General features: G+C 35.3%; 117 protein-coding genes, 4 pseudogenes, 2 riboswitches and 1 other annotated feature (1 of these 124 running past the window's edge). Of the genes and pseudogenes, 34 read left to right on the top strand and 87 right to left on the bottom strand.

The features are described from left to right. From ACZDYH_RS24490 to ACZDYH_RS24475, 4 genes are all read right to left on the bottom strand, one after another. Positions 1-444: the 5' portion of a hypothetical protein gene (locus ACZDYH_RS24490; RefSeq protein WP_061113010.1), read on the bottom strand. It extends 15 nt beyond the left edge of the window; the window shows 444 of its 459 coding nt (coding positions 1-444); its start codon is at positions 442-444; its stop codon lies off the left edge, out of view. Between the two features lie 155 nt (positions 445-599). After that, on the bottom strand, positions 600-1,556 hold the full coding sequence (locus tag ACZDYH_RS24485) for a DUF3994 domain-containing protein (protein WP_000992202.1): 957 nt from the start codon (positions 1,554-1,556) through the stop codon (positions 600-602). Positions 1,557-1,612: 56 nt separating this feature from the next. Continuing rightward, the gene (locus ACZDYH_RS24480) at positions 1,613-1,942 is read right to left on the bottom strand and encodes a hypothetical protein (protein WP_000587853.1); all 330 of its coding nucleotides are present in this window, start codon (positions 1,940-1,942) and stop codon (positions 1,613-1,615) included. A gap of 101 nt (positions 1,943-2,043) precedes the next feature. After that, positions 2,044-2,382 (bottom strand): DUF4064 domain-containing protein, encoded by a 339-nt coding sequence (locus ACZDYH_RS24475; protein WP_000831724.1) that lies wholly within the window; start codon positions 2,380-2,382, stop codon positions 2,044-2,046. Between the two features lie 291 nt (positions 2,383-2,673). Between ACZDYH_RS24475 and ACZDYH_RS24470 the strand changes: the two genes are divergently transcribed. Beyond that, complete coding sequence (locus tag ACZDYH_RS24470; protein WP_078386592.1) at positions 2,674-3,381, top strand: DNA alkylation repair protein; 708 nt, start codon at positions 2,674-2,676, stop codon at positions 3,379-3,381. Positions 3,382-3,491: 110 nt separating this feature from the next. On the opposite strand, the gene ACZDYH_RS24465 is transcribed toward ACZDYH_RS24470, so the two are convergent. From ACZDYH_RS24465 to phaZ, 21 genes and pseudogenes are all read right to left on the bottom strand, one after another. Further along, the gene (locus ACZDYH_RS24465; RefSeq protein WP_001071909.1) at positions 3,492-3,818 is read right to left on the bottom strand and encodes a DUF3895 domain-containing protein; all 327 of its coding nucleotides are present in this window, start codon (positions 3,816-3,818) and stop codon (positions 3,492-3,494) included. Between the two features lie 631 nt (positions 3,819-4,449). Next, a complete protein-coding gene (locus tag ACZDYH_RS24460; RefSeq protein ID WP_042883736.1) occupies positions 4,450-4,938 on the bottom strand; it encodes an SMI1/KNR4 family protein in 489 nt (162 codons plus the stop codon). Then, positions 4,935-5,030 (bottom strand): annotated as a pseudogene (locus ACZDYH_RS24455) (HNH endonuclease); the annotation flags it as partial. The gene ACZDYH_RS24460 and the pseudogene ACZDYH_RS24455, both read right to left, overlap by 4 nt. 211 nt (positions 5,031-5,241) lie before the next feature. Further along, positions 5,242-5,892 (bottom strand): SMI1/KNR4 family protein, encoded by a 651-nt coding sequence (locus ACZDYH_RS24450; RefSeq protein WP_000611386.1) that lies wholly within the window; start codon positions 5,890-5,892, stop codon positions 5,242-5,244. Next, positions 5,889-6,383 carry a hypothetical protein gene (locus ACZDYH_RS24445; protein WP_434712373.1) on the bottom strand — a complete coding sequence of 165 codons (495 nt, stop codon included), beginning with the start codon at positions 6,381-6,383 and terminating at the stop codon, positions 5,889-5,891. Before ACZDYH_RS24445 ends, ACZDYH_RS24450 begins: the two co-directional genes overlap by 4 nt. A gap of 220 nt (positions 6,384-6,603) precedes the next feature. Further along, on the bottom strand, positions 6,604-7,752 hold the full coding sequence (locus tag ACZDYH_RS24440; RefSeq protein WP_000377532.1) for a suppressor of fused domain protein: 1,149 nt from the start codon (positions 7,750-7,752) through the stop codon (positions 6,604-6,606). 5 nt (positions 7,753-7,757) lie between these two features. Then, the gene (locus ACZDYH_RS24435; protein ID WP_434712375.1) at positions 7,758-8,120 is read right to left on the bottom strand and encodes a hypothetical protein; all 363 of its coding nucleotides are present in this window, start codon (positions 8,118-8,120) and stop codon (positions 7,758-7,760) included. Position 8,121: 1 nt separating this feature from the next. Continuing rightward, a pseudogene (locus ACZDYH_RS24430) lies at positions 8,122-8,352 on the bottom strand (hypothetical protein); the annotation flags it as partial. 122 nt (positions 8,353-8,474) lie between these two features. Continuing rightward, a complete protein-coding gene (locus ACZDYH_RS24425) occupies positions 8,475-9,188 on the bottom strand; it encodes a pentapeptide repeat-containing protein (protein WP_001004769.1) in 714 nt (237 codons plus the stop codon). A 19-nt stretch (positions 9,189-9,207) separates the two neighbouring features. Further along, complete coding sequence (locus ACZDYH_RS24420) at positions 9,208-9,987, bottom strand: hypothetical protein (RefSeq protein WP_000801403.1); 780 nt, start codon at positions 9,985-9,987, stop codon at positions 9,208-9,210. A 695-nt stretch (positions 9,988-10,682) separates the two neighbouring features. Continuing rightward, a pseudogene (locus ACZDYH_RS24415) lies at positions 10,683-11,844 on the bottom strand (ADP-ribosyltransferase); the annotation flags it as partial. Between the two features lie 33 nt (positions 11,845-11,877). Continuing rightward, positions 11,878-12,204 carry a hypothetical protein gene (locus ACZDYH_RS24410; protein ID WP_001198201.1) on the bottom strand — a complete coding sequence of 109 codons (327 nt, stop codon included), beginning with the start codon at positions 12,202-12,204 and terminating at the stop codon, positions 11,878-11,880. Continuing rightward, positions 12,204-12,923 carry a DUF5081 family protein gene (locus ACZDYH_RS24405; protein ID WP_163092757.1) on the bottom strand — a complete coding sequence of 240 codons (720 nt, stop codon included), beginning with the start codon at positions 12,921-12,923 and terminating at the stop codon, positions 12,204-12,206. Before ACZDYH_RS24405 ends, ACZDYH_RS24410 begins: the two co-directional genes overlap by 1 nt. Before the next feature lie 22 nt (positions 12,924-12,945). Next, complete coding sequence (locus tag ACZDYH_RS24400; protein WP_000014538.1) at positions 12,946-13,251, bottom strand: WXG100 family type VII secretion target; 306 nt, start codon at positions 13,249-13,251, stop codon at positions 12,946-12,948. Positions 13,252-13,278: 27 nt separating this feature from the next. Next, positions 13,279-13,701 (bottom strand): hypothetical protein, encoded by a 423-nt coding sequence (locus ACZDYH_RS24395; RefSeq protein ID WP_434712379.1) that lies wholly within the window; start codon positions 13,699-13,701, stop codon positions 13,279-13,281. A gap of 645 nt (positions 13,702-14,346) precedes the next feature. After that, positions 14,347-15,078 (bottom strand): M15 family metallopeptidase, encoded by a 732-nt coding sequence (locus tag ACZDYH_RS24390; protein WP_000241986.1) that lies wholly within the window; start codon positions 15,076-15,078, stop codon positions 14,347-14,349. Positions 15,079-15,126: 48 nt separating this feature from the next. Next, entirely contained in the window at positions 15,127-16,362 is a 1,236-nt protein-coding gene (locus ACZDYH_RS24385) for a CapA family protein (RefSeq protein ID WP_071739596.1), read from the bottom strand. A 598-nt stretch (positions 16,363-16,960) separates the two neighbouring features. Then, on the bottom strand, positions 16,961-17,161 hold the full coding sequence (locus tag ACZDYH_RS24380; RefSeq protein ID WP_000166303.1) for an NETI motif-containing protein: 201 nt from the start codon (positions 17,159-17,161) through the stop codon (positions 16,961-16,963). After that, positions 17,145-18,341, bottom strand: a complete 1,197-nt coding sequence (locus tag ACZDYH_RS24375; RefSeq protein ID WP_000062796.1) for an MFS transporter — start codon at positions 18,339-18,341, stop codon at positions 17,145-17,147. Before ACZDYH_RS24375 ends, ACZDYH_RS24380 begins: the two co-directional genes overlap by 17 nt. Positions 18,342-18,458: 117 nt before the next feature. Then, positions 18,459-18,692: a hypothetical protein gene (locus ACZDYH_RS24370; protein WP_000554159.1), complete on the bottom strand. Its 234-nt coding sequence runs from the start codon at positions 18,690-18,692 to the stop codon at positions 18,459-18,461. Between the two features lie 61 nt (positions 18,693-18,753). Next, positions 18,754-19,656: an intracellular short-chain-length polyhydroxyalkanoate depolymerase gene (phaZ, locus tag ACZDYH_RS24365; protein WP_000594878.1), complete on the bottom strand. Its 903-nt coding sequence runs from the start codon at positions 19,654-19,656 to the stop codon at positions 18,754-18,756. Between the two features lie 189 nt (positions 19,657-19,845). Here phaZ and ACZDYH_RS24360 point away from each other — a divergent pair, with 189 nt between their 5' ends. The 3 genes from ACZDYH_RS24360 (at position 19,846) to ACZDYH_RS24350 (ending at position 22,837) form a co-directional block, all read left to right on the top strand. Further along, positions 19,846-20,262: a MarR family winged helix-turn-helix transcriptional regulator gene (locus tag ACZDYH_RS24360; RefSeq protein WP_000343675.1), complete on the top strand. Its 417-nt coding sequence runs from the start codon at positions 19,846-19,848 to the stop codon at positions 20,260-20,262. A gap of 15 nt (positions 20,263-20,277) precedes the next feature. Further along, the gene (locus ACZDYH_RS24355) at positions 20,278-21,477 is read left to right on the top strand and encodes an MFS transporter (protein ID WP_434712382.1); all 1,200 of its coding nucleotides are present in this window, start codon (positions 20,278-20,280) and stop codon (positions 21,475-21,477) included. A gap of 100 nt (positions 21,478-21,577) precedes the next feature. Beyond that, positions 21,578-22,837 carry a serine hydrolase domain-containing protein gene (locus tag ACZDYH_RS24350; protein WP_000768754.1) on the top strand — a complete coding sequence of 420 codons (1,260 nt, stop codon included), beginning with the start codon at positions 21,578-21,580 and terminating at the stop codon, positions 22,835-22,837. A gap of 173 nt (positions 22,838-23,010) precedes the next feature. Here ACZDYH_RS24350 and ACZDYH_RS24345 read toward each other — a convergent pair whose 3' ends face one another. Then, on the bottom strand, positions 23,011-23,493 hold the full coding sequence (locus tag ACZDYH_RS24345) for a hypothetical protein (protein WP_000597307.1): 483 nt from the start codon (positions 23,491-23,493) through the stop codon (positions 23,011-23,013). Positions 23,494-23,841: 348 nt separating this feature from the next. Here ACZDYH_RS24345 and ACZDYH_RS24340 point away from each other — a divergent pair, with 348 nt between their 5' ends. Beyond that, a complete protein-coding gene (locus tag ACZDYH_RS24340) occupies positions 23,842-25,188 on the top strand; it encodes a short-chain fatty acid transporter (protein ID WP_434712385.1) in 1,347 nt (448 codons plus the stop codon). Positions 25,189-25,228: 40 nt separating this feature from the next. On the opposite strand, the gene ACZDYH_RS24335 is transcribed toward ACZDYH_RS24340, so the two are convergent. From ACZDYH_RS24335 to ACZDYH_RS24320, 4 genes are all read right to left on the bottom strand, one after another. Next, positions 25,229-25,582: a group-specific protein gene (locus ACZDYH_RS24335; RefSeq protein WP_141531398.1), complete on the bottom strand. Its 354-nt coding sequence runs from the start codon at positions 25,580-25,582 to the stop codon at positions 25,229-25,231. After that, positions 25,579-26,154, bottom strand: coding sequence for an NAD(P)H-dependent oxidoreductase (locus tag ACZDYH_RS24330; protein WP_098567184.1), 576 nt, complete (start codon positions 26,152-26,154; stop codon positions 25,579-25,581). Before ACZDYH_RS24330 ends, ACZDYH_RS24335 begins: the two co-directional genes overlap by 4 nt. Positions 26,155-26,177: 23 nt before the next feature. Then, positions 26,178-26,567, bottom strand: a complete 390-nt coding sequence (locus ACZDYH_RS24325) for an SWIM zinc finger family protein (protein WP_000271521.1) — start codon at positions 26,565-26,567, stop codon at positions 26,178-26,180. Positions 26,568-26,829: 262 nt separating this feature from the next. After that, complete coding sequence (locus ACZDYH_RS24320) at positions 26,830-27,087, bottom strand: hypothetical protein (protein WP_000171476.1); 258 nt, start codon at positions 27,085-27,087, stop codon at positions 26,830-26,832. A gap of 100 nt (positions 27,088-27,187) precedes the next feature. Next, positions 27,188-27,286, bottom strand: a riboswitch (SAM riboswitch). A 131-nt stretch (positions 27,287-27,417) separates the two neighbouring features. On the opposite strand from ACZDYH_RS24320, the gene ACZDYH_RS24315 reads away from it, so the two are divergent. Beyond that, the gene (locus ACZDYH_RS24315; RefSeq protein ID WP_000554032.1) at positions 27,418-27,609 is read left to right on the top strand and encodes a hypothetical protein; all 192 of its coding nucleotides are present in this window, start codon (positions 27,418-27,420) and stop codon (positions 27,607-27,609) included. A gap of 30 nt (positions 27,610-27,639) precedes the next feature. Here the strand turns inward: ACZDYH_RS24315 and ACZDYH_RS24310 are convergent, their stop codons facing one another. From ACZDYH_RS24310 to rraA, 7 genes are all read right to left on the bottom strand, one after another. Continuing rightward, a complete protein-coding gene (locus ACZDYH_RS24310) occupies positions 27,640-28,362 on the bottom strand; it encodes a YwiC-like family protein (RefSeq protein ID WP_474887364.1) in 723 nt (240 codons plus the stop codon). A gap of 182 nt (positions 28,363-28,544) precedes the next feature. Then, positions 28,545-29,246: an ECF transporter S component gene (locus tag ACZDYH_RS24305; protein ID WP_434712390.1), complete on the bottom strand. Its 702-nt coding sequence runs from the start codon at positions 29,244-29,246 to the stop codon at positions 28,545-28,547. Then, the gene (locus ACZDYH_RS24300) at positions 29,219-30,880 is read right to left on the bottom strand and encodes an ABC transporter ATP-binding protein (protein ID WP_025708760.1); all 1,662 of its coding nucleotides are present in this window, start codon (positions 30,878-30,880) and stop codon (positions 29,219-29,221) included. Before ACZDYH_RS24300 ends, ACZDYH_RS24305 begins: the two co-directional genes overlap by 28 nt. Continuing rightward, positions 30,853-31,731, bottom strand: a complete 879-nt coding sequence (locus tag ACZDYH_RS24295) for an energy-coupling factor transporter transmembrane component T (protein WP_002178524.1) — start codon at positions 31,729-31,731, stop codon at positions 30,853-30,855. Before ACZDYH_RS24295 ends, ACZDYH_RS24300 begins: the two co-directional genes overlap by 28 nt. Positions 31,732-31,753: 22 nt before the next feature. Further along, complete coding sequence (locus tag ACZDYH_RS24290) at positions 31,754-32,593, bottom strand: DUF4430 domain-containing protein (protein WP_000048898.1); 840 nt, start codon at positions 32,591-32,593, stop codon at positions 31,754-31,756. 57 nt (positions 32,594-32,650) lie between these two features. Then, positions 32,651-34,498, bottom strand: a complete 1,848-nt coding sequence (locus ACZDYH_RS24285) for a DUF4430 domain-containing protein (RefSeq protein WP_474887361.1) — start codon at positions 34,496-34,498, stop codon at positions 32,651-32,653. Between the two features lie 339 nt (positions 34,499-34,837). Beyond that, a complete protein-coding gene (rraA, locus tag ACZDYH_RS24280; protein ID WP_474887359.1) occupies positions 34,838-35,317 on the bottom strand; it encodes a ribonuclease E activity regulator RraA in 480 nt (159 codons plus the stop codon). A gap of 199 nt (positions 35,318-35,516) precedes the next feature. Between rraA and ACZDYH_RS24275 the strand changes: the two genes are divergently transcribed. Then, positions 35,517-36,947, top strand: a complete 1,431-nt coding sequence (locus tag ACZDYH_RS24275) for a YfcC family protein (protein WP_001166965.1) — start codon at positions 35,517-35,519, stop codon at positions 36,945-36,947. Positions 36,948-37,104: 157 nt separating this feature from the next. On the opposite strand, the gene ACZDYH_RS24270 is transcribed toward ACZDYH_RS24275, so the two are convergent. From ACZDYH_RS24270 to ACZDYH_RS24260, 3 genes and pseudogenes are all read right to left on the bottom strand, one after another. Further along, positions 37,105-37,932 (bottom strand): endonuclease I family protein, encoded by an 828-nt coding sequence (locus ACZDYH_RS24270; RefSeq protein ID WP_000672188.1) that lies wholly within the window; start codon positions 37,930-37,932, stop codon positions 37,105-37,107. A 499-nt stretch (positions 37,933-38,431) separates the two neighbouring features. Next, the gene (locus ACZDYH_RS24265; protein WP_001229415.1) at positions 38,432-38,788 is read right to left on the bottom strand and encodes a hypothetical protein; all 357 of its coding nucleotides are present in this window, start codon (positions 38,786-38,788) and stop codon (positions 38,432-38,434) included. Between the two features lie 287 nt (positions 38,789-39,075). After that, positions 39,076-39,162, bottom strand: a pseudogene (locus ACZDYH_RS24260) (transposase); the annotation flags it as partial. 139 nt (positions 39,163-39,301) lie between these two features. Between ACZDYH_RS24260 and ACZDYH_RS24255 the strand changes: the two are divergent. After that, the gene (locus ACZDYH_RS24255) at positions 39,302-39,631 is read left to right on the top strand and encodes a hypothetical protein (RefSeq protein ID WP_000566268.1); all 330 of its coding nucleotides are present in this window, start codon (positions 39,302-39,304) and stop codon (positions 39,629-39,631) included. 736 nt (positions 39,632-40,367) lie between these two features. Here the strand turns inward: ACZDYH_RS24255 and ybaK are convergent. Then, the gene (gene ybaK, locus ACZDYH_RS24250) at positions 40,368-40,844 is read right to left on the bottom strand and encodes a Cys-tRNA(Pro) deacylase (protein ID WP_001992643.1); all 477 of its coding nucleotides are present in this window, start codon (positions 40,842-40,844) and stop codon (positions 40,368-40,370) included. 337 nt (positions 40,845-41,181) lie between these two features. Here ybaK and ACZDYH_RS24245 point away from each other — a divergent pair, with 337 nt between their 5' ends. The 3 genes from ACZDYH_RS24245 (at position 41,182) to ACZDYH_RS24235 (ending at position 43,790) form a co-directional block, all read left to right on the top strand. Further along, the gene (locus tag ACZDYH_RS24245) at positions 41,182-42,462 is read left to right on the top strand and encodes a histidine--tRNA ligase (RefSeq protein WP_434712397.1); all 1,281 of its coding nucleotides are present in this window, start codon (positions 41,182-41,184) and stop codon (positions 42,460-42,462) included. Between the two features lie 160 nt (positions 42,463-42,622). Next, positions 42,623-42,934, top strand: coding sequence for a hypothetical protein (locus ACZDYH_RS24240; protein ID WP_000860725.1), 312 nt, complete (start codon positions 42,623-42,625; stop codon positions 42,932-42,934). 256 nt (positions 42,935-43,190) lie between these two features. Then, positions 43,191-43,790, top strand: coding sequence for a hypothetical protein (locus tag ACZDYH_RS24235; RefSeq protein ID WP_000914427.1), 600 nt, complete (start codon positions 43,191-43,193; stop codon positions 43,788-43,790). An 82-nt stretch (positions 43,791-43,872) separates the two neighbouring features. Here ACZDYH_RS24235 and ACZDYH_RS24230 read toward each other — a convergent pair whose 3' ends face one another. Then, positions 43,873-44,253, bottom strand: coding sequence for a winged helix-turn-helix transcriptional regulator (locus tag ACZDYH_RS24230; RefSeq protein WP_139019602.1), 381 nt, complete (start codon positions 44,251-44,253; stop codon positions 43,873-43,875). Between the two features lie 129 nt (positions 44,254-44,382). On the opposite strand from ACZDYH_RS24230, the gene ACZDYH_RS24225 reads away from it, so the two are divergent. Beyond that, a complete protein-coding gene (locus tag ACZDYH_RS24225; RefSeq protein ID WP_434712399.1) occupies positions 44,383-45,066 on the top strand; it encodes an NAD(P)H-dependent oxidoreductase in 684 nt (227 codons plus the stop codon). 154 nt (positions 45,067-45,220) lie between these two features. After that, complete coding sequence (locus ACZDYH_RS24220; RefSeq protein WP_002026117.1) at positions 45,221-45,502, top strand: DUF1292 domain-containing protein; 282 nt, start codon at positions 45,221-45,223, stop codon at positions 45,500-45,502. A 53-nt stretch (positions 45,503-45,555) separates the two neighbouring features. On the opposite strand, the gene ACZDYH_RS24215 is transcribed toward ACZDYH_RS24220, so the two are convergent. Further along, positions 45,556-46,614: a pyruvate kinase gene (locus ACZDYH_RS24215; RefSeq protein WP_139849005.1), complete on the bottom strand. Its 1,059-nt coding sequence runs from the start codon at positions 46,612-46,614 to the stop codon at positions 45,556-45,558. Between the two features lie 288 nt (positions 46,615-46,902). Between ACZDYH_RS24215 and ACZDYH_RS24210 the strand changes: the two genes are divergently transcribed. Continuing rightward, on the top strand, positions 46,903-47,373 hold the full coding sequence (locus ACZDYH_RS24210) for a XoxI protein (protein ID WP_153579031.1): 471 nt from the start codon (positions 46,903-46,905) through the stop codon (positions 47,371-47,373). Between the two features lie 71 nt (positions 47,374-47,444). After that, entirely contained in the window at positions 47,445-48,383 is a 939-nt protein-coding gene (locus ACZDYH_RS24205) for a hypothetical protein (protein WP_000810153.1), read from the top strand. Between the two features lie 62 nt (positions 48,384-48,445). On the opposite strand, the gene ACZDYH_RS24200 is transcribed toward ACZDYH_RS24205, so the two are convergent. From ACZDYH_RS24200 to ACZDYH_RS24180, 5 genes are all read right to left on the bottom strand, one after another. Further along, positions 48,446-49,162, bottom strand: a complete 717-nt coding sequence (locus tag ACZDYH_RS24200) for a hypothetical protein (protein WP_000782545.1) — start codon at positions 49,160-49,162, stop codon at positions 48,446-48,448. A gap of 338 nt (positions 49,163-49,500) precedes the next feature. Next, positions 49,501-50,259, bottom strand: coding sequence for an SDR family oxidoreductase (locus ACZDYH_RS24195; protein WP_000716965.1), 759 nt, complete (start codon positions 50,257-50,259; stop codon positions 49,501-49,503). A gap of 57 nt (positions 50,260-50,316) precedes the next feature. Beyond that, a complete protein-coding gene (locus tag ACZDYH_RS24190; RefSeq protein WP_000036886.1) occupies positions 50,317-51,975 on the bottom strand; it encodes a putative ABC transporter permease subunit in 1,659 nt (552 codons plus the stop codon). Further along, complete coding sequence (locus ACZDYH_RS24185) at positions 51,968-52,693, bottom strand: ABC transporter ATP-binding protein (RefSeq protein WP_434712404.1); 726 nt, start codon at positions 52,691-52,693, stop codon at positions 51,968-51,970. Before ACZDYH_RS24185 ends, ACZDYH_RS24190 begins: the two co-directional genes overlap by 8 nt. Before the next feature lie 88 nt (positions 52,694-52,781). Then, complete coding sequence (locus ACZDYH_RS24180) at positions 52,782-52,976, bottom strand: hypothetical protein (protein WP_000958863.1); 195 nt, start codon at positions 52,974-52,976, stop codon at positions 52,782-52,784. A gap of 179 nt (positions 52,977-53,155) precedes the next feature. Between ACZDYH_RS24180 and ACZDYH_RS24175 the strand changes: the two genes are divergently transcribed. Both ACZDYH_RS24175 and ACZDYH_RS24170 read left to right on the top strand, forming a co-directional pair. Beyond that, on the top strand, positions 53,156-53,515 hold the full coding sequence (locus ACZDYH_RS24175) for a DUF3796 domain-containing protein (RefSeq protein WP_000859224.1): 360 nt from the start codon (positions 53,156-53,158) through the stop codon (positions 53,513-53,515). Next, complete coding sequence (locus tag ACZDYH_RS24170; protein WP_000896323.1) at positions 53,503-53,703, top strand: helix-turn-helix transcriptional regulator; 201 nt, start codon at positions 53,503-53,505, stop codon at positions 53,701-53,703. Before ACZDYH_RS24175 ends, ACZDYH_RS24170 begins: the two co-directional genes overlap by 13 nt. Positions 53,704-53,780: 77 nt before the next feature. On the opposite strand, the gene ACZDYH_RS24165 is transcribed toward ACZDYH_RS24170, so the two are convergent. The 5 genes from ACZDYH_RS24165 to ACZDYH_RS24145 form a co-directional block, all read right to left on the bottom strand. Continuing rightward, positions 53,781-54,746 (bottom strand): tubby C-terminal domain-like protein, encoded by a 966-nt coding sequence (locus ACZDYH_RS24165; RefSeq protein WP_290101342.1) that lies wholly within the window; start codon positions 54,744-54,746, stop codon positions 53,781-53,783. Positions 54,747-55,075: 329 nt separating this feature from the next. After that, positions 55,076-55,786, bottom strand: coding sequence for a YjjG family noncanonical pyrimidine nucleotidase (locus ACZDYH_RS24160; RefSeq protein WP_000875908.1), 711 nt, complete (start codon positions 55,784-55,786; stop codon positions 55,076-55,078). An 87-nt stretch (positions 55,787-55,873) separates the two neighbouring features. Continuing rightward, positions 55,874-56,896, bottom strand: coding sequence for a tyrosine-protein phosphatase (locus ACZDYH_RS24155; protein WP_088362249.1), 1,023 nt, complete (start codon positions 56,894-56,896; stop codon positions 55,874-55,876). 89 nt (positions 56,897-56,985) lie between these two features. Further along, a complete protein-coding gene (locus tag ACZDYH_RS24150) occupies positions 56,986-57,825 on the bottom strand; it encodes a hypothetical protein (protein ID WP_000917826.1) in 840 nt (279 codons plus the stop codon). A gap of 51 nt (positions 57,826-57,876) precedes the next feature. Further along, positions 57,877-58,599, bottom strand: a complete 723-nt coding sequence (locus ACZDYH_RS24145) for a GNAT family N-acetyltransferase (protein WP_434712409.1) — start codon at positions 58,597-58,599, stop codon at positions 57,877-57,879. 123 nt (positions 58,600-58,722) lie between these two features. On the opposite strand from ACZDYH_RS24145, the gene ACZDYH_RS24140 reads away from it, so the two are divergent. Both ACZDYH_RS24140 and ACZDYH_RS24135 read left to right on the top strand, forming a co-directional pair. Beyond that, complete coding sequence (locus ACZDYH_RS24140; RefSeq protein ID WP_000355451.1) at positions 58,723-59,562, top strand: DUF2785 domain-containing protein; 840 nt, start codon at positions 58,723-58,725, stop codon at positions 59,560-59,562. A 17-nt stretch (positions 59,563-59,579) separates the two neighbouring features. Then, positions 59,580-60,026, top strand: a complete 447-nt coding sequence (locus tag ACZDYH_RS24135; protein WP_000540463.1) for an NUDIX hydrolase — start codon at positions 59,580-59,582, stop codon at positions 60,024-60,026. Positions 60,027-60,034: 8 nt separating this feature from the next. On the opposite strand, the gene ACZDYH_RS24130 is transcribed toward ACZDYH_RS24135, so the two are convergent. Beyond that, positions 60,035-61,033: a tryptophan--tRNA ligase gene (locus ACZDYH_RS24130; protein ID WP_016122880.1), complete on the bottom strand. Its 999-nt coding sequence runs from the start codon at positions 61,031-61,033 to the stop codon at positions 60,035-60,037. A 43-nt stretch (positions 61,034-61,076) separates the two neighbouring features. Further along, positions 61,077-61,284: a binding site (T-box leader), on the bottom strand. A gap of 138 nt (positions 61,285-61,422) precedes the next feature. On the opposite strand from ACZDYH_RS24130, the gene ACZDYH_RS24125 reads away from it, so the two are divergent. Further along, positions 61,423-62,580 carry a 1-deoxy-D-xylulose-5-phosphate reductoisomerase gene (locus ACZDYH_RS24125; RefSeq protein ID WP_025708771.1) on the top strand — a complete coding sequence of 386 codons (1,158 nt, stop codon included), beginning with the start codon at positions 61,423-61,425 and terminating at the stop codon, positions 62,578-62,580. Positions 62,581-62,609: 29 nt separating this feature from the next. On the opposite strand, the gene ACZDYH_RS24120 is transcribed toward ACZDYH_RS24125, so the two are convergent. Then, entirely contained in the window at positions 62,610-63,731 is a 1,122-nt protein-coding gene (locus ACZDYH_RS24120; protein ID WP_000411484.1) for an AI-2E family transporter, read from the bottom strand. A gap of 63 nt (positions 63,732-63,794) precedes the next feature. Next, positions 63,795-64,043 (bottom strand): GlsB/YeaQ/YmgE family stress response membrane protein, encoded by a 249-nt coding sequence (locus ACZDYH_RS24115; RefSeq protein ID WP_229163828.1) that lies wholly within the window; start codon positions 64,041-64,043, stop codon positions 63,795-63,797. Between the two features lie 209 nt (positions 64,044-64,252). Here ACZDYH_RS24115 and ACZDYH_RS24110 point away from each other — a divergent pair, with 209 nt between their 5' ends. Beyond that, the gene (locus ACZDYH_RS24110; protein ID WP_000601226.1) at positions 64,253-64,714 is read left to right on the top strand and encodes a GNAT family N-acetyltransferase; all 462 of its coding nucleotides are present in this window, start codon (positions 64,253-64,255) and stop codon (positions 64,712-64,714) included. Positions 64,715-64,752: 38 nt separating this feature from the next. Continuing rightward, positions 64,753-64,895, top strand: a riboswitch (cyclic di-AMP (ydaO/yuaA leader). Between the two features lie 96 nt (positions 64,896-64,991). After that, the gene (locus ACZDYH_RS24105) at positions 64,992-65,135 is read left to right on the top strand and encodes a hypothetical protein (protein WP_000945243.1); all 144 of its coding nucleotides are present in this window, start codon (positions 64,992-64,994) and stop codon (positions 65,133-65,135) included. A 73-nt stretch (positions 65,136-65,208) separates the two neighbouring features. Here the strand turns inward: ACZDYH_RS24105 and ACZDYH_RS24100 are convergent, their stop codons facing one another. From ACZDYH_RS24100 to ACZDYH_RS24085, 4 genes are all read right to left on the bottom strand, one after another. Next, positions 65,209-67,668 carry a BC_3345 family exosporium-associated protein gene (locus tag ACZDYH_RS24100; RefSeq protein ID WP_474887351.1) on the bottom strand — a complete coding sequence of 820 codons (2,460 nt, stop codon included), beginning with the start codon at positions 67,666-67,668 and terminating at the stop codon, positions 65,209-65,211. A gap of 22 nt (positions 67,669-67,690) precedes the next feature. Beyond that, the gene (locus tag ACZDYH_RS24095) at positions 67,691-70,198 is read right to left on the bottom strand and encodes a collagen-like protein (protein ID WP_050252092.1); all 2,508 of its coding nucleotides are present in this window, start codon (positions 70,196-70,198) and stop codon (positions 67,691-67,693) included. 146 nt (positions 70,199-70,344) lie between these two features. Continuing rightward, positions 70,345-71,100 carry a class I SAM-dependent methyltransferase gene (locus ACZDYH_RS24090; RefSeq protein ID WP_000679198.1) on the bottom strand — a complete coding sequence of 252 codons (756 nt, stop codon included), beginning with the start codon at positions 71,098-71,100 and terminating at the stop codon, positions 70,345-70,347. Positions 71,101-71,141: 41 nt separating this feature from the next. Continuing rightward, entirely contained in the window at positions 71,142-71,684 is a 543-nt protein-coding gene (locus tag ACZDYH_RS24085; RefSeq protein WP_001072930.1) for a CGNR zinc finger domain-containing protein, read from the bottom strand. Positions 71,685-71,796: 112 nt separating this feature from the next. On the opposite strand from ACZDYH_RS24085, the gene ACZDYH_RS24080 reads away from it, so the two are divergent. Continuing rightward, entirely contained in the window at positions 71,797-72,990 is a 1,194-nt protein-coding gene (locus tag ACZDYH_RS24080; protein ID WP_000834867.1) for an MDR family MFS transporter, read from the top strand. A gap of 40 nt (positions 72,991-73,030) precedes the next feature. On the opposite strand, the gene ACZDYH_RS24075 is transcribed toward ACZDYH_RS24080, so the two are convergent. Then, positions 73,031-73,945: a tetratricopeptide repeat protein gene (locus ACZDYH_RS24075; protein WP_434712419.1), complete on the bottom strand. Its 915-nt coding sequence runs from the start codon at positions 73,943-73,945 to the stop codon at positions 73,031-73,033. Positions 73,946-74,243: 298 nt separating this feature from the next. Here ACZDYH_RS24075 and ACZDYH_RS24070 point away from each other — a divergent pair, with 298 nt between their 5' ends. Together ACZDYH_RS24070 and ACZDYH_RS24065 are read left to right on the top strand one after the other, a co-directional pair. Beyond that, positions 74,244-74,621 (top strand): hypothetical protein, encoded by a 378-nt coding sequence (locus tag ACZDYH_RS24070; RefSeq protein WP_000823781.1) that lies wholly within the window; start codon positions 74,244-74,246, stop codon positions 74,619-74,621. Positions 74,622-74,697: 76 nt separating this feature from the next. Then, positions 74,698-74,937: a DUF3923 family protein gene (locus ACZDYH_RS24065; protein WP_000747695.1), complete on the top strand. Its 240-nt coding sequence runs from the start codon at positions 74,698-74,700 to the stop codon at positions 74,935-74,937. Between the two features lie 105 nt (positions 74,938-75,042). Here ACZDYH_RS24065 and ACZDYH_RS24060 read toward each other — a convergent pair whose 3' ends face one another. The 4 genes from ACZDYH_RS24060 to ACZDYH_RS24045 all read right to left on the bottom strand — a co-directional run bounded on the left by ACZDYH_RS24060 (position 75,043) and on the right by ACZDYH_RS24045 (position 78,111). After that, positions 75,043-75,591, bottom strand: coding sequence for a DUF2179 domain-containing protein (locus tag ACZDYH_RS24060; protein ID WP_000938438.1), 549 nt, complete (start codon positions 75,589-75,591; stop codon positions 75,043-75,045). Between the two features lie 198 nt (positions 75,592-75,789). After that, entirely contained in the window at positions 75,790-76,203 is a 414-nt protein-coding gene (locus ACZDYH_RS24055) for an ATP synthase subunit I (RefSeq protein ID WP_000613869.1), read from the bottom strand. Between the two features lie 52 nt (positions 76,204-76,255). Beyond that, on the bottom strand, positions 76,256-77,584 hold the full coding sequence (locus ACZDYH_RS24050; RefSeq protein WP_000402258.1) for a hemolysin family protein: 1,329 nt from the start codon (positions 77,582-77,584) through the stop codon (positions 76,256-76,258). 119 nt (positions 77,585-77,703) lie between these two features. Beyond that, positions 77,704-78,111: a MerR family transcriptional regulator gene (locus ACZDYH_RS24045; protein ID WP_000285635.1), complete on the bottom strand. Its 408-nt coding sequence runs from the start codon at positions 78,109-78,111 to the stop codon at positions 77,704-77,706. A 261-nt stretch (positions 78,112-78,372) separates the two neighbouring features. On the opposite strand from ACZDYH_RS24045, the gene ACZDYH_RS24040 reads away from it, so the two are divergent. The 5 genes from ACZDYH_RS24040 (at position 78,373) to ACZDYH_RS24020 (ending at position 83,242) form a co-directional block, all read left to right on the top strand. Next, on the top strand, positions 78,373-79,146 hold the full coding sequence (locus ACZDYH_RS24040; RefSeq protein WP_000750973.1) for a glycosyltransferase family 2 protein: 774 nt from the start codon (positions 78,373-78,375) through the stop codon (positions 79,144-79,146). 115 nt (positions 79,147-79,261) lie between these two features. Next, a complete protein-coding gene (rfbF, locus tag ACZDYH_RS24035) occupies positions 79,262-80,029 on the top strand; it encodes a glucose-1-phosphate cytidylyltransferase (protein ID WP_000648807.1) in 768 nt (255 codons plus the stop codon). A gap of 1 nt (position 80,030) precedes the next feature. After that, positions 80,031-81,086 (top strand): CDP-glucose 4,6-dehydratase, encoded by a 1,056-nt coding sequence (rfbG, locus tag ACZDYH_RS24030; RefSeq protein WP_000168654.1) that lies wholly within the window; start codon positions 80,031-80,033, stop codon positions 81,084-81,086. 12 nt (positions 81,087-81,098) lie between these two features. Beyond that, positions 81,099-82,322, top strand: a complete 1,224-nt coding sequence (locus tag ACZDYH_RS24025; RefSeq protein WP_000435776.1) for a class I SAM-dependent methyltransferase — start codon at positions 81,099-81,101, stop codon at positions 82,320-82,322. Continuing rightward, positions 82,319-83,242, top strand: a complete 924-nt coding sequence (locus tag ACZDYH_RS24020) for an NAD-dependent epimerase/dehydratase family protein (protein WP_000758375.1) — start codon at positions 82,319-82,321, stop codon at positions 83,240-83,242. Before ACZDYH_RS24025 ends, ACZDYH_RS24020 begins: the two co-directional genes overlap by 4 nt. On the opposite strand, the gene ACZDYH_RS24015 is transcribed toward ACZDYH_RS24020, so the two are convergent. Both ACZDYH_RS24015 and ACZDYH_RS24010 read right to left on the bottom strand, forming a co-directional pair. After that, a complete protein-coding gene (locus ACZDYH_RS24015; RefSeq protein ID WP_076774856.1) occupies positions 83,211-84,011 on the bottom strand; it encodes a glycosyltransferase family 2 protein in 801 nt (266 codons plus the stop codon). The two genes, ACZDYH_RS24020 and ACZDYH_RS24015, sit on opposite strands and share 32 nt — an antisense overlap. Positions 84,012-84,072: 61 nt before the next feature. Continuing rightward, positions 84,073-84,423: an SH3 domain-containing protein gene (locus tag ACZDYH_RS24010; protein WP_000875288.1), complete on the bottom strand. Its 351-nt coding sequence runs from the start codon at positions 84,421-84,423 to the stop codon at positions 84,073-84,075. Between the two features lie 204 nt (positions 84,424-84,627). On the opposite strand from ACZDYH_RS24010, the gene ACZDYH_RS24005 reads away from it, so the two are divergent. After that, positions 84,628-85,512 (top strand): DMT family transporter, encoded by an 885-nt coding sequence (locus ACZDYH_RS24005; protein ID WP_016122889.1) that lies wholly within the window; start codon positions 84,628-84,630, stop codon positions 85,510-85,512. A 182-nt stretch (positions 85,513-85,694) separates the two neighbouring features. Here ACZDYH_RS24005 and ACZDYH_RS24000 read toward each other — a convergent pair whose 3' ends face one another. Continuing rightward, positions 85,695-86,516, bottom strand: a complete 822-nt coding sequence (locus ACZDYH_RS24000; RefSeq protein WP_000181428.1) for a pentapeptide repeat-containing protein — start codon at positions 86,514-86,516, stop codon at positions 85,695-85,697. A 196-nt stretch (positions 86,517-86,712) separates the two neighbouring features. Between ACZDYH_RS24000 and ACZDYH_RS23995 the strand changes: the two genes are divergently transcribed. After that, complete coding sequence (locus tag ACZDYH_RS23995; RefSeq protein WP_001162788.1) at positions 86,713-86,886, top strand: DUF1272 domain-containing protein; 174 nt, start codon at positions 86,713-86,715, stop codon at positions 86,884-86,886. A gap of 46 nt (positions 86,887-86,932) precedes the next feature. On the opposite strand, the gene ACZDYH_RS23990 is transcribed toward ACZDYH_RS23995, so the two are convergent. The 10 genes from ACZDYH_RS23990 to ACZDYH_RS23945 all read right to left on the bottom strand — a co-directional run bounded on the left by ACZDYH_RS23990 (position 86,933) and on the right by ACZDYH_RS23945 (position 99,853). Next, positions 86,933-88,000: a lactonase family protein gene (locus ACZDYH_RS23990; protein WP_102956232.1), complete on the bottom strand. Its 1,068-nt coding sequence runs from the start codon at positions 87,998-88,000 to the stop codon at positions 86,933-86,935. A gap of 120 nt (positions 88,001-88,120) precedes the next feature. Further along, positions 88,121-89,662, bottom strand: a complete 1,542-nt coding sequence (gene gntK / locus ACZDYH_RS23985; protein WP_006922506.1) for a gluconokinase — start codon at positions 89,660-89,662, stop codon at positions 88,121-88,123. Positions 89,663-89,771: 109 nt separating this feature from the next. Further along, positions 89,772-91,097, bottom strand: coding sequence for a gluconate permease GntP (gntP, locus tag ACZDYH_RS23980; RefSeq protein ID WP_006922503.1), 1,326 nt, complete (start codon positions 91,095-91,097; stop codon positions 89,772-89,774). Positions 91,098-91,484: 387 nt separating this feature from the next. Beyond that, entirely contained in the window at positions 91,485-92,153 is a 669-nt protein-coding gene (gene fsa / locus ACZDYH_RS23975) for a fructose-6-phosphate aldolase (RefSeq protein WP_000667676.1), read from the bottom strand. Between the two features lie 109 nt (positions 92,154-92,262). Next, on the bottom strand, positions 92,263-93,156 hold the full coding sequence (gene gnd / locus ACZDYH_RS23970) for a phosphogluconate dehydrogenase (NAD(+)-dependent, decarboxylating) (RefSeq protein WP_001195911.1): 894 nt from the start codon (positions 93,154-93,156) through the stop codon (positions 92,263-92,265). 104 nt (positions 93,157-93,260) lie between these two features. Continuing rightward, the gene (tkt, locus tag ACZDYH_RS23965) at positions 93,261-95,255 is read right to left on the bottom strand and encodes a transketolase (protein ID WP_088363226.1); all 1,995 of its coding nucleotides are present in this window, start codon (positions 95,253-95,255) and stop codon (positions 93,261-93,263) included. 39 nt (positions 95,256-95,294) lie between these two features. Beyond that, a complete protein-coding gene (gene zwf / locus ACZDYH_RS23960) occupies positions 95,295-96,779 on the bottom strand; it encodes a glucose-6-phosphate dehydrogenase (RefSeq protein WP_016122892.1) in 1,485 nt (494 codons plus the stop codon). A 365-nt stretch (positions 96,780-97,144) separates the two neighbouring features. Beyond that, positions 97,145-97,636, bottom strand: coding sequence for a glucose-6-phosphate dehydrogenase (locus ACZDYH_RS23955; protein ID WP_088363227.1), 492 nt, complete (start codon positions 97,634-97,636; stop codon positions 97,145-97,147). Between the two features lie 296 nt (positions 97,637-97,932). Beyond that, positions 97,933-98,886 carry an NADP-dependent oxidoreductase gene (locus ACZDYH_RS23950; protein WP_086411405.1) on the bottom strand — a complete coding sequence of 318 codons (954 nt, stop codon included), beginning with the start codon at positions 98,884-98,886 and terminating at the stop codon, positions 97,933-97,935. 13 nt (positions 98,887-98,899) lie between these two features. After that, positions 98,900-99,853: an LLM class oxidoreductase gene (locus tag ACZDYH_RS23945; protein WP_042867147.1), complete on the bottom strand. Its 954-nt coding sequence runs from the start codon at positions 99,851-99,853 to the stop codon at positions 98,900-98,902. Positions 99,854-100,264: 411 nt separating this feature from the next. Here ACZDYH_RS23945 and ACZDYH_RS23940 point away from each other — a divergent pair, with 411 nt between their 5' ends. After that, positions 100,265-101,260 carry a zinc-dependent alcohol dehydrogenase family protein gene (locus ACZDYH_RS23940; protein WP_088363228.1) on the top strand — a complete coding sequence of 332 codons (996 nt, stop codon included), beginning with the start codon at positions 100,265-100,267 and terminating at the stop codon, positions 101,258-101,260. 254 nt (positions 101,261-101,514) lie between these two features. On the opposite strand, the gene ACZDYH_RS23935 is transcribed toward ACZDYH_RS23940, so the two are convergent. From ACZDYH_RS23935 to ACZDYH_RS23905, 7 genes are all read right to left on the bottom strand, one after another. Further along, positions 101,515-102,309, bottom strand: a complete 795-nt coding sequence (locus ACZDYH_RS23935) for an SDR family NAD(P)-dependent oxidoreductase (protein WP_048655677.1) — start codon at positions 102,307-102,309, stop codon at positions 101,515-101,517. Between the two features lie 605 nt (positions 102,310-102,914). Next, positions 102,915-104,612 carry a M4 family metallopeptidase gene (locus ACZDYH_RS23930; protein ID WP_048655678.1) on the bottom strand — a complete coding sequence of 566 codons (1,698 nt, stop codon included), beginning with the start codon at positions 104,610-104,612 and terminating at the stop codon, positions 102,915-102,917. 164 nt (positions 104,613-104,776) lie between these two features. Then, positions 104,777-107,005, bottom strand: a complete 2,229-nt coding sequence (locus tag ACZDYH_RS23925) for a putative mucin/carbohydrate-binding domain-containing protein (protein WP_048655796.1) — start codon at positions 107,003-107,005, stop codon at positions 104,777-104,779. Between the two features lie 297 nt (positions 107,006-107,302). Then, positions 107,303-109,018 (bottom strand): methyl-accepting chemotaxis protein, encoded by a 1,716-nt coding sequence (locus tag ACZDYH_RS23920; protein ID WP_048655679.1) that lies wholly within the window; start codon positions 109,016-109,018, stop codon positions 107,303-107,305. A gap of 467 nt (positions 109,019-109,485) precedes the next feature. Next, positions 109,486-110,055 (bottom strand): 5' nucleotidase, NT5C type, encoded by a 570-nt coding sequence (locus tag ACZDYH_RS23915; protein ID WP_434712432.1) that lies wholly within the window; start codon positions 110,053-110,055, stop codon positions 109,486-109,488. Between the two features lie 59 nt (positions 110,056-110,114). Then, a complete protein-coding gene (ribD, locus tag ACZDYH_RS23910; RefSeq protein ID WP_048655681.1) occupies positions 110,115-111,212 on the bottom strand; it encodes a bifunctional diaminohydroxyphosphoribosylaminopyrimidine deaminase/5-amino-6-(5-phosphoribosylamino)uracil reductase RibD in 1,098 nt (365 codons plus the stop codon). After that, complete coding sequence (locus ACZDYH_RS23905) at positions 111,205-111,942, bottom strand: GTP cyclohydrolase II (protein WP_000258865.1); 738 nt, start codon at positions 111,940-111,942, stop codon at positions 111,205-111,207. The genes ribD and ACZDYH_RS23905 overlap by 8 nt, the downstream gene beginning before the upstream one ends. Positions 111,943-112,245: 303 nt before the next feature. Here ACZDYH_RS23905 and ACZDYH_RS23900 point away from each other — a divergent pair, with 303 nt between their 5' ends. Then, complete coding sequence (locus tag ACZDYH_RS23900) at positions 112,246-112,563, top strand: winged helix-turn-helix transcriptional regulator (protein ID WP_001000102.1); 318 nt, start codon at positions 112,246-112,248, stop codon at positions 112,561-112,563. Between the two features lie 338 nt (positions 112,564-112,901). Here ACZDYH_RS23900 and ACZDYH_RS23895 read toward each other — a convergent pair whose 3' ends face one another. Both ACZDYH_RS23895 and ACZDYH_RS23890 read right to left on the bottom strand, forming a co-directional pair. Continuing rightward, positions 112,902-113,501, bottom strand: a complete 600-nt coding sequence (locus ACZDYH_RS23895; protein WP_000158938.1) for a nitroreductase family protein — start codon at positions 113,499-113,501, stop codon at positions 112,902-112,904. A 388-nt stretch (positions 113,502-113,889) separates the two neighbouring features. Next, positions 113,890-114,963 (bottom strand): WD40/YVTN/BNR-like repeat-containing protein, encoded by a 1,074-nt coding sequence (locus ACZDYH_RS23890; RefSeq protein WP_088363229.1) that lies wholly within the window; start codon positions 114,961-114,963, stop codon positions 113,890-113,892. Positions 114,964-115,343: the final 380 nt, after the last annotated feature.

The raw sequence follows: 115,343 nt of genomic DNA, 5'->3' as shown, positions 1-115,343 counted from the left end.
AACGTTTTCAACAATCTCATTTATCGTATTCCGATCAAACTTATCACTAATTTCATATGACTCACGATCTCCTACGAATTGCACGCCTACGATATCATTGCGATCCTTACCGTATTGCACTTCAATAATAGATCCTCGCTCTATTTGTTTCCAAATGAGACCTGCTTCATCTTTATTATCTAAAATAATGCAGTCTTCAATATTTTCATCAATCCCAATTAATTTATTATCATCCATATATCCAATCTCGTATTGTTGCCGTTCTTTCGCTTTGCCACTTACTAATATACCTTTGCTACCATATGAGTAATCCATATAGTCCTTTTTCTCCGTTTGTACCGCTTTCGGCTTTTGTGCTTCAGTTTTTTCAGCAGTCCCACAACCTGTAATAAGACTGATTGGGATAACCACTATTAATACGAATCTAGTAAATTTCTTTATCATTTGTAACCAACCTCATATATTTAATGCAAAACTCCATTTATTACTCTATTAAAGAATAACATGATATTAAGTAAACAGAACGAAAGATAACATATTCTTTACATACTCGCACTTTAATGAAGGACTAGGCCATTTAAACCTAGTCCTTCATAACTTTAACTTTGCTTCACATACTTAATTGTATGAAATGACGTCTCATTAAATAATTGCAAGTTTTCCCCATCATAATCTTGAACTTTATATGCTATTTTCTTTTTTTGAATTGTATCTTCTACACCGTCTACTAAACGTTTATTGAGATGTAAATAGATTGTAAAAGCTTCCTTATCATATTCCCAAGTGCCTTCAATATAATTCTTTTTATTTGGATACTCACCTTTACCATACGTTTCAAATGTCTTATCACCTTTTAGAATAAGTGACATAATGAAACCGTCTGTTCCTTTGAATCCCCAATTACCGATTAATTCCGTACCATCTTTCACATTCTTCATAACGTTATCCGTATTAATTCCAGCTTTCTTATCTAACTCTTTCAAATCTTTCACAGATACTGTACCGTCACCGATTTTAATATCCCCTTCAAGATCTTTGAATGCCTTAAGCCAGTAAATATCTCCTTCTTTCACTAACTTTTCGGATTTCTCCATTAACTCTTTATCAGTCTTATCGCCTTTTTCTCTTTTTTCTTTTCGGGTGAATACTTCATTTATTAAAGAAAAAGACTCTCTAAAATAACCAATTGCTTTTTCAAAATCCTTTTGTTGATTTACATACTCTGCAGGGGGATCTATCGACTCAAATTTATCTAACACTTTATTTAATTCTTTCACACTATCTACTATATCTGATTTCTTTTTCTTACCGTCAAAAACCTCTCTTGTAATATTGTTATGCTCCGCAAACAACTTATCAAACTCTACCCCTAATTTATACACTTTATTAGGATAGTCTTCCTTTGAAACTTTTTCTTTCTTACTATTAGACTTCGATTCTTTTACTTTAGACTCTTCCGTTTTCTCCTGTTTAGAAGTGTTCGTTTTCTCAGAAACTCCACAACCAAATAACAACATGACCGGAACTGCTACCCCTAGTAGTTTCTTTGCATTCATGACTGATTTCTCCTTCTACTTGAATAGATTACTCTTGCTATACCCATCCTCTTTTTTTATCTTGTAATTAAAGTTACAATCGCAATAACTCCTAGAATCGGTCCCCAATATTCCATTTTTATAAAAAATAATGAGTGCTTTTTGTTAAACATAACTTTTTCACCAGTTTCGGCATCTATATAAACTTTCCCATCTGGCTTATTAATATATTTACCTAAATACCAAGACATAACCCCTGATATAATAAACATTACCGCCATTGGCCAACTATGGTCTTGAAAATATGTAGCGTCCCCCGTTATAGATCCAAAGATAGCCTTACCCAAAAGAGTATTAATAATTACAATAATTGCGACCAAAAAACCCCAACCAGACCAAATAATCATCTATTTCTCCTCCTAAAGCGTACAACTTTGTACTTTATGTTAATTTGAACTGCAAACGAAAATGTTTAAAAAACCGAATATTCAGACGTTGATAATTATATTTAGCTTACATTCGATTCTAACTTTAATGTCCTAAATGCAAATGAACCAGATATAATTTGTAAAATTGTCGGAATAAGTAAAAAGAATAATGACATAAACAACATAACTATAGGAATCACAATCATACAAACTCCATAAACTTTATTATTAACCTTGTTTACTAAACACGATAAAATGAACAATCCTATTTGAACCGTTAAAATAATAGAGTAATAAGCTAAAAGTTCGTAATCAACACCTTCCATAATATTAAACGCTACAACTATTAATATTATGGAAATAATAATTCCCAAAATGCCACCAATTAAACCTAATACAAATTCAGGTGTTCTTTTCAATTCAATCCCCCTTTTTTGAAAAACTAACAACTTGTATATTTTTCCCATTCACCATCATACCAAATATTTATTGGAAAAACTATACATACTTTTCATTCTTCCTTACCTTACAGTGACCTTCTTACCATTATAGATAGCTTGTTGCAGTTACAAAATCAAAGCCTTCAAAATTACTAACCGGTTTCGATACTTTTAGAAAGTAGACATACCTCTTGAATACAATTAGTATTAACATATGAAATACGAAAAGTTTAAAAAGGCTTTTACATGATGAAAGGAAGTTGCACAACTATGGATCTTAAAACAGTTATGCAAGAACTTGAAGCTCTAAGTAAGGAACGAACGAAAAAAATATACATATCTAACGGTGCGCATGAGCCAGTATTCGGAGTAGCTACAGGTGCTATGAAACCAATCGCTAAAAAAATAAAATTAAATCAAGAATTAGCTGAAGAACTTTATGCCACAGGCAACTACGATGCTATGTACTTTGCAGGTATTATTGCCGATCCAAAAGCTATGAGTGAGTCTGATTTTGATCGCTGGATAGACGGGGCATATTTTTATATGCTATCCGATTATGTGGTGGCAGTAACTTTATCAGAGTCAAATATCGCACAAGATGTTGCTGATAAATGGATTGCAAGTGGGGACGAGCTTAAAATGTCTGCCGGCTGGAGTTGCTACTGTTGGCTATTAGGAAATCGCAAAGACAATGAGTTTTCCGAAAGTAAAATTTCCGATATGCTTGAAATGGTGAAAGATACAATTCATCATTCTCCAGAACGAACAAAATCCGCTATGAATAATTTCCTAAACACTGTGGCAATCTCATATGTACCACTACATGAAAAAGCAGTCGAGATTGCAAAAGAAGTTGGTATAGTTGAAGTCAAACGTGATAATAAAAAAAGCAGTTTGTTAAATGCTTCTGAAAGTATTCAGAAAGAACTTGATAGAGGAAGACTTGGTTTCAAGCGTAAGTATGTAAGGTGTTAAAAGTATGAAGGTGTCAATCTAGGAGAGATTGACACCTTTTTAGTGGACATTACTAGACTAACGGAGCTGCAAGTTAAAGGGAACCAATCATTCATCTCCCACTATACATCTCAAACTTCTTCTTTCAATTTATATACCCTATCTCTTTTCTCATCATCTTTGATAAAAATAAGTTTTCCTTCTGTAACAAAACCTTCTAATAGTAAACATACTTGTCCATATGCTTTAGGCTTATTCGTAGTGAATCTTTCATCGGGTATTTTACCAGATCGTATTAATCGTTCACATAGCTCAAGCGCACTTATTTCTTCAGAATCAATTAATTCTAAAATATCTTTTTGTAATGGTGATAAAGGGGCTGGTACCTTACATACCTCAGCTACCTCCACCTTTTCTTTTTCTTCTTCAAATAAATCTTCAAATGAAATTTGATTCATTACATCTGTTCCTTTCTAACGATTGATTTGTATAATATGAACTGAATCCTATAGCGTATTTATTATTATGTATTGCTTACCTTTTTTCATAAATCTCAAACTCATGTACATCGTTTCATATAGTATGTTTTGATTATACCAAATATATGTTCTGTTTTCTATTGTAGAATTTTCATAACAGAAATGAAAGTAATAGTGAACATTTTTCTTCTCTTTAGTTGTATAAAAAATCACGTAAAAAGTTTACATAATAAAATTATAGTGCTCTGTTAAATTTCTACGCTAAAACGCAAAAAAACACTCGTTGCCTTTAATCGACAATCGAGTACTTTAAGTTCATCTATTTTTAAGTAGCATAAATTGGTAAGTTTTGTAGTAACAGTATGACACCTTTTACATGTCATGACAACTACTACGTTAAAACTTACGAGTTTGTACGAGTTCGTTAATTTAATATACATTCCATGCGTTTATATTCATCACACAGTAAAATGTCATCTCGCCTAAGCTCGTACTTCGTTTTCTATTCTATCATTGCACACAGTACTCCATGATGGTACAACCATCATGGAGTATCAATTTTCAAACACCCTATTATTTTTTCTATCCACTTCACATAAACTTTATTTTTTTAATCATGTAATTTATTTAAAAAATCAGTAAATGTATCTGCAATGTAAAATACATTCTCTCTTGCACGTTCTTCCACTTGTTCTTCTGTTAATCCTTCTTCTCGCAGCAACATTTCTTTTTCACCAGCATTTTCATGTTCCCAAAATACCACAACAGGGTTATTTTTGTCATTTTTATAGTCAAAACATATTAAATTTCCCGCTGGGTCAAAAGCAAAAGGAACTAATTCTGCTGGTAGTGTATCCTTGTAATCATCAAATACTTCCATAATATTTTCATCATCTTCCATATCGTAACTTAATAACGTTCCAAAAACCTTTCTTTTCCCTTCAACTTCAAACACCTCTGGACTAACATGCGCTCCATTATTATTCATCACACATTCTATATAATCTAAAGGAAAATTAATGTTCAATTCCTGTTCAACATTCTTTACATCTTCTCGTATAATAGGTTCATCTGGTGATCTCCATTGTACCTTACTCATCTGATTCCATCCCCCCATAATGCATTTCCACCTAAATGGTTAACTTTATGCGTTTTAGACACTACTAACTGCATTTTACCAGGTACTTGATGATCCATGTCTATCTAATAAAAAAGCACTCGTTGCCTTTAGTCGACAATCAAGTGCTCTAAATTCAAATAATATTTTCTAAGAGTTTAATTTATTGATTATATAAGACATACACGGAACCAATAGCAATTTTCCAACAATATTATTTTGAATTAATAATTGTATTAAACGGTTCTTAATTCAAATACCCTCTATTTTAAGCCCTAAAATCAGTTAATCAGTACTAGATATTTTCAATATATCCCCTAATTCGCCTAACAGTTCTATGTTTTTTAAAGCCAACTCAACAGGTATGTCTTTCATTAACACGAATGGTAATTGTTTTGATCCTTTTAATAAGTCAAACAATCCCTTTTTGATGATAAATACCTCTTGTATTTTCTTTAAATCCATAGCCCCTCCTACTGGTGGACTTACCAATATAAGATTACACAGTTTTTCCTTAAACACTTCCTGTTCTTCGTCCACACAGTCAATATCTATCGCTCCGTCATTTATCCACTGTATTAAATTCTCACTTACTGTGGTTGCATAATTCGGATCCATAATCCCCGAATCAACTTGTACTAACTCTGTTGCGTTTTCATTTGCAGTCATTAACAGTATTTTGCCTCCACCATTACTTCCTACAGCAACATAACCCTTTGCATATTCATGGACTTCATATGTTTTATTCATTTCATCTATTATATCCACTCCAAATATAACGACTCCATTATCGGACACAAAACCATTTGTATGCTTTAGTAATTGTTTATAAGCATTAGGGAGTATTAATCCCATTTCCTCTTCAATTTTTTTAATTTCATTTTCATCAACTGGAGAATATAATTCATAAGTCGACAATTTTTGAACATTTATCATTTAAATCCTCCTAATCCATCAAAATATCTATATGCTTCTCGCATTACTTTTTTTGCTACTTTTAAATCTACACCCACTTCAATCATTTCTTTATAGCTAATATTAAATTCGTATATTATATCCGTACTAAAACCTTCATTCCTTCTTCTAGCTCTTTGAAGAGCGGATATTATAGCATGTGGTTCACCAGAGGTAGATTTGAGTAATATTGATGGTGCTTGTCGACTGCTATAATTATTACCGCTTGTTTTAGCCCATTCATCTTGTATTGCGTGATGCGCTTGTAACAATCCATCATTTTTTGTATTCTGAAAACCTAGAGCACGATTCTTATTTGGACTCATTTTTTTATACAAGTCAACATCTTCAACAATATAACCTCCATTTTTAAGTTGACTCCTAGTGGACCTTTGCGGAAATGCAATACCGGCCCTTTCATTAATATTAGCATGGAGCTGTTCAGAAGTTAATTTGCCATATTTCCCTCTCAAATATTCTAATCTGGATTCTCCCGTACCCTTAGTGCACTTATAAAATTATAATTCTCTTTTCACTTTTCGTTCTAAAATCAAAAAAGTACTCTTCTTCTCTTGTAAAACAAGCAAGCACTAAGTTAAATAAACAAAAAAACAGACCAATCATAGTGTTATCTGACTATAATCGGCCTGTCTAACGTAGCATTATTACGTTAAATAATATCTATAATTCTTACTATAAACCAACATTTACCCTGTTTATATCTAAAACATCTGAGATACCTTTCTCATTCATTTTTTTAAGTAGGTACTCATAACCCTTTTCTAACGCCAGATTTCTTTCTTCTTCATAAATAGGAACAAGTGTATAAATATTTATATCTCCTTGTTCAACTTGAACTCTATCTAGTCCGAATTCTTTGGGACGACATACCATTATACATGATAATTTTGTATTCGATGCAAATGGTTGTGGGGGTTCTCCATTTGGAAGAATAACTCCTTCAGCAAGCCATCCATCATAAATATGTGGAATATGAGCTACTTTCCTTAACCATTCAAGAGGCCAATAATAGTTTTTGTCCTCCATATTCTCTTTCCCAACTACCCAACTCGAAGGCAATTTCAATAACAATTCTGCATATTTAAACTCGCTTTCTTCATTTGAATAACCCATAGGTACATCACTCATACCTGTAGTTACCATAGTTACAAAATCTTTATTCATTGACGGAGAAATTATATGGATATTGACTGAAACTTTACTACCAGGAACAATCTCAATTATAGTATTTTGGATAGTTCCAAAGTATTTAGTTACATGCTCTAAGATTTCATCATGATAATCTTGATTATTATCATTTACTTCGGTTATAGTAGTATTCAATTCTTTTTGGTTCTCTAATAACTTTACAATTTCTAATTGACCCTGTTCCCTTGCAAAAGTTAATGCATCTATATCTTTCATGGATTCACCACTATATTTAACTTTTGTATCTATCCCACTCTCAATTAACAGTTTTGCAATATCAACATGCTCATTACTAATTGCACCAAACAATGGATTCCTTTCGGGCTCACTTGTGTCCATATCAGCTCCACATGACAATAAATATCTTACTATATCAATATGCCCTTCAGAAGCAGCTTCGTTTAATGCTCCACCACCATATACACCACCTAACGTATTTATATTTGACCCAAGTTCTACTAGTTTTTTTACTATATCCAACTTTCCTCTAGAAGCAGCAACATGAAGCCATGTCCCAAAAGGTGTCATCATATTTAAAAGTTCTTTATTAGAACCAATTAATTCAGCCACCTCTTCAACATTGCCATTTTTTATAGATGACCTGATTTCTTTTGCAACCTGCTTACTATCCATCTTAATTACTTCCTCCTTTTTGCAATATCTCCAAGTTTATTAAGCATTTCTAATATATCATCTCTATCTCCACCAGCATCTCTTACTTTTTTTAGGTTATCAACAACATTTCTAAGCGCTTCAATACCATGCTGACCTTTAACCCTATTGGGAGCCCAAACAAGATTTTCAAGTCCTAAAATCGGATCAATATCATATTCCTTTAATATCTCTTGCCCCTCTTTAACTAATTCTTTTTGGGCTTTTCCATTTCCCTTTTTAAATACAATATGATGCGCATGCGGATCATACATATCTTTTGGAGGATCTCCTATATTCTTTTTTAAATAAGCTCCATAATCAATTTTGTCTACATCCTTAGTAACCAACCTTACCCGTACCCTTAACCCCACCACTCTCCAAATTCGAGACCCTACTCTGAATACTCGCCTTTGAGGCATCATGGGCTTCTTGGAATTTCCCGCTATAGTTCGTTCCAGTTCTAGCGACACTTCCATCTAGCAGTATTTCTACACCTTTTACGAATGGGGTTACGGAGTCCACACCTTTTGCTAATGTATTTTCAATTATATAATTTTCACGACTTAATCTATCTAACAATCCTTAAAAATAATCTATATTGATTTTCACTTATTTATCAATCTCTAATATCTCTAAGAAAAAAGCACCCGCTACCAATCATAGGTTTTCGAGTGCTCAAATGTATATAATCCCCATCATATTTAAATCATTTTTAAGATTTGTTCCTTCACATTTTCATCAAATTTGGCTCCTTCTACCTTTGCTCCTGTCCAAACTACATTGTCAAGTTTAGCACCGGTAAAATTCGCGCCCGTAAAATCACCATTTAAAAGGGTCGCTCCCGTTAAATCTGCGTCAGTAAAATCTGCATTTCTAGCGTTTACTTCTGATAAATTAGCATCTTCTAAATATGCTTTTTCAAAGTTACCTTCTGTAAGATTCGCGTTGCTGAAATTTGTTCCTGTACAATCAGCCTGTTCCGCATTGATTCCTGCCAAATTTGCATGGCGAAAAGTAGCATGATTTAATATCGTTCCAACTAATTCTCCATATGAAAAATCAACTTCATCAAAACATGTTTCAAAACAACTACTTATATTTACCTTTGCATATTTCATATTGGCTTTAGAGAAATTAGCTTCACCAAATCTACAATCTGCAATATGTATTTCCTCTAAATTACAGCTCCTGAAATCAGCAAACTCAAAATCACAATCAAAAAAAGATGCTCTCATTAGTGAAGAAGCTCTTAAATGGACTTGTTTTGCCATGATACCCTCTGCCATCACCTCTGACAAATCTGAAAAAGTAAGATCTAAATCACTCATATCTAGTCCATCTATAACCTCATCATTGTATTGAGATCTATTTAATATTTCCATGACTCTTATTCTATCATTACCATTCTCATTCATTATTACGATCTCCTTTCATTTAGCTTTTCAGATAGTCCTTCCAAGCAATATTTGGAGAATAAGTTACACCCATTTGATCTTCATCAAAACTTGGTATAGCCATTACTTGTGCTGGTTCCAAATACTTCATTACTTGTAGCCAATTATCAAGTAATGTATCACTATCACTCCCTAATGGATTATTTAAAATATCAATACAAAGCCCACCCCAATCTAGCTCAGATACCACAGCTGGACTATTTTGTAATAATTCCTTATCAAACATTTCTAAAATATGACCACTAAAGTATGTTCTAGCGCCTATCCCTAAGGGACCGTTAGGAAGAAACCTAACCGGTATTGGCTGGGAAGATATTTCCATCCACATCTGTAAACGTTCACGGTCGGTATTCCACGGATATGATAAAGGCCAAAAAATTTGAGTTACTCCGTAACTTGGTTTCGCAGCTTCTGCGATTTGATCAGATAACTCAAAAAAAGCAGACCATAATTTTTTAGGTATTGATTTATGAAACTCAAACTCTAAAAATGAACGATGGCTCCAGTTAACTTGAAAACGTCCTGTGTAGTTCACAGATTTATCACGATACAGGTAAACTTCTGATACTATACGCTCTGAAACTACTTTTTCCAGAATTTCCTGACGGTTATATTCTACCCGTACCGTTTCACAGTTGCCCCAATGAGTAGGAGCAAATTTTTCATTTGACTCAAACACATCCAAAAGACGACCTAATAATTCTTCTTCGTTAAAAGATACTGTAGGATACATTGTAATTGTGAAAAAATCTGGTTTCATGTATATCCCCCTTAATATTAAAAAATATAGTCACATAATAATTTTTATTCACAGCTTTTTCCACCTACCTCCACCAGGTAAACGTGTATTGTTCTCCCATTTATGAGTCACTTTACCGCTATTTGGATCAGTGTAGTAAACATCACTATCCTTACCCAAAGGCCCACTTGGTCTTGGATGAGGAGGAATCCCATTCAAATCGGGTTTATCGCTTGATATTGTCACAATATGACTTCCATTTTTATCTTCGAGCATCTCTCTTTCAGCTCGCATTTGACTGTCATTATGAATAACGTGTTCTTTGTCACTTATTTTGTGTTTGTGATCATGAACTAAATCGATTTCATCCTTAGCATTACGACCTATACTATCTGGACGCGTAAGATGCCCTTCACTGGATGTATACGTAACAACCTTGCCGGAGTTATTGTCCTCTAATGTACGATTTAGGTGTTCTCCCAAAGCTTTTCTTCCTTTTATTTCTTCTTCTCTTCCACGCTCTTGACTTTTCCTTAAATTTTCACGCTTAACATCCCACTCTTTACGTTCTAAAGGCTCTTTTGTTTCTTCACAATGACGATTATACCTAATGTTATCTGCTTCCTTGTAATCCCCCCGTGCTTTGGCTTCATCTATTTTTATTCGATAGTATTTTTCTCTTTCCGGGGTTAGTTTAATTTTGTTTGGGTTTGCGTTACTACCACCACTACCCTTAGCAAGTTGATAAGCGTCATCCTTAGCTGCCGTACTTGCCTTTGAAAACTTTCCAGCTACTTCTCCAACAGTTGAAGATTCTATATAAGGAAGCTTCATTCCTATTCCAGTATCCACCGTCCTAACTGCTACTGGAATAGGAGTATTTTTCATAGCATCTAGTGCATTTTTTAAAGTCTTATTTTCCTTAAGCGATTGTACCACATTTCCACCCAAATTTGGATTAAAACCAGGCATTCCTTCTTTGAATTTTAATAATTTGGCTAAATCAGCTAATTCACTCGTCCCTTTGAATGCTTTTACTCCTTTTCCTACCGCTCCAACAACTGGGATTGCATCTAATCCGCCAAAAATGATGTTTCCTACCCGCTCTTCTTGGCTCAATTTCCGGTGTGTTCCCCAGTCTTCTCCGTCGATACCACTTTTTATTTGTACACCTCCGTATACTACTGCGGCAGCGGCCCCGAGTGGTGGACAAAGGATTGTTGTGATGATGATCCCTACGCCTATTCCTATGTCTCGCACCATTTCTAGTTTTTTCTGTTCATCTTCTATCGATTTGTATTCAAATCCTCGTGTGGATGGGACTACTTTCTTGTATTCTTCATAATTTAATTTTGCATCTGGATTTTGTTTTTTTAGTTCTTTGTATTCCCCTCTCAGTACGTTATCAAATGCAGGTGAATCTCTAAAAATATCTTCTACTGTTATTTTATCTTTCTTCTTCTGTATTGTTTGTGGTACACTTCCGTAGCCTGCATGCGCACCTGGTAATACTGTCGTTGTTGTAGAGCCAATTCGGTTATTTGTTTCAAAACTGAGAATAGATGTATCTCTCATTTTTTGAGCGAATTTATCCATTTCTACTAAAAAAGGTTTATCTATATGTTCAGAGACTAATTGCCCTGCTTCTCCGCAATATTTTTGTAATGTCGTATAACTATCAAGTAATTCCCCGATTTTTTGCGATTGATCTTTAGGATTAAAATGGATACTACCATCCGAGTCTAAATCTCGTATTCTTCCATCAATTCTTTTTAATGATTCATTTGCTTCCCGTAATTTCATGAGTGCATCTTTTGTAATTCGATTCATACCATCCCCCATGTTTTGCCATGGTTCAGGTCTATATTTCACATCCATCTCGTTTTCATCCCCCCAGCCGTATGGTGATTTCTACAACTTACTTAATATTTCACGTAATTGTTCGTCCTTTTCAAGCATTTCTACACATACATTCCCTACAACTGTCGCTGACCTAGAATAGTGTTCAGCCAATTCTAGTGTTTTGTGTAATATATCAGGATATTTTTCAATTACTCTCATCGCTTCACCTTTTTGATAAAAATCACAGCTTAATAAACTCTCAATATTCGTTCCAATGACGTCTACATGGATTTTATATATATTTTCTAACTTCATTACTATATCAAGTAGTTCTTGAAAATTAACTAATACTTCTTCTCCACCACCAGAACCACTATCTCCCATTGATACTTGCATTATTGAATACCTCCTAACGAGAATTGTCTCGGGTCAATTAACTTTTTATATGGCATTTTTAACACGTCATACAATTTCTTATTAATCGCATAGAGGCTCACCCAGTCATATCGATTACGATCTACATCTATTTGAACGAAATCTTCTCGTTCAGTAAAATATAAGAAACATTCCCATTTTCCTCCTTTATTACTTCGAGGCCTCGTATACGTTTCTATCGCTATAACGTCTTTATTTGATAAATCTTTTTCCTCAAATGTTTGTTGTTCTTCTTCTGTCATTCTCTTTGAGAAAAATGTATCTTCTATTTCCCTCGGTTCTCTCAATAAGAAAGGGATGCGTGTTAATAAGGAAAAATATACGTCTGGCTTTGGTATGTAGTCGATCTCGTATTTTTTATTTGGCTCTATTTCCGTTAATACAGCCACTCGGTCTTTATCCTCTTTCAAAAAGCCAATTAATACATTATTCATTCTCGTGTATTCATGACAATTTTCATATTCCTTTAATAGTTCAATTATTTGAAAAGCTGCAGGGGTAATTCCATTTTCACTTGTAAGTAGGCCTTTTTCTTTTAAACTCGTAGTTGCTTTCGTGACACATTCTGCATCAAGTAAAATAATTGCGTCACGGTTTGGCAATCCAAATATATCGGTAACCCCAGCTGCACCTGCGAGAACATATAATTCAGCAGGTGCAAAACTCATTTCTTTCCCCATTCTTTTATCCCTCGTTTCTCCATCACAGTTGTTTTATCGCTCTTACTTCCGATCTATCTCCGTACGTTTGGATGCTTTTATCTAACTCTTTCAAAGCTTTCGTATGCCCCTCAAATGCCTCTACCATTTCTGAATTATATTGAATGATTAAATCAAGATAACTTAAAAATGCATCTCTCGTTTTTCCATTCCATTTCGCACCTGTGACATATGCTTTTAAGTCTTTCGCTTGGTTTAAAGAATCCTTCATACCATTTTCAATGTTTTGTGCGTAAGAAATGGCACTTGCAGTGTTACTTCCTATAATTTCAACCTCTTTACCACTCATGTTAGTTCCCCCACATTCTTTGTATGCTTAATGGATAAGATTTTCAAGTTCCTTTTTCTTTTCTTCAAAAGCCTTGGTCGCTGCGGCATATGCTGACGCTTTCTCCGATTCTGCTTTCGCTTTATATTCCAAATACTTTGCATAAGCTGTACTTTTTGCAGATCCAATATCGCTTAATGCAATTTTAAAATAGGATAATACTGTATTTAAGTCTTCATCCTTTTCATGACGTTTTTGTTCAAATTCAACTGCCGGAATTTTATTAGCTTCTAAGCCATTACTTTTACTCTCATAATCTCTCTTCGCTGATTCAACCTCTTGAATGAATTGCTTTAACTCTCTTTCTTTATCTTTTAAATAATCATGTAAATCATCATACCGATCTCGTTTCCTCGCACTTTCTGTAAAACCAGACGCATTTAAAAAAGCATTGTACAATTCATCTAACATCTTTCTCCCCCTTTAGCACAATAACTATGTAGTTAAATTCGTATATTTAAACATGAATATTCATTACATTAAGAATTAACAAATAATTATTTTTACATATTGCTATTTTATCAAAGGGATTTTAACATTTCCATATTTTATGAATGGCTTTCGCATTTTTCTTCAATAAAGTGAAACTTTAATCAATATGACAATGTATTTATGTGCAGAAATAATAAAAAACACTGCCAGGCGCAGTGTTTTTTATTACTACCTTTTATCCAATTCATTCATATTAAATTCTTGCTTGAGAGTAAGACCCATTCTTTCTTATTTCATCAACAACTATTTCTGGATAATCCCAATGAAGCGTACGAGTAGACTCCCGGATTCGTTTTACTATTCCTTGGGCTGTTTTATTTTTATATTCATTCCAATATTTTGGCTCAGTCGCTCTTAAAAGAACGATAGAAAAAGGATCTGATATGAATATCAGATCCTTAACTTTAATTTCTTAATACATACATCTTTTTACACGATAACTGGTTCATACGTGCTCAAATTATCATACTCAGTTTTTACAATACTAGGCGGAAGGTTAACACATCCTCAGATTCACCTTTTCCTGTAGCAGTGCATAATGTTTAATAAAATTAAAGCATATTTTTACTTACCAGACTTAATTTTTTCGTTATATTCTTCTAAAGTTAACCCTTTTTCTTTTAGATAAACAGCAACTTCTTTTCCTACATAACGATAGTGCCATGGCTCATACTTAATGCCAGTAATATTCTCTTTATCTTTTGGATAGCGGAGAGTAAATCCATATTCTGCAGCATTCTTATCTAACCATTTGAATGCATCGGTAGTTTCAAATTTTGCATTTAAATCTTCTACAGTATTTTGCCATTCAACTGAAATAATGTCTAACGCTAATCCAGTATGATGTTCACTTGCACCAGGATACTGAAGATATTCCAATGCCTTAGCACTAGCCTCTTTATCCGACAAGCCTTGAGATTTATAGCTTTTAACTGAAGCATCATAATAAGTTTGTTGTAATTTTATAGCTCGATAACCTGATCTTAAATAAAGATTGATTCCCTCTTTTTTTGCAGCTGCTACCATATCCTGATAGGAAGTTGCAATTCTACTATCTATTTTCATATTTGGCTTCGCATTTTGGGTGATACTTGTTAATTCAATTCCTAGTTCCTTTGATAACATATGCTCTCTATTTACAAGGATAATTCTCCAATCATTAACATCAGAGATAGGTAAAACATCTTTTTTCTTCGCATGTATTTCATTTTTATTTTTATCGTTATTATTAGTAGTTGCCTGAGATGTTTGCTTTCCACTACAAGCAGCAAGACTCCATCCCATTGCTAATACCAATGCTAAAATTATAAATTTTTTAATTGTATCTCATTCCCTTTTTGTTTATTAGTCTTTATACCAATTTCCCAACACGTCTCTAGGAATCTCCTTGAAATCCTTCAAAGAAACGGGGCCGACAAATTTTTTAATTCCATGTTTTTTAGAATTTTCATCCGAATAATCTTTTAAAAATTGAATTTTAAATTGTTTCTTACCATCAGCATAGTCGGTTACTGTCGGTACGATTGCCGCTTGTCGTATACCAAAAGTTTTATCTTCATACTTAACAAATTGTACATAAGATAATCCTCCAACCAATGTTTCTAGTTTTTCTTGCGCAGAAATAAGATTTCCAAGAGAATAATAGATTAGCGTTTCATGTCCATCTTTATTTTGTTTCCACTCAATTGGTTGAATTACATGTGGATGATTTCCAATTACTACATCTACACCTAAATCTGTTAAATATTGAGCAACTTCTTTTTGTTGCTTTGAAGGTGTTGAGGTATATTCTACTCCCCAATGCACCATAACAATCACCATATCAGAGCTACTCTTTGCCTTTTCCACATCATTTTGTATCGCTTTTTTATCAATTAAATTTAAAGCCCAAGACTTATCAGCTGGAATTTTAATTCCATTCGTACCATATGTATAATTGAGTAACGCAAAACGAATACCATTTTTTGTAATCGTTTTTATTTCATTACGCTCGTTTTGACTCTCATTAATACCTACCGGGATAACATCCGGATATTTCTTCCAGTATTCTCTTGTATTCGCAACACCTTTAATACCCATATCCATAGCGTGATTTGTCGCTTGCGTCACTATATTGAATCCAGTGTCCACTAAAGATTGGCCTACTTCTTCAGGTGTATTGAAAGTCGGATATCCCTGTACTTTTAAATTATTTCCGGCAATCGGAGTCTCCTGGTTCACTATAGCAAGATCACTTGATTTAACAGCTTTTTTGATATTTTCATAAATATAATTATAATCATATGAACCGTCTTTTTGTTTGCCATCTTTAATTACTGCGTCATGATATAAATTATCACCCGTAGCTATTAAATTCACAACCGATTGTACTTTTTTATCTTCCGTAAAATTAGGAGACTGTTGGATAGGACTTTTCTCTACCCAATTCGGTGCTTTTAATGATGTATCTATATTGGATTCAGCCGGTGGTAATGAAGCTTTAGACGTCTTAACATCTGTATTACCACAAGCGGTTAAAAGCACTAAAAAAATAAGACATACTAAAAAAAACTTTTTACTTCTCTGTAAAGTATCTAACATGTGATCCTCTTTTCTGTTTTATTCCTTATAACCAGTTCTAACAAATCATTCTTTAAAACAACGTATTTTGGTTTTACCCTTAATTATGGAAGGACACTCTGTTACACCTGCTTCGGAATATACTAATAATTGTTTTCCGCTTTCTAGCAATCTATCGATTCCATCAGAAGTGATAGGTTACTAGAAAAAGATGATCCATCAGGATGTCGACTAGTTTGATATACCTATTCCAATTGCAATAACTCGTTTAATATTTAAACAAGATAGGAGAATCGTTCATATAGCCTCTTCTCTCGCTTTATGTTTAAAGTGCCTCCAAAAAAGGGATCGTTGCTGTACCCCTTTACATAGTGCGAAATTTTTGTAACTAATTTCTTTCATTCAAGCGACAAACATTATACCGATAACAATAAGTAAGACCCAAGAACTTATTTTACCAATATACGAAAAAAGTAGCAATCTTTTGTCCCATATAAAGAAGCCCATTAGGAGAAATGAACGAGAGATTCATTCTATTCAATTCCTGCATTGATTAATAAAAAAACAAGCCACCCAACTATTGGATGGCTCTATACTATAAAGAGAATTTGTTATTGGATTACTTCAATTTCCCTTCAAAAACAATCTTCCTACCGCACGGTTCAACTACTGTTTTGCCGTCTTTTTTTACTTCATGAAAGATTGGCTCTTCCATACGACGAGACGGAGCGTAGCCTTCTTGTTCCATACGTGCTAAGCAGTCTGTAATTGTTTCATTTTCAAGTACTTCAAATTTCTTTTTATTAGGTTGTTTTGTCATGCCCTAACCTACTTTCTATTTTTCTTGATGCAAATTGATTTTTCATGTAGACCATATATAACATTGCGAGAATTCCCATTATAATCATAACCGCAATAAAAAAGCTTGTATACTGTATTTTTTCTATAAATACGCCGCCTAATACAGGTCCCATAATACTTCCTAAACTAAAAGCGATTCCGGATAATATATTACCTGCCGGTAGTAAATGTCTCGGTAATAAATCAGTCATAAATCCAAGCCCTAAAGAGAAGCACGATCCAATAACCATACCCGCTAAAAGCATGCAGGCAAAGACGATCCAGTAATATTGATCAAATACGGCGGCAAGTAGAAAAATGCCCGTACTTATGCTAAACGTCCACGTTAATATACGGTCCCTTCCGTATTTATCACTCAATATACCGAGCGGAATTTGTGTAATAATACCCCCAACGGCAAATGCTGGTAATAAGAAGGATACATCTGAAACAGACCACCCTTTACGAAGTGCGTATACTGGTAAGTTACTGTTTAGCATTGCTTCAAGTACGCCATATGCAAGTGGTCCTAGCAGTGCAATCCATCCTAATCCAACAACTTGTTTATAACGAGAAAATGATGATTCACTCTTCGCTTCTCTTTCATCTTGCGCTGGGAATGCATTTTTTGTTGGAAGTAGTAAAAGCCAACCTATTAGACAAAGTATAGTAGATATAATAAATGGCGTTGCAAGACCGTACTGCACAGTGCTTGCTAAATACGGGCCAACGGCAAAACCAATTCCGAAGAATACACCGTATATCGATACTTGTCTCCCTATTTTACTTGGGTCTGATGTTGTCGTGATCCACGTTTGTGTTCCGACATGAAGCATATGATCTCCGACTCCAACTAGAAATCTAAGGATAAACCATACCCAAAACGAAAATGTTTGTGTAAAAAAGAATAATGAAATAATAACGAGAAACCCACCTATAACAATAATCGGCTTCATTCCAAACCTTTGCATCGGTTTTTCAAGAAACGGCGAAATGACTAATATCCCAATGTACAATGCCGTCGCATGAATACCATTAATACTTGAACTAACCCCTTCTTGTTCAAAAATCATTGCAATGGCAGGTAAGAGCATTCCTTGTGATAAACCCGAGATTGCTACAATCCCAACCATAATCCAAAAAGTAAAACGCATTGACATCCCTTTCCCTCTCCTTCTCACGCTTCCACTTTTCATTATAAACTGTTTCTGCAAATGCGTGTACGAATATTCGCAATAAAAAACAAGCTAAAAGAATGAATCTTTTAGCTTGTTACCTTATCCTTCCCAAACTTGTGCTTTCACATTGTTATGAAATTGCTTAAAGTATGGATGTTTATAAAAAGCAGTTTCATATAAGTATTGCTGTGCGTTAGCGATTGGTGGCTGCGGATATTGCATTTGTAAAGGAACTACAGCTGGCGAAACTTGCATATACAGCGGTTTTATCATCATTTTTGTATATGCGTAATGATTATATGGCGAATAAGCGATGAAAAATGGTTGATGCATTGATAATCTCCCCTTTAACATACAAATGTTATAGTATATGCAATACTGTTCATTTCGGGGATTATTTCTGTTCTAACCAATTCTCTACATGTTTTATAAATACATCTAAACAATCAATAAACGGCGAGTGTCCGCAATCTTCTAATACCTTCAACTCTGCATTTGGCAAATGTTTCGCTAATTCCTCACCGACTACTTGCGGAACGACATAATCTCTATCGCCTTGTATGACGAGTGTTGGCGCTTTAATACGATGAATTTGTTTACTTCCCTCTACAACCCCATTATGTTCATCTGAAATATTAAATGTAATGAGCGCATAATTCACATCTACGAAATTACGTTGCGTTAACATATCATCTAAATACTTTTCATAACGGTCCGGTTCAGGTTGATTATGTGTATATATTAATAGATTCCATACTGTACGGTAATATAGTTTGTTCATATTTTTTATCGCGTCTAATACTGGAGCAATTTGTACTGGATCTTGCGCAATTTCTTCTTTCGTCTTTACTAAACTTGATACAATCGGCTGCCCATTCGTATCTTTTTTAAAGATTGGGTAACCTTTCATTCCTACTGATTCTACTAAAATTAACTTTTCTACAAAAGTTGGGTGATTCGCTGTAAATTGCATCGCAACGCCACCGCCCATTGACCAGCCCATTAATGAGAATTTCTCTAGTTTTAACTCGTCGATAAATAATTTTACATCGTCTGCAAAGTCTTGTAATGAATCTATCGATTGATTATACGTTGATTGTCCAAACCCTCTTAAATCAAGAGCGTAAATATGGTATTGATCTTGCAACTTTTCAATAACTAAATCCCAATGTTGTGACGATGTCATGTTCCCGTGAATGAGTACAAGAATATCTGTATTTCGCCTTCCAACTTCCTGATATGCAATCGTTTCTCCGTTCGATAGTGAAACAAACTCCATTGTTGCAGGCTTAATCATCACAAGTTCCCCCATTCTATTTAATAGAAAGAAAATTCTTTACTTAATTAAAGAATAGCACGTAGAATGTACGTTCGCAACATAAAAGCTATAAGAATTTTTTACATAAATCAACATGTCTATTACTAGACAATTATTATAAAAAAGTATATAGTTAGCTAGGTAACTAATTTGAAAGGATCAAAATACATGGACGAAAAACAACATTTTTTTCACATCGTCAGCCAGACTTCTCGAAAGTTTACGAAGAAATTTAATGAACGTGTATCTCCAACAGGGTTATTTAGTGCGCAATGGGCTGTTATTTTCCGCATTAATCAAACTGGTTCTTGTACGCAAACAGAATTGTGCCAATATTTAAATGTTGAATCACCAACGATGACTCGTACGTTAACACGTATGGAAACGATGGGATGGATTATTCGTACAGAAGGTAAAGATCGCCGTGAGAAGCTCATTTCTTTATCCGAAACAGCGATAAAGATGATTCCAATATGGCAAGAAGAAGTTGATACTTTCGAAGAAAAAACGCTAGAAGGTATTAACGAAGATGATTTACATCAAGCATTTCAAGTGTTACAACAAATTATTAAAAATTTAGATTAAATTGGAGGGATGACGATGCAAAGTGAGAAACTTTGGACGAAGGATTTCCTCGGAACTTGTTTTAGTAGTCTATTTCTCTTCTTAACATTTTACATGCTTATGACTACTCTGCCTGTCTATGTAATAGACGGCCTAAAAGGAAAACCTGAGGAAATTGGTTTAGTTGCAACTGTGTTTCTTATTTCTTCTGTTTTATGTAGACCATTCACAGGAAAATGGCTCGATGATTTAGGAAGAAAGAAAATATTATTTATTTCACTTTCATTATTTTTAGCCGCTACTGTTATGTATTTCGGTGCGCAAAGTTTATTCTTATTACTTGCCCTTCGCTTCTTACACGGTATTGGGTTCGGGATGGCAACGACAGCTACTGGTACGATCGTAACTGATGTTGCGCCAGCTCATCGACGAGGCGAAGCACTTGCATATTTCGGCGTATTTATGAGTCTGCCGATGGTAATTGGTCCTTTTTTAGGTTTAACAATTATTTCTCATTTTTCGTTTACTGTGTTATTTATCGTTTGTTCCGTATTTTCATTACTTGCATTTTTATTAGGACTACTTGTAGATATTCCACACGAAGCACCTGTTACCAAACAAAAACGTGAAAAAATGAAATGGAAAGACTTAATCGAACCATCTTCTATTCCAATTGCACTTACAGGATTTGTTTTAGCCTTTTCTTATAGTGGTATTTTATCCTTTATTCCTATTTATGCGAAAGAACTCGGTTTAAGTGAAATTGCAAGTTACTTCTTTATTTTATACGCACTTGTTGTTGTCATTTCTCGTCCATTTACAGGAAAGATTTTTGATCGCTTCGGTGAAAATGTACTCGTTTACCCTGCTATCATTATTTTCACAATCGGAATGTTCATATTAAGCCAAGCACAAACTTCATTTTGGTTCCTTGGCGCAGGTATGCTAATCGGTTTAGGTTACGGAACATTAATTCCGAGTTTCCAAACGATTGCGATTTCTGCCGCTCCAAACCATAGACGTGGTTCTGCGACAGCTACGTATTTCTCATTCTTTGATAGTGGTATTGGCTTTGGTTCTTTCATTTTAGGTATTGTCGCAGCGAAATCCAGTTATCATAATATGTATTTTATCGCAGCTATTATCGTTGCGTTCACTTTACTTTTATATTATGGATTACACGGACGAAAACAAAAATTCAAGAAACAACCTACAGACGGAAAAATTTCCGCTTAACGTTAATAAGGAAAGTAAACTTCCCCGTTTACTTTCCTTATTTTGTATTTCTTTCAAGACGAGCGTATACTTATAGTAGAAATAAAAAGGAGGGCCATATATGAAACTAAAAAAATCTCCCCTACTCTTACTTATACTAACATTCATATTTGTAATTACAGGGCTTGGGTTTACTTACTTCAAACAAAATAAAACGACCCCATCAAAACATAATGTGACAAAAGAAAACTGGTTAAATGACCCTTACTTACGTTGGTCATATACCCATATGAAAGAATTCACTTTAGTTAATAACGTAAAAAACAATCCTGACCAAATTGCTCACTTCCCTTCCGCGTTGCAAAACTTAGACGATTTTGCTGTGGAGCGTAGATTTGGAAATACAACTCCTCTAAAAAAACTTTTAGATGATAACAAAACAGATGCTTTTGTCGTTGTACATAATGGACAACTTGTTTACGAACGATATTTCAATGGGTATAAACAGAATGAACCTCATGGTATGGCATCATTAGCAAAAGTCTTTACCGGGGCAATTATACAATCTCTCGCTGAAGAGAATCGTATCGATTTAGAGAAAACAGCTGACACTTACATAAAAGAATTAAAAAACACACCGTTCGGTAATGCCACACTTCAGCAATTAATGGACATGCAAGTGTCAGCAGAATACCCGACCCACGGATATGAGCAGCCTGGGCTAGAAAATCAAGATGCACAATTATATTTAGCTAGCAATATTTTACCCCGCGGCAAAAATTACGACGGTCCGATGAAAATTTATGATATGTTACGAGAAGCCGAAGAAACGGCACCGCCTGGTTCTGCCTTTTCTTACAATAACGGATCAACAGAAACGCTCGCTTGGATTATTAGAACTATTACTGGTAAATCACTAGCTGAAAATGTAAGCGAACGAATTTGGTCTCAAATTGGTATGGAAGAAAACGCGTATTACGTTACAGATGAAACAAAAGTAGAACAAGCTAGTGCTGGATTAAATGCAACTGCTAGAGATATGGCGAGATTCGGGCAATTACTATTAAACAACGGGGAATATAACGGAAAACAAATTCTCCCTTCTTCTATTACTAAAGATATAAAAAATGTCCAAGAAGGTGAACTTGCAATTGCCCCTGGAGCTTCCATTTCTTATCATAATCAATGGTGGATTCCGCACAATGAACAAGGTGCTTTCGAAGTGTTAGGTAGTTACGGACAAACACTTTACATCGATCCGAAAACAAATATGGTAATCGTTCATTTCTCTTCTAACGCAACGCCAAGTAATGAAATACATTCGGTTTACTCAAATATGTATATTGATATTGCACATCATTTAGAAAAGCTTCCACAGTAGTGGAAGCTTTTTCATTACAGTACATTATTTACACTACTATACCAATTATCTTTTCGTTATTAGAAAATATCGAAAAAACAATTACCTAAAATACACCTATCGAAAATTTTATAAGCAGTTTACAATTTTAATTGAGCGTTTAACTAATACACCCACATCTTTTGGAGAATGTATTAAAACACTTCCCTTACAAAGATTGTCTGTTCATATTGGTCGAAAATTTCTTCTATAGATGAAAATAAAGTTTCTTCCGGGATGATGAACTTTATTTTTTGACCATTTTTTAACATGAAGGAAATCGTTCCATTATCATTAAAACCTGTATGAAACGTTCCTCGTTTATTTAATAGTACCTCTTCAATTATATTTATTTCAATTGAAAAGTTATTCTTTAATTGCAAGAGTTCATGTACATCGCCAGTATGTATTTTTGCATCTATTTCAGTTTCTAAGTTTAATTGTTTTTTCTCAATTTTTTTGAACCAAAACAAAAACAATAGCTCTGAAATACCAGGTAATTGTTTTTTATAAGCATGTCGGCTATGAAACTGTCCGCCAATCTTTATAAAATATATACAGTCACCTGTAATAAAAACTTTATAATATATATCTGCCGTAAACATTTTAGGCTTTAAAAGATAAAAACTTTTGATCATAATTCCCCCATCAATTTTAAATGTATTTGTATAAACATTTTTAGCTAGATTTGTGCTAAAACATATTTCTCATGTAATGCAACACTATTGTATTGAATCTCCTCTCCCTTTGCAACAGTTGCTTTGAAGCCAGCTAGTAACCTTTCTCTATACTATCCCTATAAGTGCTACCCCATTTCCAACCGTTTTTCTTCTAGTATATTAAAAGCAGAATTTGATACGAGGCTCTATATCAATCTATCAATAAATTACCACTCTGTAAATATCTGAATTTTCTTTACTTTGAAGGTTATCTCCTAAACAACCTCGAATAATTGTAATACATATACATAAGGAGGTTGATCTATTTTGTTTCGTTCCTTTACAAATGGTTGCGTCGCCTTAGTGCAACGCTTCTTGCCAGAACCGTTTATTTTATCATGTTTACTAACTGTTTTTGTTATCTTCTTTGGTATGTTTGCGACTCACCAAACCCCTGTAGAAATGATTAATCACTGGGGTAATGGAATTTGGGGACTCCTCGCCTTTTCTATGCAAATGGCACTTGTACTCGTGACTGGATCTGCTTTAGCAAATGCTCCTCTTATTAAAAAGGGATTAACGAAAGCTGCCAGACTACCAAAAACGAATGGACAAGGCATTATTGCCATTTCAATTGTAAGTTTACTTGGTGCATACATAAACTGGGGCTTTGGAATTGTTGTATCTGTTTTATACGCAAAAGAAGTGGCAAGGCAGCTGGACAGATTAGATTATAGACTAGCAATCGCCTCTTCTTACTCTGGGTTTCTCATTTGGCATGCCGGTCTTTCTGCCTCTATCCCTCTTACGTTAGCAACAGGCGGTGAAACGTTAATTAAAACGACTGCTGGAAGTATTAAAGAGGCGATTCCAATAACAGAAACGTTATTCTCACCATACGCTCTCGTTCCAGTTATTATTTTTCTCGTTACGATGCCTCTCATTAATAAAGCGATGCATCCAGATGAAAAACATACGATTATAGTAGATCCTAGCGTGTTCCATGAAGAAGCTGCTGCTCAAGAAGTAGAAAAAAATACGTTCGCTGAAAAGATGGAAAATAGCATTATTATTACACTTTGCGTTGGATTGTTAGGTCTCATTTATATTTTCAATTACTTTTATACGAAAGGTTTTAACCTTACTCTCGATATCGTGATTTTTATGTTATTAATTGCAGGTCTTATTTTCCACCGTACTCCGATTCAGTATATTCGCGCTTTTTCAGACTCTACGAAAAGTGCTTCTGGCATTTTACTTCAATTTCCGTTTTACGCAGGAATTATGGGCATGATGATTGGAGCAAATAGTGAAGGACTTTCACTTGGAGGAGCTATTTCTAATTTCTTTATTAGCATTTCAAATGAAACGACTTTTCCGCTCTTTACATTTTTAAGTGCTGGCATTGTTAACATTTTCGTTCCATCTGGCGGCGGTCAATGGGCTGTGCAAGCACCAATTATGATTCCAGCTGGCGCTGAACTTGGTGTACCTGCTGCAAAAACAGCAATGGCAATTGCATGGGGCGATGCTTGGACGAATTTAATTCAACCTTTCTGGGCATTACCAGCATTAGCGATAGCTGGTTTAGGTGCTCGTGACATTATGGGATTTTGTGTTGTGAACTTACTATATGCGGGTTTTATCATTAGTCTATGCTTCTTATTTATTTAAACGAAAAGCTAGTTTTATACTAGCTTTTTTACATAATAAATCACTTATTTCCCATGCAATTTATAATCTTCTCCCACTCTATCTCCGTAAGATGTAATGACTCAAATGCAAAAAAATCTTCGCAAATTTTTCCGATTAAGTGTGGATGTTCACTCAAAAAATTCCACTGTAACGCTTTAGGAAGAAAATATGTTTCATATTCTTTACTTCCCCGTACTATCTCATCTACTTCTCTTTCACAAATTCCTCTTATTAAATAATCATTTCTTAACTCTATTTGAATTTGCTGAAATGTTTCGCTACATTTTTTCAATTGAAGTAAACGCGTAACATACTTCCGAAAAAGTTCGCCGTCATACTGAACACAGTTTATAATACGGTCGACTTCATTCATAATGTACGAGCCTTTTCTTCTATTTGTAATAACCATTTTTCACGCTTTGATACTTTACTCGTTTTCACAGATTGAAACACTGAACGTTTTATATCGCGAATGCCACAAAAACGTAAAACACCTCTCTTCATCATAATCCAATCTGCTGATCGATATAATAATGCGACGTACCATAACGGTGAATCTAGCGTATTAATCACCCACGCCTTCTTACCTTTCAATAAGCCTTTCGCCAGAGCCCCTTCATATTTATAAGCAAATCCAGCTACGAAAATACGATCGATAAATCCTTTTAAAATTGCTGGCATCCCCCACCACCATATTGGATAGATGAATAAAAGTGTATCTACTTCTTCTACTAACGTTCTGTACCGAGCTGTTTCTTCTTCATTTACTAAATCACGTCTTTTCTTCTCTTCATTAAATACGAGGACTGGATCAAATTGTTCTTTGTATAAATCAAGCAGCGTAACTGAATGATTTGTTTCCGGTAGTCCTTTTTGCACATGATTGAAAATCGCCGCGTTAAAACTTGAAGGATTAGGATGAGCGTATACAATTAGTACGTTCACTACATAACAACTCCCTCTATACGTTAAAGTTTCTCCTTCTTTAACATCTTCTCTACAATTTGCACGTTTTTCGAACTTTGCAATAATCGATTCAATAATATAAGTAATTCTTCTTTTTCTAAATCTTTCAGTTTCTCTTTAACTGCACTCTCACCAGCACCTTGAATATCATAAACAACTGCCGCCATATGCTTACAAAGATTCTCATATGGACATTCGCAGCTACTTTCTGAAAAATCTTCGAGATCGATAACTACTTCATAATTTCCGGCATTTCCAGTAACGAAAGCAAACACTTTTTTATCATGTATTTCAACATCTTCTACATGTCCATCTTCATAATATTCATATCCCTTATCTACAATGTACTTTGGGATCCATTTCGTTATATCTTTTAATAAGTAAGCGTACATAATTGTACCCCTTCCTTTAATTCCCTTTTGACTTCAAAAATCCTGTATGTTATTCTAATAACCGTCAAATAGCAAGTCTATATGACAAAACGACTGACACCTATTCGGCGAAGGTGTCTCTTTTCATTTGCAGCCGATATGAATTGCCTCTTTCAGGCACATTCAATTTTTGACACTACACACTCAACACCATTCCCTGTATCAGGCTGCTTTAGCAGTCTTTTACTCTACATACTCCGTTATTTTAAGAAAAAAAGAGAGCTTAGCTCCCTTTTCTCGCCTTATACAATACCCCTTTTTCAGCATAGAGATATTCATCAGCTAATGTAATTTTCCCATCCAGTTTTAGTTCGTCTAATAATCTTGATAAATAAAATTGATGCAACATCTTTTTCGTGAATTTTCCTTCATGATGCGAAACGATATGTTCTTGAATATCTAACAATGATATCGGCTTATCTTGCTCTATCATATATTCATAAACTGTACTACGCAGTTTTACGTATTTTTCGAGTGTCACAGTAATGCGCAACCCCTTTCTTCTTAATATAAATTTTCGTAATCGGTTTTTTTGCAATAAAAAAACCTCTCCGATAAGAAGAAGTTACGTATATATCTTCGTCTTATCTCCCAGAACAAATATGTTCTGCTGGAATTAGCACCTGCATCGCGGTTGCTGGGTTTCATCGGGCCAGTCCCTCCACCTCTCTGGATAAGAAAATATTCACTTAATTCTTACTATACGTAATTCCACTTTAATTGTCAAACAAATATAATAAATATAACAAATTATATTTTCTTCCTTACTGTTCATACTACCCATATACGAACATGCAAGGAGGATTATGAAATGCATCAAAATGCTCGCGGATATGTACAAGATTCTTTTCAATCATTACAAGAAGCTAAAAATTGTTTAGAAGAAGCGCTCGAAACAGTTGAAAAAGATTTTAATCGCGCTCGTATTGAACAATCACTTTATGCTGTTGAACAAGCTATTCAACGTTGCGAGTACACCGTTCACATTTTAGAAAAAGATTAAAAACTTCCCATCAATTGATGGGAAGTTTTTTCAAATGGCATACTTCATAATTATTGCCGTTATGATTAAAAAATATACAGAATTAGCAATTTCTAAAATTCCTACTTTTATAATAGAAATTTTTTTGCCATACAACACAATTGCTCGAATGACACTTGGTATAAAAATAAGAGAACACCACGGATTAATCGCAAATACAATTATCGTTAATACGATATGATATCCCCAAGATATAAGACGATACTTCGGATTATTTTTTTCACGAATCATCGTTTTCACATAGAACGTACTACCTAAAAAGTATAAAAATGAAATAAGTGCAATAAATATAGCTGTATGATCGATTTGCTTCATTGAAAAGTAATAACTAATTAACCCACCGATACAAAACACAATAATCGCACAAATATCATTTAATAGTGCTCTTTCATTTTTTTGACGAGCGTAATACATATTCACTATAAATAATGGAATCATTACTATTACGAATAAAAGAATTCGCCACTCATATAATAAAGAAATCGTCCCAAATAGGAACGCAATAATAAAATAAACAATGGCAGCTTGTAAAAACTCTTTTTTTCGTCTTTGCTTTATGTACGTAAGAAATGGATACGTGGCTAAATAGATAAAGAACCACGCTAAAAACAATGGAATATGATAAATAGTAGGTTTCCCAAGTATGACACTTAATAAAAGAGGCATAACAAGCATAGCCCATGCACCATGTTGCTTCGGAATAACTAACTTCATTAACTATACACCTCCCTTTTGAAAAAAGTTCTCACCTACAATTATACAAATAATTTTATATAATAGCGGATGCATATTGAATCGATTTTTTGACAAAAAAATGCTCCTTACATTATGTAAGAAGCATGAAAGAGGCAAACGAATATGTAAGTCGCGACCCTACCTTATATGAGTATGCTTTTCTATGTCACGTTATGCTCATCTAATATACCGTATTTCTTTTTAAATCTTGTAAGAATCGTAATCCATGAAGTACTAAATAGTAATAAGAAAATAACATTCGAAATCGCATGGCTCAAATCAAAGTAAAAACTTGCGATATAATACGAAATGAAAGTTTCCCATGTTGCTTCTCGTATAAAACCGAGAAGGCCCCAGAAATTCATAATCCAGCCAAATAAAAAGCCAACAATTACTCCGTAAAGAAGTCTCCCCCATAGCTTTTTCATAAAAAATGTATTACGAAGTAAACCTGCTATAAAACCAATCATGCCCCACGAAAACATTTGCCACGGTGTCCATGGACCTTGTCCCAAAAAAATATTAGATACGATTGCTGCTGTAGCACCAATCATAAAACCAGTTTCACTTCCAAATACAATTGCAGAAACGATAATGACAAAAGAAGTTGGTTGTACACTTGGTAAAATAGAAAATGGTACCCGGCTTACTGCTGCAATTGCCGCTAATACAGCAACGAGAACAATTTCACGTGAAACAAACGCCTTTCTTTCAAAACGGATATAGAAAGGTAACATAATAACCGCTAATATAAACAAACTACTTAACATGTAATAACCGTCCATGACAAGTGTCGTAAAGAGTAATGTGCCGATTATTACTGCAAAGATACATATTATGAATGCAACATATCGTTTGGACAAGCTTCGTACACATCCTCCCACGTTAATGCATATGGCAATTCTTTTCGAATGAATCGATTAATAGATGTTGTATAAAAGAAGTTGCCGCTAAAAAATTCTTTCGGTGCATCATTCATAATGACTGTTCCATCAAATAACATCATACATTGATCCACGTATTTCGCTGCAAACTCAATATCATGCGTTGCCATTACAATTGTTGTACCTTCTTTTTGTAGCTTCCTAAATAGCTCTCCTACTCTTTCTTTCTTCCATGGATCTAATCCCTTTGTCGGTTCATCCAGTAATAATAAAGTCGGCTTTGATAACAACGTCGTACATAACGCAAGTAATTGTTGCTCTCCTCCGCTACAATCGTGCGGATGGCGTTCTTTAAGCGAATACAACCAAAACTGTTTTAGCGTATCTTCTGCTATTTCTTTTCCTTGTTCTCCATATAATTCACGCGCACGTTCATAAACCTCGTCCCATACTGTATCAAATGTAAAATGGTAATACGGATGCTGCGATACATACCCAATACTTTTAAACCGTTCTTTCGAATCGATTTTATGTATCACTTTTCCGTTCCACTTTACTTTTCCTCTTCTCGCTTTTTGTAATCCTGCTAAAATCGTTAACAGTGTAGACTTACCTGTACCGTTCTTCCCAACGAGCGCTACCCATTTTCCTTTTTCAATCGAAACTGATAAATCACGTAAAATAAGCGGACTATTTTTTTCATATTGGAACGAAATATGCTCTGCGCTTAAAATTACCTCTTGCTTTTCACTTTGTGCTATTGGGTCATTTACATATGATATCGCTGCAAAATCATTCATTTTCATTTGCGCCTCTCGCACTGTAAACGGAATATCTCTCACATTCCACTCTAAAAATAGCCTTGGAATTTGCGGAATAAATGGACGGAATGTTTCTACTCCCCACATATCCGTAATAACAATTTTAGGACTACCATCATACATAATACGGCCATTATCCATACAAACAACGCGTGTTGCAAGCGGGATAACTTCATCTAAACGATGTTCACTTAAAATAATCGTAATTCCAAGTTCTTCATTAATCCGTTTTAATAATCCTAAAAACTCTTTTGCAGCGATTGGATCTAACTGCGCTGTCGGTTCATCTAATAATAGCAATTTCGGCTGCATAACTAATACCGCAGCTAAATTGACAAGCTGCTTCTGCCCACCAGATAACGTATGAACAGATTGATGCAATAAATCTTGAAATCCTAAAAAGCTAATAAGCTCTGCTATTCTTTTTTGAATAATATGTGATGGTAATCCGATATTTTCTAAAGAAAATGCTAATTCTTGAATCACTGTATCCATAACGATCTGGTTTTCTGGGTTTTGAAATACCATCCCAATTTCTTGGGCAGATAACAAATCAGCTACTTCCTCTATTAAAACACCCTCATAAAATATCTCTCCAGAACGCGTACCAATTGGAAGTAACTCCTTTTTAAAATGTTTTAATAACGTCGTCTTCCCAGATCCCGATCCTCCAGCAAGTGCAATAAACTCACCTTTTTGAACAGAAAGAGAAATATGCTGTAACGCGTATTCGTTTTCATCAGCATATACAAATGATAAATTGTTTATTTCTGCATGCGCCACCATATCCATTCTCTCCCTTCCATCATAATTGGTAAACTAATAAACAGTGTAAATAATACAAACATCATTCCATCGTATTGCTGGAATAAAATAGATTCGACTTTCGGATAAATAATCAATTTCCCTCCGCCATAATTACTACATACAATAGCAGCTATAAATAAAATGATTAAATAACTGAGCGTATACCAATCACGCCTCTCCATTCTATAGCGAATATACGTCGTACGCTTCGTTACACCAAATCCACGAGCTTGCATAGAATCTGCCGTTTGCAGTGCATCTTCTAATGAACAAATTAATAATACTTGCAGCAATTGCATACCATTTTTGACGCGTTCAATTATCGAACCTGAATCTACCTGCACACCTTTCGTTTTTTGGACGAGTGTGATTTTCTTTAATCGTCTTATAAACAAAGGAACAAATCTCACTGTAATCATCGTTAACAATGCAACTTTCGGTGAAATTCTTGAAAACAAATATAAAAATTTATGACTGGAAATAATATCATTGTATGACGCAAACGTAAACATAACTGCAACTAGTAATAACCCCATTACTATTCCAAACATAATCGCCTCAAGCTTAATACGGCTATCACCTAACCAAAATAACGTAGTTCGACCTCTATGCGTTAATAACGAATTAAATAAAATTACCATAAAAAAGAAAACAATTGTGCTCGGTAGCATCTTTCTTATCTTTTCGCTATTTCCTTGCATCACATTTAACATAATAATTAATACTATTGCTCCAATTAAAAAAAGAGGATGAAGACACATCGTACATAGTATCATCACCCCGATATAATAGAAAAAATTCACAAAAGGATGTAAAGAAGAAAAACTTATTTTCATAGCCCTTTACCGAATGCCTTTCTTATTGTAATACGTATACCCACTCAATTGTATCTCCTGGTTTTACCGTAACTACACCAGCACTATGGTTTGGAAAAGCACCGTTCACACGATATTTCCAACCACTAGTATCCGAAATATCTTTTTCATATAAATCATTAATACCTTTTACATAAATACTATCTCTAGATCCGCTTGCATCAACATCTAATCCTGTACGTTGCAATACTTTATACACTGTATCGCCTTCTTGTACATCCATCTTTTTCGCACCCATTATATATCCGTTATTTCCTTTTACCGAGATTGTTACTTGTTTTGCTTGTGGTTTAGGCGGTGGAACCGGATCTGGTTTTCGTTGTTCAGAATTTGGAACGGTCGGAGTCGGTATCGTTTTCTCCGCTTTATTCGGATCTTCTTTTTGCTCCTGCTTCGGTGTTTCTTTCGGCTGATTCACAACCTTTGCTTCTTCTTTTACTTCTGGTGCTTTCGGTTGTTGTTTCTCTTCTTGTGCTTGTTGCTGCTCTGGTTGCTTATTTACAGCCGGCTGTTCTTTCGGTTGTTCCTGTTGTTTCTCTTCTTTCTTTACCTCTGGTTGTGCCTGCGGCTTTTCCTCTTTCGGCTTCTCTTCTACTTTTTGTTCTTGTTTCTCTTTCTGTTCTTCTTGCTGCTTTTGCTCTGATTCAGCTTGCTTTTCTTCTGTTTTTTCTTCCGGCTTCACTTCATCTTTTTGTTCTTCTTGTTTCGCTACCTCTTCTTGCTTCGGTTCTACCTTCTTCTCAGGCTTTACAGCTGCCTCTTCACATCCGGCAAGTAGCCCGAGCGAAAGCAGTAAAGAAATGAACCATTTCACCTTACTCATCCTATCTCTCACCTTTCATACGAAAATTAGGAGCAAATAATTGCTCCTAATTTTTTGTTAAGCTGCTTTACGTCTCCATAATACATATGCAGAAGCAATACATAATACACCCATACCTACTTCTGTTGCTGCACCATGAGAAGATGCTCCTGTTTTTGGTAGACTGTTACCGTTTCCGATTTTTTTATTCTTAACCGGTTCGTTATCTACAACTACTTTTAGATTTTCATCTTTTGTTTCTTGTTGTACTTGTTTTTGTTCTTTCGGTTCTTCAGTAACTTCTTTTTCTACTACATTATTTTCTGGTTCAACGACCTTTTCTGGCTCTTCAATCGGTTTTGGCTTAATTACATTACCAGCGTCTACATTAGACCAATCATAAATAGATTTTCCCATTTCCTTAAATTGAAGTAATGCTAAAAGAGCCTGTTCTGTAGCCATTCCGTTACCATTTTGATCACTTGGTAACCATTTAAATTCACCATTTGAAAGTTGATATGATAATAGGTTTTGCATTGCCTTATGAAGACGATTTTGATCTACATCTTTAACAAGCGATAATCCAATAATTGCTTGCGCAGTACTATTTGAATTTTCTTGTCCATCAGCTGAAAAACCACCATTTTGCAGCTGTTCGTTATATAAATACGCAACAGCTTTTTGTATAGCTGGTTTCACATCTGATCGCTCTTGATAAGGAGCTAATGCTGATAAAACCATACCTGTTACATCAACGCTACTAGCACTATCTTTACTACCTGAACTATTATAAGTCCATCCACCGTCTGTATGCTGATTATTTAACAGTGCTTCCACTAGAGCAACTCTGTTCCATTTTGATTCAACTGGAATCTCATACTTCTTCGTATCAAATGCAAGTAAAGCAAATGCATAACCTGTAACAGAATTCACTTTATCTGACTCATACAATTTTTGAACTAAATTATGTCCACCTACATTTTTAGGGTCTGCACTCATTGCATTCATCATAATAATTGTTCTAGCTAAATCTGTCGCTGAAAAACGATTAATGCGCTTTTCTACTTTTTCAGTTACTGACTTAACATAATTTAATTTTGCCTCAATTGGCACATTCTTTCCAGAACGAGAAAGCGCTACAGCTACCCAGTCACTTTCAATTCCATCTTGTAACATTTTTTCAGATGTTTTTGAGATTGCTTCCTCTAATTGCTTCGCTGGAATTTGAACATTCTCTTGCTTTGGTTGTTCTGGTTTTTTACTATCTTGGTCACCTTGGTTTTCCCCATCTAGCGTTTTACCGTCTTGGTCACCTTGGTTTTTCCCATCTGGCGTTTTACCATCTTGATCACCTTGGTTTTTCCCATCTGGCGTTTTACCGTCTTGGTCACCTTGGTTTTTCCCATCTGGCGTTTTACCGTCTTGACCTTCTGATTTTGGTTCTTCTGGTTTGCAGCCGTCAGGTTCTTCTGTTTTACACGTTCCGAACTTATCTAACGTTTCTTTCAATGTTTCCTGGCTTATATTGCTCCAGTCTGAAACAAAACGAAAGACAACAACGTCTCCAGATTTTAATTTATAACTATCTGCTCCGACTTCTGCAGACTGATCATTTACATCATACAGCCAAGCACTTGTAGCCCCGGCCATTAAACCATCGATGCCTTTTACATATGTTCCAAACGACATCGTTTCAGATTCTACTTTGTCCCCCATGACCTTTTGCAGCAAACTTAAAGCTGTTTCCCCATCTTTAATTTGCTCTTCTTTCGGACATAACATAATGCCTTTTTGTGATTCCCCAATAATTGCAAGTTTTGCTGTATTTCCTTCAGCAAACGTAATATGTACTGTATTCGCAAAAGAAACAAATACAAGTGTCACTGCCATTAACGACGTAAGCAGCCATTTTTTCAACATTGCCATCCCAAAATTTCCTCCCTTACTACCATTTACACAAAAAAAGGCCCTTCAAGGGCGTGCGATTGACACTCTCTTTTTGTAAGTGTCGAACAAAAATGCACAACACCTCCTACCCGCATCATTCGCGGCTATATTTGTATAGGAAAAATAATTTTGTTTATGAACGTATCATTGTGATAACATTCACTTTTCTTGGCACAACTTACTCCCATTTAAGTTATCGTAAAACGATAAACCTATACATTCTGTAAATTTTAAATTTCTGTATTATTTTACTATTGACAAAGAATTTTGTCCATGCTTTATCGGATTTATTTTCTAAGAATAATAACTTATTAACTCTTAACGATGTAAACTCTTTTCACTAATAATGACGCCATCTTCATCCGCATAGACATATTCATTTGGATTCCATTCTACTTGTCCAAAGTGCAATGAAATATTTCGTTCTCCTTTTCCTTCTTTCACACTTCTATTTGGCATCGTTCCTAACGCTAAAATACCAATATTAATATTCTTTAGTTCACTAGAATCACGAACATACCCATTCACAATAATTCCTGCTAGCTTTCTTTCTTCCGCAATAGCTGCCAAATTATCACCGAGTAACGCACAATTCGTAGACGCTCCGCCATCAACAACTAATACTGTTCCTTCTGGTAATGTTTGCAATCCTTCCTTCACTAGTACATTATCATCTTTCACTTTTACAGTTGCAATTTTCCCGCGGAATTGTTCTTTCTTCCCAAAAGACCGAAAAGACTGGCGACATATTTGTAATTCCTTTTCAAATTCATCACATAGATCAGTAGTTTTCCACATCTTGTTCCCTCTTTTCCTTTTTCTTTCTACATAACATATTCTTGGCTTATTATCGTTTCCCTGTCTAATATTGCAATAATTTGTATGTACGGGAAAGGATACAAAAACTATTGCCTTAAGAAGCTACCTTTATTATAATCTATTTCACAGATTAAATTCAGAATATTAAAAATTAACCAAGTGAAGAAGGAGGGATTTTATGCAAATACAAACTGAGGCAAAAAAACAACCTAGTAAACCAAAGTTTAAAATGCCTGATGCGTACGTACTACTATTTTTTATTGCCTTACTTTGCGCCATTGCTACGTACTTCGTTCCTGCTGGAGAATTTAAAAGGGTTACAAACGGGACCGTTACAACGACAATACCAGGTAGCTACCATTCTGTTCCGCAATCACCCGTAGGATTTGTTTCTTTTTTTACCGCTATTGAAAAAGGAATGACACTTGCTGCTCCTATTATCTTTCTAATTTTATTTACAGGTGGAGCCATTGCAATTCTTGAAAAAACAGGTGCTCTTGACGGTTTAATCTATCATGTTATTAACAAATTTCGTAATCAGCAATTACTTTTCATTTGTATAGTTGCTGCGCTTTTTTCTATTCTTGGAACGACTGGTATTATCGTTAACTCAGTTATCGGTTTTATCCCCATCGGCATCATCGTTGCACGCACGTTAAAATGGGACGCTATCGTCGGTGTAGCAATTATTTATTTAGGTACTTATGCTGGTTTTAATGCTACTATTTTATCTCCCTCACCTTTAGGCATTTCACAAAAGATCGCAGAACTTCCGATGTTTTCGGGAATTGGTTTACGCACAGCAATTTATATATCTTTTTTACTTGCTACCATTCTATATATAAATTGGTATGTAAAGCGCTTGAAAAAATCGAATAAAGGAAGCATCCTTGGCGACAACTGGTTTCCAAGTAACGCTCTTTCAAGCGAAAAAGAAGCAGAGAAAAAGGAAGTTCCTTGGACGATACGTCATAAATTAATTTTACTCGTTTCAGCTTTATCATTAATTGCATTTTTAATAGGCGCTTTTCGTCTACATTGGACGGACGCAGAAATGACCGCTACTTTTATTTTCATAGCAATTACAGCCGGAATAATAGGTGGCATGAAAGCAAACGATATCGCTTCTACTTTTCTAACTGGCTGCCAAAACCTTATCTACGGTGCTTTAATTGTCGGAATGGCTCGCTGTATTTCAGTCATTTTAGAACAAGGAAAATTGCTTGATACAATTGTTAACCAACTCGCACAAGCTCTCGAAGGACAAAACCCTGTATTTGGTGTTATCGGCATGTATGTGAGTAGTGCCGCATTACATTTCCTCATTTCATCCGGGACAGGAGAATCGGTTATTTTTATTCCGATATTAGCTCCATTAGCTGATTTTATGCACATTACACGCCAAGTTACAGTACAAGCTGTTATGCTCGGAGAAGGTGTAGTAAACTGCTTAAATCCAACTTCCGGTGTTTTAATGGGCGTTCTCGCAGCAAGCGGGATTTCTTATGGAAAATGGATTCGTTTCATGGCTCCACTTGCACTCATTTGGTTTATCATTGGACTTGTTTTTCTTATTGTTGGGGTGAATATTGAGTGGGGACCTTACTAAATACTTAACTAGATAAATAAGTACTATCGTTCCATATAAATATCTATTCTATTTCCCTCACTAGTCCTATAAAAATCATTTATTCTAGTAAAAATATAAGAAGGGATTGATCATAATGATCAATCCCTTTTATCAAAATATAATACCTTTAAAAATCTTAGTTCCAGATTTTATTTACCCATTCTGGATGATCAATAAAAGGATTGCGGTTATGTTGATATTTTGTAAAAATCACTTCATTACGCTTTCGCTCTAAATCATCGACCGGGTCTTGTTCATTCCATTTTAATAAGACAGATAGTTTCCCCATGTATGGATCTTTATTGTTATTCACTTTTTCATTTAGTTCTAAATCTATTTCGCCGTTGTCTCCCTCGTAACGAACAGCCATATAAAACAGCATTCTAGCAATATCTCCCTTTACACTATCACGAGGTTCCCAAGAATCACTATCATATTTACATTCTGTCGCTTCAGAATGATTCACACCACCATTATCAAAATCTAGATTTCCACGTGAACTATTTACAGATACATCCGTCGCTCTTAAATGATGTAGATCTGTTCCAGGTCCTGCAGTCGTTCCAAAGTCACCGTGAGATTTTGCCCAAACATGCTCTCGGTTCCAGTTATTTACTCCTGATCCATTCGTAAGTTTCCCTTGCGAACGACCAGTATATAAGAGTATCACATTATTTTTATTATTTGGATCTTCATCAGTATCTCTTATTGCTTCCCAAACCGCACTGTATGATAGCTTTGTATGATTATCAATAATATTATGCAGTTCCTTCTTTAATTCTAACCCCGTTTTTCCTATTGCGTTATTATAATATGTATCATCATAATTTTTCACAATAATCTCTTGTGCTGATGCAGAAGCTACTTCACCGTGTATAGTATCTGTGAATGATAGAGATGCAGAACCTAAAATAAAAAATGAAGACAGTGTAACCATAGCAATCTTTGTATTTCGAAACTTCATATACCCATTCCCCTTTAAAATATAATTTAAAGCTATTAACTAAAAAGTGCTTTCTAACCCCCGAAACCTTTTAGAAACCCATACCCCTTTTCTGTTTATTTAATACAAGACTCTATCCAGTCTGTATCACTTCTAAACTTTCTGTTTATTCACATTCCAAACAATTTCACTTTTTACAAGAAATATCCTTTTCTTATAAAGATTATTAACATATTCTTTACAACTAAAAAGTAGTTTAATATTAACTTATAAATTTAAATTTATTTATGCAATAATGCATATTTGATAAATACTTTAAAAAACAGTTTGAATAAAATGCATTCAAAGAAAACCGTGCCACAAAACAGATACGGTCTAAGACAGAAATAATAAAAATTAAGATGATAGCTCGACTTTTCCCTTTTCCATAACTATCTTTATTTTTGTGTAAAACCATTCTTTCTCTGAATAATACGTACAAAAATAGATTGGATACCATGTAGGCACCAATCTATTTTAATTAAAGAAACTGTGTCAATTCTGAGTTCACAACACGTTGTGCAGTAATAATAACATTTTCAGCTGTTAGTCCATAAACACTATATAGTCCACCAGGTTGATTAGGAACAATTTGAACTTCATATTCAAATGCTTGTCCAAGAGCAGGATGAACTAAGCTTAGAGTTGCAAAAGTAGAAGCATTAGAATTCACATTGAAGTTTACCTGTTCAATTAATACTAATGAACCGTCAAGTCTAAAAACTCTAGCTACTCCAGTAAGTGGGCCCGCAGTACGGTTAAGGATCTTCACCCTAACTTTATTTGCATTAGCAGGTTGATTTCCTACGTTTTCAATTGGTCCTGTAGTAAGAGCCATATAACATCACCTCCATTATATTATTATTATATTCAATCACAAATATTAAAGTTATAATCTAATTACCCAATTTATTTAAAATAAAAAGAAGCTCCAAATTCTATTATATTTAGGTCATAGATATTAAACTTAATAAAATTAAATGCAGGAACATATTTGATATGTTCCTGCATTTTTATTGTGAGATACCGATAAATAGCCCTCTAGCTAAGATTTTAAAGTGCTACAAAATCAAAAATTTTATCTCACCAAAGTTTTCTATGAGAATCCAGTGAACAGCTTATTTACATAATTTTTGTTCTCAGAAGTTGATCTTGTAGCGCTCTTTCTCGTAATTCACTATGTTTTCCAAAGAAAATAGTGAAAAACAGGGCGGTGAATACATTTACAAAATGACAAAACTGTAAGAATACACGAATGTTTGTAAGAAAGTTCGATGTTTTCTTTTTCCTTTTTTTATTATAGTGAAAAAGAAGAACAAAATATTCTCTTATGTAGGAAAGGAAGATAATAATGATCGATCTATTAAATAAATGGATGTTAGAAAGTACAGCCAATTTTAATATCGTTGTAGGACTTACAGCACTTCTATTTTTTGGTTCAGTAATTGCACTTATTATTATTTACAAAAAAATTGGTAAACCGGTTGAAAGAACAAATGCTATTTATTTAAAAATTACTTCTCGTATGTTTACTACTCAAATTCTAATGAATGCTATATTTATTTCTTTAGTTGGTAAAGATATTGAGAATTTTCGTCAAATCTTTATATTATTTGAAGCTTTTGTATTCTTTATTGGAGCTATTTATTCGTTTAAATTATATAGACAGGAGTACAAATGATTCACTTATAAGAAACAATAAAAAACAGTAGTGATTTTACATTACTGTTTTTTATTGTTCATTTTTAATTGTAAACTTTTCATTTTTAGTTAACTGTATATTCTATACATATGAGGTTAACATAACCCATCATTAGCGTTAGCGAGGAAAAAGGACAACCCTGCTCTCACAAGTGAACCCTTTTTTAGTTCTATGAATCTATACATATTATATACATTCCTATCCTAACGTGGTTTTAGTGCTCTTGTTTGTTACTGGATTAGCCAAAAAACTGTATAAAATCTTGCATACTATTAGCGTGTTTTTTCAAAAATACTGGCATCCCCCAATTGGTGCTTTCTTATGGATATTTCTTGACTCCTCATTAAACACTCTCCGGTTCTTTGTCTATCTTTAGGAATAAACCCTGCTTGTTTATTTCAAGTTCTTGCATCGAGGTTTTACCTTCTCCCAAAGCCAAACAAACAATTCAGATTACATGCCTATATCAAACTAAACATTCAATCTTTATCCAGTTTGTAAATAAAATAGGATAATCAGCCCCATAACGGACTAACTATCCTATAAATTATTATCTAAATTCAATAAAGTGAAACTTTAATCAGCCCTCACCAATCGGGCTTTTACGGGCAGTTGATCCCCACCTAATTTCTTTGCTTCCGCTGAATTTTGAGATGAGGGTCTTACCGCCCGGCAAATAGTGGGATAAAACTAGAACTTCTTTTCCTATGTATCATTATTTCGTAATTTCACCAAACTGCGCTCTCGTCACTTTCGCCAAGTCATCTACTTTAAGCTCAATTTGTATACCGATTTTCCCTCCACTTACAATCATCGTTTCAAGTGATTGGGCGCTTTCATCGATACATGTAGAAAATAACTTTTTCATTCCGACTGGCGAACAACCGCCGCGAATATATCCTGAAACTTTCGTAATATCTTTTACAGGAATCATTTCAATTTTCTTTTCACTTACTGCTTTTGCGGCAGCTTTTAAATTTAGTTCCTCATCTACCGGAATAATAAACACATGATAATTTTTACTATTCCCTTGAGCGATTAACGTTTTATATACTTCTCTCACTTCTCGTCCAATTTTCTCGGCTACTGATACGCCATCAATTTTCCCATCGTCTGGATCATATGACATCATCGAATATTCAATTTTTTCTTTATCTAATATTCGCATCGCATTTGTTTTATCTTTTTTCATAGTGATCTCCTTAAAAGGTTATTTCATATTATTAAGTTTTATTATACACCCTTTTCCATTTCTCCTACATAACTTCACGTATATTTCAAAACTAAAAATATTGATAATTCAAAAATCATCTGATATAATTTGGAAAAACTTACGTTAAGGAGAGATTTGCAATGCTAAATTTTAATACTTCTTTCCAACTTCATCATCAAACGTAACGCCGTGTATCCGAAGAAAAATTTTTCTTCGTGGGTACAGGGCTTTTCCTGTTGACCCACGAAGCGTTCATAAAGCTATGTGGGTATTTTTATACCTGCATAGCTTTTTTTAATTTGAAAAAGGAGTGATTATGATGGAAATGAGAAATGTAAAAGGAACGAAAGACTATTTACCAGAGGAGCAAGTGCTACGAAATAAAATTAAAAGAGCATGTGAGGATACGTTTGAACGTTATGGCTGTAAACCGTTAGAGACACCAACGTTAAATATGTATGAGCTTATGTCATACAAGTACGGCGGTGGCGATGAAATATTAAAAGAAATATATACACTTCAGGATCAAGGAAAACGCGAGCTCGCCTTACGATACGATTTAACTATTCCATTCGCAAAGGTTGTGGCAATGAATCCGAACCTCCGCCTCCCTTTTAAACGTTATGAAATTGGGAAAGTATTTCGAGATGGGCCAATTAAACAAGGAAGATTTCGTGAATTTATACAATGCGACGTTGATATCGTCGGTGTTGAGTCTGTCATGGCAGAAGCTGAGCTTATGAGTATGGCGTTTGAGCTGTTCCAAACGTTAAACTTAGAGATAACGATCCAATATAATAACCGAAAATTGTTAAATGGTATTCTTCAGGCCATTAACATCCCTACTGAGTTAACAAGTGACGTCATTTTATCATTAGATAAAATCGAAAAGATTGGGATTGATGGTGTACGAAAAGATGTATTAGAGCGCGGAATTTCTGAAGAAATGGCTGATACAATATGTAATACTGTTTTATCTTGTCTAAAGCTTTCAATTGCCGACTTTAAAGAAGCTTTCAGTAACCAACTCGTTGCCGATGGAGTAAACGAATTGCAACAATTACAGCAATATTTAATCGCTCTCGGAATAAATGAAAATACGATATTCAATCCGTTTTTAGCAAGAGGACTCACAATGTATACAGGGACTGTATATGAAATCTTCCTAAAAGATGGCTCAATTACATCTAGCATAGGTAGTGGCGGCCGTTACGATAACATTATCGGAGCATTCCGTGGTGATAATATGAACTATCCAACAGTCGGTATTTCATTCGGTTTAGACGTTATTTATACAGCACTTTCGCAGAAAGAAACATTATCATCTACAGCGGATCTATTTATCATCCCACTCGGAACAGAGTTACAATGCTTACCAATTGCCCAGCAATTACGTTCTACCACTTCCTTAAAAGTCGAACTAGAACTAGCAGGACGCAAATTAAAACGTGCCCTTAATTATGCCAATAAAGAGAATATCCCTTATGTGCTTATTATTGGGGAAAACGAACTTAGTACAAACACTGTTGTGTTGCGGAATATGAAGGAAGGTAGTGAGGTGAAGGTTCCGATTTCTTCTTTAAGTAATTATTTATAATACGAACCACCCTCGTTTGGGTGGTTTTTCTATTTTATAGATACCTAACAATTAGTTTACATAAAATTATTATAATCTATTAAAAATACAAATAAACAATATCCAATTACCTATTATTTTTGGTAATATATAGATACGAATTGTTTTAGGAGGATTAACTTTGAAAACCTACATTCAAGCACTAAAGTGGACTACAGGGATCTATCATCTTTTATTACTTCCTTGTTATTATGTATTTCCAAGTCTTGTTAACCTATATGGGTTACCTTTACTACTATTGATTGTTTTACATATCAATACTATTTTATTAGCTAAAAAAGAAGGCATGAATACGTACCCTCATTATATCGGTATTATCGTTACTCTAGTTGCCTTCTTTCCTTATATAGACATCTTTCTACATATGATAGCAGCCATTTTCCTTTTATTAGATGCTGCTTCTACGAATGCAAAAGAAGTGTATGATTCATAACAGGATGAAATGAAACTTTAATCAGTAGAGTTTTGAAGTCGGTTAGCAAATTGCAAAACTTACACAATAACTTCATTGCTAACACCCAAAAAGGATTTACTTTTTAAGTAAATCCTTTTTTAAATTCCCCTCCTTACTCCAGAATAATAAAAGAATATTCTGTTTAATTTTTATAAATTTCTAAATATTTATAATACATTCGAATTAACATACATTTTAGTTATGTAAAAAATCTAAGTTTTAAGGAGATGAATCCATGCTTAAAAAGTTGGTAGCAGGTGCATTATTAACTGTTTCGTCGTTAACTGGAGGAATGGGATTAGTATCAGCTAGTACCGAAAAAGATTATACGATTTCCTCTTTCGAATATGTAACTGTAGATGAAAAGACTGTTGATTCGTTTAACAAATTGAGTGCTCCATCAAGGGAAGACGTAAAAATAACGTTAGTTCTACCGAAACAAAATCAAAATGGAGACTGGTTATCTTATGGATTTTCGAGCAAAGAAAGTTTAGAATCTTTTATTGAAAAAGATAAACAAAGGTTGAATCATTCAATCACTCCCCTTGGTGTTGGAGGAAGCGGACCTGGTAGTACAGACTTCTATAAACTCACAAATCAAGGTAGCGAGTATTTTTCACTAAGTAGCGGTTATAAAAACTTGTCTGCTAGTTGGCAAAATCAAATTGTTTCTGTACGTACAGCCGCTCCTACTGCTAGCTATTCAACAACACTATGGGAACGTACTTCAACTGACGGATATGGAAAAGGTGTTGTTTTTAAACATGCTGATTGGTATGGTCAAACTGCAAACTTAAATAACTTTCCAACTTCAGCAGTTGAAGTTAAAAAGTAAAAAATATAGAAATAAAAGGTGTTTTCACGTATGAAAGCACCTTTTATTTCTACAATTATTTCTTCTATAACAATTTCAACTCTTAATTATTATTTTTCGTATTCCTACTCTCCAAAACTTTCTCCATATTATGAGTTGCCCATTCCATCATTAATAGAATCACTGGACGTAGTGATTCACCAAGCTCAGTTAACGAATATTCAACTTTAGGTGGCACTTCACGGTATACTTCACGATGTATAATGCCATCAGCTTCAAGTTCTCTCAGCTGCAGTGTTAACATCCTTTGTGTGATATTTGGTTTTAATCTTTTTAATTCATTAAACCGCTTTGTACCATCTAATAAATGATACAAAATTACCCCTTTCCATTTCCCTCCAATCACCTCAACCATAGCTTCAACTGGACAAGAATATTTATTTAAAAATGGGTAATTTATATTATTTTCATTTGAACAATCCATAATAAATCCCTCCCCTTATCAATAGTATCTTTTTTGATACTATACCACATAAATGTGCGTACTTGTATCTGTGTTACTTTAAAAATATAATTTACTTACAAAAATAAATTCATGAAAAGAGGAACTTTTATGACAAATACAAATGAAATTACAAAAGAAAAGATTATGGAGGCTTTTCTTTTCAGACATGCATGTAAAGAATTCGATCCTATGCACAAAATTTCAGAAGAGGATTTCAAATTCATTTTAGAAACAGGCAGATTATCTCCTTCTTCTTTTGGATATGAGCCTTGGAAATTTATTGTCGTACAAAATAAAGAATTAAGAGAAAAACTACAACCGTATTCATGGGGCGCTGGTGGGCAACTTGCAACAGCTAGTCATTTTGTTATTGTTCTTTCAAGAAACATTAAAGATATGCATTATGATGCAGAGTATATTAAATATATGATGAACGATATTATTGGATTGCCTGAAGACACTCAAAAAATTAGATATGAATTCTTCAAAAAGTTCCAGGAATCAGATTTTAACTTATTACAATCCGATCGTGCTGTATTTGATTGGGCATCCAAGCAATCTTATATCGCTTTAGGTAATATGATGACGAGCGCAGCTCAAATCGGTATTGATTCTTGTCCAATAGAAGGATTTGATAAAGAGGAAGTAGATTCTTTACTTCGTCAAGAAGGCATTATACAAGGCGATAACTTTGAGGTATCAGTTATGGTTGCCTTTGGTTACCGTAAAGAAGAGCCAAAGCGTGATAAAACAAGACAGACTATGGATACAATTGTTGAATGGATTAAGTAATATAGCACAGACAAATAATGCTCCTAATAGCTGTATACTCATACTAAAGAAGAATGAATTGTTTTCTTACGTATGAATTTGGTTTTTCATGGAAAGATATGTTAGTATGTATACAGTTTGAGTGCTCTATTTTTTAGAGTCGAACAGGAGGAGAATGAATATGTCTGATATTGAAGTTGGCGAAGTGTTTACTCTTAGTGATGAGAATAACGAAGAGCAAGAAGTAGAAGTACTTGGAGCGATGGATGTCGAAGGTGCAGAATATATTGCAGTTGCCTTTGTTGAAGATATCCAAACAGAAACTGAGGAAGACATTGATATTTTCTTTTTAAAAGTAGAAGAAGATAATGAGTTTTCATACATTGAAAATGATGAAGAGTTTGATAAAGTATCTACTGCGTTTGAAAAGATTTTGGATGAGCAAGAGCAAGAATAGTATGAATGAAAAACACGAGGGCGGATGCATATCCGCCCTCGTGTTTTTATTCATCACTCATTCAGTGATTTATGCAGTAACTCCAGTACATCTTTCATCGCAAAAGGTCCATCTTTTTTAACATGCTCTGCAAATTCTGAAACGAGACGTAATGTTCTCACACTTTCGATTGGATGTTCTCCTGATGCACTTTCAGCTGAAAGCATAACTGCATTCGTCCCGTCCAGTACAGCTTGAAACACATCAGTCACCTCTGCTCTTGTTGGAATAGAATGATCTACCATAGATTGAAGCATTTGTGTTGCTGTAATGACATATGTATTCGTTCGATTACATTCCTGAATCATTATTTTCTGTAAAAGCGGAATGCATTGATACGGTAACTCTACTCCTAAATCGCCCCTTGCAATCATAATTCCATCTGCTTCTTTACATATATCTTGAAAATTCTCGATTGCTTCCATCGTTTCTATTTTTGCAATTATATTAGGTGACGTTTCTTTATACTGTTGTATAAAATCTCGTATTTCTTTTATATGACTAGGTTTTCTTACGAAAGAACACGCGATAAAATCAACATTCTCCTCTAAAAGAAACTGAATATCTTTTTTATCTTTCTCTGTAATAGCTGGTAAACGAACAGCCGCATCTGGTAAATTAACTCCTTTATGAGATGAGATATTGCCACCTGTTTTTACCTTCGTTTCTATTTTGTCCGTACTTATCTTTTCAACAATTAATTCAACTTCTCCATCATTAATTAAAATTCTACTGCCTACTTTTACATCATTCGCAATTCCTTCATAATCAACACTCGCTTCTGTATTACTCCCTGTAACTGATTGTGTATGTAAAATAAAAGAATCTCCTGCCTGAAGTGTAATTTGCTCTCCCTTCACTTCACCTAATCTTATTTTAGGTCCTTGTACATCACCCAAAAATTTAATAGAGTCATCTAATGATTTCACTAAACGAATGATGTCTTTATGACTTTCATGCGTGCCATGCGATAAATTCAGTCGAACAATTTTCATACCATTCTTTATTAACTGTGCTAACGTTTCTTTATTATTACTTGCGGGTCCAATTGTACAAATTCGATCGATTGTCATTTTTGTCACCATCCTTTTTTTAATAAGTTTCCCATATGAACTTAAAAATAACAGAGATTCTGACATGAATAGATTTAAATTTACACGAATTTCATAAAGTTAAACCTGTATCCCTTGCTGGCTAAGCATTAGAAGATATATTCGCTTTTTTGCAAATGAAGACATGTTGAATCGAAAGTAAAAGAAAAGTTAAGTATGGAATAAACCATTGAGAGTTTCGAAATTTTCATATATTGTATGAATTGAGTTCGAACTCAAAAATTTAAAAAGGTGGGAAAATTAGTAAATATGAAAAAATCTTTATCGGTGACAACTTTAGGGTTAGCGGTTTTAGGTTTTGGTTTTACTAATAACGCAAGTGCTTCAGAGGTCGATACTGTAGACAAGCAGCCCGTTTTAGTTGACTTTGATACAATTCAATCAACAAAAACATCTAGTGTTCCTAGTTTGACTATTGCAGCTGCACCTAAGAATGACTCTAACATTAGCGTATATACTCCCTTTTTTGGTAACCCCTATGCAGTTGCTAAATCGAAATCAACTACGACCGAAGACTATGTTTATGCAAAAGCAAGAACTTTCAATGGCGATGGCTCATTAGTGAATACGAAAAGTAATAGTGCAAAAAAATCATCCTTTGTAAGTGCTACAGCGACCAACACAAGCATTTATTATGGAGATGATTACGCTATCGGTAATCATACCTATAAATTAAGTGGTTATAATGATGTGAATCACGAAACAAAAGCTTTCTGGTAAGAAAGAGAAAAAAGATATGCATCTTGCATATCTTTTTTCTCTAATATTTTACATATATTGAGGTGCTATTTATGAAACAAATATATATTATTAGCGGTGTTTTACTTATTTCATTACTTACAATTTATATTTTGTTCAATACTTCATTCATACAACCTCATCCACCTTCCATAGAAAATAAACGAGAGCAACAAACCAATACTATTTCTTACGGATTGAAGGATAATCAAGGCCAACATATTAACAATGGTAGTACAATTACTAGTGAGGATAATAAAATTAATGTAACATTATCATTCGTACATACTATTAATGAAAACCGAAAATATGGATTAATTGTTCTAGAAGATTACGAACAAAAACCTTTTAAAATAGAAGATACTACTAATGAAATATCACACTATTTTTTTGATATGAAACCAAACAGTTCAATTACTACGAAAATCTCTTTACGCACTTCTCCTAATGCAAGTGAATTAACCTTTTTAATAATTAAAAAACCTGAATACAAATTAAAAGATAATAACTTAAATAAAGCAGCTATTTTAGAAGATATTCTAAGTATGCGATATTCAATGCATCCTCTTCAGAAAGAAAACGAAAAAATAAAACTCTCCCTTATAAATCCAGATGCTATTTTAAAAGATGGTCTTTACGAACCAGTATTTGTTACGAACCGTGAAGAGAACTTACAAACTGTCTTCTTTGAAAAGGAAGGCAAGCAATTAATTTTATCAAACGGTAATGAAACAAATGATGAAATGACTTACGCAATCGTGGCTTTTAAAGATTGGAAACAAGTTGAAATATTTAACAATAGAAAAGTCGTTTATACTAAGGTTGCACCTGAAACAAGACAAATCTTTAATTTCACATTGCCTTCAGTGGATCAGGAAAGTAATTTGCAACTCGTCGCTTTTCCATTTCCTTATAAAGTTAGCGAAGAAGATTATATCAGTCAACAAGCATTCAGTTCCTTTCGCATCGTAATTGAAAATGAAAATAAATAAGTTATACTGTGCACATTACAACAAACTAAAAAAGGCCTACTCACACGAGTAGGCTTTTGAAACTATGAAAGTTTCGTCAATAACTGATTTAAATCTTTTTTCGTTTTCGTCGTTAATGATTTCATTTTATTAATATCGATTTTTTCTTTCTCCGCTCCTACAATTAACGGATACATACTTTGACCGATTGTTTTAGAATCCGTCGGATGTGATGCTTCTAGCTCTTTTTCAATCACATCCCACTTTTCATTAATTTGTTTGCCAAGCTTATTCACTGTTTCCAATTTTGGATTAGCAGCTAACTGCTTGTCCAAGCTATCAATTAATGCTACAACTTCTTTAACATTCGTTTTCACAGCAACACTTTTCTTCGGATCTTTCGTTGTCTTTCCATTATTGTTTGTGCTTGTACTTGTGCTTTGATCTGTTGTTTTCCCGCTAGTCGTTTGATCATTCGTTTTTCCTGTCGTCTCTTTTTCTTTTGTTTTTACATTTTCGTTTTGAGTTGACGTTTTGCCGTTACTTTCTGTCCCTGATGATTCTTTCGTATTTTTTGCATCCTTATCTGTTTTTTCATTTGAAGAAGTATTTGTTTCTTTTTCAGTATCTTTCGTTGTTTTTGACGCTTCATCTGCACTTGTCGTTTTTGCTTCTCCATCATTTTGCGCAGTTACTTGCTCTTTCTTTTCCGTTTCTTTATCTGCTGAAGGACTACAAGCTGCCATAGTAAGCATTGTACCAATTGTTATCGATGCGATAGCGACCTTTTTCATTTTCATATAAATCCCCCTATGTTTTACATAATTTATCCTCCCCTTTACGATTCGATTCCCCCTTAAAAAATCCCTTTTCATACGAATTATCATCTTTCCGACAGTAATCTTCATAATAATACGTACAAAAACTGATAAACTCATTTTAATATTCGAGTTTCTTCTACTTCATTTTTCTACTCGCAAGTAAAAGAAAAAGAGTATATTGTCACATTAAGAATTACTATCTTCATATGACGATATACTCTTCTATCAAATTTTTATCTTTCTTGACATTTTATTTATACAAAAAAATAAAATTTTCTTTCGTTTTTTGTTTCTCAACGTTTGTTAACATAATATTTTTATGAATAACCACCATTCGAGTGAATGACTTGCCCAGTAACCCATTTCGCTTCTTCACTTACTAAAAAAGAAATTAAGCGCGCAGCATCCACCGGTTCTCCTACTTTACCTTGCGGGAACTTCCATACTAAATGATGCTTCAGCTCCTCTGTAATCCATCCTGTATTCGTCGGTCCTGGATCTACAGCATTCACTGTAATCCCCTTCTCCATCGCAACTGGTGCTACTGACTTTGTAAATGCTTCAATTGCCCCTTTCGTTGCTGCATATGCTAGTTCATCTGGCATTGGACCTACTGACTGTCCTGAAGTAAGATTAATAATACTCCCGCCCGTTTTAAGTGAATAATGTTTTATAAACAATGAACTTAATAGCATAGTAGCCCGAACATTAACTGTATAATGTTTATCCAACTGCTCTACATCTAATTCCTCAATTCTCGTATGAGTAGAATATACTGCATTATTAACTAGAATAGATGGATCACCTAACCGTTCTGATACCATATAAAACAAACGATTTGGCGAATAAGACTGCGATAAATTGATTTCTGCCATTTCACATCGAACATCGTAACTTTCAATTTCCTTTTTCAGCAAAAAGGGTTCTTGATCACTCATTCCCCATGGCATCGCTTTATCATACTTTGGCCAGTACGTGAAAAAAATGTCTATCCCTTTTTGAGCAAGCACCTTGCATACAGCTGCACCAATTCCATTCAGACGAGTTGCCCCTGTTACAATTGCTATTTTCTTCACCTTTTTCTCCTCCATCTATACACAGATCCCCTGCATGAATACAGAGGATCTATCTTCTTATTGAATATTTGACAGTATACGTTCAGCACCTAATTTTAACATTTTAATAAAGATATAATTTACAATCGTAAACATTACAAATAAAACGATAAACATAACCCACAGTCCGACATGAAGGAAGAAGTATAATACACTTACTCCCCCCACAATAATTAAAGCTATTAAAATATTAGCTAAAAAATTCCACAAAGTTGTATATCGACTTTTAAATAATTTCTGCTCTGTATCCCAATGAATATCTGCAGTTTGCGCGTCCCAGCGTGTTCCGATTAAATTAATTAATAACAACCCGTTCGCACTTAGTAAAAACCACAGTATCATAAAGACTGGAGAAATCCCAGCTACAACTGCCATCGTAATACCGAATACTGCTAAAATGATCACATTAATTAACCAAGCAGTGATTGCTTTCGCAAAAAAGATATCCGAAGCCTTTACTGGTAAATAACGATTCACAAACCAAGAGCTTCCATCTCGCGAAAATGACGTTGTTGCAATGACGTTACTACCCATTAAAAATAACGATGCACAAAGGCCAACACCAATTGCAAATCCCGTTGTCTCTGAATTGTTAATATACTCTGTAATAAACTTTAAATTTCCATCTTGCACAAATAAAATAAAGAACAACATAATTGGCATAACGAAAGTTTGTACAATGCAATTTAAGAAAAATTGTGGTGTACGGAATAACGTTTTAAATTCTTTTTTCACATACGCTTTTAAATGCGAACTTTGTACTGTTGATTTCTGTAAACCTTCCGCCGAAATAACTTGTTTCTTTGCTGTACTCGTTGAAAGTCCAATAACCCCTTTTAAATATGTACGCTCTGCTATGTAATAAAACAACACAAAGAAGACAAATGAAATAACTGCAAAGATTATTACATATAAAGGTCCCTTCCAATTTGCATTTTCTACTAATGCTACTGCTCCAAAATATGTAGTTGGAAAATAGTTTGTCATTTGTACTAAAAGAGAAGACTGGTTGTTTGCAAGGTAATCCGCAATTGCATCTTCAGAAAACGAACTTTTATTTTTCCACTGCAAAAATACGTTAATTCCTACAATAAATAGTATACTTACGATTCCAATAAATATATTTCCTCGGTCTTTATTTTTCGCTATATTTGTATACCTCATAATAACTGTCATCAGTAACGAAGCTAGTACTAACGGCACAATTGGGAAGAGTAAGTAAATGAAAATCATATATATGTAATATGTAATAAATGCGCCACTTTTTAAACCGTACGTAATAAAGATCGGTAATAAAATAAATGAACTCATTACGTATTGTGTAATTAATACTGTTAAAAATTTGGCTGAAATAATTTGCGCTGGTTTTAATGGTAATGGTAATAACATTTCAATGTCATTGCTGTAGTAAAATACAGTTAAAATGTTCGTAATACTCATTAAAAATACCCATATACTCGCAATCGCAAGTCCCATTGCGATAATCATTCCTGGATCTTGCCCTAAATGTATCATTCCCTCATACATTGCATGCGTGATAGAACCAAACAGTAAAAAGCCGACAAATAAAATAGCTGCAAATGAAAATACATACGCCCATCGCTTCTTCTTATCTGTTATAAAATCTGCATAATTTAATTTCAATAATACTTTCGTTAACGTCCAAATTTTACTCATTGCCCGTCATCTCCAAGAACATTTTTTCAAGTGATTCATTGGATTTAAAATGATCTCTCATTTCATCTAAATTCCCTTTAAACTGAAGGTTTCCCTTATTAATAATCGCGACGCGGTCACATAATTTTTCTGCCACTTCTAATACGTGTGTAGAGAAAAATACAATCTTTCCTTTATCCGCATGCTCTCTCATCATTTCTTTTAAAATATATGCAGATTTCGGATCAAGCCCAGTTAATGGTTCATCTAAAATCCATATATCTGGCTCATGTACGAGCACACCAATAATAACGATTTTTTGTCTCATACCGTGCGAATAACTTTGAATTTGATCAGATAAAGCATTATAAAGATCAAACTTCTTCGCTAAAGACTCTATTCGTTCTTGTCGTACTTCTTTCGGCACTTCATACATATCGGCCATAAAGTTTAAATATTCAATTCCTTTTAATCGTAAAAACATATCTGGACTATCTGGTACATAACCAAACGTCTTCTTCGCTTCCATCGGCTCTTCCATAATATTTTTTCCGTTAATCGTAATAGTCCCTTTGTCCACCCCGTGAATACCAGTAATCATCTTAATTGTCGTTGATTTACCCGCACCATTCGGTCCTAAAAATCCAAAGATTTCGCCGCTAGGTACAGATAAACTTAAGTCTTTTACTGCATAGGTAGACCCATTATAACTTTTTGACACATTCGTAATTTCAATCATTTCATCCAATCCTTTCCTTAATTACCAAATAACTATATTGATATTATAGCATAGTTCTATTTTAAGATTTTTACATTTTTCAGTATATTTAACCTTTAAAATAAATATACACCCCTAATCCAACAACTAAAACGACAGCTAGTATAATATAAATCATTGTTAAGCGTTTAATATTCCCCTTTGTCGCTTTGCTATAATTTGCATCACCATTCCGCCCAATTAACACCGTCGCAATGACAGTAATCACTACAAGTAATACAACGATCATGATCCAAGTTAGCATTTCTTCCTCCCCCTCCTTACAACCATTTTACAATATTATCCTCTTTATTTCGCAGCATATTTCCTCTTTTTACTATTATTATGAACCAAACTGGAAAACTATTATTACCATTCCTATCCATATGTGATATATTTATAACATAACATGATTTATTTCTAACACTATAAGGAGGAACTATCATGAAAACAACTTGGATAAAATATTTAGGATTTCTCGGTTTCTTCGGTTTCCTCGGATTTTTTTATGAAAAAGGATTGTTTACTATGTTCTGTTTCTTCTCCTTTTTCACATCGTATAGAACAGTTCAACACGATGAACTGTTTGAACAAATTGTCAATAAATCGTGTCGCAATGCATTTATCGTTACGTTACTAACTACCACAATCATTATGTTTATTGAAATGTTATTTCCAAACCCTACGCTACAAGAGATTGATATCGCTCTTATTTTCGGCACACTCATTCTTACATTCGGCTTTTCTATGTTCTTTTTCGATAAACCAATTGATGAAATGGAAGATGCACCATGGCATTCGTAACGAGAATAAAAGAATACCGTGCCAAATTGAACATGACACAAGAAGATTTAGCGAAGAGCGTTGGTGTGCGACGTGAAACAATTAGTCATCTCGAAAAAGGTAAATACAATCCTTCCTTACAACTTGCTCACGATATAGCGAAGGCATTACATAGTACGATTGATGAGATTTTTATTTTTGAGGATTGATTAAAGACGTCCAGTCACAAGAATCACAAAAAAATACCGTCATTCTTTCCAAGAAGAATGACGGTATTTCTCATTGATTATCCATATAAAACCGCATGAAATACGCCTAATAGCAAGTATTGATCCTGCATGTAATCTTCATCATATACATTCATCTCAATGTAATACATATCTTCCTCAAGACGAATATTCCAATCTGCAATTACATAGCCCTTTCGTAATAACTTTCCCATTCCAAATAAAGTTTTATGAACAACATATTCTTCTGCCTTATATGTAAAGGTAAATAAGAAATTTGCATCCAATAACTTTCCGTCACATACAAGTATTTCATGCTCTGCATCATGATTATCTTTGTACATTACTAAAATCCTTCTTTGGCGCTGCCTACTTACATCCTTTGCAATGACGCGAATATTGTCCTTACTATCCTTTATTTCATAAATAATATTACTACCAATTTTCGGAATAAAATCCAGCACTCTCATCAGCGTATTTTTATAATAGCCCCTTACTACACCTACTTGCTCACTTCCATTATAAACCTCTATCGGTGTCGTATCTGCTTTGCTATCACACGGTCGTTTGTAAGAGAGCTGCATCATTCGCTCTCCTCTTAAGTACTGATCAAACGTCACAGGATATTCTATCATGCGCAGTTCTTTATTTAGCTCATACAAATAGCGTTGAACACTCTCTATTAATGTTGCAGTAGCTATACGCTCTTGAAGTTCAAATTCTTGCCAGCTGGAAAAAACAGTCCATTGATTATGATCCTCTTCATAGAAGAAACCAAGAATTACCTCTTCACGGTCAGCCGTTTCATATTTCATAGGCACGTTCTGCCCATATTGAACTTGTTCCATCCACTGACCTAAATAAATCCCCAGCTCTGCAACCTTCATACATGATTTTTGAAAAAATACGCTGTCACTCGCGCAAATCGTTACATCTCCTTCGATAAAGCCCTTTGAATAAGCATCATACCGTGGCTCATCCTTCTGCGGGAGATTTTTGTCTAACTCAAATAAAAACGTTAACATCCTTTATTCACCTCTAGTTGTTACACTAATCATACATGACATCGCATCACGCTAGGAAACTATTTATATACGCATATTTAATTCACGCATTATAACACGTGAATGACCTTGTATAGTAGCTCTATTTTTTTGTTCTATATCTTAGTATATGAATTTATATGAGCGATTTTTCAAATATATCTATCGCAACTTACAATATATCAACGATTTTTTCAATATATCTATCGCAACTTACAATATATCAACGATTTTTCAAATATATCTATCACAACTTACAATATATCAACGATTTTTTCAATATATCGATTTTTCGACAAATATCAGCACGATTAAAATGAAGCTACCTTTTCTTCCGCCACTTCTACAATTTCTAAAATTTGTAGAAGACTCTCCACTTCATAAGTCGGATTAACACTCGTCTTATTCTCTTTCAAACTCGGATTATACCAACACGTATCAATGCCGAAGTCTTCTCCGCCTTTCATATCAGAAGTTAGCGAATCTCCGACCATTAGTACACTTAATTTATCCGTAATCCCAAACTTCTCAAACGCATAATCAAAAATCTCACGTGCTGGTTTTTGATGACCAACTTCTTCAGAAATAATAATATGATCAAAAAAATTACATAAAGGTGAATTTCCGATTCTTGATTGTTGCACCATCGTATATCCATTCGTAATAATACCTAACTTGCAATCTTGTAGATTTTCACATAATTGTACTGCGCCTTCTATAAGATGTACTTCTTTCCCTAAGTTTTCAAGATATACATCACTAAATTGCTGTGCATCTACGTCTATATTATGAAGTGCAAATAATTGTCTAAATCGATCTACTGCTAATTCACTTAGCGTAATCATTTTATTTTCTAAATCTCTCCATAATCCATTACTAATCTCTTTATAGCTTGCAAGATAATCATTATACCCTGTAGGCATATCAAACTGTACAAACGCATTATGTAATGCGTGTCTTTCCGTTTCAGGGAAATCTAATAATGTATCATCTACGTCGAATAATATAACTTTGTATTTCATGATGTTTTTCTCAACTCCTATATTCTCATAGCTTAATTATAACAACAATAAGAAAGGGAGGCTAATTAAAACCAGCCTCCCTTCTTTTTACTTTTCTTCCAGCAGTAACTCTTTCATTTCCTCTAACGAATCTTTCGTAAAGCCAAGAGCTTTTTCAGCGTATGCTTCAACTGATCCGTATTGCTTTTGAATTTCACCAATCGCAGCTTGCAAGTATTCAGCACGCGCTTCAAACATTGCACCTAATATCGCTCTGCTCTCATCGTTTTGTAATTTCGCACCTAAAAAGGCCATCATTTTTTCATTTAGCTTTTCACGGAATCCGTTACTTAGTAAGTAGTCTTCCATTACTGTTTTTTCTGGTACACCTAGTAAAAGTAGTAATAATGCTGAACCAAATCCAGTACGATCTTTTCCAGCTGTACAGTGGTTTACTAACGGTAAGTTTTCCGGGTTTTGCGCTAAGTTTAAGAAGCTCACGAATGCCTCGTTGCCACTTACGAAATCTTGATTCATTTTCACAAGATACTCACCTGGTTTTCCTAACATAGAAAGGTCACCAACTTGGAAAAACTCATTTATATTTAAGTCTTTCGCTAAGTCTTGCATAACTGGTAAGCACACTTGACGAGCACCTGTAATCTCAGGATTTGGCTTATGCTTTACCTCAAAGTCTGTACGATAGTCACAAATTAACTTTAAACCAGACTTTTGTAAATAGTCGATATCCCACTCTGTTAGTCCTGCTAATTCTTCAGAACGGTATAATTTGCCCCATTTCACTTTACGTCCATCTGTCGTTTCATATCCACCCATATCACGGAAGTTAAACGCACCTTGTAATGGCAATCTACGCTCAGCTACTGTCACTGCTTGTCCATTACTTCCTACTAGTCTAAAATATGGACGTTCATTTTCACTCGGGTTTTCAATTGTATATGATAATTCTCCATTTACAGTTGCAAGTAGTTCTCCATTTTCTTCAATATGATCTGGTGAAGTACTCCAATAAATACGAACTTCTTCTATATTATTTTCCCACTTTATTTGTAACGTATTATCTTCAATTCTTTCTACAGTTGCTTGTAGCCAATTTCTTTGCTGCTCCATTCTTTCACCAACGCTTTCTCTTATAATTGAATCTTACCCTATTGTATTATGGGAATATCCATTTTGTCGTTCTCATTTTTCTTTTTATCTTACAAACAGGCGAAAAGTTCTTTTACTTGTTCAAAATTTGTACATGGATTACCGCGAAATACGTATGCGATTTGTTCATTACCTAAATCTTCGTATACAACTGTTCCGCGATTAGGGTGCGAATAAAACTCTAACCCGTTTATAATTTGTTTTGGGCCATAGTTCATTGTCCATGAAGAAATAGGATAGTACGCTTTGTTTTTATGTCTACAAACCCAAAGTGCATATAGTTTATTAACTTCGTCCCAGTATACATACTGCGTTTCGTCATTTCCGAAACCGACCGATTCAAGTTTCCAATTTAGTTTTTCATGAATTAACAAATTTACATAGGATACGTCATCTGGAGCATTCCACTCTCTACATCTTCCTATCTCACCCATTTCACTTCTCTTCGCTTGAAAGCTTAATAAGTGAAATGATGTATGTAATATCGTTTTCCCAAGCTCCATATTTACTGGTTGTAATTCAAATAGAAATCGTTCCATTTCGTCTTGTTTTACATATCCATGATCAACAGAAATTTCAACTTGTGTTTTCCATATAGATGTAACGTAACTTTCTTTTCCTTTATAATTTATACCTTTCCAATACACAAGCCCTTTATATTGAAAACAATCTCCTTTTGCTTGAGAAATACAGCTATCCGGAAATACTGGTTCCATTATATCGAGAAAAAATTCCTTTACTCGAAACATCCCAGTTGGAGTAACAACCTGAAACCAAAAAGTTCCCCACTTTTCACCTTCATAACGTTCTGAAACTTTTTCAACATTCCAGCCTTCTAACAATACATTTGGATACAGTAACACGAATGAATGCATGGATTGCTTTAACATATATAGTCCCCTCCCGCTATACGAGTTCGAGAGTATACATCCTTCATCCTCCTAAAACTTCCTCACATACCGCTCAGTACAACTCAGCAGCTGACATCCGTTCTTTTCAAAAACATCCTTCATCCACTCATTTTGCATATTTGTCTCACCAATATAATAAGATGCACCTATTTCCTTTAAGACAAACATCGCACCTGCAAATAACGCAGCTTCATATCCCTTATTACGCATATTTGGAGTAACTGCGAAGTACATAAGTTTCCCTTCTTCTAACGTACCTCTTTCAATATACGGGATTACAATTCCTATCGGCTCTTCATCGGCACTCGCTGTTAAGCAATGTTCTTTCCATTGCTCACCAATTTCTTGTAGCATCATATGCACAAATTGATCATGAGCGACTGGTTCTCCCGTTGCTTCATTCCACAGTGAATAAAAAGCCTCTTCTCCAACTTCTTCAATAAGCTTAAAATCAATTTCACTTTCTACATCTTCTACTTCGTATATATCTTTAAATACAATCATGTTTTCCGTAACATATTCAAATAAATACGTTTCAAAACATCTTTTATACACATCATAATTTGGACTTTTTGAAGAGATTTCAAAATGTAGTTTTTCTAATCCATCTTTTTTAGCTTCAGCAACGCAATATTGCATCATTTCCTCTAATTGCTCTTCTGTAAAAATCTCTGCATTATTTTCTTTTATCATAATAGAAGAAGCATTTCTTCTTATTTTAAAATGTTTTTCTAACTGTTCTATCGTCGTCATATTCTTCCCTCATCTATATCATACTCGAATTTCTAATCGTTCTCCTTGCATGAGCAGGATTGTCCTTGAATATATAGAATACTAGAAAAGATCGCATCTTTAAAGTGCGGAGGAGGTTCTCCAGTGGATATTACAGCATTGCAACAACAGTTAGAGCTTATACAACAAAATGACTATACGCAACTGCAACATATAGACGTAAATGAGTTAACTTTGAACATGCTTCAGTATATCGGAACGACTGATAGCTACGTTCGTTACCAACTTATATATAAATGTTTTGCGCATTTCATTCATCATGAATTCCTTATGGACGATCAGCTGAAATTACTTCTGCAAACTTGTTTAAGTGATGAGTATTTATATTGTGACATTTACTCCCCACATACAGATGGGGTTTTCACACGTTCTTACACTGTTTCGTTAATTGCGTTAATACTCCAATTCGCTAATTCGCACTACTTTTGTACAGAGGAGGATATCGAAGAAATAAAAAATAAACTCATTACATACACAAACTTAGAAACAGATTTTCGGGGCTATATCGAAAATAAAGGATGGGCTCATTGTCTTGCTCATGTATCTGATGCCTTTACTGAAATTGTTCATAATACGTATACAACTTTTGAATGGTACGAAGAATTAATTCATTGTTTATTAAATAAAATCTTTATTCCATCTGACCTTTTTCATAATAACGAAGATGAACGCATTGTTACTCCATTACTAGCAATGCTGTATCATGATTTTCCTCAGAACGATTTAATTTCTATTATTCATAAAAAAATAAAAAGGCTTCCTCAAATTAGAAAACGCCTTTCGCTTAATGAGTATTGTATTTTATGTGCCAATATTAAAACCTTTTTACGCACATTATTTTTCAGAACGAAAGATGACCATAACTTAGCCTTTACAGCACGTAAAACAGAAAGAATGTTAAAAGAACTTCCTAACTATTATTAAATACAAGGAGCAATGACATGGGTTATATTGAAGATATGAGAAATCTAGTAGGAAATCATCCACTTATTCTAATAGGATCACACGCCATTATATTAAATGAAAAAGATGAAGTATTGCTGCAACTCCGTACAGATTTTAACCGCTGGGGCATTATTGGCGGTGCCTTAGAATATAACGAAACATTAGAAGACGCTTTAAAGCGAGAAGTATATGAAGAAACTGGACTTATTATTAAAAATCCAGAACTATTCCGTACATACTCTGGACCAGATTACTTTCAAATCTATCCAAACGGCGATCAAGTACACGGTGTACTCGTTGTTTATATTTGCCGAGAATTTCATGGTGAACTTGTATGCGATCAAAGTGAATCAAAAGAACTACGCTTCTTTTCACTTGATGAATTACCTAATAATCTTCCCCCTGTTATTGAGAGGATTATTACAGATTATCAAAAAAAATAAGGGAACGCTTAACGTTCCCTCTTAAATCCAATCCGTTTTTTAATTTCCGCTAAATTTACCTTTGCAATAGCGCGTGCCTTCTCAGCACCGTTTTCTAATGCTTCATATAATAAATCCGGCTCATTCATATACATTGCGTACTTTTCACGAGGTCCAGCTAACTCTCGATCTACTACGCGAAACAACTCTTTTTTCACATCGCCCCATCCGATTCCAGTCTCATATTTTTCACGTAATGACTGTATTTCGTCTTCTGTCGCAAATTCTTTATAAATTGTAAATAAGGTTTCTAGTTCTTTTGGTTCATTTGGAAGTGAAGAATCTGTTTTGATTTTAAATATTAACTTTCGTAGTTTTTCTTGCTCTGCAAATAATGGGATCACATTTCCGTAACTTTTACTCATCTTTCTTCCGTCAAGGCCAGGTAATATTGCTCCTTCTTCTTGTATGACATACTCCGGAAGTGTAAATGTCGTGCCAAATGTATGATTAAAATACGTCGCAATATCACGCGCGATTTCAATATGTTGAATTTGGTCTTTTCCGACAGGTACATGTGTAGCTTGAAATAATAATATGTCAGCTGCCATTAAGATCGGGTACGTATATAACCCCATGTTCACTCCCGCATCGACCTCTAACCCTGCTTCTTTATTTTGCTCCACCTTCGCTTTATACGCATGAGCACGGTTCATAAGACCTTTCGGAGTTAGGCAAGCTAAAATCCAAGCTAATTCTAGAATTTCCGGTACTTCTGTTTGTCGATAAAAAATAACATCTTCTCCAAGTCCAAGCGATAACCAAGTAGCTGCTACCTCTTTCGTATAACTGCTGAACTTTTCTGAATCATGCACAGCATTTAATGCATGATAATCAGCTATAAAGTACAATGCTTTTCCTTCATTATTCTTTGACATTTGTAATGCAGGTTTAATCGCACCAATATAATTTCCTAAATGTGGATAACCTGTCGGCTTAATTCCTGTTAACATTATTTTTTCACTCACACTAACCCCTCCTTTCTCAAAATAAAAAGAGCCCCTCATCCTAAAAAAGGACGAGAGACTCCCGCGGTACCACCTTAATTCGCTATCATTAGCTCACTTCATACTTCAATAACGTGAAGTAACCGTCTTTACCTACTCATTTCAGTTAGAAGCTCCAGAGTCCATTCCATATTCATCCCTTACTGATTCTCACCACATATCAGCTCTCTGAAAAGTTTCGAATATGTACTCTTCTCTTTCATTGCTTTTTCGTTATTTTTTACAGTTTATCACATTTCACTTCCAAACAAACCAAAATTTTCTATTTTATATAGAAGGAATTTCCACTTCAATTGTCTAATATTATATAGGTTTGCAGAAATATTCGAAACAACTTTGGAGGTTTTTTCATGGTAAAATATATATCCATTTTAGGTTCCACAGGATCCATCGGCACATCTGCATTAGATGTCGTTTCAGCTCATCCTGAACATTTTAAAATCGTCGGTTTAACCGCAAATTATAATATCGATCTTCTTGAGCAACAAATCAAAACGTTTCAACCTCGTATTGTAAGCGTTGCGACAAAAGACTTAGCAGACAAGCTTCGTACGCGTATTTCAGCAAATACAAAAATCACACACGGGACTGATGGCTTAATTGCAGTAGCTACTCACCCTGATTCAAATCTTGTATTAAGCTCTGTTGTAGGTGTTTCAGGATTACTTCCAACAATTGAAGCATTAAAAGCGAAGAAAGATATCGCTATTGCTAATAAAGAAACTTTGGTTGCAGCTGGACATATCGTAACTGAACTAGCGAAACAAAACGGATGTCGCTTAATTCCAGTAGATAGTGAGCATTCAGCTATTTTCCAATGTTTAAACGGAGAAAATAATAAAGAGATTGAGAAGTTAATTGTAACAGCTTCCGGTGGTGCATTCCGTGATAAAACACGTGATGAAATGCAAACATTACAAGCAAAAGATGCTTTAAAGCACCCAAACTGGTTAATGGGCGCAAAACTAACGATTGATTCTGCCACATTAATGAATAAAGGGTTCGAAGTAATGGAAGCGAGATGGCTATTTGATATTCCATATGAAAAAATTAATGTAATGATTCATAAAGAAAGTATCATTCATTCTTTAGTAGAATTTATTGATGGATCAGTTATGGCACAGCTCGGTGCTCCTGATATGAGAATGCCGATTCAATATGCGTTTCACTATCCTACTCGGCTACCTTCTTCCTATGAAAAATTAAATTTATTAGAAATCGGTAGTTTACATTTTGAAAAACCAGATTTAGAGAAGTTCCCTTGTCTACAATACGCATATGAATGTGGCAAAATCGGTGGTACTACTCCCGCTGTATTAAATGCAGCAAATGAAATTGCGAATGCGCTATTCTTAAAAAATGAAATTGCCTTTTTCGATATTGAAAAAACAATTTACAAAACAATTGAAGCTCATCATAACGTAAAAGATCCTTCACTAGATGCTATATTAGAAGCGGATCAATGGGCGCGCCAATATGCAAATGAATTGTTAATAAAAAAGCGCTAAAACAGTTCCCACTGTTTTAGCGCTTTTTTTCACGTATTCAACTTAACAAATCTATAACCGTGTGTAACTAACACTTTTAATATCGCATATCCTGGAATGGCTAAAATAATGCCCATAATCCCGAATAAGTTTCCGGCAGTTAAAATGATAAAAATGATAGTAATCGGGTGAATATCTAACTTTTTACCCATGACTTGCGGAGAAATAAATTTACCTTCTGCTAATTGTACAACCATCATAACAATAATTACTTTTAACACCATTGCTGGCGAGTCGATAAATGCGATAATTAACGCTGGTGTAATCGCGATAATTGGTCCTACGTACGGAACGATATTTACAATCATCGCTAAAATCGCAAGTAATACCGCATATTTAATACCAATAATAAGATAACCAATTAATAGCATAATACCGATAAATAAGCTGACGATAATTTGACCTCTAATATACGAGCTAATCGCATAATGCATATCATCTAGTATTCTCATTGCTGCTGGTTGTCTTTGCTCTGAAATAAACTTTAAAAAGTGATTCGGCAATTGCTCACCATCTTTTAAAAGATAGAACAATATAAATGGAACCATTACAAATGTCAAAACAACCTCTGTAACAGTACTCAAAAATCCAGTTACATTCCCAGTTACTGATGATAATGACTTTGTAAAATCAACTGTGTATTCTTTTACCATATTCGCAACATTAATATTTAAATTCTCCTGAATTTTACCGAGTAAATTACTTTCCCCGAATCTACGTGCTGCTTGTTCAATCTCATGGCCAAAATACGGTAAGTTATCAATTAATGCATCAATTTGATCTTTAATAATAGGGATAACCGTTACAACTAAAAATACAAATAATCCTAGTACGATTAAATATATGGAAGCTATCGATACGATTCTTGAAACACCTTTCTTTTCTAAAAGCGAAACGAATGGATGTAAAATATAAAATAGCACGCCTGCTAATAGTACTGGGAAGAAAATTGTTTTTAAAAATACGATAAACGGTGTAAAAACAAATGATATTTTTGTTAGCAATAAAATATTAATGAACAATAACGCAAATCCAAGTAATACCGCCAAATAATTTTGTTCTCTAAAAAACTTTCTTAACTTATCTCTTTTTCTTATATTTATTTTCTCCAACGAAACCACCTCTTCGAATGATGAAAAGCCCTTATTCAGGGCTCTTCATCATAATCTATATATCTATTTCTTTGCAGCTTTCACTACAAATGATACAATAAAAATTAACACGATTGCACCTAATAATGCTGGCACGACATGAATCCCACCAAAAGACGGCCCAAAAGTTCCAAATAATTTACCACCTAATGAAGCACCTAATAAACCTGCGATAATATTTCCGAACATACCACCTGGGAAATTTTTACCCGTTATAGAACTAGCAATTGCACCTATAATAGCACCAACTAAAAATGTGATAATCCATCCCATTTTTAGTCCTCCATTTCTATTATAGTTTGTATGATTTAATACAAACATATGTATTTATCATTGCTAATCATATTTCACTATAGAAATATATTTACTACTATTTTACATATGGAGATACATATATTATATGCAAAAAAGAAAAATATTGTCAAACTCACCCATAAAGCAATTATATTCATATACCATATTTAAAGGAGGCTTCATTATCTATGATTCTTAAGTTAAATTCCACTTCTTTTGAAGTAGCAACATCCATTTTACAGGTTCAAATTCCAGCTTATAAAGTTGAAGCAGACTACTTAAATAGTACTGCCATACCTCGTTTATATGATACTGTAAACGATATTCAAAATTGCGTTGAAACATTCTATGGATATTTTTCTGAAAATAAACTTGTCGGTTTTATTTCTTTTGTACAAGAAGAAAAACTAATCGATATCCATAGGCTAGTTGTATCGCCCGATTTTTTTCAAAAAGGAATCGCAACGAAACTCCTAATTTATATATTTAACATGTTTCCCTCTCCAATGACATATATTGTACAAACAGGTAAAGCGAATACCCCTGCTATTACTTTATATAAAAAACACGGATTCATTACAGTATCAGATACAATACTTCCTGACGGTATGATTCTTACGCAATTAAAAAAGACAGAATACACAAAATAATTTGACTTGTTCGCTCCTTTATGTTATTTTTTACTTTATAAAACCTTTTGCTGAGTCCAAATTTTGGAGCGGGGGAACCATTTTTGTAGCTATGCTACTTGGGGCGAATCTTTTTTAAGTAGGGAAACTCTCACTTCCCGAGTCCGACAGCTAACCTCGTAAGCGTAATGGGAGAGGAAGGTGCTTTTTGCCTATGTTACACATTTTGCCTCCTTAATTATAAATATGGGATCGATATCAAATAGTCACCTATATTTATAGAAAAGGAGAATGTATTATGTTACGTTTATCTGATCACGCAATTAAAATGATGGAGCAAAGACTTCGAATTGAAAAACAACGCACATATCAAGCAAATAAGGTTGTAGATAACTTACATCACAAATACTTCTTTCAGCATATTTTTCAACCGAAAAGATAAAGAAAATGTTTATTTAATATTAAAAAACACAAGGTGTGTCTTACAAAGACATTCCTTGTGTTTTTTATATTCTTTATAAAATTCTCACTACATTTAAGCTTGCTGTAATCGCACCTGCTATAGTAGTCACATGCCCTACACCTAACGGGCCATTTTGTAATATTAATGTTGAATTGGCACTCGTCACATTCACAAGAAGTGTATTTGAAATGGCTGGTTCGATTACTACAGTTGATGTCGTTACGTTTTGTATAAAACTCCCTGTTAGTTGCGTTCCATTTAATAGCAATCTAACAGATACTGTCTCATTCCCACCATTTGCATCCCCTTGAAAATAGTAGCTTACTAAATATATTCCTGGCGTCGTTACTGTGACTGTCGTAGCACTAGTTAAAGATACACCAGTTCCATATACAGTGGATCCAGAATTAATTGGGATGTTGGCATTTGCTGCAATTGTGCTTGTTGATGTAGAAAAGAAATATCCGCCACCTGTCGATATAGCAGATGATCCTGTTGCTCCAGTTAAGCCTGTTGGACCTGTGGCACCTGTTGGGCCCGTTATCCCCGTTACCCCTGTTGCTCCAGTTATTCCTTGTATGCCTTGTATTCCGGTCGGTCCTGTTGCACCAGTCACTCCAGTCGCTCCGGTTGCTCCGGTTGCTCCCGTCACACCTTGTGGCCCCTGGATTCCTTGGATTCCTTGTGGACCTGTTGCTCCCGTAGGGCCGGTCGCTCCCGCCTGCCCCGTTACCCCTTGTGGACCTTGGATTCCTTGTGGACCTTGAGGACCCGTTGCTCCAGTAGGTCCGGTTGCTCCTGTTGGACCAGTTTCTCCTTGTGGTCCTTGAATTCCTTGAGGACCTTGGGGACCCGTTGCTCCCGCCTCGCCGGTTGGACCGGTTGGACCGGTTGGACCCGCCTGACCAGTTATTCCTTGTAGACCTTGAGGGCCTGCCTGACCAGTTGGGCCTTGTGGACCTTGCACGCCTTGTATCCCCTGAATTCCTTGGGGGCCGGTTGGACCAATTGGACCTTGTATTCCCTGAATTCCTTGAGGACCCGTTGCACCCGCCTGGCCGGTTGGGCCTTGTGGACCTTGCACACCTTGTATTCCTTGAGGACCAGTTGGGCCTATACTTCCTTGTGGTCCCTGAATACCTTGTATTCCTTGAGGACCAGTTGGACCTGTTATGCCACTCAGACCTTGTATGCCTTGCACTCCTTGAGGACCGGTTGAACCACTCGGACCTTGGATTCCTTGTAGCCCCTGTAAACCAGTTGGACCGGTCGCTCCCCTTACTCCTTGCTCACCTTGTATGCCTTGTATCCCTTGAGGGCCGGTTGGACCGATTGGCCCCTGTGCCCCTTGCACTCCTTGTGGACCAGTCGGACCGGTTGCTCCTACCGGTCCCTGGATTCCTTGTACCCCTTGAATTCCAGTCGGACCGGTTACTCCTTGTATCCCTTGTGGACCTTGAATGCCTTGATCACCCGTTGGACCCGTTGCCCCCATCGGTCCCTGTACTCCTTGCAAACCTGTTACACCAGTTGCTCCGGTCGGTCCCTGGATTCCTTGTACCCCTTGAATTCCAGTCGCTCCTGTTGCTCCGGTCGCTCCTGTTGCCCCTGTTGCTCCAGTCGGACCAGTTGGACCCCCTGGTGATCCTGCTGGACCGGTTGGACCAGTTGGACCTCCTGGTGGACCAGTTGGACCGGTTGCTCCAGTCGGGCCAGTTGCAGAACCTGTCGGACCAGTTATCCCAGTGGCTCCTGTTGGGCCGGTTGGACCTGGATCACCTTGTAAACCGGTTGGACCAGTCGGACCGATTACACCTTGCACTCCTTGTATTCCTTGTATTCCTGTTGGACCTACCTGCCCCATTTCTCCCTGGGGACCTTGTAAACCTTGAACACCAGTTTCCCCTTGTGGACCCATTGGTCCTTGCTCCCCTTGAATTCCTTGAGAACCAGTTGGCCCGGTTGGACCAATCGGACCCTGTATTCCTTGTATTCCGGTTACACCTTGTAAACCACTACCTCCTAAATTACCTTGCACACCTTGTATACCAGTATTTCCAGTTGGTCCAGTCGGACCAATTTCCCCTTGCACTCCTTGTATTCCTTGTATTCCTGTTGGGCCGGTTGGACCGATTTCTCCTTGCATTCCTTGTATGCCTTGTATTCCTGTTGGACCGGTCGGACCGATTGGGCCAGGAATTCCTTGTATCCCTTGAATACCAGTTGGACCAGTCGGACCTCTTTCTCCTTGTATTCCTTGAACACCTTGTATTCCCTGTGGGCCTCGTTCTCCCATAGGTCCTTGATTACCCTGAGAACCTTGTGGTCCAGTTAAACCAGTTGGGCCGGTTGGACCGATTGGACCTTGTACGCCTTGTATTCCTTGCGGTCCAGTTGGTCCACCTAAAGCACCAGTTGGACCGGTTGGACCAGTGGGCCCCGTAATACCTGGCGGTGGAAAAGGAATAGGTGCTTGAAACTTACTACACTTATCTTGATTCTTCACAAGCATCTCCCCCGTTATAACTAACGTATCAAACTATTTTTAATACATTTAAACTAGCTGTTATCACACCAGATAATGTCGTTACATGCCCGATAGCTAACGGACCATTTTGTAAAGACAAAGTTGCATTTGAAGAAGTAACTTCAATGACCATCGTATTCGAAACTGCTGGTTCTAATATAAAAGTACCTCCTGTAACATAAAAAATAAAACTCCCTGCGACTTGTGTTCCATTTAAAGTAAGCCTCACTGAAATTGTTTCATTTCCGGCAGTTGGATCACCTTGAAAATAATAGCTTACTAAATAAATTCCCGGCGTACTTAACGTTACAGTTGTTGCATTTGTTAAACTGACATCAGAACCAAAAACTGTAGATCCAGAATTAATTGGTATTAACGCATTCGCTGCAATTGTACTCGTTGAAGTAGAAAAGAAATAACCGCCCCCACTAGGTAAACCAGTCGCTCCTGTCGCTCCCGCTATTCCAAAGAAACCTATTGAACCTGCACTACCAGTTGCTCCTGTCGGTCCCACCACGCCACTTGGGCCCTGACTACCTTGTGCTCCAACTGGGCCTATACTACCACTAGCACCTGTCACCCCACTTGCTCCAATTGGGCCTTGCAACCCTTGAATACCTTGTATCCCTTGTATTCCTTGCGGACCCGTTGCACCTGTATTGCCTGTCGTTCCCGTTATTCCTTGTATTCCCGTAATCCCTTGCACTCCTTGCACTCCTTGTGGTCCAGTTGCCCCGGTTGCTCCTGTGGCTCCAGTTTCACCCGTTGCACCTGTAATTCCAACATTTCCTTGTGGGCCTTGTGGGCCTTGACTACCTTGCGCCCCTTGGACTCCTTGTGGGCCTGTTATACCGACTTCCCCTGTATTTCCTTGGGGACCTCTAATTCCTTGTGCACCTGTTGGACCGATAATTCCTTGCACACCTTGTATTCCTTGCACTCCTTGCGCTCCTGTTGGACCCGTTATTCCTTGTAATCCTTGAGGACCTTGCAAACCGATAGCTCCAGTCGGTCCTATTATTCCTTGCACTCCTTGAGGACCTTGGGCACCTTGTGTACCTGTCAATCCGGTAGTCCCTTGTATCCCTTGAACACCTTGAGGACCTTGTGTTCCAGCTGCTCCTGTTTCCCCTTGAATTCCTTGTACGCCTTGGATTCCTTGTGCTCCAGCTGGGCCGGTTGCTCCTCGGATTCCTTGTGCTCCTTGAGCTCCTTCCGCTCCTGTAACACCAACTGGACCAGCTATCCCTTGTATTCCCACCATTCCTTGTGCACCTGTTGGACCTATCACACCTTGAATACCTTGAATACCTTTAGGACCTTCTGCACCAGTTGGACCAGTTACTCCCAGCGGACCTTGTATTCCTTGAGAACCTTCTGCACCAGTTGGACCTGTTATACCTTGGTTACCTTGAGGACCTTGTGCTCCTTGTACTCCAACTGCTCCAACTACACCTTGGGCACCTTGCGCTCCCCTTACACCTTGATGACCTGTTGGACCTGTTATACCTTGCACACCTTGCCCTCCAATTGGACCTATCCCTCCGCTTACACCTGTTGAACCGGTCGCACCCGTTGGACCTGTTGGACCTCCTGGTGGACCGGGTGGGCCAGCTGGTCCAGTCACTCCACTAGAAGGGCCAATTGGACCGGTCACTCCCGTCGGACCGCCCGGTGGTCCTTCTGAGCCTTGAGTACCAATACTACCCGTCGCTCCTGTTATACCTCTTATTCCCTTTATCCCTTGAAAACCTGTTGCTCCCGTTATACCTTGTATTCCTTGCACACCTTGTGGTCCTTGTAAACCTATTACACCTGTTATCCCCTTTATTCCACTTATACCTTGGGCACCTTGCATTCCAGTAGAACCAGTTGGACCCACTTCACCTTGTATTCCTTGAGCTCCTTGTGGGCCTTCCTCTCCAGTAATTCCTTGTATACCTTGGAAGCCGTCTTCTCCTTGTATACCAATAGCCCCTTGCTCTCCTTGTATTCCTTGAACACCTTGAGGGCCTTGTGGACCAGTTACACCCGAGACTCCAGTTACGCCTCTTTCTCCCTGCATTCCTTGTGCCCCTGTTTGTCCTCGCTCACCTATTTCCCCTTGTATTCCTTGTATACCTTGTATTCCTTGACTACCAGCAGGACCCGTAGCTCCTTGTATTCCTTCTAATCCTTGTACTCCAATATCACCAATTAGACCTTGGTTTCCGATTAATCCTTGAGCACCTTGGAGACCAGTTGGGCCAGTTATACCTTGCTCTCCTGTATCACCAATAACTCCTTGTATTCCTTGTGCTCCTGTTGTCCCTCGGGGACCTTGTATCCCCCTGATACCTTGAGGACCTTGGGGCCCAGTTGCTCCCGTCGGTCCAGTCACCCCTGTAGGACCAACAGGACCTTCATGCCCTCCAGTTGGACCGATTGGACCACTATTACCTGTCGGACCCGTTGCTCCTATAAGCGGAAGAGGCAGTGCCACTCCAAATTTTTTGCACTTTCTATGATGACGCACAACAATCCCCCTTCCCCAAAATAATTACACCTTTTATATGAAATGCATTTTTATAAGAAAAGTACACCTTTGACCTCATTTTTTTAAAATAAAGAAGCCTATCATTTCATCTATTTGAAATCATAGGCTTCTTTTATAAAAACACTTTACTTTCTAGCTTTAATAATAAAAGTAGTCGGCACCATTCTAGCTTTATATAAAGAATAATACTTCGTAGACGGCTCAGCTAGTTCTCCATCAAACGAGCTTGATGGTTCAGGCTCTTCTATTCTCTCAATTTTAAATCCCACTCTATTTAACTCATTTATGTATGTACTTATTTTTCTCTTATATAATGTCGCTTGTACATTTTCTCCTTTAAATGTTTCAAACGTAATGGGCGTTTCCTCATGATAAGAAGACTTTATAGCAACTTCTTCCGTACCATACTGTAAGTTTGAATATACCGGGTGCTCCCAACTAAAAATAAAACTTCCCCCTGGCTTTACATATGAATAAATCAGTTCCAACGTTTTTCTTAAATCCGAAGTCCAACCTAATGCATAAATGGAATATACAATATCAAAATATCCTTTCGGAATATCGCCTTCTTCTTCCATTGCTCCGCATACTAACTTTGGATTCCAATCCTTTAACGTCTTATTCGCTATTTCAATTTGTGTACTCGAAAGATCAAGCCCCCATAATTCCTCTGCCCCTTGTTCCGCCATATATTGCAACGAATGCCCACTTCCACAGCCAATATCAAGAACCTTTTTCTTTCTGATTGAATCGAACAAACGAATCTCATCTTCAGACGCCGTATACGGACCATATTTAGGTAAACAATCCACTTGAAAGAAATAAGGTGCAACTGTATCCCAACACTTTTTATTTAAAGCTAACATTTGCGTACCTTTCATATTCTACATTCCCCCATCCATTTTTCTTTCTCTAATATTAATTACATATCATAACCAGATCGCCCTTTTCTCTTCGCCCGGTAGTTTTTCACTTTCGCAATCGTACCGCATGCTCTTCCTCCTTCTTCTCCAGCATACATACCGCACCATCTTTTACTTCCATTTCGCGAATGATCATAAAATACCCAGCGACAATCTGGACATGCTTTTAACCTTCCCCATACATTTTCTTGAATTGACATTAACACAATGCTTAACACTTTTGTATACACATTCTCTTCATATACCGGTTCATATGTAATACCTTTCATATCATCCTTTATATGTACATGAAATGGGTATTTCTCTAACCATTTTTGCAATGATCCTTCGCCTTCAATTGTCATCCGAATATCTTCTCGAAAACCTCTTAATTCCTCTATCGTATGAAATGGAAACTCTTCATCAAAATATTCTTTCATAAAAAGCTTTATGTCTTCTTCTGTTTGCAGCAAATCAATTGGCTCTCTCGTATCGTTTGGTATTCTCCATGTATTTAAAAATTCCCGAATATATTCTAGTTCATTTGGAGCGTTTTGATTCAATTCGATCCACCTTCTTCTTAAAATTTACTTTTTTCTGACTTTATGTATAATTATAGTATAAAATAGTTAACCATCAAATGATTTTACCGGTTACATAATTAGGAGGATTTCTATGAAAAGTTTCTCAACACCGATACGTTTCATGCTTATTTCTTCATTTTTTATGTCTTTTGGGTATTTTGCAGTATACGCATTTTTAGCTATTTATCTATTAACCTTTCTTCATTTTTCTGCTGTCCAAGTAGGAACAGTGTTGACGGTTATGACAATTACATCACGAGTTATCCCATTATTCTCAGGGTTAATTGCTGACAAAATAGGCTATATCATTATGATGATAGCCGGTTTATTTTTGAGAGGAATCGGATTTATCGCTTTAGGAATATGCTCTGATTTCTATACAATTTCTATTTCTTCTGCACTTATTGGCTTCGGAACTGCATTTTACGAACCTGCTGCGCGCGCCATATTCGGTTCACAACCAGCTCATTTGAGAAAAAATTTATTTACATATTTAAACCTTAGCTTTAATTGCGGTGCAATAATCGGACCAATTGCAGGAGGGTTCTTACTCTTACTTGATCCAATCTATGCCTTCTCTCTAACAGGATCACTTATGCTGTTATTCGCTTTTATCTTTTACTTACTTAAAAATCACTTCCAAGTCACTACTGAAAACACGTCTATTACATTAGGAATACAGGCCATCTTACAAAACAAGTCTTTCCTTCTGTTTTCCTTTATCATGATTTTCTTCTATATTATGTTTACTCAACTTACTGTCGCACTTCCACTTCATATGAAAAACATTAGTAGTAGCAATCAACTTGCTACACTCGTTATTACGATAAATGCGATAACAGGCGTCATATTTATGGTATTATTCCGAAAATTATTCCACAAATACAACACACTTTCAATTATTAAATACGGTGTTTTATTAATGAGTATTTCCTTTTTACTCATTCCTTTATTTCAACACCCATATTGGCTCTTTATTTGTGTAATTTTATTTACAATCGGTGAAACACTCGTATTACCTAACGCTGATATCACTATTGCAAATTACAGTAATGAATCATATACAGCCACTTTCTTCGGATTTTATCAACTATCACTCGCATTTGGTTTTATCATTGGTAATTATACCGGTACATCTTTTACATCCAACTTAAGCGGAATGTATACACCATGGCTTATTTTTGGCGGAATAGGACTTATTGGTTTTATTTCACTACATATTTTGAATATAAAAAAAGTGGCCTCTAAAGAGGATATACACCTATGTAATACAAGCGACCTATAACGAAAAAGATTCGACCATCATCTTTGACAGTCGAATCTTTTTATTTTTCATATTCAAGGTGATTATGTCTTTTACAACCAAATAAATAGCAAGCCCCTATATAATCAGTTTCAAACTCTAATCCTGGAACGTATCCAGATTTGATACGTTCTACCATTGTTTTATAACAATTATTCTCTTCTGTATATTCCTCAATTAACTCTTTCTTATCATTTTCTGTCCAGTTTTCTTCTACTTCTTCATTCTGAACATCTTCTATTTCTGCTGTTTTCGCTTCGATACATTCCCGTATAACTTCATTTATACGGGAGAAATTATTCGTTTTATATAGAGCATACACAAATCTACCAATCCAATTAGGACTTTTCCAGCATTCTTTATATCCCTTTTCGAACCATTCAATTGCTTCTTTATAGCAATTCAACTCAACATATAAATCTGCTACATTAATTTCCCCTAAAAAATTATCAGATTCCCTGTTAAAAGTATCTAACTTCTCTTTTGCTTCTGTCGTTCGTTCTAAATCAATTAAACATTTTACATAGCTATACATGATATAGTCCGAATCCCCTGCAACTCGCAAGAAAAATTCTGAAGCTTTTTCCAGCTCTCCAAGGTTATAATGCGCTACAGCTACATTATGATATGCTTCATCTGATGGTTGAATCGAAATAGACTTTTGTAATGCTTCTTTCGCTTCTGTCCATTTTTCTTGTTTCATGTAAATGTCCCCTAAGATGTTATAAGGAAAGTATGAAGATGGATTCAACTTAACAACTTCTCTTATTAATTCAAGAGCTTTATCATCATTCTCTTCCTCATAAAAATACATCCAGGCAAGATTATTGAGAGATTGTACGTCTCTAGATTCATGTACTGCTTGTTGAAACAGTTCCATTGCTTCCTCATATTTATTTTGTTCAAACATTTCAATTGCCTTCTCATTAATGTTCAAATAACTACCTCCGAAGTAAATGAATTCATCTATTCCCTATCATTATAGTAAAATGTAAAAATTATAATTTCTATAAAAAATTTCTTTTTCTCGTCTACATTTCGATTGAAATAGAAGCTAAAACACACGAATTTACAACAATAAGTAAATTTTTCAGTCTCTCTTACATTGGATATACAGCCTTTTTTAATTTACATATTATGGTACGATAAAAAGAGTACTAGCTAAACATTTACGCTCCACACTAGCAGTCTAACAATGCCAAAATCAAAAATCACATAGAATCGGAGGGGATGTTATGAAAAGGAAATTACTTGTTCTTCTATTCACCGGAATCATACTATCAGGATGTTCAACTATAGCAGAGAATTCTTTAGAAAGCGGGAAAGGCAGTATGGAATTATTAACACCAACGATCACAGCAAAAGATAATGAGTTAGAAATTAAGACCGAGGGAATTGATGAAAATAAAGTAACTTTTATTTATGTTGCTAATAAAAAAGTGTTAGAACAAAAGCTAAAGAATGGTGAATCCTACAAGCTTAACATTAAAGATATCGAACACGCTCATCGGACAGACTACAAACCAAAAGTTCAACTTTTGCAAACGAAAGATGATAATGATGATGGAGAAATAGTAACCTTCAAACAAGTTAGATATACAGTTAAAAACTAATTTTAAAGTTGTTTCATTATAAATGTAACGAACGAAAATATACTTTTAACAGTAGATAAATGTAAGGGGTGCTAACATGAAAAAACGATGGATTTCTTGGTGGATTGGTAACCTATTTTGGATTATCGTTTTTGGAATATGGGCCGCTATTATTTGGTTACGAGAGGTTGATGGTGCTGGTGTTATTCAAACACCTGAAATTAAATCCATATCACTTATCGTTATATTAATCGCGTTTATCATACCGGTATTTTTTCAAGTTATATGGCTAATCATTAATTTGAGGATGAGTAGAAAAAATAATTATACGATTTAGTTTTTCAATTAACAATAAAAAAGAGAGGAATCTACATCAAAATAGATTCCTCCCTTTTACATTTGGACTTATACTGCGCTTTTAATGCAGCACTACTCCTCTTTTTTACGATGCATGTTCATCTTTCTTTTTCATTAACGCTCTTTTCTTCATCGCCTTCGTTAAATATCCACCCTTAAACGAGCGAATTTCATACGAAGACATAAACGCTTTCGGTGCAATTTCATTAATGATTTCTAAAAGCTCTTTCTCCCTAGAACGCTTTGCGACGATATCTAAGCGATAACGTATAGAATTAATACCTTCGCCCTCAAATACTGTAACGCCAAATCCAGAGTGACGTAATTCATCTACTAATTCATTACAACGGTCTAGTAAACTAACTTGATACGTAATATAACCAATTGCTAATTTATTCTCTATATAACCGCCTAATAACAGTCCCGCACTAAAGCCAATGACATAGGCAACGATGTTCATCCAATTTGATAAATCTTGAAACACAATACCTAAACTGACAATGTAAATAGCTCCTTCTAACAATCCAACACCAGCAGCGGATCTTGTTTGATTCTTTACAAGCAAAATCGTACGGATTGTTAATATTGGAACGTAAATAATTTGAAGCACAAAAATAAGTAGCGCTTGTAACATTGGTATCCACCTCTTTCAAAAAGTCTTTTGTCATAATAACATACATAACCTTTAGAAATCGATGGGTTTTTTAAAATTTTTTTATTATTTTTCATACTATTGAAAAACACAAAAAAGAAGCGTATTATATTTGTCGTTAATTTGATTACTTGTATCATATCGCTAAACTAAAAAAGGAACCTGATTAGGTCCCTTTCATCATAGCTCTATATTTTTCGAAGCATGTTCTCTTTGCTTCTCTTCTTCCTTCACTAACTGCATATTTGCATGCGCTAAATTTGCAATCATTAAAAAGTGACCACCTAAAATACCTGTACCGAATGCCCACATTTCCATTTCATGCTCAATTTCATACATGATGATAGCTCCTAAAATAGCAGCTGCAAATCGGTTTAAAACTCCTAATCCAGGAGCCTTTTCCTTCATTACGATACTTTTTCCGAGTTTCTCCACTCTGCGAGCTAATAACCAAAGACAATAGGCGCTTACTGCTAATCCAATACCGAACCCTGTCACTTGTTTTCCAAACGGAGTAATCGTCCACATAAGTAGTAAACCACTAAAGATCACATACAATTGTAATCGATATACACGTAAGGCTTCTTGAATCAAAATATCCGCTCCTAAGTTCTCATTTTTTGTACTTTAGAAGAAAAGCAGCAACTTACACAGTTGCTGCTTTCTCTTCTTCTTGTTCTTGTTCCATCTTACGAATTTCAACACGTTTAATTTGGTAAGCGTCTTTTTCTAACACTTTAAATTCATAACCTTCCGCCTCAACGTGTTGTCCTTCTTCGATTTCATGATTTTGCATCATAATCCATCCACCGATTGTATCCACATCATCTTCTTCGATGTGTAATCCAAATAAATCTTTCACTTCTGAGATAAGCACTTTTCCATCAACAATAATATGTTGCTCGTTCACATGTTGAATTGGTGGTGCTTCATCTTCATCATATTCGTCACGAATTTCGCCGACGATTTCCTCCAAGATATCTTCAAGCGTTACAATTCCAGCTGTTCCTCCGTACTCATCATATAAAACAGCCATCGGAATTCGCTTCTTCTGCATTTGAAGTAATAAATCGTGAATTGGAGTCGTTTCCATCACTTCAATAATCGGACGCATATACGAGCGAATAGATGATAAATCTTTTTGATCCTCGGTCATATATCGAATAAAGAAATCTTTTACGTTGACCATACCGATAATATCATCTTTATCTTCTCCAAAAATCGGATAACGTGTGTATCGCTCATTTTGGATTACTTTCATGTGTTCTTCTACTGAATCTTCCAGGTAGAAACCAACGATTTCTGTTCGCGGTACCATAATCTCTTTTGCAATGCGATTATCAAATTCAAAAATGTTATTTACATACTTGTATTCAGCTTGATTAATTTCGCCACTTTCATAGCTATCTGAAAGGATAAGACGTAATTCTTCTTCTGTATGAGCTACTTCATGTTCTGAAGCTGGCTTTAAACCGAATAAACCAGTTATCACACGAGCTGAACCGTTCAATACCCAAATAAATGGATACATTACTTTATAGAACATCATTAATGGACCTGCCAATAATAACGTTACCCTTTCAGCCTTTTGAATTGCCATCGTTTTTGGAGCTAATTCCCCTACTACAACGTGTAAATACGTCATAATCATAAAAGCAAGACCAAATGTTAGTACTGATGAAATAGAAGGATTTAAGTTCCATTTCTCAAATAACGGGTGTAATAACTTTTCAATTGTCGGTTCACCTAACCAACCTAATCCCATAGCTGTAACTGTAATACCTAATTGACAAGCAGATAAATATTCATCTAAATTTGTTGTTACCTTTTTCGCTGCTAAAGCACCGCGTTTTCCTTCCGCAACAAGCTGATCGATACGGCTTGAACGTATCTTTACAATCGCAAACTCTGCTGCTACGAAAAATCCAGTAAATGCGATTAAAATCGCAACCATGACTAAATTAAATATTTCCAATGAATCCCCTTAGTTAAAAAACTAAGGTGTCCACCTCCTGTATACTATAATGTTTTCTTATTTGTTTGTTAGAAAACATAGCCCGATACAAAAATTAAAGAGGTCGGATTTCACTTATTCTATAATAATAGAGCAAGTGTCTGTATTAAAGCTGTCGTTTGACCAGATAAAGATTTCGATATTTTTTCACGTTGTGAATCAGTCAATCCATCTAAAAGCGGCTTTAACTCAGTAAGCTCCACTTCTAATTGATGAATATGGTCTGTCACTTCATTCACTTGTTTCGAAACGTGTTCATTGATACCGAGCAGCTTCTTCTTCTCCTCGATTTTCTCTTTAATCTCACAAAGCGGCATATGCATTTCTTTGCACTTCTCAATAAATTGTAATGTCTCAAATGCTGTTTCGTCGTAATAGCGATAATTAGATTGAGATCGCTCCGCTTTTAAGATACCTAGATTCGTATAATAATCAATCGTTCGTTTCGACACGTGAGCCATGAGAGCCAACTGTCCGATTCGATACACCTTCCCAACGATCTTCCCCCCTTGTTTATATTACTTACATCATACAACACATAAACTGTACAGTCAAACGTGACGGTTTATTATTCACAATTTATACAAAATTCCAATCTCCTCCTATGATGATTCAATACGAGTAATCTACACTTATACAATAAAATTACTAAACTACTACCTAATCACTACATTGTCTGCCACTTTTAACCTTTCTTATTTAAAAGCATATCCTACTAATAATGATTGCTTGTATAGGAGGGAATTAATATGAAAAAGACAATCATTTCTCATTTTTATAATGAAGAATACCTACTTCCATGGTGGCTTATGCATCACACGAAAATATTCGATCACGGCATTTTAATTAATAGAGGGTCTACAGATCGTTCCGTAGAGATTTGTAAACTATTAGCACCCCACTGGGAAGTACGAAATTCAAGATTTCTTGAGTTTGATCCAACTAATACTGATATTGAAGTGATGGAAATTGAAAGAGAAGTTTCAGGTTGGAAAATCGTTTTAAATACTACTGAATTCTTTTGTTGTAATAATACTGAAGAATTTTTTTCATCTCTTCATACACTAGGCCAAAACATGTATGCGATTAGAATGATTTTAATGATAGATAATCATAATTATAATTATTCAAAGCCTAGATATTCTATCCCCTTAGTAGAACAGCGATACCACGGTGTCTTCCCTTATAACCCAAATCTCGGATGTGCTTGGAGATTTATTCACAATCATCTAGACGGTGCATATTTACCTGGTAGACATCATTCGCGGCACGGATATATAATTTATGACTATCCTTCATTTATTTTAAAATTTTATTTTAGCCCTTGGAATGAACAATCAAAGGCAAGAAAATTACAAATTACACCTACCCTTTCAAAAAGGGGTGTTCAAATGGGACTTCAAACACATTACGGTCAATCTCCTGAAGTACTGGACATACGTTTTTTAGAGCTTAGTAACCTAACACAAGACCTCCGTCATAACCCTGAATATCAAGAATTATTTCCAAAATTCAAACCGTAATATTTTCTGCATCGTCATCACCTCAAACATTTTCATTCACTTAATCAAAAACAATCTCATTTGCATAAAACATGAATACTGTATAAATAATAAATTTTTATTTTAGGAGGAAAAAATGAAAGCTGTTATTCTTGCTGGTGGGTACGGTACAAGAATTGGGGAAGAAACACATTTAAAACCGAAACCTATGATTGAAATTGGAACAAAGCCCATTCTATGGCACATTATGAGTTTGTATAGTCATTACGGGATTACTGAGTTTATTATTTGCTTAGGCTATAAAGGATATGCAATTAAAGAGTTCTTTCTAAATTACAACTTACACATGTCTGATTTCACAATACAGTTAAACGATAATACAATTACTAGCCATTCTCATCGTGTAGAACCATGGAAAGTTACACTAATCGATACTGGTGTAAATACCGAAACGGGTGGCCGAGTGAAAAAGATTCAAAATTATGTCGGAGACGAACCTTTCTGCCTCACTTATGGTGATGGATTAAGTAATGTAAATATAAAAGAACTTATTACATTCCATAAAAAACATGGAAAAATGGCTACTGTTACTGCCGTACAACCTCCTGGTAGATTTGGTTCTCTCATATTAGATAAACAGTCTGTAACATCTTTTCAAGAAAAACCATTAGGTGATGGCGGATGGGTTAACGGTGGATTTTTCGTTTTAAATCCTGAAGTTTTCAATTACATTAGTGGAGATAAGTCTGTTTTTGAAACAGACACTTTAGTTCAGTTAGTAAACAAAAATGAATTGGCCGCATATCAACATTCTGGTTTTTGGCATCCGATGGATACATTGCGCGATAAAAATAAATTAGTCGAGCTATGGGAAAGTAATAACGCTCCGTGGAAGGTTTGGTAATATGGCTTCATCATCTTTTTGGAATAAGAAAAAAGTATTTATTACAGGACATACTGGATTTAAAGGCTCCTGGCTCACCCTTTTCTTAAGTTCTTTAGGTGCAGAAGTAGTAGGCTTTTCTTCTCATCCCCCATCCATTCCTAACATTTTTGAACAAGGTAACGTAGCAAAAGAGTGCACGACAATGAAAGGCGATATTACAGATTACCATTCTTTATTTCATGCCATGAAGCAGCATAAACCTGACATAATATTTCATTTAGCAGCTCAGCCAATCGTAACCGCTTCATACAAAAATCCTATCGATACATTCAAAACGAATGTTTTAGGTACTGTCCACGTGCTAGAAGCAGCAAAGTCCGTCGAAAGCGTACGTGCCATTATTAATGTGACAAGCGATAAATGTTATGAGAATGACGGTAGTGGCGACCGAGCGTTCGTGGAAAATGACCGACTAGGAGGTTTCGATCCTTATAGCGCTAGTAAAGCTTGCGCTGAAATAGCGGCAACATCCTATCAAAAATCATTCTTCCGCACTAATACCCAGAAACTCGCCTCAGTCAGAGCTGGTAACGTCATCGGCGGTGGTGATTGGGCAGAAGACCGATTATTCCCTGATATCATTCGGGCATATTTGCACAATCATACTTTGTGTATTCGAAACAAATATGCCGTCCGTCCGTGGCAACATGTTTTAGATCCTCTACATGGCTATATCCTTTTAGCTGAGAAACTTTGGAATGATGCTAAATATGCAGAAGCGTGGAATTTCGGCCCAATGAATGAACCTAACAGAACCGTTCATGATGTCATTGAATCTGTAATAAAATTATGGAATAACCCACTAACAATCATTTCCTCCTCTACAAATACTCCTTATGAATCACCTGTTTTAACACTCGATAGTACAAAAGCAGTAAACAAACTCGGCTGGACTCCTAAGTTATCAACAGATGATGCTATCGCTTGGACTGTTGATTGGTACAAAAAATATGCATCTGGTGAAAATATAGAATCTTTCACACGACAACAAATCGATGCATTCAAAAATTTATAAGGAGGCTATAAAATGGAACAGAAAAAATGCCGTTTTTGCCACTCATTACTAACCAACACTTTTTTAGATTTGGGCGTTTCCCCTCTTGCTAATTCATTTGTAGCTCCTGAAAGCTCATATAAAATGGAACCTTTTTATCCGCTGCACACATTTGTTTGTAACTCTTGTTTACTCGTACAGCTAGATGAATTTGAATCCCCACAAAATATTTTCCATAACTATTTATACTTCAGCTCTTACTCCTCAAGTTGGCTACTACACGCTAAACAATATGTAGAAATGGCGATTAAGCGTTTCAACTTAACGAAACATTCAAAAGTGATTGAAATCGCAAGTAACGATGGGTACTTATTACAATACTTTAAAAAAGAAAATATCGAGACATTGGGAATTGAACCCGCGAAAAACGTAGCAGAAATTGCTATCAAAAAAGGAATTCCTACTCATGTGAATTTTTTCAGTAATGACTTAGCAAAAAAATTGCCACAAGCTGATTTAATCGTCGCAAATAACGTATTAGCACATGTTCCAAACTTGCATGATTTTGTTGCCGGTTTAAAAACGTTATTAAAACAAGATGGCACGATAACAATTGAATTCCCACACTTATTAAACCTCATATCCTTTAAACAGTTCGATACTATCTACCATGAGCACTTTTCCTACTTCTCACTTATAAGCCTTCAAAAAGTTTTAAGTTATCATCATTTACAAATTGTTGATGTAGAAGAACTTTCAACGCATGGTGGTTCCTTACGGATTTTTGTAAACCATCTAAGTGCCCAATCAACTATCCATTCCAATGTTACAAAATTAATTCAAAAAGAAGTCGACCACGGGTTAGATACTTTAGATTGCTATCTCCTTTTTTCTAAACGCATCGAACAATTGAAAATAAATATTTTAAAGTTTTTTATTGAAGCGAAAGCTTTAAACAAACAAATTATCGGTTACGGTGCTCCAGCTAAAGGAAACACCCTTTTGAATTATTGCGGGATAGGTAAAGAATTTCTAGCTTATACAGTAGATAAAAATCCTCACAAACAAAATCTCCTTTTACCAGGAACTCGTATTCCAATAAAATCTCCAGCAGAAATTAAACGTACAAAACCGGATTACATTCTTATACTTCCTTGGAATTTGAAAGACGAAATTATGAAAGAATGCTCTTTCATTCGTGAATGGGGCGGTAAATTTTTAGTGACGGTTCCAGAAATTGAGGTGATCGAGCCATGAAGAAAGTTGTTGTAACAGGTGGTAGTGGCTGGATAGGTAAATATGTTGTACATTCACTTATACAAAAGGGATATGAAGTGCACGCCACGTATAATAAAAATAACCCCTCTCACCTCCCTTGCCATTGGCATAAAGTAAACTTGCTTCGCGATGACGAAGTAAAACAATTCATTTCGGATGTTCAGCCTAGCCATCTCATTCACCTTGCTTGGGAAGCGGTGCCACCAGCATGCTATGTATCTATTAATAATTACTATTGGCTAAAGTCTAGTATTTCATTGATTCAACACTTCACAACATGCGGCGGAAAGCGTGTTGTCGTTGCAGGTACTGGCGCAGAGTACGAATGGTTTAACGGCGTATTATTTGAAGATTCACCGCTCCTTTCCTATAAAACCCCGTATTCTTTATGTAAAAATGCACTGCACTCCTGGCTAGAAACGTATGCACAACAAACAGGCCTCAGCATGTGTTGGGGCCGCATTTTTCATATGTATGGACCTCACGAACAAGGTAATCGGCTCGTTTCTAACATTATCACTTCCTTATTAAAAAACGAGGAAGCACTATGTACACATGGAAAACAATCGAGAGATTTCCTCCATGTGAGTGACGTCGCTGACGCTCTCGTAACAATATTAGAACACAGCGTTACAGGCACCATCAATATCGCTTCTGGTCAATCTGTACAAATTAAAAAGTTAGCTTCTATCATTGCTAAAAAGATAGGAAAAGAACATTTAATTAAACTAGGTGCAATCCCTTTCTCTAAAGATGAACCTTTATTTGTCGGGGTTAATGTAGAACGTTTAAAAACTGAAGTAAACTGGAAACCAACATACGATCTAAATACAGGAATTGAAGAAACAATTTTATGGTGGAAATCATTTATACAAAAACATAACGATATGCATCATTAAAACGTAAATCCTTCGTTCCTCTCGCTAATTCCTTATACCATTCTCCTAATCTTTCCGACGTAATAATATGGTGCGTCCCCATTCCCCCATGCTTACTAGCTTCAGAAAGAGTCGGACCAATTTGTAACTTTCTCTTTCTCATCGCATCGTTCCACGGACTAAACCCAAACCATAATATACAGGCAAGAGGTGGATAAATCATCGATTCATGCGCAGATAAATGTCTTCCAACCGTATAACTTCCATGCTCATGATTATGAATAAATCTACCCCTTCTCCATAACGGCCAATCTTCTGGTAAATAACCATGAAATCGCTGTTTCATTAAAGGTATTCCAAAGTTAAGGTCCGGATAGTTGTAGTTAGGATCATCAACCATAATAAGCCCGTCCAGCCAATACATCCTCCCCCCCAATTCATTTAGCGATTTCCAAAACTGATTTTTATCTTGCACGCAAAGAAACTCAGTCGTATTTAAAATCATTTTCCATCCTTGTACTTCTTGTTCTATCCTCATCACTTCATGATCTGTCGCATATGCATCAAACTCTGGATTTACAGAATCTCGCACCTCCCAATGCGGTGCGAATTTTTTACAAATCTCAACGGAACGATCTGTTGAACCTTTATTAATTAAAATACCATGATCAAAAAGTTTCGTATGATGCATAAGCCACCATGGCAATAAATACTCTTCATTGTAAAAATGTGAAATAACGGTTGTAGTTATAATAATCTCCTCCTCTTTCTCTATTAATCTACTTTTTATCCTACAACCAATATACTCATAAGCAAAAATATGTTTCCTAATTATTGATCAAATATTATTATTAATATTTTTGTAAGTTTTCCTTTGGTATCCAGCCCTTCTCACCATCTCTTCCTTCGCACCAAACCCATCCATTCAATTCTTCTAATCCGATCAATCTTTCTCCAATACTCACATTTAATTCTTTCGCAGTATATTGTTTTATAATAATTCCTGTTCCATTCATATCTTTTCTTATAATTTGCTCCGGAACCCATCCTTTCCGGTTATACTTCTCTTCGTGACAAAACATCCAGTTTTCCCAGTTTTCCGGACCAGCGTAACTCTCTATCATTTTCACTACATCCCCCTCTTCTAAGCGAATTGGATTAGGATAATTGCTAACATGTGATTTTATAACGATATATTTCATAACAACCTCCAATAATCAGAAAATTAAGTTATAATATCATTATAACTTAAAGAGGAGGAATGCACGCATGTACTACAACACTTCATTCGAAAACGATCAACCTGTAGGCCGTCTATAAACTAAGACGGGCAATCATATAACATATACACTACGCCTCGTCTTAGGGAACTCATAATACCCTAAAAATAGACGGAGGTACTTTACATGAAACAAACAATTTTAGGAGCTATATATTTATCACTAGCAGCAAGTATATGGGGCGGTATGTATGTTGTTAGCAAATACGTACTCGATTTTATCCCACCACTAACACTCGTTTGGCTACGCTTTATTATCGCTTTTGTTGTTTTGTATGGCATTTTAAAACTAGCTGAGAAAAAGCAAAAGAAAAAAGTAACCATTCGCAAAAAAGATTGGCTCCTCTTCGCTTGGATTGGATTTATCGGCTATTTCATTTCGATCACATGCCAATTTATCGGAACAAAATTATCCGACGCTCATACAGGCTCGTTAGTTACATCAGCTACACCTGCATTTATGGTTATATTTGCAGCGCTCATTTTGAAAGAGAAACTAACTGCTCGTAGACTTTTATCTACTATAATAGCGACAATCGGTGTCATTATCGTAATCGGATGGGATATTGAAATTGGCTATTATTTTATCGGAACAATCATTTTAGTTGGAGCCGCTATTACGTGGGCTTTACTATCTATTTATGTAAAAACCGCTTCAGCTCGATTTTCATCTTTAGTTATTACAACGTATGCCATATTCTTTTCACTCTTTTTTATTACACCTTTTATGATATGGGAACTACAAACATCCTCTATCGGAACAGTAAATGCGTACGTAATATTAGGCGTATTATACTTAGGAATCGTCTCAACAGCAGGTGCCTTTTTCCTTTGGAATAAAGGATTAGAATTAATGGATGCAAGCATCGGTTCCTTATTTTTCTTCTTCCAACCTATCGTTGGATCATTACTTGGCTGGCTCTTATTAAATGAGACATTAAATAGTAACTTTTTCATTGGTGGTATTCTCATTATATGTAGCGTTTTCATTACTACTTTTGAAAAGAAATAAAAAGCAGGCAGAGATTCTTAGTCTCTGCCTGTTCGCATAATTGGATCTTGGTCGTGAAAACCAATACAAATCGGTATATATCATAATACTTCGCTTCTATTTGCTCTACTGCTAACGAAAAGACATCCTCTTGCATCTCTTCTAAATACTGAAATATATCCACACTAAACACTCCTCACTCTTTACGCACTCCAATGCGATGGACGGGACAATAATTTCGGTAATTTCGTATGCTTATCCCCTCTCGCAGCATTAACTTGAACTTGCGTCAGAAAAATACTATTAGTAAAATCAGCCCCGCGAATATCTGCATCTCGCAAATCTGCTCCGATGAGATCTGCTCCTCTTAAATCTGCTCCATTTAAGTTAGCCGCAATTAAATAAGCTCCTCTTAAATTTGCACCTTGTAAATTTTTCTTTTTCAGATTCGCTCCCATAAGGTCTGCTCCACGGTGTATGATTCGTTTCTTACGCGCAGTATTCATTTCCTTCCATACTAGTTCGCTCGTTTCTAAAAGGAGAATGTTCACCTCTGCCCTATGCATTGGAACATTTATTTTCATTAACTCATCTGGATTTAAATTCGAAAGTCGCTCTGTCTCCTCAATTGCGTTCTCCAGCTCTTTATGAATTGGCTGTGTTGCCTTTAAAAGAATCGCCTCATTCAAATACCAAAGCATTTCATGAAGTTGATGCATAACTGGAAAAGCATCGTACATTTTTCTTGCATGCTTTGCATCTTTCCGCCAATCAATCCCTTTAAACGTACCCTGAGAAATCTTCTGTCCAGCACCGAAACACTCAAATACTGTACAACCTTTATAACCTTTTCCTCTAAGATTTTTATGTATACTACATTTGAAATCTGATTGTAAGTTGGAACATGGTTTACCACCATCTTTATTCACTGCAAAATCTACCGATGCTGCGAACGGTAATGCAACGCAACATAGACCGAAGCATTTTTCGCAGTTTGCTTTTAAATGATCGTTATGATTAGTCAAAATCTATACCCCCTGTTGTCTTTTGACTATTTCATAATATTCCAACTGTAATAAATAATCAATTTTAAAATAAACCAGCATCTTTCGTTTCAATTCATAACTTTATCATTCGATTTCCTTTCAATTGAAAAGGACTATTTCTATTTAATGAATTATAATTAAATTATAAATTTTCTAACTAAAAAGGAGACTTATTATGGCACTAGAAATGAAAACAAACTGTCAAATTTGCGATCAATCGCTCGAACAAGATTCTGAAGCATACATTTGTGTATATGAATGTACATTTTGCGCACCATGTACAGAAGAAAGACATAACGTTTGTCCAAACTGCGGCGGCGAATTAGTACGTAGACCGAAAAAGAAATAATAAAAAGCAAAGTGATATCGCTTTGCTTTTGTTTAGGCATCTGAAATTATATATTTAAAAACTTCACACAAACAGGCTCTGGCACAACAACATCGGATTGTAAAAGTGTTAACTTACCTGTAGATTCATCTCTTGAAAATAACACAAGATTATGTGACTTTTCATTTGTAGCAACAAGAAACTTTTCAGTAGGATCTAATACAAAGTCCCTCGGCCAATTTCCTTCTGTAGATGTATGTTCCACAAATGTAAGCTGGCCTGAGTTTTGATCCACACTGAAAACCGCAATACTATTATGACCACGATTACCTGCATATACAAAGTGGCCGTCAGAAGAAATATGGATAGCACTGCCTTGACTATTTTCATCAAATTGTTCTGGAAGAGTAGAAATATACTGTAATTCTGTAAAGAATCCTTCTTCCGAGTTATATGTTAGCGCAATAACCTCTGAACTAAGCTCCGTCATTACATAAGCGTATTTTCCATTTGGATGAAAAGCAATGTGTCTTGGTCCACTTCCCGGATTCACAGACAGGCTATTCACTTCTATTAATGTACTATCTTTTATTTCATACGTAATTAATTTATCTATCCCTAAATCAACACCTATCACATATTTTTCATCAGGAGTATATCCCGCGTAATGTGCATGTGGTTTTTCTTGTCTTTCTTTATTCGGACCTGAACCTTCATGTGCCATAATAGATGCAGCAGGATTTACAGTTCCATTTTCTTCATTTACTTTAAAAGACTCAATCGTTCCTTTATGGTAATTTGCTGTAACTACTGTATGATTTCCACTATCAACACTAATATGACAAGGAGAAGCCCCTTCTACTACTTGTCTATTTTTCGCTTTTAGTTCTCCAGTATGACTATCAATGGAATAAGCAGCTACACCGCCAGATTCGCCTTCCTTAACAACGGAATAGAGATATTCATTATTTCGGTTAATCGTTACATATGTAGGGTTATCCAGCTTAGCGGCAAGTGTTACATTACTAATTTTTTTTGCTTCTGTGTCTAAAGTAAACTTATATATTCCTTCGCTATTTTCTTTCGTGTAAGTTCCAACATATCCGATAAACTCTTTGTTATCCTTCATTTTCATAACCCTCTCTCCCTATATTTTTCATTCATCATACTTCTTAACATATTTTATGTTGAAAGAGTATCCTAAAAAATCGGAGTACCTCTTTATACGTTACCATATTTTCTTGGTAAATAGCTTTTAAACCCACTTTTTTTGGTACGCTGCTATACTTTCATATTCTTCTTCCAATTGACGGGACAGACGAATATAGATTGGCGTTAAATCTTTATATTTTTCCACACTTTCCATGTTTGGCTCATGATGAAAATCTGCACCTACCATTTCAGAAACTACGGATAATGTATCTATTTCACCTAAACTATATAAACCGAGGATTGCAGCTCCTAAGCAAGAACTTTCAAAACTTTCCGGAACATATACGTCTTGATGGAAAATATCTGCCATCATCTGTCTCCAAAGTTCCGATCTTGCAAAACCACCTGTCGCTTGAATTTTTTTCGGTTCACCAATTAGCTCTTTTAAAGCGAGAAGAACTGTATATAAGTTATAAATTACTCCTTCTAAAACAGCACGGATCAGATGTTCTTTCTTATGATGCAATCCGAGTCCAAAGAAAGATCCTCGTGCATTTGCATTCCATAAAGGAGCTCTTTCCCCTGCTAAATACGGGTGAAATAATAAACCGTCAGATCCAGGATTCACTTTTGCTGCTATTTCAGTAAGTACTTCATATGGATCTTTTCCTAAACGCTTCGCAAGTTCAATCTCTGAAGTACCCAATTGGTCACGAGCCCATCTGAAAATCATACCACCGTTATTAACTGGACCACCGATTACCCAATGGTCTTCAGTTAACGCATAACAAAAGATTCTCCCTTTTGGATCTGTTACAGGACGATTTGTTACAGCACGAATCGCACCGCTTGTACCAATTGTAACAGCCACAACGCCAGGATCTATTGCATTTACCCCTAAATTAGATAGTACTCCATCACTCGCTCCTACTACAAAAGGCGTAGAAACAGGTACATTCATCTCTTTGGCCAGCTCTTCATCTAATCCTGTTAAACTGTGCGTTGTTGGAACAAGCTTTGAAAGCTTTTCATCTGTAATTCCCGCAACATATAAAGCCTCTTCATCCCATTTTAAAGATTTTAAATTAAACATCCCTGTTGCTGATGCTATAGAATAATCAATTACATACTCTTTATATAACTTGTAAAAAACATATTCTTTAATAGAAATGAATTTATAACTTTTTGCGAATAACTCTGCCTTCTCATTCTGTAGCCAAACTAATTTCGAAAGTGGTGACATCGGATGAATTGGTGTCCCAGTACGAAGGTAAATTTCGTGACCATTCATATCATTCTTTATTTTCTCCGCCCAGCTTGCACTTCTATTATCTGCCCAAGTGATACATCTCGTTAACGGCTTTCCCTTTTCATCTACAGCAATGATACTATGCATTGCCGAACTAAAAGAGACACAAAGAATATCACTTGGCTGTACACTACTTGATCGTACAGTTTCTTTAATCGTATGTATTACTGCACGAAAAATTTCTTCTGGGTCTTGTTCTGCTGTTTCAGGCGTAGGAGAATATAAAGGATATTCAATTCCATGACTAGCAATAACAGATCCATCAGTAGAAAATAGAACTGATTTTGTACTAGTTGTCCCAATGTCTACACCAATCATATATTTTGAGCTCACCATTTCTTCCTCCTAACAAAAAATTGTTACAGTATCCCACCATAAAAATACATTCCTTTTATCTATTGATAACGTTGTATGCCACAATTATCTAAATAGAAACATCTTTATCTTAAACAAACATATCGATTAGTAAAACGCCTCCAAAAGCGATAAATGAAAGTAACGTTTCTAATACTGTCCATGTTTTAAATGTTTCTTTCACTGTTAAACCTAGGTATTCTTTTACCATCCAAAAACCAGCATCGTTTACGTGTGAAAACATTAATGCTCCTGCACCTGTTGCAATAACGAGTAATTCTAAGTTCACACCTGTTGTATTTTCAACGATTGGCGAAACGATACCCGCTGCTGTTGTTAAGGCGACTGTCGCTGACCCTGTCGCAATTCGAATTAAACCAGCTACTATAAATGCTAATACAATTGGAGATAGAGCTAAATGTTCAGACATTTGAGCAATAGCATTCCCTACCCCACTATCGATAAGAATTTGCTTAAAACCCCCGCCAGCACCAATAATCGCAACAATTGAACCGATTGGTAATAAGCTATCTTCTGTTATCTTCTTAATAGCTTTTTTATCGATACCTTGACGAAATCCAAGAAAATAGAACGCCGCAAAACATGCAATCAATAGTGCAATGATAGGACTACCGATTAATGTGATAATCTTCATCAAAGTATTAGAAAGAGGCACATAAGGAGCTGCTGCAGCTAAAACCATTAACATAACAGGTAACAATATAACTAAAAATGAAACCCCTATTCCTGGTAATTTCGTTGATTTTGTATTTACACGAATCAATTCTGGCTCATTTTCAGGAATTACACGTTTGTGAATCCATTTCGCAAATATAGGACCTGCAATAATCGCTGCAAAAAATGTAATAATGAGTGAATACATTAGTACCTTCCCAAGATTCGCTTTATAAATACCAATTGCAACTATGGCCCCTGGATGCGGAGGAACAAGACCGTGCACGACAGATAGCCCAGCAATTGCTGGTAATGCTATTAATAAAATATTTTGTTTCGTTGTTTTATGAATTGAAATTACTAACGGCAGTAATATTAAAATACCTACTTCAAAAAACACCGGGATTCCAATAATAAAACCTGCAATTAACATAGCCCATGGTAAGTTTTTTATCCCAAAGGATTTAATAAAGAACTCTGCCACTTGCATTCCAGCACCTGACTCTGCCATCATTTTCCCTAAAATTGTACCTAATACTAAAATACCTACTAAATGCCCTAGAACACTTCCCACTCCTGTTTCATAAGCACTCACTATTTTATCCATTGGCATTCCAGACATAATTGCTAAAAACAAACTTGCAACCGTTAAACTAATAAACGCATGCCATCTCCACCACGACACCCCTAAAATAACAATTACGATTGATAATAATGTAATCATTAAAAGGTACATATTCATACTCAGTTCCACCCCTTTATGTAAACCCTTTCAAAATTACTATACAATTAAGAGAACCTATATCGTTCTTTCATGAGTAAGAATTTATATATCGATATACAAATCATCTTCACAAAATAATAATTTATACAAAAAGAATCTCCCTTATCAGAGATACATGTTAACTACTCTCTCTGATAAGGGGATTTCTCTTTCATAATTATAGTGTTATTTTATACATGCTTCATACGAGCATATTTTCCTTCTTCAAAAGTGAATGACACTTTCTTCTCTGCTGTTTTCACGTAGTAAGACTACAAACTCAGGATCCAGTTTAAACGATGAAGTTACTTAGGATTTGTCCTCTCATGAAAAGCAATTTTCGGAAAGCCCCTTCACTTTTATGCATTATAATTTAGGAGCTTTCGCCCAATCCGCAGCAAACTTCTCAATACCTTGATCTGTTAATGGGTGCATAGCAAGTTGCTCGATTACTTTATAAGGGATTGTTGCAATGTGAGCACCTGCCATCGCTACACGAGTTACGTGATCTGGATGTCTAACAGAAGCCGCAATAATTTGTGTATCTAATTGATGAACATCGAATAATTCAGCAATTTTAGCAACTAATAATACGCCATCTTCAGAAATATCATCTAAGCGCCCTAAAAATGGAGAAACATACGTTGCACCTGCTCGAGCTGCTAAAAGTGCTTGGTTCACGGTGAAAATAAGTGTAACGTTCGTTTTTACACCTTTTTCAGTAAGATAGCGACAAGCTTCTAATCCTGCTAGCGTCATCGGAAGTTTTATTGTAACTTTTTCATCGCCGCCGTTAATCTTAATCAGTTCCTCTGCTTGAGCGATCATCTCTTCAGCTGTAACAGCATCTGGCGTTACTTCTGCCGAAACAGATTCAACTTTCGGCACTGCCTGACAAATTTCTGCAATACGGTCTTCAAACTTAATGCCCTCTTTTGCTACTAAAGAAGGATTTGTTGTAACACCAGCTAAAACTCCAAGTTTATATGCTTTTTTTATGTCCTCAAGATTTGCAGTATCAATAAAAAATTTCATGATCCATTCCCTCCAGTTTTTAAACGTTGATGAGTTACATGTTTAATATGCTTATCCCGTAAAAGCCCGATTGGTGTGGAATAAAGCCCCTACTTATTAAAGTTTCACTTTATTTCTTTTCTACTGCATGTCCGCCAAATTCATTGCGCAGAGCTGCTACAACTTTTCCTGTAAATGTATCATTGTCTAATGAGCGGTAGCGCATTAATAGAGACATTGCGATAACAGGAGTTGCTGTTTGAAGGTCTAATGCTGTTTCTACTGTCCATTTTCCTTCACCAGAAGAATGCATAACACCCTTAATTTCATCCAGTTTTGCATCTTTAGAAAATGCATTTTCTGTTAATTCCATTAACCAAGAGCGAATGACTGAACCGTTGTTCCATACTCTTGATACTTTTTCATAATCGTAGTCAAATTCACTTTTCTCTAGAATCTCAAATCCTTCACCAATAGCAGCCATCATACCGTATTCAATTCCGTTGTGAACCATTTTTAAGAAGTGACCACTACCAGCTTTTCCAGCATATAAAAATCCATTTTCTACAGCAGTATCGCGGAAGATAGGTTCAACGATGTCCCAAGCTTCTTGATCTCCTCCGATCATGTAACAAGCACCATTACGAGCGCCTTCCATTCCGCCAGAAGTTCCTGCATCCATAAAGTGAATGCCATCTTTCTTTAATTGTTCATATCGGCGGATAGACTCTTTATAATGTGAATTACCTGCTTCAATTAAAATATCTCCTTTTGATAAAAGTGGTGTAACCTCATCAATAACAGAATCAACAACAGCGTGTGGTACCATTACCCAAAGAATTCTTGGTGATTGTAATGACTGAACAAGTTCACTTAAACTAGATGTACCTGTTGCCCCGTACTCTTTCATTTCTTCCACTGCACTTGCATTTAAATCAAATGCTGCTACTTCATGTTTATGATCCATTAAATTTTTCCCTAAATTTAATCCCATTTTACCTAACCCAATTAATCCTACTTGCATAATATAATTCCTCCTCAGATTATCTTTTATTAAAAATTCATATCACTACGATTTTGAATACCATTCAGTATTGATAAATCTAGAAAGGTATTCACAGTCATAGCTTAAGAATTCAACACATTTTTTGTAATTTGAACAACATTTTCTATCGTAAATCCAAATAGATTCATGACTTCAGCTCCAGTACCTGAAGCTCCAAATGTTTCAATTGATAGTACTTTTCCTTCTTGCCCTACATAACGTTCCCAACCGAGAGATACACCCATCTCAAGAGATACTCGTTTCGTTATAGAAGACGGAAGAACGGATTCTTTATATTCGTTCGATTGGCGATCAAATAACTCCCAGCTCGGCATTGCAACGATGCGAACAGAGACATTGTCTTCTTCTAGTTTTGCTTTTGCACTAGCAGCTAAAGATACTTCAGAACCTGTCGCAATTAAAATTACATCCGGATTTTCATTTGTTTCCGTTAATACGTAAGCTCCTTTAGAGAGATTCTCTATGTTCGCTTTCGTTTCATTAAACACCGGTAAATTTTGACGACTCAGTACTAAAACGACTGGACCATCCGTTTGCTGTAATGCATACGCCCACGCACTTGCTGTTTCATTTGCATCTGACGGGCGGATAACTGTTAAACCAGGAATTGCACGAAGAGCTGCTAAATGTTCAATAGGTTCATGCGTTGGACCATCTTCTCCTACAGCGATCGAATCATGTGTAAATACGTAAGTAACAGGTAACTTTTGCAGTGCAGCAAGTCGAATCGATGGACGAAGATAGTCATTAAATACAAAGAATGTACTTACGAATGGTTTTACCCCTCCATGAAGAGCCAGTCCATTCGCTGCCGCGCCCATTGCATGTTCACGTACACCGAAGTATATATTGCGGCCAGCATACGATTCTACTGCATATACTGCTTCACCTTTTATATCTGTCATCGTAGAATGAGAAAGATCTGCACTTCCACCGAAAATAGAAGGAATCGTTTTCACATAATGATTAATAGCTTCCCCACTTGCAACACGAGTAGAAATCGTTTTTTCAGTATCAAAGGATAGAATGTCTTTCGCTTCGATTAAAACCTCACCTGTAATCGCTTTTTCTAATTCATCTGCTAGTGCAGGGTTTGACTCTCTGTATACGTTGAACTGCTCATTCCATTCATTCTCTTTTTCAATACCTTTTTGTTTCAGTTCATTAAAATGAGCTGTTACTTCTTCAGGCACAAAGAAGTCTTCCTCATAATCCCAACCATACACTTGTTTTGTCGCTGTTGCCTCTTCTACTCCAAGCGGATTACCATGTGCTTTGTTCGTTCCAGCAACTTTTGGACTTCCATAACCTATAATGGTTCTAATTTCTATAAGAGTAGGTTGATCCGTATTTTCTTTCGCTAATGTAATGGCTTTTGTAATAGCATCGACATCGTTTCCATCTTCAACTCTTACATATTGCCAATGTACAGATTCTGCCCTTTTCTGAATATCTTCAGAGAAAGCAATGCCTAATTCACCATCAAGTGAAATTTCATTTGAATCATACAGTACAATTAACTTGCCAAGTTTCATATGTCCTGCCATTGACATCGCTTCATAAGCGACACCCTCCATTAAGTCACCATCTCCGACTAATGCGTACGTATTGTGATCTATAATAGAGTGACCATCCTTATTGAACTTCGCTGCTAAATGAGCTTCTGCCATTGCCATTCCGACAGCATTAGCAATCCCTTGTCCTAACGGGCCTGTCGTCGCTTCAACTCCAGGAGTATGACCAAACTCAGGATGTCCTGGTGTTTTACTATTTAACTTTCTGAAGTTTTTCAAGTCATCAATTGAAACGTCATATCCAGCTAAATGAAGTAAGCTATACAGTAGGCTCGATCCGTGTCCCGCTGATAAAACGAATCGATCACGGTTAAACCATTCTGGGTGATTAGGATTGTGATTTAAATGATTCGCCCATAATGCATAAGCCATCGGTGCTGCTCCCATCGGAAGACCTGGATGACCTGAATTTGCCGCATTAATAGCATCAATTGATAACGTACGAATTGTATTCACTGCTAATTGATTTATGTTTTGTGTCATAGTAATCGTCCCCCTACATGCTTTCATGAAAGAAAGTACTTATTTTTCCGTTTCTTGATCTAACCACCATTTAAATCCACTTTCTTGCAATAATTCATTCGACGCATCTGGACCATATGAACCAGACTCATATTCATGAAGTGGTAATAAGTTTTCCTCGAATGCTTCAAGAATTGGTTGTACCCATTCCCATGACAATTCAACTTCTTTCCAATGTGCAAAGAATGTAGCATCTCCACTCACAGCATCATGAATGAGTCTTTCATACGCTTCAGGTACTCCCACATCTGCTTGCTCACAAGTAAAGTTAATACGCATCGGTTCAATTTCTCCATTTTTTAATGGATTTTTACTATTTAACTGTAATGAAACGTTCTCACCTGGGCTAATTTCAATTATTAACAAGTTAGGTGCTGCATTTGGATTACTATCTTGATATTGCTGTTTTAACGTATTTTTAAATTCGATTACAATACGAGTAGACTTTTCTTTCATTCGTTTACCTGTTCGTATATAAAAGGGAACGCCAGTCCAAAATGGATTATCGATCCACAAGCGAGCAGCAACAAATGTGTCTATGTTAGAAGAAGGATTTACTCCTGGTTCCTCTTTATATGCTACAACTTGCCCGCCTTTTATCTCTCCTGAAGCGTATTGTCCGCGAATGATATGGTTTTGAACGTCTTCTTTTTTCACTTTACGAAGCGTCTCCATTACCTTTCGCTTTTCCTCTCGAATTTCACATGCATTAACCTTTTCCGGCAGATTCATAGCAGTCATCATTAATATTTGTAACATATGATTTTGAACCATATCTCGAATGGCTCCTGCCTGGTCATAATATCCTGCCCTTTCTTCAACCCCAACTGTTTCACTAGCTGTGATTTGTACATTCGCTATATGTTCTTTATTCCAAATCGACTGGAGAACAGGATTTGCAAATTCTAGCGCTTCAAGGTTTTGAATCATCGGTTTACCTAAATAATGATCAATACGGTATATCTCGTCTTCTTCAAACGTGCGACTAAGCTTATCATTCAGCTCACGAGCAGATGCAAGGTCGTGCCCAAACGGTTTCTCAATCATCAGGCGTTTCCATCCATCTGTTTTATCAAGTCCGCTTTCCTTAATATTTAAAGCAATCGTCTCGAAAAATTCAGGAGCAACTGAAAGATAGAACATTCTATTACCTTTTATATGTAGCTCTTCTTCCCTTTCACGAACGACTTGTAATAATCTCTCATAGTCTTCCGGCTTACTCACATCTAATGGACAATAGCGAAAATTATCTAAAAAACCTTCCAGTTCCGGAGTACCTTCTTCCCTCTGACGAGAAAACGTCTCTATTGATTCTTTTATTCTTTCTTGAAAATCTTCGTGAGATACTTGACGTCTTCCAAGCCCGATAACAGATATTTGCTTTGGAAGCTTTTGATCTCTATATAAGTTATATAGCGCGGGGTAAATTTTGCGTTTAGCTAAGTCCCCTGTCGCTCCAAATAAAACAAAGGTCATTGATTCCAAGTTCAGTCCCCCTCTTGTTGTATAATCCTCTTCAATATACTAAAAATGAATTGTACAGAAGCTCATACTCTTATACTTCCTGTTTTTATAAAAAACAAAGAGTTATCTAATTCCAATTCTTTTTATACCTTTCGCTCTCTCATTGTCCCCAATATTAATAGTGGCAATTCAAAGCATTTCTACTACAACTTACTTATTTATAGAATTTAACAAAACATTTTATATCTGATTACTTTTAGTAATTAAGTAATCTTATGTCTAGTATATTAACCACATAAATTATTATCGTCAATAAAAATGTCTTGCATTACATACTATTTATTTCGTAATACTTTTCTAAGTGTATTCCTAGTTACCATTCATTTTCAAAGATAATGATCGATATAATAAATATCAGTTTCGTCAAAATCTTCAATTAATTCTTCATTAAACTCGCGAACAGACGTTACATTATAATCAAAAGGCTTCTCTATAATAAGACGGTTTAATCCTTTTGTAGCCCACAATCCACTCTCTTTAATATTTAAAGCAATCACATTAAATACTTCTGGTATAACAGATAGATAAAACATACGGTTTTCAGGAATGTTTAATTCTATTTCACGCCTCTTTACAAGACGCAACAAATCTTGATAGTCCTCTATATTCGCTGTATCTAATTGACAATAACGAAATGTGCTAATAAATTCTTCTACTCCTGATTCGTCATCAGTAGATTTTCTAGAAAATGTAGTAAGGGATTGTCCTACTATTGTTTGAAATTCCACATCTGACATTCCCCTTCTGCCAATACCGATAATCGAAAGAGATTGCGGTATATTTTCATTACTAAATAGTTTGTATAAAGCAGGGTAAATTTTGCGTTTCGCTAAATCCCCCTGTCGCTCCGGATAAAGTGAAACTTTAATCAGTGGGGGTTTTGTTCATCCCCACTGATTATTAGTTGAACCAATCGGGCTTTTACAGGCAGTTGCCCCACCTAACTTCTATGATATCGCTGAATTTTGAGGTGGGGGTCTTACTGCCTGTTAATGCGGGGTAAAAGAAATGTCATTGAATCCATTTGCTATCTCCCTTTTTAAAACAATTGCTAGAAAAGAATATATTAGCTCATTCGCTACTTAGCACAACGCTCTCTCTAAATCCTCATACTTTACCAATGTTTCTTTAATACAATTTTGCCAAGAGCACGTTCTGATTCACTTATGTGGTGTGCTTTTTTTACGCCTTCTACATGTAAAGGCAACACATGTGTTACAACAGGTTTAATCTTCCCGTCCTCAATTAATTCTGTAATAAGAGAAAGTTCATATCCGTTAGGTTCAGTAAATATATGGTCACTCTGAATATTTTTCTCTCTTGCTACTTCAGTTTGCGGAATTTCCATACCTTTCGGACCATAGATAGACGCTAACTTTCCATTTGGGGCAAGCACTTTATAACTATCCTTTAGTACATCCTCGCCTAACACATCAAATACAATATTGTAATTATGCAAAAGCAAAGAAAAATCTTCTGTTTTGTAATCAATGACAGTATCAGCGCCTAGATCCTTTACTAACTGTATGTTTTTCGTACTAGTCGTAGTTGCAACATGTGCACCGAAGCTTTTTGCTAGCTGAATAGCAAACGTACCAATCCCGCCAGATCCAGCATGAATTAAAACCTTATTACCCTTTTGAACATTAGCGAATTTCACTAAACTTTGCCAACTTGTCAAACCTACTAGAGGGATTGATGCTGCTTCCTCAAAAGATAGATTTCTCGGTTTTTTCGCTACATACTTCTCATCTACAGCCACGTACTCTGCATAAGTACCATTTCGTTCAATATCTGGACGACTATATACTTCATCCCCCACTTTAAATGCGGTAACGTTTTTTCCTATAGAAGCAACTACACCTGCAACATCCCATCCTAAAACGAGCGGGAAGTCATAAGAAATTACGTCTTGAAGTAAACCCTCACGTATTTTCCAATCCACAGGATTTACACCAGCTGCATATACTTCAATCAGTACATCGTTGTCTTCCAATAGCGGTGTCTGCATTTCAATCTCTTGTAGTACACTTTTATCTCCATATTGCATAAGTCCTATTGCTTTCATTCTTTTCACTCCTTTACAAGGCTGGGAAATGCGGCAGCACTTCTTCTCCTAGCTCATCCAATACTTCGTCAGCTGGACGTTGACCATCAAATAGAGCAAGGAATAAATGATTCACACCAATACTTTTATATATATCAAGTAATTCAATTAGTGCCTTACGCCCTGTACGGTAACCTAAACGTATCGGTGTAGGACGTTCATTTGGATCTTCAGATAAATCTAAATGCATCGGTTGTATAAATGGTTTGAATACATCTGGATGATAATCCTCTACTCGTTCTCTCCATTGTCCAATTGCTCCCGCCTGATGCACCGGACTACGTGGATAATACATCCATCCATCTCCATGTTCAGCGAACCATTCCATATTTTGCTGACTAAAACCTGTAATAAAGGTTGGAACACGTTTAGACGGTTTTGGAACTAAATTCGCACCATGAACTTCTCCTAGTGTCGACTGGATAGACGGGAAGTTTTTATACAAAATTTCTTCCAAGTAAGCAAATGCTTCTCTAAACTTTTCACCTCGTGTTTCATGGCTAACACCTAATGCTTTGAAATCGGCACGTCTGTCACCGGATGAAACGCCAAGCATAATTCTTTCTGGAAATAGTTGATCTAATGTAGCAATTTCTTTTGCTACACGCAATGGATGACGAAGTGACAACACTGTTGCCGACGTTCCAAATGCGATTTTCTCTGTCTTGCTTGCTAAATACGTCAAATAAATCATCATATCGTAAATTTGACCTGTTGCAGGATCACCAAAATCAGGGTCTTGCAGCAATACATCGCGAAGCCATACACCTGTAAAACCGTATTGTTCCGCTTTTTGTACTAACTCTACTTGTTTTTCCATCGTTGGAGCATGAAACTGATAATTTTCAATCGGAATGTGAACTCCTAACGTAAGTTGATCTTTCGCAAACATACGATTATATCCAAAATGGTTCGCAAACTTTTCCATGTGTTTCACTCACTTTCCCTCATTCATATAAACCTATACTTTTCATATTTCTTCTCAAAATTTATAAGCAACACTGTAACACCACATTGTTGCCGATTGTAATCGTTATAACTTTCTTTGTGCTACGAGTGTTATTATAAATCGGCCATAACATGAATAACAGTACGTACTTTAAAGTGATGTAGGCACTTTTAAGTACCTATACTAAGTGAGTAATAATAAATCATGCTGCAAAAATAACATCTACCCTTTCTTCAAAAAGCTTTACAGTAGTTTTTAGAAGTACGTTACATTATTTCATTTCATGCATTTTCCTCTTCTTTATATAAAATTCTCACTAACCAAATTCAAAATATTATACTTATTTTTCGTACTTTGCTATGCTATAACCACAAACAGGAGGTATAAACTATGAAAGCACAAATTATCCATTCTTTTGGGGATTCATCTGTATTTCAATTAGAAGAAGTTTCAAAACCAAAACTTTTACCAGGTCATGTTCTAATCAATGTAAAAGCAACAAGTGTAAATCCAATCGATACAAAAATGCGTAGTGGCGCTGTTTCAGCAGTCGCTCCTGAGTTTCCAGCTATATTACACGGCGATGTAGCTGGTATTGTTATTGAAGTAGGAGAAGGTGTTTCGAAATTCAAATCAGGGGATGAAGTATACGGATGTGCCGGAGGTTTTAAAGAAACTGGTGGTGCACTTGCAGAATTTATGCTTGCTGATGCGCGATTAATTGCTCAAAAACCTAAAAATTTAACAATGGAAGAAGCAGCTGCTCTACCATTGGTGGCAATTACAGCTTGGGAATCTTTATTTGATCGTACAAATATTAAACCTGGTCAAAATGTCCTCATTCATGGAGCTACTGGTGGCGTAGGACACGTAGCCATTCAACTAGCTAAATGGGCAGGCGCTAAAGTTTTTACAACCGCTTCTCAGCAGAAAAAAATTGAAATAGCTCATCGTCTGGGAGCTGACGTAGCTATTAATTATAAAGAAGAATCTGTTCAAGAATATGTGCAAAAACATACGAATGGCAACGGATTTGAAGTTATATTTGATACAGTAGGCGGCAAGAATCTTGATCATTCGTTTGAAGCTGCTGCGGTCAATGGAACCGTCGTAACAATTGCAGCTCGTTCAACCCATGACCTCTCTCCTTTACACGCAAAAGGACTCTCTCTGCACGTTACTTTTATGGCGTTAAAAATATTACATACAGATAAGCGTAATGATTGCGGAGAAATCTTAACGAAAATAACGCAAATTGTAGAAGAAGGAAAACTTCGTCCATTGCTAGATTCTAAATCATTCACGTTTGATGAAGTTGCACAAGCACATGATTATTTGGATTCGAAAGAAGCAATTGGGAAAATAGTGTTGAAAAACGTTTGGTAACTTTCACTAAATAATACAAACAACAGCGGGATTGCTTCGCCTTATCTTTGTCTTAAGAGGCGTGCCACAACCTTAAAAACTTTCCATCCTTTACAACAAGTAAAAAAAGAACAGCCGAATTTTTCTTATAGTAGAAAATTCGGCTGTTTGCATGTCGCAATTTGCTTTTTATATATTTCCATTAATAGATAAAATACAACTCATTTGCCTTACCATCTTTACCTTCAACAGAATATTATGTTGTTTTTAATTTTTTAAAACACACTACGTACTAATCCCCCGTCTATTCGCAACGCGGAACCATTAATTGCTGAAGAAAGTGGGCTGCTTAAGAAAGTGACAAGATTGGCAATTTCTTCTGGTCGAATAAGTCTTTGAATAATAGAGGTTGGTCGATTCTCTTTCATAAATCGCTTCTCAGCTTCTTCTATTGTCAATTGCTCATTAGGATAAAGACTATTTAACATAGTCTCCACTCCTTCCGTTAAAGTCGAACCAGGCATGATAGTATTAACAGTCACATTCGTTCCTGTCGTCAGCTCAGCTAAACTGCGAGAAAGTGAAAGTTGCATCGTTTTAGTCGCACTATAGTGAGCCATTTCTTGAGATGGCATAATAGCTGCTTCGCTAGCAATAAAGATGACTCTTCCTTCTTTTCTTTCAATCATTTTTTTCAAATATGAGCGAGTAAGTCGAACACCACTCATAATATTGACTTCAAACAATTTAAACCAATCTTCATCAGGGATATCAAAATATTCTACAGGTTCAAAAATTCCTAAGTTGTTAATAAGAATGTCTACTTCAGGGTACTTTTCAATCACATTTTGGCACCCTTGTTCTGTTCCTAAATCAGCTACTACAGGTTGAAGGATAGCATCAGGATACTGCGCTCGAATTTCTTTTATCGTTTGATTAACATTTTCTTCACGGCGTCCATTAATAAGTACAGTAGCTCCTTCCTCTACTAATGAAGTGGCAATTGCTTTTCCAATCCCTGCCGTAGATCCAGTAACCAGTGCTGTTTTTCCTTTTAATTGCATATGCATGTAAATCCCTCCAAATTCATGTGCTACATGATTGACTTACGTTGGAATAAATAATTACGTTTATATTGTGGTTCACTTCTCTTATCTTTAACAGAAAATAAGCAGATCCACCCTTTTTTCGAAAGAGTATAAACGAAAATTATGTAGCTATTGCACTCTGTACTGAATTAAAAATCGAAATTATCATCATTTAGATCTACTCGATAATTCTGATTCTAATCATTGTCATGTTAAAAAATCACATCAACAGCAGAGTAAAGCTAAAACCAACTAATAAATACCATTATGATATATATTAACGATAAAGAAAATTACGCACTTTAAAGTTCCATAGGAACAAAAAAGTGCCCTATAAACTATAATTTCTAACTCTTTATATTTGCTAAAGTAGTATCTTTTTTTATCATAGAAAAGGTTGTAAAATCACACATTCTTACATACAGTTATAGGATTATTTTTATCCTAATTAACTAAAAACCATATAACACATTTGTAAAATAAAATTCTAAAAAAACCTTGCAGAAAAATTCTACAAGGTTTTTGCCTATACACACAAATTAATCACTATATTAAAATAAAAGGGTTTATAATTCATCACAATAATATTAAATATAAGCTGCTTTAAAGGCTTGTTGGACAGCTTGTACTTCTAATGAGTCTTTACCATATAAGTTCGTTGCTACATGAATACAAGCTTCTTTTAATTCTTTAAAGTTAGAAGTCATATTTAATTCATCCGTATTTGCATAATAGAAAATATCAAACATTTTATCTTCTCCAATGCCATGTACGTTTACTCCATTATGGTTTCCACCACTAGCAATCAAGTAAGCTACTTTATTAATAATGCTAGAGTTCGTGTGTACACCACCATGATCGTGGTCAGCATCAATAGGTAAGTTATTATAATGTCTATAGTCCTCCGGATATCTAGAAGAGATAGATGATGGGTTTTTCATATCTCTAAAAATACGACCAGATTGTTCTCCCATTGTCCAATTGAACTTTCCGTTATTTGCATACTTTTCAACTGCTACTCCTAAAATATCAGATAACGCTTCATTAATTGCACCAGCTTCTCCTGCGTACTCAAGTCCAGACTCATTTCTTGTAACCGCGTGTGTAAATTCATGTCCTGCCACATCAAATGCTCTAACAATTGGATCTCCATATACCAGCATAGCCCCATTACTAAATGCATTAAACCACTGCTTAGGATTCCCTTTATTCGTACCATTTGTGTTCCAACCATGAACGACAGAAATTACTTTTTGTCCGTTATTATCAAAGCTGTTACGGCCATATTTTTCTTGATAAAAATCATATACTTTCGTTGCTAAATAATGGGCACTAACTGCTTTAGGATCTGTAAAATTTGTAGAATTACTTGTTACTAAATCATCGAGATAACCCCATACATTTCTTCTATAATTATTATAATCTTTATAATTAGCAGTATATGTTTCAATTCCCTTACCACGAGAATAATCTGCAAGCATGTACGTTCCATCACTTCGCTGCGTAATTCCAAACGTACGATTAATACCTAAGTCATCTTTTCCTGTACCTGTTAATTTTGAAGGATCTTGTGATTTATTTACTGTCACAGATTGGACAATACTACTATCTACTTGTATACCTAATTTTTGAACGAGTTCTTTTAATAGATTACCACCAAAAGCATCAATTAATACTGTACCAGATACATATTCAGGTGTAGATGCACTAAAAGTAATTTGATATGCGTTTGTAGCTTTATTTGTATTTTCATCTACATATACTACTTGTTTAATTTCTGGTTCTTCAATAAATGTAAGATCATTTCCATAGATGTTGAAAAGCTGCTTCTTTGCATCCTCTTCTGATAAAGTAATAGGTTGTTTCAAATCTTCCTGTTGTTGTAGATCTTGGGCACTATCCCCCGAAACGCTCGTAAGTACACCATCATCATTAATATGTGCTGTTAGTTGATATCCGTATACATCACGTCCTTCATACGTTTGTTGAAGACGTACCAATGTAGTACCATCATAAGATTTACGACTTTGCGTAACATTATAATTAACTTTGGATTCCGTATTAACTTGCTTTGATGATAATGCTTGTTCTGTTTTTCCTTTTAGTGCATCCTTTGCTACATTTTCTGCCGATTTTTGAGAAGGTGCTGTTAAATTACCTGTTCGGAACGTATCTTCCTTTGTTTCCATTTTTAAATCTTCTTTTGCCGCATGTACTCCTCCATAAGGCATAATCGCCGATAACACCACTCCTGTAGTTAAACCTACCTTTACGAAATTCTTCATATTTTTACTCCTTTATAATCGTATTATCAAATTAAATAAATGTATTTTACAATTTTAAGCTTAGATAAAAATTGTAACTATAGCCAATCGATTTTACATACCTCTATATACATAGGCTAATAGATTGGTTTGCTACTTTTTAGATTCAATTCATTTCTCAAAAATTACTCATTATATAAGCTATCTTTATATTTATTTATATACGTTATTTTTTGTGGTTCTGATAACATATTTATTGCCATCCACACATTCTTTTTCATTTCTACTTTTTGCATTGGTATCTCTTTTAAAAACGGATTGCCTATAATCGCTTCCATTTCTTCATCAATTCTTTGTATAAGATTTTTTTCTGGATTATTTTGCAAATAAGTATTTTTCAATCCCCATTTTGTCATTATAAATTCATTTGTTTTATTTATAGGATTAATAATAGTAGCTTTACTAGTTAATCGTTTTTTTACTTCATCATGATAGATTTTAATTCTATATCCTTCTTTTAGTGGGATGATATCTTTTACAACGGTTACATTTGTTCCTTCCATTTCCTTCGTATAAATTTTTTCACCTTTCTCATTAAACACCTCTATTGATGCATATTTTTCACCTGCATAATAGCTATGAGGCATTTTAGTAGTAACCGTAAAAACAGCTCGCTTTTGTTCTAAGTCTGTATTTAATTCGGCAAACTGATCATCTCCTAATCCTAGGAATTGAATCGTTTCATTTACCAAATTGCTCACTTTCATTTCGTTAACATCAATCGTTAAACTATTATCCTTTTCCTTTACATAGGCATAATACGTACTGAAATGGTACATACTATCCGTTTTCCCACCTGAAATCTCAACCGTATAGATTCCATTTGGTACGTCTTGTAAATTGATATCTGCTGTTTCAATTGTTTTTTCTTGAATAACTGTATTCCCTTCTTTTAATTTAATCTTTCCTCCTTTCAATGTATCTATTTCATTTGTATTTAAATGGATATGCAAATTCCCTTTTAACCCAAGTGAAGCAATTTGCTGATTCGTAACTATTTCAAAGTTAGAGTTTATCGGAATATCAGGATCAATTAGAGCTCTCGCCTTAGCTAATTGTGATTCAGGCACTATATACGCTAAAGAAGTAACTGCCGGATAACCTTTCGCCCTATTCATCTCTATTTGTTTATGATTAAGCTTAAAGCCCCATCTTTCAAAAACGGGTGTAAAATCAACTTGTACATTCTCGCTATAATACTGATTCATTAAATCTGGTAAAGAATGGTCACCTTTTTTAAAAGCAGCATTACTAGCTAGTTTTCGATAACCTTGATACATTTTTGCAAAAGCTTCATTGCCAGCTTTTTGTTTCGCCATCGTTAAAAGAATAAGTTTTTGTCGTAAATCTAAGTCATCATAATTTTTATTTTCTTTCATTAAAGCATTGTATAAATTCCGTTCTACCTGTTCCTTCTTCCCGAAATTAAACAACCAACCAACTTGATCTGCTTTTTTTCCATATTTACTATATTGATATTGAACACCAAATAGATTATTAGAAACTTCTCCTGTAAATATTCCTTGATTATCAAAACCAGCTTGGTATCCATGAGCGATTTCATGTAAAGTTCCCCAACTTAGTTTATCTAACCACATCTTTGTACTATCTGTACTATTGGCTGTCCAATTTACGCCATAATAGGCACCGCCAGCACCAGATATATCTGCTTTTAAGAAATAACGATTTTGACTTTTTTTATTTTCAACCGTTGAGCCATCTAAACCAATAATTGAATCATACATCGCAAAAATATCTTCATAATATGCAATTAACTCATCCAACGATTGAAAATCTTTTAAAGATCTTACTAACTCTTTATCTTTTTTAGGTACAAATAATTGAAAACTCTCCCCTTGAATTAACGCATACTCTCCATCAAATTGATCCCATGTACTAAAAAATTGAGATACACTTCCTTGTTGTTTATAAATCGGAAGAGGTTTAGTAGCACTTTCATTCCCTAGTTGGTACTCAAGTACAGCGTGCTCTTCACCATACGGAGTATCTATGAAAGGAACTAAAGGCGTATCACCTTGGATAGTAACCCATTCATTTCCTACTTGTATGGATTTTTCATTTTTTGAGTCATTAGACAATAAACGTAATGTTAATTTGTCTTTAAAATTAGGATTCGTTTGTCTTACCTTTAATGGTGTATTTCTCTTCAAAATAAATCCTAAATCTTGTCGATCGTGATATTTCCCCTTACTTATGCCCGCCTGAAATATCCAAGTAGGCTCTTCTAAACTAGTAATTTCTTTTACATTTGTTCGTTCATCAGCATGCAGGTGTATATTTCCTATGAGGAAAAACATTGTATACATTAGGCCTATAACAAGTAACCTTTTCATTTGCATATCTCCTTTTCTATTTTTCATATACAAAATACAATAAAACCCTCCTTCTTCACTTATAACTGTCGTCAGTAAGTTATTTATCAGTGTAATTATTATAGTTACATTAACTCGTGATTATCAATCATTAAATATATGTAATTTTGCATATATGAATATAAAACCAAAATTTTGAAATACCGTGAAATGATCCAATATTATTTCATACATTATTTAATAAAAAAACACACGAAGCCCCTTAAGTCTTCATGTGTTTTCATACATGTTATTACATTTGTAATTGAATAAATTATCTTATTCTGTAATATTAAATTTTGAAACCAATTCCTTTAATTCTTCCACCTTTTCTTTCATTTTGTTGGATTGGATTGATATTTGTTCAATTGATACGGCCTGTGATTGAATTGAATTTACTGTTTGAAGAGTCTCCTTTTTCACATCCGTTGCAGTTTCAGAAACTAGCGAAAGAGAAGCATTTACTTCTTCTGTACCAGCAGACATCTCTTCTGTCGCTGCGGATACTTCTTGAATTTGACCCGTAATTTTATCAATATCTCTCATAATAGACAAGAAAGTTTGATTCGCTTTGTGAGCAGCTTCTTTTCCTTCTACTGCCTTTTGTTGTCCTTTTTGCATGACATTAACTGTATCTTGGGTATCTTTTTGAATGGATTTTATTAAATGATTAACTTCTTTTGCAGATTCTTTAGATTGCTCAGCCAAGTCTCGAACTTCTGCGGCAACCACTGCAAATCCTTTCCCATTCTCTCCAGCACGTGCCGCTTCAATAGCGGCATTTAAGGCAAGAAGATTCGTTTGTTCGGCAATATTTGTAATTGCAGCGAGAGCTGTATCAATCTGTTGTGTACGTGTAACAAGTTTATTTATTACTTTTGATGTTTCCTCGACAACATCATGCACACTATTCATTTGAAGAATAGAGTGATTTATCACTTCACTACCGATATTTATTCGTTCTGTAGTCGTTACTGCTACCTCAGCGACTACAGCTGAAGATTCAGCTACAGTTTGCACCCCGGTTGTAATTTCTTCCATTGAGGATGAGCTCTCTTGAATACTAGTTACCTGTCCTTCTATTTTTGTTTTTACTTCTAAAACAGTCTGTACAACCTCATTTGAAATACTAGACGCTCGATTTGTATCTTGTAATACGCCCTCCGTAGTAGAAATAACCTCTTGTGTTGTCATCTTAACATTCGCAATTAATTGTTGAAGGTTATCTAACATACTATTAAAAGACTGAACAATATGCCCTAATTCATTATTTGCTTTATAAGGAGTACGTGTTGTTAAATCTCCAGCTGCTACTTTTTCCATATCACTTTGTAGTAACGCAAGTGGTTTTCGGATAGTTATTTTAATAATATATCCGATTAATATAATTATTAAAATTGCTAAAATCGAAATACTAACAAACATTATCATTGTATTTTGAGCACTATTATTATTTTCCTTCTGTAAAAGCTCTGCATTATTACTATTATATAAAATCAATTCACGAATTGATTTTATTGATTTTTGCATATTAGGTTCAATCTCTTTTAGGTAATATGCATATGCCTCCTCATTATTAGATTTCCCTAATTCTTGTGCTTTCTTCATTTGAGTCCTTAATTCATTAAATGTTTCATGAAACGTGTTATATAATTCTTTTTCTTTAGTAGAAATAACTTTAGCCTCAAACAGCTTTAAAAGATGATCATTTTCCTTACGAATTCCATCCATTTCTCTTATTAATTCATTCATTCTTTTTTCATCTTTTGATAACATTATTTCCATAAAGTTCATATTAACATGATAAAAATTAGATTCTACAATCCCAATCCGCTCAATTGGTAGTAAATTATCCTCATACATATTAGAAGAAGTACTTTTCCCTCTTTCTAGCCCCAAAAATCCTATTAGGGATAATACTATACATGCAATACTTGATATAGCTATTAGTATGTTTAGTTTTGCACCAACCTTACTGTTTCTTAATAATTCCAATTTCACATTCTCCATTCTAATATATAGTTTAAGTAATGTATTTTATAATAAGAATCCCAAAATTACGATGTTTATTTTGCGATATGCAATTTTGCATATCATCCACTACTAAATCAAAATAACCTAACATTGTAATTTTAGTTTTCTGAAAATCCATGATTATGAACACACCCCATTAATTCTTGAACTTCTCATCCAAAATATCCGCAAATATTGCAGCAACAGAGGAACCTATCCTTGAAATATAAATTACGCTTCCATACTAGACTAGCTTAAAAATATTTTTCTTATTGCTCATTTTTCTATTTCCTCTTTATCAAAAGTACTCCTAACACATCACACTTTAAAGAAACGATAGTATTCCCTGTAATCCAAAAAAATAAGGAAAGACATAACACCTATGTCTTTCCTCTAAAATTGTAACACTCAATATGCTCTTGGCTCTATTTAATTTTCTAATTAAACCTTTACATATCTTTCTTTATAATATTTTCTAACTCTGTCCAACTTGTAATACGTGGGATGTTGAGATGTTGATTGTAAGAAGTAGTTTTTGCATACACATTTATCGGTTTTCCTATTAACGTTTCTAAGACTGCCGGCTTATCATCAAAGAAATAGTTTAATTTTATTTCTTGTATGAAGTGTATTTTTTCTTCATCCTTCATTCCATAGAAAAAGCGATCTTCATGTACCGGAAAACCTTTTTCTATTAACCATTTTTTTGTTTGCTCTCCATGCTCTTTAGGTCGCGCCGTTATATAGTAAATTTCATGTCCCTGTCTTTCTAATTCTTGCAATGTCTCTACTACATACGGAAACGGTGAACAAGAAGTATAATAAATTTCATCCAGCAAACTATTCCACATATGACTGCCTTCCTCCGAAGTCATGCCAAATGCTTCATGAATTTCAATTGTTTTTAAAGAATGAAATATATCCAATCCTACTTTTTTGTTTAATTTTTTATTATATAAATGAAAAGCATGCTGCCTTAAATCAATTAACGTATCATCGATATCAAATCCAAACTTCACTCTTCATCGCTCCATTCTGCCATCCATTTATCGGAACATATAAGTAGTTTTTATTCTCCTTATATTTTCCGATATTCTGGATAGCCAATAAATCTATAATCTTTTCCAGCCTGGGTAAATGATATATCCTTAAATTCAATTGCATCTTGCATTTTAGTAATACCAGTCCCCTCTACAAAGCTAGGCGCCAATCTGCCCCCAATAATTTTTGGTGCGACATATAATATAAGTTTATCCATCAATTTATTTTCAATAAACGAAGCATTTACCTCTCCACCACCTTCAATAAGCAGGGAGGAAACTCCTTTTTGCCCTAAAACATCAAGCATTTCATATAAGTTTATATGCTTTTCTCCGCTAGTAACAAATACTTTGACTCCTGCATTTTCTAATGCCTTCTTTTTTTCCGCTGCATGATTATTTGTTGTAAATATCCAGGTAGGAGCTTCTCCATCTGTAACAACGTTAGCTTCCATTGGTATGCGTAATGTTGAGTCCAAGATTACGCGAATTGGATTTCTTCCATTTGGAATACGCGTTGTCAATGATGGATTATCTTTTTGTACAGTATTCGCTCCTACTAAAATGGCTGCATTTTCATTTCGTATTTGGTGTACTTCCTGTCTTGCTTCTGTAGATGTAATCCACTTACTATCCGATGAAGACGTAGCGATTTTCCCGTCTAATGTAACTCCTGATTTAATCGTTACAAATGGACGCTTTGTCAAAATATATTTATTAAAGACTTCATTCATTTTTTTAGATTCTTCTTCACACACTCCTACAAGTACTTCAATACCTGCATCTTGTAGAATTTTAATTCCACGTCCAGAAACAAGCGGGTTTGGATCAAGTGTAGCAACTACTACCTTCTTAATTCCTGCTTGTACAATTGCTTCAGCACAAGGCCCTGTTCTACCATGATGAGAACAAGGTTCAAGAGTTACATAGATTGTAGCACCACGTGCCTGTTCTCCAGCCATACGTATCGCATGTATTTCGGCATGTGGTTCTCCGGCCTTCATATGTGCTCCGACCCCTACAATTCGATTATCATTTACAATCACAGATCCAACCAATGGATTTGGAGTCGTTTGTCCCTTCATAGCCTTGGCATTTTCTAGTGCTAGCTTCATATACAATTCATGCTCAAGCATGTAAGTGTCCCCCTTCAAAATGTCCAGAACGCTGAATCTTCGTTTGCAAATATTTCTCATTAAACTCTGAGACATCACCCCATAACGGTTCACGACTCGTAACATTTAATCCAGCTTTTTGTAACGCTTCTAATTTTTTCGGATTATTTGTAATAAGTTTTACAGGTTTTGAGCGTAGCGCTTTTAATACTTCAATTGTATCATCATAGTTTCGAACATCATCTTCAAAACCTAGGTTCAGATTAGCTTCTACTGTATCTAACCCATTTTCTTGCAAGAGGTACGTCATAGCTTTACTAAACAAACCAATTCCTCTTCCTTCATGATTCGCTAAGTAAAATAAAGCACCTGAACCATGTTCTGTAATCATTTGTAAAGACTGCTTTAATTGGAATCCACAGTCACAACGTTTACTACCAAAGATATCACCGGTGTGACAAATACTATGCATACGAATTAGGGCATCTTCAGAATTCTCAAAATCACCATATACAAGCACACTAGATTGCTGCATATCAGCTAAATTAATAGATGAGAGTTTTTCAATAATTCCTTCTACACTATTTGTAACCTCACTACATTGTAACCAAGAATACCATTGAAAAACTTTAGTCTCCCCATATAAATTAATTGGCAATTTGATAGGACCTACTAAATAAATATCCTTTCCATCTTGATGTATAAATTGAATTTTATCTTCTAACATATGAATTGTATCTGTTGTAACCATTAGGTACCTCCTAGTATTGAGAATCTCTAAAAATTCTCTTCCATCGTTATATTTTTTATTGTTTAACTTACACAACGTAAGTGTTTTTACAGATGCTATTCTTTTTTCTCTCAGCTTATATGCAATATGTATCATTACAACTTTGGCCATTTAAAGAAAAGAGTTTCAGTTACATAAAACAACTTAGTTACTTTATGTAAGTGAGTATACATTCGTAATTAATTTACGTCAAGTAATTAATTATAAAAATATTTGTTACTAATAGTAAGATGTTATATAATTTATTTTAGGAGGTGAAGGAAAATGAATGATTCTACATTATGCCCTCGCTTTGAAAAAGGAATGAAATTTTTTAGTCAACGATGGACAGCACTCATTATTTACCAACTTTTCTCTGGACCTCAGCGCTTTTGTACGCTTGAATCTTCTCTTCCTGTTAGCGGAAGATTACTTTCAGAAAGATTGAAAGAATTAGAACTAGAAGGAATTGTCGAACGTAAAGTCTTTCCTGAGACACCAGTTCGTATAGAATATTCTTTAACTCAAAAAGGATTTGCTTTAGAAGCTATTATTCGCGGAATAGAAGAATGGTCACAGGAATGGATAGAACTTGAGGAATAACATAAAAGCTTTTTCGTATATAGTTTTAAGTAATCAAATTACAGATACCTATTATTAAAACGCTAGTTTTTCAAGCATTTATGAAAACCTAGCGTTTTTTAATAAATAAAATAAAATTTAAGAAATGAAACAAGATGATCAAACCGATCACCTTGTTCCTTTAAAGATTAAAATAGTGATTTTAACAACTTTTATTAATACATACTCGATTAACAGAAATAATAAATAGAATTTTTGTAACTAAACAGTTTTATTTTCGCAATACAGTTAGCTTATCCCGCTATTTGCGGACAGTAAGACCACCACTGATTAAATTTCCATTTTATTGCATTTGAATATTACTTATGAAATTTCACACGCTCTTCAAGTGGTTGGAATTCTTTTTCACCTGGTGCAGCTGTTGGATTACCAAATGGCATTTGTGCAATTAGTTTCCAATTAGCAGGAACATTCCATTCTTGTTTTACCTCATCGTCGATTAATGGATTATAATGTTGTAAAGATGCCCCTAATCCCTCTGCTTCTAAACCTGTCCACACGACTAATTGGTGCATACCTGATGCTTGGTGTGACCAAATCGGGAAGTTTTCAGCATATGCAGCAAATTTTTCTTGAAGCGATTTAACGATAGCCTCATCTTCAAAGAATAGTACTGTTCCATAACCAGCTTTAAAAGAATCCATTTTTTGTTGCGTTCCTGAGAAATCTCCATCTCCAACTACTTTTCTTAATGTTTCAGTTGTAATATCCCATAATTTATCATGAGCTTCACCAAATAATACAACTAATCGCGCAGTTTGAGAATTGAAAGCTGATGGAGTATATTTCACAGCAAACTCCACAATTTCTTTAATTTTTTCATCCGATACTTGTACCTCTTTGTTAATTCCATAGTAAGTACGTCTTTCTTTCAGTGCAGTATAGAAATCTTTTGTCATAATTCATTTCCTCCTAAGTTTTAATATTCTTCAAAATGATACATTGCGAAGATAATATGAGTTGAAATGAGTTCATTTTTGAACCATTGAACACCATAACACCAATTGCTAGTCATTCTGAATCTAAACCACTGCTTCTTGCTTCAGTTTCCCTAAAAAAACACTTATAGCATCATTGATACAATCTAGTGATCATTCGGTATTATTTTACCCATTCTCTATTCATGTATCCTGCTTGTTTCATATTTACACAAATATGAAAATAACCTTAAATTGCTGGTCAAAAAAGCCAGGTAGCATGAATAACACATTACCTGGCTTTTTACATTTTTAATTTAAATTCAACTAAACATTACCAATGAATAGTAGTAAAAACTATACCTGTCACTTATTTAATAATTAACATCTCATAAGGATGTTGTTCCATAAATCTATTCTCCCAAGGAATCTCTAATGATGTCCAATTTGAACCACCGTCTACTGACTGATACACTCCTTTATTGCTAAACAGATAAAACGTTCCATCACTTGTTGCCTTTAATACTGGTATGATTGTGCCTTTAGGAGTTGGTAAACCTACATTCATTTCTGCCCAAGACTGATTTTTTTCTTTCTTATAAATAAATGATTCACAATTTCCATTATTGTAATCATGCGCTACGTGTGGATTTGAAGATGTCGCGATAACAATATTTTCTGGATCATTTGGGTTAACTGCCATTTGATATGCGTAATGATGCTTTAGCCCGCTACACATATAGTTCCAAGTCTTACCTCCATCATTACTCTCCGCATACTCTTGACCTGGTTCTTTCAAGAATGAATCACCTAACACCCCGTATAAACGATTTGGGGCATTGCGATGTGATGTAAGAATGTGAATATCTTGAGGATAGTTCCCCTCTTTTTCCTCAGTCCATGTCTTACCTCCATCTACACTTTTAATTAATCCGCCTACCTCAATAGTCGTATAAATAGTTTCTGGATTATTAGCATCAATTTCAATATGTTTTACATGGTGTGTATATGTTCTTTGAGGAAAGAACCATGATGCATAAGATGGCATTTGGCGATAATCCGTTAGCAATTCAAAGCTGTCTCCTCCATTTTTTGATACGAACATTGCGCTCGGTTCAGTTCCTACATATACAATCCCGTTACCGTCATCCCCCTTCGCTAGAGATACAGAAACTGCTGTAATAGCTCTCATATGAATAGCATTAGCTGGGAACACTTCACCAAATGAAGGCAACGTACCAATTGCTTCCCATGAACTTCCTCCATCTTTACTTCTCCATAATCCTCTATCAAAAGTACCACAATACATTCTTTCTTGGTCGTATGGATCAGAAGCTAAAGCAACTGGATTCGCACCTACAAACTGCGATTGGACGCTCCATGTTGTGTCTTTTTTTTCTGCGATTACAAGTTCTCTATCAAACGCTAATATGAATTTTTCCATTACTAAAATCTCCTCGCTTCATGAATTTTCTACTATGTTATTTAAATTTTGAACATTACAAGTTAAGAGGTTCATTTTATATGCTATAGCATATAAAAGATAAATCTTATAAGCAATATGTGATTAAAAACTTACATTATATAATTTGTTAACTTCACATCAGTATAATGAACAAGATGTCCTGTTAACTCATATAAGTCCATATGCCACCTCTAAATAAATCGCAATTTACATGCTATAGCATATATAATATAGAATCCATTATTTTATGTCAAACTTTAATACTGTTAATCAGTTCTTTAGCTCGCCTAAAGTAATTTAAAAGTCATAATATAAACAGAAACATTTTATTGTCTATTCAATAAAAAAGAGTGCGATTT

This window comes from Bacillus sp. EB V-12 (assembly GCF_056158125.1).
The sequence above is the reverse complement of the archived record's forward strand: the minus strand, read 5'-3'. Positions and strand labels throughout refer to the sequence as shown.

Coding starts and splice junctions, on each gene's coding strand:
- gntP (WP_006922503.1), bottom strand. CDS start 91,097: ATGAATATGTACCTTTTAATGATTACATTATTATCAATCGTAATTGTT.
- ACZDYH_RS24115 (WP_229163828.1), bottom strand. CDS start 64,043: ATGGGATGGATTATCACATTTTTAGTTGGTGCTATTATAGGTGCAATT.
- ACZDYH_RS24410 (WP_001198201.1), bottom strand. CDS start 12,204: ATGCAAGTATCAATGGGAGATAGTGGTTCTGGTGGTGGAGAAGAAGTA.
- ACZDYH_RS24300 (WP_025708760.1), bottom strand. CDS start 30,880: ATGGATATGGTGGCGCATGCAGAAATAAACAATTTATCATTTGTATAT.
- gntK (WP_006922506.1), bottom strand. CDS start 89,662: ATGGTGAGCTCAAAATATATGATTGGTGTAGACATTGGGACAACTAGT.
- ACZDYH_RS24265 (WP_001229415.1), bottom strand. CDS start 38,788: ATGGCTCTTACTACAGGACCAATTGAAAACGTAGGAAATCAACCTGCT.
- ACZDYH_RS24245 (WP_434712397.1), top strand. CDS start 41,182: ATGATGGAAATGAGAAATGTAAAAGGAACGAAAGACTATTTACCAGAG.
- ACZDYH_RS24460 (WP_042883736.1), bottom strand. CDS start 4,938: ATGAGTAAGGTACAATGGAGATCACCAGATGAACCTATTATACGAGAA.
- ACZDYH_RS24040 (WP_000750973.1), top strand. CDS start 78,373: ATGAAAAAGACAATCATTTCTCATTTTTATAATGAAGAATACCTACTT.
- ACZDYH_RS24450 (WP_000611386.1), bottom strand. CDS start 5,892: ATGATAAATGTTCAAAAATTGTCGACTTATGAATTATATTCTCCAGTT.
- ACZDYH_RS24090 (WP_000679198.1), bottom strand. CDS start 71,100: ATGAAAGGTACGCAAATGTTAGCTTTAAATAAAAAGTGTTGGGATACA.
- ACZDYH_RS24155 (WP_088362249.1), bottom strand. CDS start 56,896: ATGGAGCAGCAAAGAAATTGGCTACAAGCAACTGTAGAAAGAATTGAA.
- ACZDYH_RS24235 (WP_000914427.1), top strand. CDS start 43,191: ATGCTTAAAAAGTTGGTAGCAGGTGCATTATTAACTGTTTCGTCGTTA.
- ACZDYH_RS24125 (WP_025708771.1), top strand. CDS start 61,423: ATGGTAAAATATATATCCATTTTAGGTTCCACAGGATCCATCGGCACA.
- ACZDYH_RS24215 (WP_139849005.1), bottom strand. CDS start 46,614: ATGACAATCGATCGAATTTGTACAATTGGACCCGCAAGTAATAATAAA.
- ACZDYH_RS24290 (WP_000048898.1), bottom strand. CDS start 32,593: ATGAGTAAGGTGAAATGGTTCATTTCTTTACTGCTTTCGCTCGGGCTA.
- ACZDYH_RS24275 (WP_001166965.1), top strand. CDS start 35,517: ATGCAAATACAAACTGAGGCAAAAAAACAACCTAGTAAACCAAAGTTT.
- ACZDYH_RS24005 (WP_016122889.1), top strand. CDS start 84,628: ATGAAACAAACAATTTTAGGAGCTATATATTTATCACTAGCAGCAAGT.
- ACZDYH_RS23895 (WP_000158938.1), bottom strand. CDS start 113,501: ATGACAAAAGATTTCTATACTGCACTGAAAGAAAGACGTACTTACTAT.
- ACZDYH_RS24010 (WP_000875288.1), bottom strand. CDS start 84,423: ATGAAATATATCGTTATAAAATCACATGTTAGCAATTATCCTAATCCA.
- ACZDYH_RS24380 (WP_000166303.1), bottom strand. CDS start 17,161: ATGACAAAACAACCTAATAAAAAGAAATTTGAAGTACTTGAAAATGAA.
- ribD (WP_048655681.1), bottom strand. CDS start 111,212: ATGCTTGAGCATGAATTGTATATGAAGCTAGCACTAGAAAATGCCAAG.
- ACZDYH_RS24335 (WP_141531398.1), bottom strand. CDS start 25,582: ATGAATGAAGTCGACCGTATTATAAACTGTGTTCAGTATGACGGCGAA.
- ACZDYH_RS24200 (WP_000782545.1), bottom strand. CDS start 49,162: ATGAAAATGAAAAAGGTCGCTATCGCATCGATAACAATTGGTACAATG.
- ACZDYH_RS24310 (WP_474887364.1), bottom strand. CDS start 28,362: ATGAAGTTAGTTATTCCGAAGCAACATGGTGCATGGGCTATGCTTGTT.
- ybaK (WP_001992643.1), bottom strand. CDS start 40,844: ATGAAAAAAGATAAAACAAATGCGATGCGAATATTAGATAAAGAAAAA.
- ACZDYH_RS24465 (WP_001071909.1), bottom strand. CDS start 3,818: ATGAATCAAATTTCATTTGAAGATTTATTTGAAGAAGAAAAAGAAAAG.
- ACZDYH_RS24270 (WP_000672188.1), bottom strand. CDS start 37,932: ATGAAGTTTCGAAATACAAAGATTGCTATGGTTACACTGTCTTCATTT.
- ACZDYH_RS24150 (WP_000917826.1), bottom strand. CDS start 57,825: ATGTTAAAGCAATCCATGCATTCATTCGTGTTACTGTATCCAAATGTA.
- ACZDYH_RS24105 (WP_000945243.1), top strand. CDS start 64,992: ATGTTACGTTTATCTGATCACGCAATTAAAATGATGGAGCAAAGACTT.
- ACZDYH_RS24325 (WP_000271521.1), bottom strand. CDS start 26,567: ATGTACGCTTACTTATTAAAAGATATAACGAAATGGATCCCAAAGTAC.
- ACZDYH_RS23905 (WP_000258865.1), bottom strand. CDS start 111,942: ATGGTTACAACAGATACAATTCATATGTTAGAAGATAAAATTCAATTT.
- rfbG (WP_000168654.1), top strand. CDS start 80,031: ATGGCTTCATCATCTTTTTGGAATAAGAAAAAAGTATTTATTACAGGA.
- ACZDYH_RS23935 (WP_048655677.1), bottom strand. CDS start 102,309: ATGCATATGCAATTAAAAGGAAAAACAGCACTGGTTACTGGATCTACG.
- ACZDYH_RS24205 (WP_000810153.1), top strand. CDS start 47,445: ATGAAACAAATATATATTATTAGCGGTGTTTTACTTATTTCATTACTT.
- ACZDYH_RS24405 (WP_163092757.1), bottom strand. CDS start 12,923: ATGGGGAAAGAAATGAGTTTTGCACCTGCTGAATTATATGTTCTCGCA.
- ACZDYH_RS24470 (WP_078386592.1), top strand. CDS start 2,674: ATGGATCTTAAAACAGTTATGCAAGAACTTGAAGCTCTAAGTAAGGAA.
- ACZDYH_RS24110 (WP_000601226.1), top strand. CDS start 64,253: ATGATTCTTAAGTTAAATTCCACTTCTTTTGAAGTAGCAACATCCATT.
- ACZDYH_RS24360 (WP_000343675.1), top strand. CDS start 19,846: ATGGACGAAAAACAACATTTTTTTCACATCGTCAGCCAGACTTCTCGA.
- ACZDYH_RS24355 (WP_434712382.1), top strand. CDS start 20,278: ATGCAAAGTGAGAAACTTTGGACGAAGGATTTCCTCGGAACTTGTTTT.
- ACZDYH_RS23930 (WP_048655678.1), bottom strand. CDS start 104,612: ATGAAGAATTTCGTAAAGGTAGGTTTAACTACAGGAGTGGTGTTATCG.
- rraA (WP_474887359.1), bottom strand. CDS start 35,317: ATGTGGAAAACTACTGATCTATGTGATGAATTTGAAAAGGAATTACAA.
- ACZDYH_RS24350 (WP_000768754.1), top strand. CDS start 21,578: ATGAAACTAAAAAAATCTCCCCTACTCTTACTTATACTAACATTCATA.
- ACZDYH_RS24480 (WP_000587853.1), bottom strand. CDS start 1,942: ATGATTATTTGGTCTGGTTGGGGTTTTTTGGTCGCAATTATTGTAATT.
- ACZDYH_RS24220 (WP_002026117.1), top strand. CDS start 45,221: ATGAATATGTCTGATATTGAAGTTGGCGAAGTGTTTACTCTTAGTGAT.
- phaZ (WP_000594878.1), bottom strand. CDS start 19,656: ATGATTAAGCCTGCAACAATGGAGTTTGTTTCACTATCGAACGGAGAA.
- ACZDYH_RS23950 (WP_086411405.1), bottom strand. CDS start 98,886: ATGAAAGCAATAGGACTTATGCAATATGGAGATAAAAGTGTACTACAA.
- ACZDYH_RS24180 (WP_000958863.1), bottom strand. CDS start 52,976: ATGCTAACTTGGATCATGATCGTTGTATTACTTGTAGTGATTACTGTC.
- ACZDYH_RS23940 (WP_088363228.1), top strand. CDS start 100,265: ATGAAAGCACAAATTATCCATTCTTTTGGGGATTCATCTGTATTTCAA.
- ACZDYH_RS24185 (WP_434712404.1), bottom strand. CDS start 52,693: ATGATTGAAATTACGAATGTGTCAAAAAGTTATAATGGGTCTACCTAT.
- ACZDYH_RS24190 (WP_000036886.1), bottom strand. CDS start 51,975: ATGAGTAAAATTTGGACGTTAACGAAAGTATTATTGAAATTAAATTAT.
- gnd (WP_001195911.1), bottom strand. CDS start 93,156: ATGCAAGTAGGATTAATTGGGTTAGGTAAAATGGGATTAAATTTAGGG.
- ACZDYH_RS24080 (WP_000834867.1), top strand. CDS start 71,797: ATGAAAAGTTTCTCAACACCGATACGTTTCATGCTTATTTCTTCATTT.
- ACZDYH_RS24170 (WP_000896323.1), top strand. CDS start 53,503: ATGGCATTCGTAACGAGAATAAAAGAATACCGTGCCAAATTGAACATG.
- rfbF (WP_000648807.1), top strand. CDS start 79,262: ATGAAAGCTGTTATTCTTGCTGGTGGGTACGGTACAAGAATTGGGGAA.
- ACZDYH_RS24070 (WP_000823781.1), top strand. CDS start 74,244: ATGAAAAGGAAATTACTTGTTCTTCTATTCACCGGAATCATACTATCA.
- ACZDYH_RS24440 (WP_000377532.1), bottom strand. CDS start 7,752: ATGGATAGTAAGCAGGTTGCAAAAGAAATCAGGTCATCTATAAAAAAT.
- ACZDYH_RS24315 (WP_000554032.1), top strand. CDS start 27,418: ATGCATCAAAATGCTCGCGGATATGTACAAGATTCTTTTCAATCATTA.
- ACZDYH_RS24020 (WP_000758375.1), top strand. CDS start 82,319: ATGAAGAAAGTTGTTGTAACAGGTGGTAGTGGCTGGATAGGTAAATAT.
- ACZDYH_RS24210 (WP_153579031.1), top strand. CDS start 46,903: ATGAAAAAATCTTTATCGGTGACAACTTTAGGGTTAGCGGTTTTAGGT.
- ACZDYH_RS24165 (WP_290101342.1), bottom strand. CDS start 54,746: ATGTTAACGTTTTTATTTGAGTTAGACAAAAATCTCCCGCAGAAGGAT.
- ACZDYH_RS24295 (WP_002178524.1), bottom strand. CDS start 31,731: ATGAAAATAAGTTTTTCTTCTTTACATCCTTTTGTGAATTTTTTCTAT.
- ACZDYH_RS24025 (WP_000435776.1), top strand. CDS start 81,099: ATGGAACAGAAAAAATGCCGTTTTTGCCACTCATTACTAACCAACACT.
- ACZDYH_RS23900 (WP_001000102.1), top strand. CDS start 112,246: ATGAATGATTCTACATTATGCCCTCGCTTTGAAAAAGGAATGAAATTT.
- ACZDYH_RS24060 (WP_000938438.1), bottom strand. CDS start 75,591: ATGTTACAAGCGCTACTTATTTTTGTGCTTCAAATTATTTACGTTCCA.
- ACZDYH_RS24135 (WP_000540463.1), top strand. CDS start 59,580: ATGGGTTATATTGAAGATATGAGAAATCTAGTAGGAAATCATCCACTT.
- ACZDYH_RS24145 (WP_434712409.1), bottom strand. CDS start 58,599: ATGACGACGATAGAACAGTTAGAAAAACATTTTAAAATAAGAAGAAAT.
- ACZDYH_RS24425 (WP_001004769.1), bottom strand. CDS start 9,188: ATGAATGAGAATGGTAATGATAGAATAAGAGTCATGGAAATATTAAAT.
- ACZDYH_RS23890 (WP_088363229.1), bottom strand. CDS start 114,963: ATGGAAAAATTCATATTAGCGTTTGATAGAGAACTTGTAATCGCAGAA.
- ACZDYH_RS24485 (WP_000992202.1), bottom strand. CDS start 1,556: ATGAATGCAAAGAAACTACTAGGGGTAGCAGTTCCGGTCATGTTGTTA.
- ACZDYH_RS23990 (WP_102956232.1), bottom strand. CDS start 88,000: ATGAAAATGAAGGATAACAAAGAGTTTATCGGATATGTTGGAACTTAC.
- ACZDYH_RS24255 (WP_000566268.1), top strand. CDS start 39,302: ATGATCGATCTATTAAATAAATGGATGTTAGAAAGTACAGCCAATTTT.
- ACZDYH_RS24175 (WP_000859224.1), top strand. CDS start 53,156: ATGAAAACAACTTGGATAAAATATTTAGGATTTCTCGGTTTCTTCGGT.
- ACZDYH_RS24370 (WP_000554159.1), bottom strand. CDS start 18,692: ATGCATCAACCATTTTTCATCGCTTATTCGCCATATAATCATTACGCA.
- ACZDYH_RS24065 (WP_000747695.1), top strand. CDS start 74,698: ATGAAAAAACGATGGATTTCTTGGTGGATTGGTAACCTATTTTGGATT.
- ACZDYH_RS24225 (WP_434712399.1), top strand. CDS start 44,383: ATGACAAATACAAATGAAATTACAAAAGAAAAGATTATGGAGGCTTTT.
- ACZDYH_RS23925 (WP_048655796.1), bottom strand. CDS start 107,005: ATGAAAAGGTTACTTGTTATAGGCCTAATGTATACAATGTTTTTCCTC.
- ACZDYH_RS23945 (WP_042867147.1), bottom strand. CDS start 99,853: ATGGAAAAGTTTGCGAACCATTTTGGATATAATCGTATGTTTGCGAAA.
- ACZDYH_RS24400 (WP_000014538.1), bottom strand. CDS start 13,251: ATGAGTGGTAAAGAGGTTGAAATTATAGGAAGTAACACTGCAAGTGCC.
- ACZDYH_RS23995 (WP_001162788.1), top strand. CDS start 86,713: ATGGCACTAGAAATGAAAACAAACTGTCAAATTTGCGATCAATCGCTC.
- fsa (WP_000667676.1), bottom strand. CDS start 92,153: ATGAAATTTTTTATTGATACTGCAAATCTTGAGGACATAAAAAAAGCA.
- tkt (WP_088363226.1), bottom strand. CDS start 95,255: ATGACACAAAACATAAATCAATTAGCAGTGAATACAATTCGTACGTTA.
- ACZDYH_RS24230 (WP_139019602.1), bottom strand. CDS start 44,253: ATGGATTGTTCAAATGAAAATAATATAAATTACCCATTTTTAAATAAA.
- ACZDYH_RS24385 (WP_071739596.1), bottom strand. CDS start 16,362: ATGTTAGATACTTTACAGAGAAGTAAAAAGTTTTTTTTAGTATGTCTT.
- ACZDYH_RS24375 (WP_000062796.1), bottom strand. CDS start 18,341: ATGTCAATGCGTTTTACTTTTTGGATTATGGTTGGGATTGTAGCAATC.
- ACZDYH_RS24395 (WP_434712379.1), bottom strand. CDS start 13,701: ATGTTAGATGAATTGTACAATGCTTTTTTAAATGCGTCTGGTTTTACA.
- ACZDYH_RS24100 (WP_474887351.1), bottom strand. CDS start 67,668: ATGCTTGTGAAGAATCAAGATAAGTGTAGTAAGTTTCAAGCACCTATT.
- ACZDYH_RS24285 (WP_474887361.1), bottom strand. CDS start 34,498: ATGGCAATGTTGAAAAAATGGCTGCTTACGTCGTTAATGGCAGTGACA.
- ACZDYH_RS24160 (WP_000875908.1), bottom strand. CDS start 55,786: ATGAAATACAAAGTTATATTATTCGACGTAGATGATACATTATTAGAT.
- ACZDYH_RS24345 (WP_000597307.1), bottom strand. CDS start 23,493: ATGATCAAAAGTTTTTATCTTTTAAAGCCTAAAATGTTTACGGCAGAT.
- ACZDYH_RS24420 (WP_000801403.1), bottom strand. CDS start 9,987: ATGAAACCAGATTTTTTCACAATTACAATGTATCCTACAGTATCTTTT.